Source organism: Nostoc sp. ChiVER01 (assembly GCF_034531155.1).
In the GTDB taxonomy this organism is placed as follows: domain Bacteria; phylum Cyanobacteriota; class Cyanobacteriia; order Cyanobacteriales; family Nostocaceae; genus Nostoc.
Genome location: NZ_JAVRBS010000026.1, coordinates 1 through 115343 on the forward strand (window position 1 = coordinate 1; position 115343 = coordinate 115343).

Annotated in this window: 97 protein-coding genes and 4 pseudogenes; 63 read left to right on the forward strand and 38 right to left on the reverse strand. The window is 41.1% G+C overall.

Annotated features, from left to right (window positions below; translation table 11 throughout):
• The first annotated feature begins 105 nt into the window (after positions 1-105).
• The 9 genes and pseudogenes from RMY00_RS26985 (at position 106) to RMY00_RS27030 (ending at position 7479) form a co-directional block, all read left to right on the forward strand.
• Positions 106-752: pseudogene (locus RMY00_RS26985) on the forward strand (response regulator).
• Between the two features lie 104 nt (positions 753-856).
• Positions 857-1102, forward strand: a complete 246-nt coding sequence (locus tag RMY00_RS26990; protein WP_322650484.1) for a type II toxin-antitoxin system HicB family antitoxin — start codon at positions 857-859, stop codon at positions 1100-1102.
• A 2-nt stretch (positions 1103-1104) separates the two neighbouring features.
• A complete protein-coding gene (locus tag RMY00_RS26995) occupies positions 1105-1323 on the forward strand; it encodes a type II toxin-antitoxin system HicA family toxin (protein WP_094351755.1) in 219 nt (72 codons plus the stop codon).
• Positions 1324-1417: 94 nt separating this feature from the next.
• Positions 1418-2826: pseudogene (locus RMY00_RS36255) on the forward strand (AAA family ATPase).
• A gap of 8 nt (positions 2827-2834) precedes the next feature.
• On the forward strand, positions 2835-3359 hold the full coding sequence (locus RMY00_RS27010; RefSeq protein WP_322650487.1) for a hypothetical protein: 525 nt from the start codon (positions 2835-2837) through the stop codon (positions 3357-3359).
• Between the two features lie 86 nt (positions 3360-3445).
• Entirely contained in the window at positions 3446-6058 is a 2613-nt protein-coding gene (gene mutS, locus RMY00_RS27015) for a DNA mismatch repair protein MutS (RefSeq protein WP_322650488.1), read from the forward strand.
• A gap of 128 nt (positions 6059-6186) precedes the next feature.
• Positions 6187-6519 (forward strand): hypothetical protein, encoded by a 333-nt coding sequence (locus RMY00_RS27020; RefSeq protein WP_322650489.1) that lies wholly within the window; start codon positions 6187-6189, stop codon positions 6517-6519.
• Positions 6512-6970 carry a type II toxin-antitoxin system YhaV family toxin gene (locus RMY00_RS27025; protein WP_322650490.1) on the forward strand — a complete coding sequence of 153 codons (459 nt, stop codon included), beginning with the start codon at positions 6512-6514 and terminating at the stop codon, positions 6968-6970. The genes RMY00_RS27020 and RMY00_RS27025 overlap by 8 nt, the downstream gene beginning before the upstream one ends.
• Positions 6971-7092: 122 nt before the next feature.
• Entirely contained in the window at positions 7093-7479 is a 387-nt protein-coding gene (locus tag RMY00_RS27030) for a hypothetical protein (RefSeq protein ID WP_190909429.1), read from the forward strand.
• A gap of 222 nt (positions 7480-7701) precedes the next feature.
• On the opposite strand, the gene RMY00_RS27035 is transcribed toward RMY00_RS27030, so the two are convergent.
• Complete coding sequence (locus RMY00_RS27035; RefSeq protein ID WP_322650491.1) at positions 7702-8973, reverse strand: lipid-A-disaccharide synthase; 1272 nt, start codon at positions 8971-8973, stop codon at positions 7702-7704.
• Entirely contained in the window at positions 8970-9452 is a 483-nt protein-coding gene (locus tag RMY00_RS27040; protein ID WP_322650492.1) for a helix-turn-helix domain-containing protein, read from the reverse strand. The genes RMY00_RS27035 and RMY00_RS27040 overlap by 4 nt, the downstream gene beginning before the upstream one ends.
• Positions 9453-9587: 135 nt before the next feature.
• Here RMY00_RS27040 and RMY00_RS27045 point away from each other — a divergent pair, with 135 nt between their 5' ends.
• The 5 genes from RMY00_RS27045 (at position 9588) to RMY00_RS27065 (ending at position 16865) form a co-directional block, all read left to right on the forward strand.
• Positions 9588-10400, forward strand: coding sequence for a peptidoglycan DD-metalloendopeptidase family protein (locus tag RMY00_RS27045; RefSeq protein WP_322650493.1), 813 nt, complete (start codon positions 9588-9590; stop codon positions 10398-10400).
• A gap of 455 nt (positions 10401-10855) precedes the next feature.
• Positions 10856-14839 (forward strand): magnesium chelatase subunit H, encoded by a 3984-nt coding sequence (locus RMY00_RS27050; RefSeq protein ID WP_322650494.1) that lies wholly within the window; start codon positions 10856-10858, stop codon positions 14837-14839.
• A 107-nt stretch (positions 14840-14946) separates the two neighbouring features.
• Positions 14947-15366 (forward strand): XisH family protein, encoded by a 420-nt coding sequence (locus tag RMY00_RS27055; protein WP_322650495.1) that lies wholly within the window; start codon positions 14947-14949, stop codon positions 15364-15366.
• Positions 15354-15689: a XisI protein gene (locus tag RMY00_RS27060; RefSeq protein ID WP_322650496.1), complete on the forward strand. Its 336-nt coding sequence runs from the start codon at positions 15354-15356 to the stop codon at positions 15687-15689. Before RMY00_RS27055 ends, RMY00_RS27060 begins: the two co-directional genes overlap by 13 nt.
• A 261-nt stretch (positions 15690-15950) precedes the next feature.
• Complete coding sequence (locus tag RMY00_RS27065) at positions 15951-16865, forward strand: HNH endonuclease signature motif containing protein (RefSeq protein WP_322650497.1); 915 nt, start codon at positions 15951-15953, stop codon at positions 16863-16865.
• 182 nt (positions 16866-17047) lie between these two features.
• On the opposite strand, the pseudogene RMY00_RS36260 reads toward RMY00_RS27065, so the two are convergent.
• The 3 genes and pseudogenes from RMY00_RS36260 to RMY00_RS27085 all read right to left on the reverse strand — a co-directional run bounded on the left by RMY00_RS36260 (position 17048) and on the right by RMY00_RS27085 (position 18200).
• Positions 17048-17476 (reverse strand): annotated as a pseudogene (locus RMY00_RS36260) (aspartyl protease family protein).
• The gene (locus RMY00_RS27080) at positions 17469-17684 is read right to left on the reverse strand and encodes a hypothetical protein (protein ID WP_322650500.1); all 216 of its coding nucleotides are present in this window, start codon (positions 17682-17684) and stop codon (positions 17469-17471) included. Before RMY00_RS27080 ends, RMY00_RS36260 begins: the two are co-directional and overlap by 8 nt.
• 213 nt (positions 17685-17897) lie before the next feature.
• The gene (locus RMY00_RS27085) at positions 17898-18200 is read right to left on the reverse strand and encodes a hypothetical protein (protein ID WP_322650501.1); all 303 of its coding nucleotides are present in this window, start codon (positions 18198-18200) and stop codon (positions 17898-17900) included.
• Between the two features lie 138 nt (positions 18201-18338).
• Here RMY00_RS27085 and RMY00_RS27090 point away from each other — a divergent pair, with 138 nt between their 5' ends.
• Positions 18339-18764: a hypothetical protein gene (locus RMY00_RS27090; RefSeq protein WP_322650502.1), complete on the forward strand. Its 426-nt coding sequence runs from the start codon at positions 18339-18341 to the stop codon at positions 18762-18764.
• Positions 18765-18833: 69 nt separating this feature from the next.
• On the opposite strand, the gene RMY00_RS27095 is transcribed toward RMY00_RS27090, so the two are convergent.
• Complete coding sequence (locus RMY00_RS27095) at positions 18834-19457, reverse strand: TenA family protein (protein ID WP_322650503.1); 624 nt, start codon at positions 19455-19457, stop codon at positions 18834-18836.
• Between the two features lie 60 nt (positions 19458-19517).
• Positions 19518-20288, reverse strand: coding sequence for a pentapeptide repeat-containing protein (locus tag RMY00_RS27100; protein ID WP_322650504.1), 771 nt, complete (start codon positions 20286-20288; stop codon positions 19518-19520).
• Positions 20289-20483: 195 nt separating this feature from the next.
• Between RMY00_RS27100 and RMY00_RS27105 the strand changes: the two genes are divergently transcribed.
• Together RMY00_RS27105 and RMY00_RS27110 are read left to right on the forward strand one after the other, a co-directional pair.
• Entirely contained in the window at positions 20484-20750 is a 267-nt protein-coding gene (locus tag RMY00_RS27105; RefSeq protein ID WP_322650505.1) for a type II toxin-antitoxin system HicA family toxin, read from the forward strand.
• Positions 20734-20946, forward strand: a complete 213-nt coding sequence (locus RMY00_RS27110; RefSeq protein WP_322650506.1) for a type II toxin-antitoxin system HicB family antitoxin — start codon at positions 20734-20736, stop codon at positions 20944-20946. The genes RMY00_RS27105 and RMY00_RS27110 overlap by 17 nt, the downstream gene beginning before the upstream one ends.
• 258 nt (positions 20947-21204) lie before the next feature.
• Here RMY00_RS27110 and RMY00_RS27115 read toward each other — a convergent pair whose 3' ends face one another.
• Complete coding sequence (locus RMY00_RS27115) at positions 21205-22272, reverse strand: L-histidine N(alpha)-methyltransferase (RefSeq protein ID WP_322650507.1); 1068 nt, start codon at positions 22270-22272, stop codon at positions 21205-21207.
• Positions 22273-22477: 205 nt separating this feature from the next.
• Between RMY00_RS27115 and RMY00_RS27120 the strand changes: the two genes are divergently transcribed.
• From RMY00_RS27120 to RMY00_RS27135, 4 genes are all read left to right on the forward strand, one after another.
• Positions 22478-24271 carry an ABC transporter ATP-binding protein gene (locus tag RMY00_RS27120; RefSeq protein ID WP_322650508.1) on the forward strand — a complete coding sequence of 598 codons (1794 nt, stop codon included), beginning with the start codon at positions 22478-22480 and terminating at the stop codon, positions 24269-24271.
• Positions 24272-24359: 88 nt separating this feature from the next.
• Entirely contained in the window at positions 24360-26147 is a 1788-nt protein-coding gene (locus RMY00_RS27125; protein ID WP_322650509.1) for an ABC transporter ATP-binding protein, read from the forward strand.
• 51 nt (positions 26148-26198) lie between these two features.
• Positions 26199-26453, forward strand: a complete 255-nt coding sequence (locus RMY00_RS27130) for a TIGR03643 family protein (RefSeq protein ID WP_322650510.1) — start codon at positions 26199-26201, stop codon at positions 26451-26453.
• A 35-nt stretch (positions 26454-26488) separates the two neighbouring features.
• A complete protein-coding gene (locus RMY00_RS27135) occupies positions 26489-27022 on the forward strand; it encodes a dihydrofolate reductase family protein (protein ID WP_322650511.1) in 534 nt (177 codons plus the stop codon).
• A gap of 197 nt (positions 27023-27219) precedes the next feature.
• Here RMY00_RS27135 and trxA read toward each other — a convergent pair whose 3' ends face one another.
• Both trxA and RMY00_RS27145 read right to left on the reverse strand, forming a co-directional pair.
• Positions 27220-27558 carry a thioredoxin gene (gene trxA, locus RMY00_RS27140; protein ID WP_322650512.1) on the reverse strand — a complete coding sequence of 113 codons (339 nt, stop codon included), beginning with the start codon at positions 27556-27558 and terminating at the stop codon, positions 27220-27222.
• Between the two features lie 377 nt (positions 27559-27935).
• Positions 27936-28256 (reverse strand): hypothetical protein, encoded by a 321-nt coding sequence (locus RMY00_RS27145; RefSeq protein WP_322650576.1) that lies wholly within the window; start codon positions 28254-28256, stop codon positions 27936-27938.
• Positions 28257-28916: 660 nt separating this feature from the next.
• On the opposite strand from RMY00_RS27145, the gene RMY00_RS27150 reads away from it, so the two are divergent.
• Positions 28917-29126, forward strand: coding sequence for a hypothetical protein (locus RMY00_RS27150; RefSeq protein WP_322650513.1), 210 nt, complete (start codon positions 28917-28919; stop codon positions 29124-29126).
• A gap of 117 nt (positions 29127-29243) precedes the next feature.
• Here RMY00_RS27150 and RMY00_RS27155 read toward each other — a convergent pair whose 3' ends face one another.
• Positions 29244-29567 (reverse strand): hypothetical protein, encoded by a 324-nt coding sequence (locus tag RMY00_RS27155; RefSeq protein ID WP_322650514.1) that lies wholly within the window; start codon positions 29565-29567, stop codon positions 29244-29246.
• A gap of 622 nt (positions 29568-30189) precedes the next feature.
• Here RMY00_RS27155 and RMY00_RS27160 point away from each other — a divergent pair.
• The 3 genes from RMY00_RS27160 (at position 30190) to RMY00_RS27170 (ending at position 34848) form a co-directional block, all read left to right on the forward strand.
• A complete protein-coding gene (locus RMY00_RS27160; RefSeq protein WP_322650515.1) occupies positions 30190-30483 on the forward strand; it encodes a hypothetical protein in 294 nt (97 codons plus the stop codon).
• 282 nt (positions 30484-30765) lie between these two features.
• Positions 30766-32436: an ABC transporter ATP-binding protein gene (locus RMY00_RS27165; protein ID WP_322650516.1), complete on the forward strand. Its 1671-nt coding sequence runs from the start codon at positions 30766-30768 to the stop codon at positions 32434-32436.
• A 519-nt stretch (positions 32437-32955) separates the two neighbouring features.
• Positions 32956-34848 (forward strand): tetratricopeptide repeat protein, encoded by a 1893-nt coding sequence (locus RMY00_RS27170; RefSeq protein ID WP_322650517.1) that lies wholly within the window; start codon positions 32956-32958, stop codon positions 34846-34848.
• A gap of 105 nt (positions 34849-34953) precedes the next feature.
• On the opposite strand, the gene RMY00_RS27175 is transcribed toward RMY00_RS27170, so the two are convergent.
• Entirely contained in the window at positions 34954-35451 is a 498-nt protein-coding gene (locus tag RMY00_RS27175; RefSeq protein WP_322650518.1) for a pentapeptide repeat-containing protein, read from the reverse strand.
• 283 nt (positions 35452-35734) lie between these two features.
• Between RMY00_RS27175 and gcvT the strand changes: the two genes are divergently transcribed.
• The 3 genes from gcvT to gcvP all read left to right on the forward strand — a co-directional run bounded on the left by gcvT (position 35735) and on the right by gcvP (position 40593).
• Positions 35735-36871, forward strand: a complete 1137-nt coding sequence (gene gcvT, locus RMY00_RS27180) for a glycine cleavage system aminomethyltransferase GcvT (RefSeq protein ID WP_322650577.1) — start codon at positions 35735-35737, stop codon at positions 36869-36871.
• Between the two features lie 129 nt (positions 36872-37000).
• On the forward strand, positions 37001-37390 hold the full coding sequence (gene gcvH, locus RMY00_RS27185; protein ID WP_100899443.1) for a glycine cleavage system protein GcvH: 390 nt from the start codon (positions 37001-37003) through the stop codon (positions 37388-37390).
• A 287-nt stretch (positions 37391-37677) separates the two neighbouring features.
• Positions 37678-40593, forward strand: a complete 2916-nt coding sequence (gene gcvP / locus RMY00_RS27190) for an aminomethyl-transferring glycine dehydrogenase (protein ID WP_322650519.1) — start codon at positions 37678-37680, stop codon at positions 40591-40593.
• A gap of 14 nt (positions 40594-40607) precedes the next feature.
• Here the strand turns inward: gcvP and RMY00_RS27195 are convergent, their stop codons facing one another.
• Together RMY00_RS27195 and RMY00_RS27200 are read right to left on the reverse strand one after the other, a co-directional pair.
• Positions 40608-41519, reverse strand: a complete 912-nt coding sequence (locus RMY00_RS27195) for an NAD(P)-dependent oxidoreductase (protein WP_322650520.1) — start codon at positions 41517-41519, stop codon at positions 40608-40610.
• Between the two features lie 78 nt (positions 41520-41597).
• Positions 41598-42341: a tetratricopeptide repeat protein gene (locus tag RMY00_RS27200; RefSeq protein ID WP_322650521.1), complete on the reverse strand. Its 744-nt coding sequence runs from the start codon at positions 42339-42341 to the stop codon at positions 41598-41600.
• Between the two features lie 881 nt (positions 42342-43222).
• Between RMY00_RS27200 and RMY00_RS27205 the strand changes: the two genes are divergently transcribed.
• Positions 43223-43750: an AbfB domain-containing protein gene (locus RMY00_RS27205; protein ID WP_322650522.1), complete on the forward strand. Its 528-nt coding sequence runs from the start codon at positions 43223-43225 to the stop codon at positions 43748-43750.
• Positions 43751-43891: 141 nt separating this feature from the next.
• On the opposite strand, the gene crtO is transcribed toward RMY00_RS27205, so the two are convergent.
• The 4 genes and pseudogenes from crtO to RMY00_RS27225 form a co-directional block, all read right to left on the reverse strand.
• Complete coding sequence (gene crtO, locus RMY00_RS27210; protein WP_322650523.1) at positions 43892-45586, reverse strand: beta-carotene ketolase CrtO; 1695 nt, start codon at positions 45584-45586, stop codon at positions 43892-43894.
• Between the two features lie 104 nt (positions 45587-45690).
• On the reverse strand, positions 45691-46446 hold the full coding sequence (locus tag RMY00_RS27215) for a DUF2993 domain-containing protein (RefSeq protein WP_322650524.1): 756 nt from the start codon (positions 46444-46446) through the stop codon (positions 45691-45693).
• A 101-nt stretch (positions 46447-46547) separates the two neighbouring features.
• Positions 46548-47924 carry a cytochrome P450 gene (locus RMY00_RS27220; protein WP_322650525.1) on the reverse strand — a complete coding sequence of 459 codons (1377 nt, stop codon included), beginning with the start codon at positions 47922-47924 and terminating at the stop codon, positions 46548-46550.
• A gap of 571 nt (positions 47925-48495) precedes the next feature.
• Positions 48496-49448, reverse strand: a pseudogene (locus RMY00_RS27225) (cytochrome P450).
• Between the two features lie 189 nt (positions 49449-49637).
• Between RMY00_RS27225 and RMY00_RS27230 the strand changes: the two are divergent.
• From RMY00_RS27230 to vapC, 6 genes are all read left to right on the forward strand, one after another.
• A complete protein-coding gene (locus RMY00_RS27230) occupies positions 49638-51851 on the forward strand; it encodes a phosphoketolase (protein WP_322650526.1) in 2214 nt (737 codons plus the stop codon).
• A gap of 219 nt (positions 51852-52070) precedes the next feature.
• Positions 52071-52292, forward strand: coding sequence for a hypothetical protein (locus tag RMY00_RS27235; RefSeq protein ID WP_322650527.1), 222 nt, complete (start codon positions 52071-52073; stop codon positions 52290-52292).
• Between the two features lie 192 nt (positions 52293-52484).
• The gene (locus RMY00_RS27240) at positions 52485-53207 is read left to right on the forward strand and encodes a DUF3800 domain-containing protein (protein WP_322650528.1); all 723 of its coding nucleotides are present in this window, start codon (positions 52485-52487) and stop codon (positions 53205-53207) included.
• Positions 53208-53357: 150 nt separating this feature from the next.
• Positions 53358-54362 (forward strand): reverse transcriptase family protein, encoded by a 1005-nt coding sequence (locus RMY00_RS27245; RefSeq protein ID WP_322650529.1) that lies wholly within the window; start codon positions 53358-53360, stop codon positions 54360-54362.
• A gap of 175 nt (positions 54363-54537) precedes the next feature.
• A complete protein-coding gene (locus RMY00_RS27250) occupies positions 54538-54897 on the forward strand; it encodes a hypothetical protein (RefSeq protein ID WP_322650530.1) in 360 nt (119 codons plus the stop codon).
• On the forward strand, positions 54894-55295 hold the full coding sequence (gene vapC, locus RMY00_RS27255) for a type II toxin-antitoxin system tRNA(fMet)-specific endonuclease VapC (RefSeq protein ID WP_322650531.1): 402 nt from the start codon (positions 54894-54896) through the stop codon (positions 55293-55295). The genes RMY00_RS27250 and vapC overlap by 4 nt, the downstream gene beginning before the upstream one ends.
• A gap of 48 nt (positions 55296-55343) precedes the next feature.
• Here vapC and RMY00_RS27260 read toward each other — a convergent pair whose 3' ends face one another.
• A complete protein-coding gene (locus tag RMY00_RS27260; protein ID WP_322650532.1) occupies positions 55344-55568 on the reverse strand; it encodes a DUF4926 domain-containing protein in 225 nt (74 codons plus the stop codon).
• Positions 55565-55798: a DUF6883 domain-containing protein gene (locus RMY00_RS27265; RefSeq protein ID WP_322650533.1), complete on the reverse strand. Its 234-nt coding sequence runs from the start codon at positions 55796-55798 to the stop codon at positions 55565-55567. The genes RMY00_RS27260 and RMY00_RS27265 overlap by 4 nt, the downstream gene beginning before the upstream one ends.
• Before the next feature lie 238 nt (positions 55799-56036).
• Between RMY00_RS27265 and RMY00_RS27270 the strand changes: the two genes are divergently transcribed.
• The 5 genes from RMY00_RS27270 (at position 56037) to RMY00_RS27290 (ending at position 59677) form a co-directional block, all read left to right on the forward strand.
• Positions 56037-56255 carry a hypothetical protein gene (locus tag RMY00_RS27270; protein WP_322650534.1) on the forward strand — a complete coding sequence of 73 codons (219 nt, stop codon included), beginning with the start codon at positions 56037-56039 and terminating at the stop codon, positions 56253-56255.
• Positions 56252-56512 (forward strand): type II toxin-antitoxin system RelE/ParE family toxin, encoded by a 261-nt coding sequence (locus RMY00_RS27275; RefSeq protein ID WP_322650535.1) that lies wholly within the window; start codon positions 56252-56254, stop codon positions 56510-56512. The genes RMY00_RS27270 and RMY00_RS27275 overlap by 4 nt, the downstream gene beginning before the upstream one ends.
• 167 nt (positions 56513-56679) lie before the next feature.
• Positions 56680-56931, forward strand: coding sequence for a hypothetical protein (locus RMY00_RS27280; protein WP_322650536.1), 252 nt, complete (start codon positions 56680-56682; stop codon positions 56929-56931).
• Positions 56932-57151: 220 nt separating this feature from the next.
• Positions 57152-57739, forward strand: coding sequence for a LemA family protein (locus RMY00_RS27285; protein WP_322650537.1), 588 nt, complete (start codon positions 57152-57154; stop codon positions 57737-57739).
• 6 nt (positions 57740-57745) lie between these two features.
• A complete protein-coding gene (locus tag RMY00_RS27290) occupies positions 57746-59677 on the forward strand; it encodes a M48 family metallopeptidase (RefSeq protein ID WP_322650538.1) in 1932 nt (643 codons plus the stop codon).
• Positions 59678-59834: 157 nt separating this feature from the next.
• On the opposite strand, the gene RMY00_RS27295 is transcribed toward RMY00_RS27290, so the two are convergent.
• Positions 59835-63038: a HEAT repeat domain-containing protein gene (locus RMY00_RS27295; RefSeq protein ID WP_322650539.1), complete on the reverse strand. Its 3204-nt coding sequence runs from the start codon at positions 63036-63038 to the stop codon at positions 59835-59837.
• 445 nt (positions 63039-63483) lie between these two features.
• Complete coding sequence (locus RMY00_RS27300) at positions 63484-63960, reverse strand: hypothetical protein (RefSeq protein ID WP_322650578.1); 477 nt, start codon at positions 63958-63960, stop codon at positions 63484-63486.
• A 165-nt stretch (positions 63961-64125) separates the two neighbouring features.
• On the opposite strand from RMY00_RS27300, the gene RMY00_RS27305 reads away from it, so the two are divergent.
• Complete coding sequence (locus RMY00_RS27305; RefSeq protein WP_322650540.1) at positions 64126-64521, forward strand: hypothetical protein; 396 nt, start codon at positions 64126-64128, stop codon at positions 64519-64521.
• Entirely contained in the window at positions 64511-64966 is a 456-nt protein-coding gene (locus RMY00_RS27310; RefSeq protein ID WP_322650541.1) for an HNH endonuclease signature motif containing protein, read from the forward strand. Before RMY00_RS27305 ends, RMY00_RS27310 begins: the two co-directional genes overlap by 11 nt.
• Before the next feature lie 204 nt (positions 64967-65170).
• On the opposite strand, the gene RMY00_RS27315 is transcribed toward RMY00_RS27310, so the two are convergent.
• Together RMY00_RS27315 and RMY00_RS27320 are read right to left on the reverse strand one after the other, a co-directional pair.
• Positions 65171-68335: an efflux RND transporter permease subunit gene (locus RMY00_RS27315; RefSeq protein WP_322650542.1), complete on the reverse strand. Its 3165-nt coding sequence runs from the start codon at positions 68333-68335 to the stop codon at positions 65171-65173.
• 107 nt (positions 68336-68442) lie between these two features.
• Entirely contained in the window at positions 68443-69858 is a 1416-nt protein-coding gene (locus tag RMY00_RS27320) for an efflux RND transporter periplasmic adaptor subunit (protein WP_322650543.1), read from the reverse strand.
• Between the two features lie 681 nt (positions 69859-70539).
• On the opposite strand from RMY00_RS27320, the gene RMY00_RS27325 reads away from it, so the two are divergent.
• The 3 genes from RMY00_RS27325 to RMY00_RS27335 all read left to right on the forward strand — a co-directional run bounded on the left by RMY00_RS27325 (position 70540) and on the right by RMY00_RS27335 (position 73316).
• Positions 70540-71421: an Npun_R2479 family HD domain-containing metalloprotein gene (locus RMY00_RS27325; RefSeq protein ID WP_109009623.1), complete on the forward strand. Its 882-nt coding sequence runs from the start codon at positions 70540-70542 to the stop codon at positions 71419-71421.
• A gap of 92 nt (positions 71422-71513) precedes the next feature.
• The gene (locus RMY00_RS27330) at positions 71514-72629 is read left to right on the forward strand and encodes an ABC transporter permease (RefSeq protein ID WP_322650544.1); all 1116 of its coding nucleotides are present in this window, start codon (positions 71514-71516) and stop codon (positions 72627-72629) included.
• A gap of 81 nt (positions 72630-72710) precedes the next feature.
• A complete protein-coding gene (locus RMY00_RS27335) occupies positions 72711-73316 on the forward strand; it encodes a hypothetical protein (RefSeq protein WP_322650545.1) in 606 nt (201 codons plus the stop codon).
• 15 nt (positions 73317-73331) lie between these two features.
• On the opposite strand, the gene RMY00_RS27340 is transcribed toward RMY00_RS27335, so the two are convergent.
• A complete protein-coding gene (locus tag RMY00_RS27340) occupies positions 73332-74357 on the reverse strand; it encodes an ABC transporter permease (RefSeq protein WP_322650546.1) in 1026 nt (341 codons plus the stop codon).
• Between the two features lie 137 nt (positions 74358-74494).
• Entirely contained in the window at positions 74495-76147 is a 1653-nt protein-coding gene (locus tag RMY00_RS27345; protein WP_322650547.1) for an ABC transporter substrate-binding protein, read from the reverse strand.
• Positions 76148-76714: 567 nt separating this feature from the next.
• On the opposite strand from RMY00_RS27345, the gene RMY00_RS27350 reads away from it, so the two are divergent.
• The 9 genes from RMY00_RS27350 (at position 76715) to RMY00_RS27390 (ending at position 87517) form a co-directional block, all read left to right on the forward strand.
• Positions 76715-77041: a hypothetical protein gene (locus RMY00_RS27350; protein WP_322650548.1), complete on the forward strand. Its 327-nt coding sequence runs from the start codon at positions 76715-76717 to the stop codon at positions 77039-77041.
• A gap of 591 nt (positions 77042-77632) precedes the next feature.
• Positions 77633-79162: a photosystem II chlorophyll-binding protein CP47 gene (gene psbB / locus RMY00_RS27355; RefSeq protein WP_322650549.1), complete on the forward strand. Its 1530-nt coding sequence runs from the start codon at positions 77633-77635 to the stop codon at positions 79160-79162.
• Positions 79163-79270: 108 nt separating this feature from the next.
• On the forward strand, positions 79271-79378 hold the full coding sequence (locus RMY00_RS27360) for a photosystem II reaction center protein T (RefSeq protein WP_084227385.1): 108 nt from the start codon (positions 79271-79273) through the stop codon (positions 79376-79378).
• 295 nt (positions 79379-79673) lie between these two features.
• Positions 79674-80762 carry a 30S ribosomal protein S1 gene (locus RMY00_RS27365; protein ID WP_322650550.1) on the forward strand — a complete coding sequence of 363 codons (1089 nt, stop codon included), beginning with the start codon at positions 79674-79676 and terminating at the stop codon, positions 80760-80762.
• A 159-nt stretch (positions 80763-80921) separates the two neighbouring features.
• Entirely contained in the window at positions 80922-81656 is a 735-nt protein-coding gene (locus RMY00_RS27370) for an HAD family hydrolase (protein WP_322650551.1), read from the forward strand.
• A gap of 1117 nt (positions 81657-82773) precedes the next feature.
• Positions 82774-83409 (forward strand): DUF4360 domain-containing protein, encoded by a 636-nt coding sequence (locus tag RMY00_RS27375; RefSeq protein WP_322650552.1) that lies wholly within the window; start codon positions 82774-82776, stop codon positions 83407-83409.
• Positions 83410-83953: 544 nt separating this feature from the next.
• Positions 83954-84595 carry a DUF4360 domain-containing protein gene (locus tag RMY00_RS27380; RefSeq protein WP_322650553.1) on the forward strand — a complete coding sequence of 214 codons (642 nt, stop codon included), beginning with the start codon at positions 83954-83956 and terminating at the stop codon, positions 84593-84595.
• A 733-nt stretch (positions 84596-85328) separates the two neighbouring features.
• A complete protein-coding gene (locus tag RMY00_RS27385) occupies positions 85329-85808 on the forward strand; it encodes a DUF4360 domain-containing protein (protein ID WP_322650554.1) in 480 nt (159 codons plus the stop codon).
• Between the two features lie 1100 nt (positions 85809-86908).
• Positions 86909-87517 carry a DUF4360 domain-containing protein gene (locus tag RMY00_RS27390; protein ID WP_322650555.1) on the forward strand — a complete coding sequence of 203 codons (609 nt, stop codon included), beginning with the start codon at positions 86909-86911 and terminating at the stop codon, positions 87515-87517.
• A gap of 244 nt (positions 87518-87761) precedes the next feature.
• Here the strand turns inward: RMY00_RS27390 and RMY00_RS27395 are convergent, their stop codons facing one another.
• Both RMY00_RS27395 and yidD read right to left on the reverse strand, forming a co-directional pair.
• The gene (locus RMY00_RS27395) at positions 87762-88778 is read right to left on the reverse strand and encodes a sulfate/molybdate ABC transporter ATP-binding protein (protein WP_322650556.1); all 1017 of its coding nucleotides are present in this window, start codon (positions 88776-88778) and stop codon (positions 87762-87764) included.
• A 104-nt stretch (positions 88779-88882) separates the two neighbouring features.
• A complete protein-coding gene (yidD, locus tag RMY00_RS27400) occupies positions 88883-89407 on the reverse strand; it encodes a membrane protein insertion efficiency factor YidD (RefSeq protein ID WP_416212107.1) in 525 nt (174 codons plus the stop codon).
• A 189-nt stretch (positions 89408-89596) separates the two neighbouring features.
• Here yidD and chlP point away from each other — a divergent pair, with 189 nt between their 5' ends.
• The 6 genes from chlP (at position 89597) to RMY00_RS27430 (ending at position 95256) form a co-directional block, all read left to right on the forward strand.
• Positions 89597-90817, forward strand: coding sequence for a geranylgeranyl reductase (gene chlP, locus RMY00_RS27405; RefSeq protein ID WP_322650558.1), 1221 nt, complete (start codon positions 89597-89599; stop codon positions 90815-90817).
• Between the two features lie 185 nt (positions 90818-91002).
• Entirely contained in the window at positions 91003-91194 is a 192-nt protein-coding gene (locus RMY00_RS27410; RefSeq protein WP_322650559.1) for a hypothetical protein, read from the forward strand.
• Between the two features lie 262 nt (positions 91195-91456).
• Positions 91457-91729, forward strand: coding sequence for a GlsB/YeaQ/YmgE family stress response membrane protein (locus RMY00_RS27415; RefSeq protein WP_069068080.1), 273 nt, complete (start codon positions 91457-91459; stop codon positions 91727-91729).
• Between the two features lie 333 nt (positions 91730-92062).
• On the forward strand, positions 92063-93433 hold the full coding sequence (locus RMY00_RS27420; RefSeq protein WP_322650560.1) for a DUF3370 domain-containing protein: 1371 nt from the start codon (positions 92063-92065) through the stop codon (positions 93431-93433).
• 17 nt (positions 93434-93450) lie between these two features.
• Positions 93451-93645 carry a hypothetical protein gene (locus RMY00_RS27425; protein WP_322650561.1) on the forward strand — a complete coding sequence of 65 codons (195 nt, stop codon included), beginning with the start codon at positions 93451-93453 and terminating at the stop codon, positions 93643-93645.
• Between the two features lie 258 nt (positions 93646-93903).
• A complete protein-coding gene (locus RMY00_RS27430; protein WP_322650562.1) occupies positions 93904-95256 on the forward strand; it encodes a pentapeptide repeat-containing protein in 1353 nt (450 codons plus the stop codon).
• Positions 95257-95766: 510 nt separating this feature from the next.
• On the opposite strand, the gene RMY00_RS27435 is transcribed toward RMY00_RS27430, so the two are convergent.
• The 4 genes from RMY00_RS27435 to RMY00_RS27450 form a co-directional block, all read right to left on the reverse strand.
• Positions 95767-96105, reverse strand: a complete 339-nt coding sequence (locus tag RMY00_RS27435; RefSeq protein ID WP_322650563.1) for a CpeR family transcriptional regulator — start codon at positions 96103-96105, stop codon at positions 95767-95769.
• Complete coding sequence (locus RMY00_RS27440; protein WP_322650564.1) at positions 96015-96209, reverse strand: hypothetical protein; 195 nt, start codon at positions 96207-96209, stop codon at positions 96015-96017. Before RMY00_RS27440 ends, RMY00_RS27435 begins: the two co-directional genes overlap by 91 nt.
• Before the next feature lie 4 nt (positions 96210-96213).
• Entirely contained in the window at positions 96214-96384 is a 171-nt protein-coding gene (locus tag RMY00_RS27445; RefSeq protein WP_322650565.1) for a phycobiliprotein lyase, read from the reverse strand.
• A gap of 341 nt (positions 96385-96725) precedes the next feature.
• Positions 96726-97646 (reverse strand): phosphorylase, encoded by a 921-nt coding sequence (locus RMY00_RS27450; RefSeq protein WP_322650566.1) that lies wholly within the window; start codon positions 97644-97646, stop codon positions 96726-96728.
• Positions 97647-97835: 189 nt separating this feature from the next.
• Here RMY00_RS27450 and RMY00_RS27455 point away from each other — a divergent pair, with 189 nt between their 5' ends.
• Positions 97836-99104 carry an HhoA/HhoB/HtrA family serine endopeptidase gene (locus tag RMY00_RS27455; protein ID WP_322650567.1) on the forward strand — a complete coding sequence of 423 codons (1269 nt, stop codon included), beginning with the start codon at positions 97836-97838 and terminating at the stop codon, positions 99102-99104.
• Positions 99105-99286: 182 nt separating this feature from the next.
• Here the strand turns inward: RMY00_RS27455 and RMY00_RS27460 are convergent, their stop codons facing one another.
• Positions 99287-101407 carry an EAL domain-containing protein gene (locus RMY00_RS27460; RefSeq protein ID WP_322650568.1) on the reverse strand — a complete coding sequence of 707 codons (2121 nt, stop codon included), beginning with the start codon at positions 101405-101407 and terminating at the stop codon, positions 99287-99289.
• A gap of 397 nt (positions 101408-101804) precedes the next feature.
• Here RMY00_RS27460 and RMY00_RS27465 point away from each other — a divergent pair, with 397 nt between their 5' ends.
• Complete coding sequence (locus RMY00_RS27465) at positions 101805-107498, forward strand: AAA family ATPase (protein WP_322650569.1); 5694 nt, start codon at positions 101805-101807, stop codon at positions 107496-107498.
• Between the two features lie 8 nt (positions 107499-107506).
• On the forward strand, positions 107507-107974 hold the full coding sequence (locus tag RMY00_RS27470) for a response regulator (RefSeq protein ID WP_322650570.1): 468 nt from the start codon (positions 107507-107509) through the stop codon (positions 107972-107974).
• Positions 107975-108001: 27 nt separating this feature from the next.
• Here RMY00_RS27470 and aroF read toward each other — a convergent pair whose 3' ends face one another.
• The 5 genes from aroF to RMY00_RS27495 all read right to left on the reverse strand — a co-directional run bounded on the left by aroF (position 108002) and on the right by RMY00_RS27495 (position 114872).
• Positions 108002-109060, reverse strand: coding sequence for a 3-deoxy-7-phosphoheptulonate synthase (aroF, locus tag RMY00_RS27475; protein WP_322650571.1), 1059 nt, complete (start codon positions 109058-109060; stop codon positions 108002-108004).
• Positions 109061-109430: 370 nt separating this feature from the next.
• Positions 109431-109901, reverse strand: coding sequence for a PAM68 family protein (locus RMY00_RS27480; RefSeq protein WP_322650572.1), 471 nt, complete (start codon positions 109899-109901; stop codon positions 109431-109433).
• 12 nt (positions 109902-109913) lie between these two features.
• On the reverse strand, positions 109914-110183 hold the full coding sequence (gene rpsO / locus RMY00_RS27485; RefSeq protein ID WP_041565894.1) for a 30S ribosomal protein S15: 270 nt from the start codon (positions 110181-110183) through the stop codon (positions 109914-109916).
• A gap of 336 nt (positions 110184-110519) precedes the next feature.
• A complete protein-coding gene (locus tag RMY00_RS27490; RefSeq protein WP_322650573.1) occupies positions 110520-112193 on the reverse strand; it encodes an alpha-amylase family glycosyl hydrolase in 1674 nt (557 codons plus the stop codon).
• Positions 112194-112517: 324 nt separating this feature from the next.
• Positions 112518-114872 (reverse strand): ComEC/Rec2 family competence protein, encoded by a 2355-nt coding sequence (locus RMY00_RS27495; RefSeq protein WP_322650574.1) that lies wholly within the window; start codon positions 114870-114872, stop codon positions 112518-112520.
• Between the last annotated feature and the right edge of the window lie 471 nt (positions 114873-115343).

The window sequence follows — 115343 nt, forward strand, 5'->3', positions numbered from 1 at the left end:
CTTTAGCGATGGCTACGCCCGCCGAAGGCATCGCAGAACTTTTCGGTCTACTGACTTTACGTTGGTAGATTAAATAGTTGTTACCTAAGTAAAGTTGCACTCCACATGATTCGCCTGTTACTGGTGGACGATCAAAGTTTAATCTGCCAAGGTCTGAAAGCCATGCTCACGCTGGAACCAGATTTGCAAGTGGTAGGAACTGCTGATAACGGTGAAACAGCCATTGAGCAGGTAGCTGCTTTACAGCCTGATGTGGTATTAATGGATGTACGGATGCCTGTAATGGATGGTAGAGAAGCTACACGGATTATCTGTCAGCAGTATCCAAATACCAAAGTCTTAGTTTTAGTACATTTGATGACGAGCGCTATGTCGCTCAGTCCATCCGTGCGGGAGCGAGGGGCTATTTACTCAAGGATATGCCTTCCCAAGAATTAGCGCAAGCGATTCGCTTTGTTCATTCTGGATATACTCAACTAGGGCCAGGACTAATGGAAAAGCTAATGGCTAACGTCCCAGATCCAGATGTTGTTACACCAAAGCCAGTCCAGAAAGAATTAACTGAGTTAACCCCACGGGTACAAGATGTATTGCGTTTGATTGCTCAAGGCTTGACTAATCGTGAAATCGCTGAACAACTTTACGTTGCTGAAGGAACGGTCAAAACCCATGTGACTCACCTTTTAAACCGCCTTAATTTCCGTAACCGATCGCAAATGGCAATTTATGCTAACTCTGTTTATGGTGTTTAAATTTTTTTGGATAATTTATGTACTGGAGCGTAGGCGTAGCCCGCCGTAGGCATCGTCACTGAATAAAAGCTAAATTTAAATAGGTACTGGATTTTTTAATTGCTATGCTGGCAAGCTACATTGACCAAGCGATGGAACTAGCGGTTTATGAGATCATTGAAGATGATCAAACTTTTTGGGGTGAAATTCCAAATTTACAAGGAGTCTGGGCTAATCATAAAACGCTAGAAGGATGTAGACGGGAATTAAGAGAAGCTTTAAGTGATTGGCTAGCGCTACGGTTACATTTGGGGTTAACGATTCCTGTAATTGTTGGTATCAACCTCAATGAACTGACCAAACCTGTATAAAAATGTCTAGATTAACCCCTGTTTCTTGGCGTGATTTAGTAAAACGTCTGCAAGAGTTAGGTTTTGAAGGCCCCTATGCAGGAGGAAAGCACCCACAAATGCGGCGAGGTGATGTTACTGTAATTATCACCAATCCTCATGAAGGGGATATTAGTGTGGGTCTATTATCGCGGCTATTGCGACAAGCTGGAGTTTCTCGTGAAGAATGGTTAGGTGAGTGAAAATCTAAAAGTGTATTAAACTCTGCAATTTTTACCTTAAGTTGTAATCAAGAGTATTAGTAAAAGTATAATTTTAGCATTTTTGGAGTTGATCATGCTTAAGCAACTCATTCTCGAAAATTGGAAAAGTTTCCGTTATGCGGAGCTTCCACTTGACCCGTTAACTGTCCTCATTGGGACAAATGCGAGTGGTAAGTCCAATGTGGTTGAGGCTTTGGAATTTTTACAAAGAATTGCTAGAGGTGAGAATATTGAAGCAGCTTTAGCAGGAGATAGAACACTTCCATCTCTTCGCGGTGGTATAGAGTGGGCTGCACTTAAACCTGAAACTCAGTTTACATTAAAAACCTTAATTCAGGCAGAGGATGAAAATACTGATTACCTTTATAGCATTAGAGTACAAACTAAACCTATTGCTCAGATTTTGATGGAAGATATAATAGAGCCTCAAAATGAAATTAATAAAAATAACAAGAAAGAAGATTTGGATAAAAAATATATTTCCAATAAATCTTTACTTCCAAGTATTAAAAAACAGTTAATTTCTTACTACAAAGTTAAAGATAATATTAATCAAACGAAAAATTCCCTTAATTTAGATTTTGCAAAACTTATTGACAATTCCTCATTATTAATAAATTTAAATGAGAAAGATATAGAAAAATTAAAAAAATTCCTAGTGGAGAATCATTAATTGCATCTGTCAACGAAAGCATTCAACTCCTAGAAGATGTAAAGTCAAAACTTATAGAGCATTTTGATAATAGAGATAAACAAATTGACTCATTGATTCATCCATTATTGAAAGAATATGACTTGGTTGTTGATAGCATTGAAAATATTTTTTTTATAAATCCAATTCCCTCTAAAATGCGGGATTATTCATCAATCTCTGATGTCTTGGAAAGTGACGCATCAAATATAGCTGGTGTACTTACTGGTTTACCTGATGAGCGTAAAGTAGAAGTAGAAGCAGCGCTATCTGCCTATGTAAAGAATTTACCAGAAGGCGATATTAAAAAAGTATTTGCAGAAGCAGTTGCTCCCCTTAAAACTGAGGCGATGCTTTATTGTGAAGAAGAATGGAAACCTGGAGAGACGATATTAATAAATGCTAAAACTATGTCTGATGGAACTCTCCGCTTTCTAGCAATTATTACAGCACTACTTATCAGACCAGAAGGCAGTCAACTAGTAATTGAGGAAATAGATAATGGCCTTCATCCCTCGCGTGCAGAATTACTGGTAAGAATACTGCGAGAAATAGGCAGCAAAAGAAAAATTGATATTTTACTGACCACCCATAACCCAGCTTTGCTTGATGCTTTAGGGCCAGAGATAGTTCCTTTTGTGGTTGTTGCACACCGCGATAAAGAAACTGGAGAAAGCAAACTTACACTTTTAGAAGATATTGAAAATCTTCCTCTTTTACTTGCATCAGGGACTTTGGGCAGATTAGCAACCAAAGGCGCAATTGAAAAGAGCCTTTCTGATAATAAATAAAACAAAATATGAGAAAGGTTCTGATTATTGATACATCAATACTCTGTGTTTACTTGGGTGTTCCTGGTAAAGAGACTTGTGGTTCTGATAATGATAAGTGGGATAAAAAAAGAGTTGAAGCCCGTTTTCAGGAAGAAGAAAAACAAGGTGCAAAGTTTATACTACCAATAGCAACAATTATAGAAACTGGTAATCACATTGCACAAGCTAACTCTAAGCGATATGAAATTGCTCAAGCTTTCGGTAATATTTTAGTGAAAGTAGCAGATGGAGTTATACCTTGGGGAGTTTTTGAAACTCAAGTAGGTGAACTTTGGAATTCAGAACAATTGAAACAGTTGGCTACTGAATGGCCTACTCTAGCATCTAGAAAGATTTCTATCGGAGATGCGACAATTAAGACTGTGGCTGAATATTACGCCAAAACCAGTAGCACATTTCAAGTAGAAATTTTTACCGACGATGGAGGACTCAAGGCTTATGAACCAGCTAATCCAGCACCTACGCGTCGTAGCAGCCGGACAAAAGGGTAAAATATTTTTGAGCGATCGCCCCTTACCTCTAACATCACGTTATCATCGGATATTGTGGAATTTCCGTGCGTAACTCGATAGCATCTATGACCGCCTCTCACTCTGAAACTCCATCTCCCAAGCCGGATGCAAGTACTTTTATTTCTGACCATCAACAGGTGGATCGCAGTAAGCTAAGTCAAATGTACTTGCACTATGTCGAGACGAAGGATAAATATCCTCACGCGGTATTGCTGTATCGGGTAGGAGATTTCTTTGAATGCTATTTCCAAGATGCTGTAAAACTAGCGCAAGAATTGGAATTAGTTCTCACTAGTAAACAAGCTGGAGAACAGGGACGAGTGGCGATGTCTGGTGTTCCGCATCACGCTTGGGAACGCTACGCGACGATGCTAGTAGAAAAAGGTTATGCAGTCGTAATTTGCGACCAAGTAGAAGATGCTTCTGAAGCTGCTGGTAGATTAGTGCGACGCGAAGTAACGCGCATCCTCACCCCAGGCACTTTGCTAGAAGAAGGAATGCTCAAATCAAGTCGCAATAATTACCTCGCAGCAGTAGTAATTGCGGCAAACCATTGGGGTTTAGCTTATGCAGACATCTCCACAGGGGAATTTCTTACAACTCAAGGTAGTGATTTAGAACATCTGACACAAGAGTTAATGCGCTTGCAACCTTCAGAGGTGCTGGTTCCAACAAATGCGCCCGATTTAGGTAGTTTGCTGCGTCCAGGAGAAACTTCGCCACATCTTCCCCAGTGTTTGCCACCATCATTTTGTTATAGTTTGCGATCGCAAGTACCATTTTCTCAAGGCGAAGCTAGACCTAGATTATTGCAGAAATTTAAGGTGCGATCGCTTGAAGGACTCGGTTGCGATCATCTTCCCCTCGCCGTTCGTGCGGCTGGCGGTCTTCTGGAATACTTGGAAGATACTCAAAAAGAAAACCCAGTTACCCTTCAAAGACTCCGCAGCTACACTGTCACCGATTATCTGATTGTTGATAATCAAACCCGCCGTAACCTGGAAATTACTCAAACCGTCCGGGATGGAACTTTTCACGGTTCTCTACTCTGGGCATTAGATAGAACTAATACAGCGATGGGTGGGCGTGCTCTACGGCGGTGGTTGTTGCAACCCCTAATAGATATTAAAGGCATTCGGGCACGTCTTGATACCATCCAAGAATTGATGGAAAATACACCACTGCGTCAAGATTTACGGCAGTTGTTACGCCAAATTTATGACCTAGAACGCCTGACGGGAAGGGCGGGTTCTGGTACAGCTAATGCTAGAGATTTAGTAGCTTTGGCAGATTCCCTTTCACGCTTACCAGAATTATCCAGCTTGGTAACTGAGGCGCGTTCTCCATTCCTCAAAGCTTTGCAGAAAGTCCCAACTGTGTTGGAAGAATTAGCACACAAGTTACACGCACATCTTGTGGAGTCGCCACCTATACTAATCAAAGAAGGCGGATTGATTCGCCCTAGTGTAAATCCCCTGTTGGATGAAAGAAAGGCAACTGTAGAAGCGGATCAGCAATGGATTGCCAATTTAGAAGTTGATGAGAGAGCTAAGACGGGAATTCCAACTTTGAAGGTAGGATTTAACAAAACTTTTGGTTATTATATCAGTATTTCCCGCAGCAAAGCTGACCAAGTACCCGCTAATTATATCCGCAAGCAAACCCTGACCAATGAGGAACGCTACATCACCCCAGATTTGAAGGAACGGGAAGCGCGGATTCTCACAGCGCGGGATGATTTAAATCAGTTGGAATATGAGATTTTTACAGCATTGCGGGAAGAGGTAGCACAAGAGGCGGAAGTGATTCGCAATTTATCTCGTGCAGTGGCGGCGGCAGACGTGTTGTGTGGTTTGGCTGAGTTAGCGGTGCATCAAGGGTACTGTCGTCCAGAAATGTTGTCAGGGAGGGAGATAAACATTGTTGATGGGCGTCATCCTGTGGTGGAACAGTCTTTACCTGCGGGTTTCTTTGTGCCGAATTCGACTCAATTGGGTCAAGAGTCATTAGTCATTAGTCATTTGTCATTAGCAGATGACCAAGAACAAATTGCAAATGACAATCCCGATTTGATCATCCTCACCGGGCCAAACGCAAGTGGCAAAAGTTGTTATTTGCGTCAGGTGGGATTAATTCAGTTAATGGCGCAGATTGGTAGTTTTGTACCAGCGAGGTTTGCTAGATTGGGAATATGCGATCGCATTTTCACCCGTGTAGGTGCAGTAGATGATCTTGCAACTGGTCAATCTACCTTCATGGTGGAGATGAATGAAACGGCGAATATTCTCAACCATGCCACATCTAGATCCCTAGTACTGTTAGATGAAATTGGTCGCGGAACGGCAACATTTGATGGTCTTTCTATAGCTTGGGCGGTGGCAGAATATATAGCAGTGGATATTCGGGCAAGAACTATTTTTGCTACTCATTACCATGAATTGAATGAATTGGCAAGTATTCTACCGAATGTGGCTAACTATCAGGTAACAGTGAAAGAATTACCTGACCAAATTATCTTTTTGCATCAAGTTCAACCGGGAGGCGCTGATAAGTCTTATGGAATTGAGGCGGGAAGATTGGCGGGTTTACCAGCCGTAGTTATTCAACGAGCAAAACAAGTGATGGGTCAAATTGAGAAACACAGCAAGATTGCGATGGGGCTGCAAAATCTGGATTGACATATCACCACATTTCTTTAAAATTTAGACCTATATTATTGCGTGTTTAGGCAGCCAAAATAGCACCAAAAGCGATAACAGTCCATAAATTGTTATCATGTAAGTACGTAATGTACATACCCTTGAAGATGAGTAACTCCTACAGCATTCGTAGTACTAAAATTGGTAACAGTGCAGGGTTTAGGCTACCGGCTGAGTTTTATCGGGAACATCCTCAGTTTGCCAATGCAGATGGTTGGATAGAGGTATTGTCGCCGGATACTGCAATTTTACGGATTTTAAAATCTGGTGATGATGAAGACGCCGAAGACTCAGTAATGATGCGGCTGTTTCTCGATTTTGTTATGGCAGAAGCGCTCAAAAATAACACACTGCAACCTTATACAACTGAAATGTCTGAGGCTGCCCGCGACCTAATTGTAGGTGTGGAATTAGACGATGAGTCATTAGAAGATGGCTAGTTTTGTCAGTAATGGATGGAGAGTTTATTTTCACCCACAACTATTTGCTACTCAATATCAAGAATTATTTGAGCGCGTTTCCCGTTTACGGGAGCAATTACCAGAGGCTGAATATAAAACCCATGCAACGGTAAAATTGTTTGCAGCAATTACTGTTGCAATTGAAACTAAGATTCCCTCTGATCCGTTTGCAAGTCATTTTGCCTTGACAGGGGCGTTAAAACGCTATGGACGGGTGAAAAAGATGGGTTTACCGGAACGGTATCGGCTGTTTTTTAAGGTGTTTGATACGGAACAGTTGAAAGTAATTGTAATTTTGTGGTTAGGGTTTCCACGTAAAGAGGGGGCGAAAAATGACTGCTACCAGGTGTTTACTAAGATGGTTGAACAAGGGAAATTTCCAGACACTTTAGATGAGTTGTTGAAAGATTATGAGATAACGGATGATTAAAAGAGCAAGAGAGTTATCAAGTAGTTGAAATCTTGTTAACGTTTATGCTTAAAATTGCACAAGAGGTTTATTTAGCATCTACTAAAAGCTAAAGTCAACCCTTTGCAGGACTCCTATAAGCAATGCTGACTGAAATTTTGCCTTTCCGCTTTGAGTTAGACACGATCGCAATCGCCGGAGCGAGTTTGTGGTCATTGGCGCTATATCTAGGTTTTTCCCAAGTTAATGAATGGGTAATCGAACAACTCAACCGTTGGTTTAACTTTGCCGAGCGATCGCTTTATACCAGTCAATCAGAATTTGAAAAGACTCGTAAAGCCAGAGAATCCCAAAACTCTTTCTACGCCTCATTATTTAGCATTGTGCCTTTTTTGGTAGTCGGTGCTTTATGTAACTGGATTCTAGAAATTAGTTTAGGTGAAAGTTGGGGAATTAGTACAGGAATATTAGCTTGTATGGGCGCTGGCATTTATGAACTTGGGCGCAGGGATGGCGAATCTTCGGATTAAATTAGCCCTTTCAAGGTAACTAGTCAAATCTCTTTTTTCTCTCTACGCCCTCTGCGTCTGTGCGGTTCAAAAGCATTTTATTTAACTACAGAGACACAGAGAACACAGAGTTGAGAAGTTAAAGAGAGTTTATCGAGCAAAATTTTTACCGACCTTGAAAGGGCTAGTCCTAAAATATTAGGAGAAAATCAAGGAATAATTTTGAATTGTTTCCCACTTTTTTTACTTCTTAATTTCCTCACCAACAATCTGTGCTATCTTTTGAGCTGCACCACTTTCACCACGAATATTACGGAGTTTAGCGCGAATATCGTCCAATTTTTCTGGATGGGCTAGTAAGTCTAAAACCATTTCTCCAATTTCTTGTGGTTCAAGTTTACCCATAAGTTCTGGCACTATCTCTTCCTGTGCCCAGATATTTGGCCATGCTAATAAACCTTTGCGTCTTACAAATCTTAGGAATAACCAATTAATCACCTTCGTAAAAAGCGTACCTACTCCCGGCAGATTTGCCAACAACCCAGGTAAACCGTCCCAAGCACGCATGGCATCAAGTTGCTGAGTTGGCAGCAAAACAATCATTGGCACTCCTAAAGCACCGAGTTCGGCAGTGTTTGCCCCCACTGTAGTCAAGCAGATGCAGCACTGGGATAATAAGTGATATGCAGGGTTTTCTTGCCACAGTTCTACAGTTAAGCCTGTTGTTGTTTTAAGCAATGCCTTGCTGTTAAAGTCCTCTGGGACAATTAAGGAAGCACCGCCAAAGCCAAAGATTTCAGCAATAGAGTTCCTTTGAGGATCGGCAAAACTAGCTAAAGTTTGTAAATCTAAAGTTGGGGCTACAGGAATCACAAACTTGGTTTGAGGTCTTTTTGCATGAACGTATTCGGCAATGCCTAGACTTAATGGTACTCCTTGGGCTAATTTTGCGGCTTTTGAACCAGGAAGTAGACCAATGATTGGGGCGTGGGGAGTAGGGAGTAGGGAATAGGGAGTGCTGACTTGTTCTTGTGCTTCTAGCATCAAATCACCGACAACAGTGAATTTGTGAGCATATTTCTGGGGGACACGGGCAGCAACTTCAGGTTTCATCACCCCAAACCGATCAATCCACTTATGCCAACGAGCTTCCCATTCGGCGTAAACTACTGTGCGATATCCCAGCTTTTTGCCTATGACTAAGGGGAAAATTTGATCGCCACCCAGAAAAACTACTACACCGTGACTTCTCCAGTCCCAATTCTCAAAAGTTTTACCCCAAAGCAAAAATTGCCAAAAATGCTCTGCTGACTGTACTCTATGTACTTCTGGGTAAGAAAGAGCGATCGCAGCTTCTTTTCCACTAGCATTTGAGCAAGGTGATAATACCACAGAAATCCTTACTAAAGAAGGGTCATCCCCTAATTCTTGCCGCAGCGCCTTTACCACTGGACGTACCCAGGTTGTTACTTCACCTGGGCCATTTGAAAGGATGAGAATATCTACTTGAGTCATTTATACTTATCTAAATTATGTAATTCATCTTCCAAAAAATTTAAATCTTGAGAAGTTGGAATTTTCATACTAATCAAAAATACTATTTGGTTATTTTCAATATTTATATTAATTACATTAACTACTGCTTTATCAGGCGATAAATTTAAGCCTGGAACTGTTATCGACTGATTTTTATACCCTGCATCATCAAGCCATTCAGAAATATTTCGCCAATTTTCTAACTTTTCATCAGACTTATCCAACAGACTTTTTACATACCTGTATATAGTTGCACAGAGGTCAGTTTCTACACCCTTCCCATTTTTACCGAGTTTCTCAGCTATTTCAGATGGACTACAGCCACAAAGCAAACCCCGCAAGTGTCGCTTTTCCACTGGTGTTAAACCCTTACCTTTCATTGATGACAAATCAGAGTAAAGGGTTTCCAAGTCCCAGTTATTCGCTGCTTGCATGAACGGTTCATTGCTGGATGGCATGATTATATTTACGATGGTAACAATTTTTACTGATGTAATCCTAGCATAATTCCTGACGCTTACTAGAAGTTAGTTAGCTTTTAATTAACAGATACTTAGATTATTGACATAAAAGCTACAAACTATACGGACAAGATGATGAACAAATATCAATTAAAAGTTGGAGTAAAGTTAAAATCGATCGCGTTTCCTGCTTTAATCCTGATGTGTTCTGCTGTAGCTACACCAGTTATGGCAGCAGATTGGAGCTTTCCTTGGCAAGCAGGTAAAAGCGCTACGATTAGCAGAGGAACTGGTTCTCATAATGATGGCTGGAATACACAATCGAATGCTGTTGATTTCGCTATTAGTCCGGGTACTCCAGTATTGGCACCTGTTGATTCAACAATAATCAGCGTTTGTCAAGCTAGAGGAGCAGATAATCATAATGCTATTTTCTTTAAATCTCCAGATGGTAATTACACACTAATGCACCTTAAAGCATTTGGTTTGTATCCAGGTCAATTTTTCAAAAAAGGACAACAGATAGGTGTAGTAGCTGCTGACACTCCTAATGATCCTAAGTGTGCGATATCTACAGGCCCCCATCTTCACATAAATTTCCCAAACCGCAACCTAGTTGTGGATGGTTATCAAGTTGTAACTATGACGCGTGGGACATACACTTCCAGAAATGGTATTGTTATTGACGACTTCACCCGTGTCAATTTCAGTGGAGTTACTGCTCCTGGTGGAGTTAATGTGCGCTCTGGCACTTCCACATCTGCTTCAATTGTTGGAAGATTGGGGAGTACTGTGAGAGTTAATTTTGATGGATGGAAATATGGCGATTCCGTAGCAGATACTTGGACAGGTAGGCCCGATCGCCGTTGGTATCGTATTGCTGGTACTAATAATTGGATAGCAAGTGCTGTTATTAATGGTAATGCTCCTGGTTCCCAACCTTAATTTTCTATCTAGTTTTTTAAACTTAAATTTCCCCGCTTTCTGATAGCGGGGTTTTTTATCAAAATTTTAGAAGCCGTAAGTTTTTCTAATATGAAACGCTGCATCTTAACTTTTTTATTATTGATATTTTTAACCTTAAGAAAATTTATCTAAAGCTCTCAAAATCTCTTTTCTCTAAGACTATATTTTTATAGCATTAATAACTAAATAGTTAATTATCGATGTAAATAAAAATTTACAAATTAGTGAGCAGATACTTTTAAACACAGTCAACAATTACAAAGAAATATTTCGTTTTTTATATCGATTTGTGTCAGATACACGATAAAATGCCCACTGGGCAAGCGTTTTCTGATAAAAAACACATATTGCCTAAAGATCACAAAGTTACCTGTGGCTGATGATGCCGCTAGGAACTTCCTTCAGAGAACACGCATCAAAGGAGCCGAAGAAGCATGTTCACACACGTCAAGTCCACCATTAGACACATTGCGCCAGATAACTTACGCGGACGTAATTTAATCAAGGTGGTCTATGTCGTGCTTGAGTCCCAGTACCAGAGTGCTTTGTCGCAAGCGGTTCGCACGATTAACGCGAACAATCCCAACTTGGCGATTGAAATCAGTGGGTACTTGATTGAGGAACTCCGCGACCCTGAGAACTACGAAGAGTTCAAACGAGAAATGGAGAGTGCGAATATCTTCATCGCTTCCCTCATTTTCATCGAAGACTTAGCACAGAAAGTAGTAGCAGCAGTAGAACCACACCGCGATCATCTGGACGTTTCCGTTGTCTTTCCCTCAATGCCAGAGGTAATGCGCCTGAGTAAAATGGGTAGCTTTTCCCTAGCACAGTTGGGTCAGTCAAAAAGTGCGATCGCTCAATTCATGCGGAAACGCAAAGAAAAATCCGGTGCGGGATTCCAAGATGGGATGCTGAAGCTTTTGCGAACGCTGCCGCAAGTGCTGAAGTTTCTACCGATGGACAAGGCACAGGACGCTCGAAATTTCATGCTCAGTTTTCAGTATTGGCTAGGTGGTTCTCCAGAAAATTTGGAAAACTTCTTACTGATGCTAGCTGATAAATATGTATTTAAAGGTTTAGACAAACAAATTGCACCTTCTACATATCAGCAGCCAGTTGTTTATCCCGATTTAGGGATTTGGCATCCTTTGGCTCCTAGTATGTTTGAAGATGTCAGAGAGTACCTCAATTGGTACACAGCTCGTAAGGATATTTCTAACGATCTCAAAGATCCCTTAGCTCCCTGTGTCGGATTAGTATTGCAACGCACTCACCTAGTTACAGGGGATGATGCCCATTATGTCGCAATGGTGCAGGAGCTAGAAGCACTAGGCGCACGGGTATTACCAGTTTTTGCTGGTGGTTTGGATTTCTCCAAGCCTGTAGATGCTTACTTCTATGAACCAAATAACAACACACAGTTAGTAGATGCAGTGATATCACTGACTGGTTTTGCTTTAGTGGGTGGCCCAGCTAGACAAGACCATCCCAAAGCAATTGAGTCACTCAAACGGTTAAATCGTCCTTATATGGTGGCGTTACCCTTAGTATTCCAAACCACAGAAGAGTGGATGGATAGCGATTTAGGGTTACATCCAATTCAAGTAGCTTTGCAAATTGCAATTCCTGAATTGGATGGAGCAATTGAGCCAATTATATTATCGGGTAGAGATGGGGCTACAGGGAAAGCGATCGCCCTGCGCGATCGGGTTGAAGCAGTAGCCGAACGCGCCTTAAAATGGGCAAATCTGCGCCGCAAACCGAAGCTGGAGAAGAAAGTCGCCATCACCGTTTTCAGTTTCCCACCAGATAAAGGCAACGTCGGAACCGCCGCTTACTTGGATGTATTCGGCTCAATTTATGAGGTAATGAAAGCCCTCAAAAATAACGGCTACGACTTACCAGAATTGCCAGAATCCGCCGAAGCGTTGATGCAAGAAGTCATCCATGACGCCCAAGCGCAGTACAACAGCCCAGAACTGAACGTTGCTTATAAGATGTCGGTTCCTGAGTATGAGGCGCTGACCCCATATTCTCAACGCCTAGAGGAAAACTGGGGCCCACCTCCCGGACACCTTAACAGCGACGGGCAAAATCTGCTAATTTATGGTAAGCAATTTGGTAACGTCTTCATCGGTGTCCAACCTACATTCGGTTACGAAGGCGACCCAATGCGGTTGTTATTCTCCCGTTCAGCTAGTCCTCACCACGGTTTTGCTGCTTACTACACTTACCTAGAGCAAGTTTGGAAAGCTGATGCTGTACTGCACTTTGGTACACACGGTTCCTTGGAATTCATGCCAGGTAAACAGATGGGGATGTCTGGTGATTGTTATCCAGATAACTTGATTGGCTCAATTCCCAACCTGTATTACTATGCAGCGAATAATCCAAGTGAGGCGACGATTGCCAAACGTCGGAGTTATGCCGAAACAATTTCTTACTTGACACCGCCAGCAGAAAATGCTGGTTTGTATAAAGGTTTAAAGGAACTCAGCGAATTAATTGCTTCCTACCAAACCTTAAAAGATAGTGGACGCGGTGTTTCCATTGTCAACAGCATCATGGATAAATGCCGGATCGTGAATCTGGATAAGGATATTGACCTGCCAGAAACCGATGCCAGAGACATGAGTACCGACGATCGCGATAATATTGTTGGCAACGTCTACCGCAAGTTGATGGAAATCGAGTCTCGGTTGTTGCCTTGTGGGTTACACGTTATTGGTAAACCGCCAAGTGCAGAAGAAGCGATCGCAACTCTTGTCAACATTGCTAGTCTAGATCGTCAAGAAGAAGGACTTCAAGGCTTACCGGGAATTATCGCTAACAGCATTGGGCGTAATATAGATGATATTTACCAAAATAGCGATCGGGGCATTTTACAAGATGTCCAGTTATTGCAAGATATCACCTTAGCAACCCGTGCAGCAGTTACCGCCCTTGTTCAAGAGCAAACCGACGCCGAAGGACGAGTTTCTCTAGTTTCCCGGTTGAATTTCTTCAACATGGGTAAAAAAGAACCTTGGGTAGAATCATTGCATAAAGCAGGTTATCCCAAAGTCGATACCACAGCCCTAAAACCCCTGTTTGAATATTTGGAATTCTGCCTGCAACAAGTTTGTGCCGACAACGAACTAGGAGCATTACTTAGAGGCTTAGAAGGCGAGTACATTTTACCTGGCCCTGGTGGCGATCCCATCCGCAACCCGGATGTATTGCCCACGGGTAAGAATATGCATGCTTTAGATCCGCAATCCATCCCAACAACAGCAGCAGTACAATCAGCCAAAATCGTTGTAGATAGGCTTTTGGCACGTAACAAAGCTGAAAACGATGGAAAATGGCCAGAAACCATCGCCTGCGTCCTTTGGGGAACCGATAACATCAAAACTTACGGCGAATCCCTAGCGCAAATTATGTGGATGGTAGGCGTGCGTCCAGTTCCCGATGCTTTGGGACGGGTGAACAAGTTAGAATTGATATCTCTAGAAGAGTTGGGACGCCCCAGAATTGATGTAGTAATCAATTGTTCTGGTGTATTCCGCGACTTGTTCATCAACCAAATGAACTTGCTAGACCAAGGGGTGAAGATGGCGGCTGAAGCAGATGAACCCTTAGAAATGAACTTTGTTCGCAAACATGCTTTGCAACAAGCTGAGGATATGGGGATTAATCTGCGTCAAGCAGCGACGCGCGTTTTCTCCAACGCTTCTGGTTCCTACTCGTCAAATATCAATTTGGCGGTAGAAAACAGCACTTGGGATAGCGAAGCCGAGTTACAGGAAATGTATCTCAACCGGAAATCTTTCTCCTTCAATTCCGATAACCCCGGAATCATGGATGAATCCCGGCAGATTTTTGAAAGTACATTGAAAACTGCTGATGCAACTTTCCAAAATCTGGATTCTTCTGAGATTAGCTTAACGGACGTTTCCCACTACTTCGATTCAGATCCTACTAAGCTTGTGGCAAATCTGCGGGGTGATGGTAAAAAACCAGCATCTTATATTGCAGACACAACCACAGCTAACGCCCAAGTGCGTACACTATCAGAAACCGTGCGTTTGGATGCGCGTACCAAATTATTAAATCCCAAATGGTACGAGGGGATGCTGAATCACGGTTACGAAGGTGTGCGTGAACTCTCCAAGCGATTGGTAAACACAATGGGTTGGAGTGCGACAGCCGGCGCTGTGGATAACTGGATTTATGAGGATACTAACGAAACCTTCATCAAAGATGAAGAAATGCAGAAACGATTGATGAACCTTAATCCTCATTCTTTCCGCAAGGTTGTATCAACTTTATTGGAAGTGAATGGACGCGGTTATTGGGAGACTAGCGAGGAGAATTTAGATCGTTTGCGCGAGTTGTACCAAGAAGTTGAAGACCGAATTGAAGGGATAGAATAACAACCAAAATAGAGGCGTTTTCTAGAACGTCTCTATTCTGCCAACCATTTTTACAGATTACAAAAAATGCGCCTAAATGAAAATAATAAATATAATTAGGGGTATGTATGTCTGCTAAAGATGTTTTTCATGAAGTTGTCAAAACAGCTTTACAGAAAGACGGTTGGCAAATTACTCACGATCCACTCACAATCAGCGTGGGTGGAGTTAATCTTTCTATTGATTTAGCCGCCCAAAAGCTGATTGCAGCAGAACGTGAAGGACAAAAAATTGCGGTCGAAGTCAAAAGTTTTTTAGAGAGGTCGTCTGCTATTTCAGAATTTCATACAGCATTAGGACAGTTTATTAATTATAGAGGTGCATTACGACGGCGGCAACCGGAGCGTGTTTTGTATTTAGCAGTACCTTTAACAACTTACAAAACATTTTTTCAACTTGATTTCCCTAAAGAGATGATAGCAGAAAATCAAGTAAAAATGCTTATCTATTATGTAGAGCAAGAGGTGATTTTCCAATGGATAAATTAACTCGATATCGCCAGCTTGTACAACAAATATTACAGGAATATAGTGAGCAAAAACCAGCTTACGGAAATATAGAAGTTGAAACAATTTTTGATACAGAACGTAACCATTATCAAATAGTTCATGTAGGCTGGGAAGGTCAAGAATGGGTACATAGCTGTATTATCCATATTGACATTAAAGGTGGAAAAATTTGGCTTCAGTGGAATGGTACAGAAGATGACATTGCAGGTAATTTGGTAGCTGCGGGAGTTCCCAAGGAAGACATTGTGTTAGGGTTCCAGTCTCCTTTTATGAGACAGTTTACGGAATATGCAGTGAGTTAAGAGATATTTTAAAAATCTCCAAGCACAACTTAATGAATCTTAACTCCTATTCTTTCTGCAAGAGCGTGTAAACTTTGTTGGAAATAAATGGTCATGGTTATTGGGAGACTAATATAACCAATAAGGTACAAGGTACGGGACAATACCTTGCCTTCTGCATTGATCTAACTTTTCACTGGATACACAAAAAGAAGACTAATTAGCAAATACAATAGCGGACATCTGTCAACAAATCTTTAATACTTGTTTTGGAGGTCACAGTTGCGTAAAAGAAAGTATCCTTCAAAAGAGCAAAGAGAACGTTTGCTTACGAAGAACCTATATAGGTGTTGTGTTTGTAAAAGAGAGGGTATCGGTCTTCATTTACATCATATTGATGAAGATTCATCTAACACTGTTGACGAGAATCTCGCTGTTTTGTGTGTCCAAGATCATGATCTGCATCATAGGCCTGATGCCTATAACCATGTAAGGCATATCGAACTAGGTAGTGAAAAGATCAAAAAATTTAAGACCTCGTGGGAAAGCTTTATCACAGAAGCTAGGCAAGATAAACCAAAGATTCTGGCTACTGTTAGCGTATATGGAAATTATGAACATATCCATGCAGCACAATTAGTTATGCAGTGGTTTGACGAGAACATTGAGTATGAGAGAGTATTTCATTTACTTGAGGGTGACTATGAGTATTGGGTAGAAGAAATTATGCGTGAAGTTGATAATTTTGGAAAAAATATTAAAATAGCTATTATTAATGAGCCGCTTCCAGTTGAACATTGTCCATGTTGTGGTAAGGGATTTAGTAGAACAGTTAAAGAAGGGATTGCTATACAAATGACAGATCCAAACTGGTCTACTGACTCAAATTGTTCGATCTACATCAATCCGAACCAACCATCATTGGCACTCCTCATTTCTTTTAGAGATAAAGTAATATACCAAAGCAATCTTCATCTATGTCAAGGCAAATATCTTCACTATTCAGGCGATTTTTATGACGAGCGTATTGAGCTCAAAAAACGTTCAAGTGTTAGAACACAAGCTACAAAGATTATGCAAAAAGTAGTAGATAATTGGCAACCAAGTAAAATATTTATTGGAACTGGAGATCACGATGAACCATTGTTGATAAATGGTTTCGAGTTACCTCTTTGTTGGGAAAAGCGCACAACTTGACCCTGCTTTGTGTCTACATAGTAGTGATCGCTCACTCTTTCACAACAGTCCATCACCGTGTTTTTGAGGTTTTCTGTAAGGCGATCGCTTTTGAGAATGTAACAAGTGTGATCGCTTTATTTTTGAGGTTTTCTGTAAGGCGATCGCTCTTTACAATTACCCCCACCAAAGGTTTCCGCCCACTACTCTAACGCTAACGATTTAGGGCTGATCTCAAACTGTAAATGGGAACGGTAGAAACAAACATCAAACTCCATAAAGAAGTTAACTTGCCCCAAAATCAGAGGTACGTTTGTAGCGTGTGTCCATGCAAATACAAGTTGTACAGGTTCAAATTGCCCAACTACTGCTTGAAGAAGCACGACACGCGCCTCATATTGAGCTAAATTACCTGTCAAACTCAATGCAGTTGTCTGCTGCTCTCATACATAACCAAGCTCAACTCCTACTGAATAAGGAAGCACATTCACGCTTGCTCCAGTATCCAACAGACCGGATATGATCACAGAATTTTGCTGGTAAATCAAAGTAAGAGGTAGATAGGGGCGGAAACTGGCTTCGCCCAATGCAACATCAATCGGGATAAAGGAATACCGTTGTGCATTACGCATGGTCTTGAGTTTTAGCAGCTTCTAGCACTTTTAACATAGTATCTGCTGCTTCAACTGCATCATAAGGCGACCACACAGGATAAGATTGATCGGGCTTAATCAGATCGGTTTCCTGTTGGGCTAACTCTGAGATCAAAACCTGCATAATATAAAACTTATCTGCTCGACTAAGTTCTCGCAAAGCGGAAATTAATTCTGCTGAAACCATGCAAAGCACTCTAGTAAATCAAGTCTGCTTCTCGATCATAGTTTAATTTGTTGGGTTTCACTGCGTTTACCCTAAGCTACAACTAGAGTAATCACGTCTGCGACTTACAGGTGAGACAATTTAAGCAGCTAATAATGCGTAGGCGTAGCCCGTCGTAGACATCGCACTCACTCTTCCACAATAGGCGATGTCTAACGACAAGCCGCTACGCATCTACGCTTTGTCTTTGAGGTTTTCTGAAAGGCGATACCTACGGTAAAGTACGCTAACGCACTCGCTTTTCCAAAACAGCGATCGCATTTGCTTGTTGGGCGACAGTATTTGCTTGTTGAGCGATCGCATTTGCTTGTTGAGCGACAGTATTTGCTTGTTGGGCGACAGTATTTGCTTGTTGAGCGACAGTATTTGCTTGTTGAGCGACAGTATTTGCTTGTTGAGCGACAGTATTTGCTTGTTGGGCGATCGCATTTGCTTGTTGAGCGATCGCATTTGCTTGTTGCGTTTATCTCGAAACAAGAGACAGATATAATTTGATAAGTATAAACACAGAGTAAGTCTCGACTATTTTGTTTTAATTAAATCCCCGAAACTACTCTTATCACGTAGAAGCAAATGCCAGTATGTTGAAATAGAAGTATTCCAGGAATATCTCCCATGTCTTTAAAAACTCGCGGTTCTGCTGCTGTAGACAAAGCTCAACGCCGTCTCGCCTTGCTTAAATCAATCAATGAGAATCTGGATTTAGGGCATGGATTAAGCATTGAAGCTTATACCCGCCTTATCCATAACACCCGTGCCACACTAGAAGCTCATAATACACTTTTGTCTAATCTTGAGGAATCTCGTAAGACGATAACTCAGATGGAGCAAACACTCTCAGAACTGTCTGAAAGGATGCTTACTGGAGTTGCGACTGTTTACGGCAGAAACAGCATGGAGTATTCAAAGGCAGGCGGCTCTCGCCGAAAGGGGAGTACTAGTCAAAAATCTATTTCACAAGTTCCTTCAGTTGTTGCGGTTCCCACTACTCAACCCACCCAAACTGCAACTAACGGCAAAGGCAGCTTGAGCAATGTTTAAATTTATTTTACTTAATGAAAGAGCTATTATTTGTTAAGTTAGTAAGGTAGCACAGCTAGCTGTGCTACCTTACTCCAAGATCCACGCAGCCTGAAAAAAGTCGCGTTCGCAAAACATCGCATAACGATAGGTTGAATCAACAACGGAATTAGTAACGGCATAATTGTCAACCAAATTTTCTAATTGTTGTGTTAGTGGTTGAAAATCTACACTGCTGTAAGTACGAATCCAGTCTGCATATTGATGATTAGGAATGCCGTTAGCAGCTAACTTTTCTCCCAAAAAGGCATACAAACGCATACAGGGAGACATCGCCGCAGCAGTTAAGCCTACATCTCCACCCCATGCAGTTGCTAACAAAAAGTCAGTATAGTGGCGGGTAGCGGCTCCTGGTTCTACAGAATGCAAATTGACTCCCCACGCAGAAGCATAGCCACTATGCAGCCGCAGTTCTTCTAAAACTCCACTAGCTAAGTTATGAAATGTAGTGAAACCTAACCAGTCTGGTGCTTTAGCTGCGGCAATACTGTACGCACGGGCAAAAGCTTCTAAAAAAAAAGCATCTTGCCCTACGTAGTAAGCAAATTTAGCTTGCTCAAGAGTACCATCGCCAATGCCTTGAACGAAAGGATGCTCTAGGCAAGCTTGGGCTAAGTCTTGATTTGCTGCCCATAATTCCTGAGATAAAGTCATTTGTTATTTATCACTTGTACTGAGCGTAGTCGAAGTATTTGTCATTTGTTATTATCCCCTTTAAAAAGGGAAGAACTGAAGCAAGACTGAGCCTAGACTTCCTAAAAAGTCTACAAAACTGGGTTTACCAGCACTTACCTTCTCATTTACAGGTGTTTGCAGTTCTAGAATAAAAGCTTGAGCTGTTTGGGTTCCAGGGGTATTGCTTTGGGATGTAAACAATTTTTCAGCAATTTGAGCATCTTGGAATGCACCTTGTCTATCTAGTATTTGGTAACGAGCGATACCACGAGCTAAATAAGCACCTGCAAATTCTGGTTTAATAGCGATCGCTTGATTAAAATAACTGATTGCTTGCTGTTGGTTGCCTTTTTGCCCTTCTGCTACACCCCAAGCATAAAATTCTTCTGGTGAAGCAATTTGTAATGGTATCCCAACGGCACCTTGAAAGTTAGCACCATTCAAGTTTGCACCAGTCAATTCTGCATTTGCTAAATAAGCATTTCTTAAATCAGCACCCCCTAAATTTGCCCCACGGAATTTAGTCTCGCTCAGATTAACACCAAACAAACTTGCACCGCTCAAGTTAGCACCCCGTAAATCTGCACCGCTCAAGTTTGCCCGACTAAGGTTAGCACCTGTAAGATTAGCACCGCTCAAATTGGCTCCAGATAAGTCAGCCATCACTAAACCTGCATTAGTCAAATCACAGTTTTGACATTGCTTAGTTGCCAATAACTGTTTAACGTGTTCAGAATTTGCTGCTTGTACGGTTGTTGCCAAACTAATTGTGGTTAAAAAGGCAGCTATGGCTAAAATTTGCTTCTTCATATTTATGTAATATTTATTACTCAATATCTTACGCTAACTGAGATGGATTTATACCTCAGCATTATGATATGAGCAATCTCAACAGTTTGCCCTCTGTAGTTGCCTAGATCACTTATAAATTTGAGTAAACATTTACATATACCCTGATTTTAAATAAATATGAGACTATAGAAGCATTAAGACAGCCATAAAAACGTGAGTCAGCAAGACAAACTCTTAGAAAAGATCCTCTCTGGGACTTCTGATACAGACATCCCTTTCGCCCAACTGTGGCAACTTTTATATCGACTAGGCTTTGAGGAGCGGATTCGTGGCGATCATCGTATTTTTAGCAAAGCCGATATTGAGGAAATATTGAACCTGCAACATAAAAGAGGAAAAGCCAAAAGTTATCAAATTAAACAAGTTCGTGCAGTAATTCTTAAGTATAAGTTAGGAACCCAAAATGATGTTTCGCTATGAAGTTATTCTCTATTGGAGTGAATTAGATCAAGCCTTTATTGCGGAAGTACCAGAATTACCAGGCTGTGCTGCTGACGGTGATAGTTATCAAGAAGCTCTGCATAATGTAGAATTAGTGATGCAGGAATGGATAGAAACAGCTAAAGATTTAGGGCGGACAGTTCCTCAGCCTAGACCGCGTTTGATGTACATTTAATTGATACACAAGCTAAGTCACGTCGCTTCTCTACGAGACGCTAAGGGCGATCGCTCAAAATTCAAAACTCAATAATTTTTGATACCCATAAATTTTGTAGGTTGGGTTGAGGCTTTGCGAAACCCAACAAACACCCGCAAAATGTTAGATTACCCTGCGAAATTTTGCTAAGTTCCTCAACCCAACCCACTAGCGTGACATGCTTAAAATGTTGGGTTTCAAAAAATTACAAAAACCAAAATTCAATCATTAATAGAATTACTCAACCTTACTGGCAATCTTACAAATCACCATGATATGTGATTTATATTTGTCAATAGTATAGTGAACAAGTTGCAATCCAGAACGTTCTAGTTCTTGCAAAAGTTTAGGGATTTCATACTTATGATGTCGCCAAATAGTAATTTCTTCACCTTTAGATATTTCAATCTTTTTATCTATACCCATTTGACTGAAATTTAGAGTGTAATTATGGTGGAGTTTCATCTTAGCAACTATACTATCTGTCTTTAAATCATACTTTCTCACCAATTCACAATCTTCAGATTTAATCCCAATCTTGCTTTTAACCCATCCATATATTTCTTCTACATGATACTTGCAGCCACCTCTGACGTTTCCATCCCATTTAGAGTTAGAACCAATTTCATTGGTAAACACCAGAAAATCATTTTTTCCCATACTATCTCTAAAGTTTTTTAGTACCTCATCTCTATTTTGATGATTACCGATAGTAACACCTAAGTGGAAAAATATTTTGGCTGTGTCGTCAATTTCAAGGCTAACTTTATTTTGGAATAAACTTTTGGGCACACAACTATTCTCTATATCAATTGTGGAACTGATGAATTCAACTAGAGGAAACCATTTGCTAAAATTGTTTTTGGATACATGAAGCAATTCCTCGCTGATATCTAAAGCAATATATTTATTAACTTTTCCTAGTTTATTAAGTCTTTTAATAAACTTTTTAACTGGAAATGAATTTCCTGCGCCAACATCTATAATATTTATTTTTTTACCAATTTGAATATTGTCATTCAAGTATTTAAAATTTTCCTTTAAAAGCTCAATTTCTACATTCGATCTTCGATACCATGTTGGAATCACATATTTTCGATAAAAATCGTCCCAGATTTTTGCGCCTCTACCTTTATAAGAATACTTTAGAGGTATTTCTCGCCTGACTTCTAATGCATGAATTATGCCTAAAACTTCTTCCTCAGAAAAAATAGAGAAGAACTCAGAACTTGGCTTTGCTGTGCGATTGATAGCAGTTGACATGTCCGAGGGAAGTTGGAAATTGCTATGAAAATTTTGAGCCATTATTCTTGTTCTTGGGTTTTCTGAAATTATTGAAATGGATTAGCTGCAATGCTTGCCAAAGAGGTATTTTCTCACGCCACTGTCCCAAAATTTGAACTAAAATTTGGACTTACAAGCAGAAATAGATCCTATATTACGTACTGGGCAATTGGTTTTTTACATCAAAATACGAGATAATTTTTCAAAGATACAGGGGTAAATTCCAGTGGTTCAGCAACCAGAACTCCAGGAAACTTCGTCGATACACTCAATCCAGCGCGTGCTTAAGAGTTTAAGCACTTACCGATGGACTTCGCTAGGAGCATTGGTGAGTCTGTTGTTGTTGACGATCGCAAACGCAGTTACCCCACAATTATTTCGGTGGGGAATTGATCAGGGCATCACGAAAAACAACCTCCAAATTGTGCTGTATAGCGCCGCCTGGATGGTACTCGCCGCGATCGCTCGTGGTTTATTTAACTTCGGACAAAGCTATCTAGCAGAAGCAGCGTCTCAAGGTGTAGCTTATGACCTGCGAAACAGAATTTTCAGCAAAATTCAAAATCTCAGTTTCAGTTATCACGATCAAGCGCAGACTTCCCAACTGTTAACCCGTGTCACTAGCGATATTGAGCAGATCCGTACCTTTGTTGGCACTAGCTTAATTCAGGTCGTCGGTTCACTTGTGACATTGGTGAGTATATCAGTGGTTTTGCTGGTGATGAACTGGCAACTAGCACTGATTACACTAACGGTAGTGCCCCTAAATGCATGGTTGATGGCACAATTTGTGAGTCGGAATAACAAACTTTTTCGGCAAGTACAAGAGCAACTAAGCGACCTCAATGCTGTATTGCAAGAGAACTTGTTAGGAATCCGGGTAGTAAAAGCCTTTGTGCGGGAATCAACCGAAAGGTCGCGTTACACGACCATGAATGATTCCCTAGTCAGAGCAAATATGAAGACCATTAGCGCCATCCACAATACCTTCCCGTTTATCTTTTTGCTGAGTAATTTAGTAACATTGGCAGTTTTTGCCTACGGGGGAGAGCAGGTGATTGGGGGTAGGTTTTCCATTGGTGAACTAGTGGCGTTTAACTCCTACCTAGCGTTGATTCTCCAACCAATTTTGTTGATTGGATTTGCTGCACCTGCGATCGCTCAATCAGCTGCTTCCGCCGAACGTGTGTACGAAGTTGTAGATGCGGAGGTAGAAATTCGCGATCGCCCCGGTGCTGTCCCATTTGAAACCTGTGGCGGTAGAATCACATTTGAAAATGTATCCTTTCGCTATCCGGGAGCGACAACTGAAACTCTCAAAGAAGTTTCCTTTGAAACCAAACCCAACGAACTAATTGCAGTTTTAGGGATGACTGGTTCCGGGAAAAGCACAATTATGAACTTAATTCCCCGCTTTTACGATGTCACAGGGGGAGCAGTTCGCATTGACGGACGAGATGTAAAAAGTTTCACCCTCAAAAGCCTCAGATCGCGCATTGGTATTGTATTTCAGGAAACCACCCTCTTCTCTGGTACAATCCGCGAAAATATTGCCTACGCAAAACCCGATGCAACTCTAGATGAGGTGATAGAGGTTGCCAAAACTGCCCAAATGCACGATTTTATCAGTAGTTTACCCGATGGCTACGAGACAATTGTGGGTGAACGGGGCGTGGGTTTATCTGGTGGGCAAAAACAACGAATTGCGATCGCTCGTACCTTACTAACCGATTACAGCATTCTAATTTTGGACGATAGCACCTCAGCTATAGATGCTAAAACGGCTGCCCAGATTCAAGCCGAACTAGATAACTTAATGCGCCAAAAAGCTTGTACAACTTTTGTAGTAGCTCAACGCATCAGCACCGTCAAGAATGCCGATCGCATTTTTCTCATGGATAAAGGACGATTGGTAGCACAAGGCACACACGAGGAATTAATGCAAACCAGCCCCCTCTACGGTGTGATTTTGGAATCTCAAGTAAAGGCGAAAGAGAAAAGTGATACCAAACTAAAATAAATAGTCTTGCATCAAATTTTTATCACAGCCTTGTAATCAAGACAAAGACTTTTAATCAAAAATCCAAAATCTAAAATCCAAAATTGCTATGAGAGGCACAGTTCCCGTTGTTGCATCTGAGGATCAAGCGAGTAAACAACTTTCTACCCTGCGGCGCTTTTTGCAATACTTGCTACTTTATCGCAAAGAAATTCCCATCGCCCTGACATTAGTATTTATTGGCGCTGTAACCCAGGCAATTGGCCCGTTTTTCCTCGGCTGGTCGATTGATCACCTAATTGCACAAGGTAATTTGCAAGGACTACTACTCTTATTAGGACTACTAGCCCTAAACTACGGACTTGGTGTATTAGCAATCCGGGGTCAAATTATTCGAGTCGGCTGGATTATGCAGCGATTGCTGGCTCAACTGAGGCAAGATATTTTCACTAAAATCCAAAGTCTGCCACTTAGCTTTTTTGATCGCAGCGAAGCAGGTGATTTAATGAGCCGCCTGTTAAATGATGTCAATACTGTAAATCAGGCATTTGGACTAACGATCGCCCAAATGCTGGGCAACACTTTCAGTTTGGTAGGCATCATCATTGCAATGCTCTCAATCAACTTACAACTCGGTTTGTTGAGCAATCTGGTTGTGCCACTGATGATTTTTACCACCAGCTTATTTGCACGTTGGGCAAGAGCTAGGTTTCGCGTTACCCGACAAACTATTGGGGAGCTTTCCGCTAAGTTAGAAGAGGATATTAGCAGCGTCAGAGAAGCACAAGCATTTAATCGTGTCCAGATGAATATTCAAGAGTTCGACGTTCTTAACGCTGCCAATAGAGATGCTAACGTCGAGGCTGTAGCAATTACTTCGGCCTTTTTGCCCTCCATTGATTTTCTCAACACCCTAGCAACCGCAGGTGTGCTGGCCTATGGCGGCTATCTCGCAGTCACCGGAGCTGCAACAGTGGGTGTGGTAACATCCTTTTTACTTTACGTCCAGCAGTTCTTCCGCCCGATCCAAATTCTCAGCCAGTTTTACACCCAAGCTCAATCTGCCTTCGCCGGGTTAGAGCGAATCTTTCTATTGTTAGATGAACCGTCACAACTCAAAGACGCACCCAATGCGACAGAAATGCCGCCTATTCAGGGTGAAGTGACATTTGAGAATGTCAAGTTTGGCTATAACCCGGATCAACTGGTTCTCAAAGGGGTAAATTTGCACGCCTATCCAGGACAGATGATTGCGTTAGTAGGGCCGACCGGTTCGGGAAAAACTACGATCATTAACTTGATTTTGCGCTTCTATGATGTATCTGGCGGTGCAGTGAAAATTGATGATATTGATGTGCGTAGCGTTACTCAAGCAAGTCTACGGCGACAAATTGGCATCGTTCTGCAAGACAATATTCTATTCAGTGGCACTGTAGCCGAAAACATTGCCTTTGGCTCTGCCCATGCCACTCAAGCTGATATCGAATCGGCTGCACAGTTGGCAAATGTGCATGAGTTCATTACCTCACTACCACAAGGCTATACAACTCAATTGGGTGAACGGGGTGCACCCTTGAGCCAAGGACAACGACAGCTGATCAGTATTGCCCGTGCCGTGTTGATTAATCCCCGAATACTGATTCTTGATGAAGCAACCAGCAGCATTGACACGCGTACAGAAGCGTTAGTACAAATTGCGATCGCTCGTTTGTTGCAAGGTCGAACCAGCTTCGTAATTGCCCATCGCCTCAGTACAGTTACCCAGGCAGATCAGGTATTAGTAATTCAGCAGGGAGAAATTGTAGAGCAGGGTACTCACGCCGAACTTATCAATCAGCAAGGCGTTTATGCCAACCTTTATGCTCTGCAACTGGGTGCAGCAGACACAACGGTTTAAAACAAAAAGTAAAATATATATAGCTCTAATTTATCAATCGCCAGCAAAGAAATGAAGCTACCTGACCTCGATTCACAAACCATTGATCGCATTATTGAAATGGCATGGGAAGATAGAACCTCTTTCGATGCTATTGAGGCTCAGTTTGGGCTGCTAGAGAAAGAGGTAATCGCCCTAATGAGGCGCGAAATGAAAGAATCTAGTTTCAAGATGTGGCGAGAGCGAGTTACCAAACGCGGTACAAAACATTTATCTAAGCGAGAATTTATTGCAGGTCGGTTTAAATCGCATAATCAAAAAACGTAAGTAATTGGGTGAAAACTACCACATTCAGAAGTACAATGACGAAAGTTACACTCTACATTGCAGCGAGCTTGGATGGCTATATTGCTCGCAGCGATGGCAGAATTGATTGGCTATCAATCCTTGATACAGAAGGTGAAGACTACGGTTACACTGATTTCTACGAATCGATTGATGCGATCGTGTTAGGTAGCAAAACGTATGAAGTAGGGCTTGGTTTTGATAAATGGCCTTATCCAGACAAAAAATCCTTCGTTTTTACCCAGCGCCCTCTCCAATCTGACCGTGAAGACGTTACATTTATTTCTGCTCCAGTGGAGCCAGCCTTAGCAAATATAGAAGCTCAAGGTTATGAAAACATCTGGCTAGTTGGTGGCGGAGCATTAATCAATTCGTTTCTTCAGCACAGCTTGATTGACGAATATATTATTTCAACTATTCCAATTATCTTAGGTGGCGGCATACGCCTTTTCCCACCGCCTAGCCCTGAAGAAGAATTGGAACTGATTAGCTCAAAACAATATTCTACTGGTTTACTTCAAGCACATTATAGGCGAAAACAGAAGGTTTAAAAAATTCATAATTCATAATTACGTGACTGCCATCATTAGGCAGTGGAATCATATCATGTTCCGTTTAACACTTATCATTATGATTGACGCAAGGGAACTTTAATGATCCATGATTATCTGGACTTAATATAAAACCCTTTTTAATTACGAATTACGAATTACGTTAGCGTAGCGGGGCGTAGCCCATTACAAATTACCTAAAGAAGCTTCTGAACAGCTTTGCTAAACTCCTCGTAAGCTGAAACTCCTACGATAGTTTGTGCTAACTCACCATCTTTAAATATTAAAACTGCTGGAATACTGCGAAGACCGAATCTCTTGAAAATTGGCTTGTTGCTATCAACGTCTACCTTAACAACTTTGGCGCGACCTTTATATTCCTCAGCAAGTTGATCCATTAACGGACTGACCAAGCGACAGGGGCCACACCAAGTAGCAGTAAAATCAACAACAACAACTTTCTCTTCACTTCCATTTAAAACAGCATCAAATTCGCTTTCTTGAACGTAAATAACTATGTCAGTATCTGTAGACATTTTCTAATCCTTTAGTGTCAAACTCAAATTTCAGCAAAAAGCTAACTATACAAACTATACTCCCTTCTGCCTGTCAGATTCATTAATCACCTAGATTCTTGAAAACCCACACCTGGCTTTTGCTTAAGTAAGGCAATGCAAATAAATCGAACTATGTCAGGACTTACGCAAAATTATGAAAAAACGAACCGCAAAGAACGCAAAGAACGCGAAGGAAGAGGGTTTCAGAGAGTTCTTGCATGAGTCCTATATGTTAGTGAATGTAAAATTATTGTAATCATTTCGTAGTAAAGACTTTAGTCCTTACTACAAACCTTTAATTATTTACGCCGTTTTACATACGCCCTACCAACTGATCTAATCTAAAAACCTATACCTTAAGGCGTAGAGGAATCATTCTCTCGATCAAACAGTTCTAACAAGCCAATTGTGCCTACAAAAAAAGTATAAGTAGCATATTTTATTGGCATCTTTTTTCTTGAAGGTGCATAGAAAGCTGCTATAATACTTTCGATAAAATGGCTAGTGACGGCAAAACGCTCAATCCAAAAAATTGGATTAAGGCTGCTTGGTAGATTAGTATTAGTTATTACTGCATAAATATTCCAGGATTCCAATCCAATTGCGCTTGTTATAAGGATTGTAGATATAATTTTTACAAAGGTAAAAATGTATCTTTTTATAAGCTTTAAGTTCATATCATTCACAAAAAATTGTTTAAATTATGTGGCAATACTCAGTGAAGTAATAGACAATTTCATCTATGAAGACTTATGCAAAAAATTTCTAGTACAGCACGGCATAAATAAACCACCCATTCCAAATCAACGAAACTATTACCCTGTATTCATTTTGACTTTTGACTTTTGACTTTTGACTTCCGCCCTGCGGTACTAGCCCGGTTATTTCGCGGTGTCTCCTGTGGTAGTTTGCGGTCAGCTTATTCTCTACGAACGCGCAGCGTGTCGCAGACAGACGTTTTGCATAGCTTGCTTCTCTGTAAAAGTATACGTCTAGGTTTTTCCAGTACTCATGCGTAAGTTTTATGTATTATCTAAAATTCCCCTTAAGTCAACCAATCTTATATCATGATTTCCATTTTTGTAAAAGCCTCTAAAAATACGGACATGATGTATTAAGCTTGCTATACCCGTAAATACTACTAATATAAGGCGGAAGTCAGAAATATTGTATCCCAAGCTTTTGCGCCATTTAAAATGGTATGTTTCTTTACGCTGTAGTGTACTATGAGTAATGAAAATTAAATTACTAGATATTTAAAAAACGGTGAAACTGTGGAATAATACATAGGTGGTAAATTTAATTGCATTCAGTAGATAGATAAAAAATATAAAGCTATGATTACTCAAGATTACAATTCAATTAATTTTGAACCTACCTTGCTTAAGCAAATCAAGATTAAAGAAAATCAGCTAAAAATTGCACAAGAATCTAATATGCTCTATGTAGCTGAAGCATTAGAAGAAGAATTATTAAAGTTACAAGATCAATTATCAGAGTCGCAAGACGTTGAAGTTCTAGCGTTGATGAGTTTACTAGACGATTAAGATTATAAATTTGTGTTGCAAAGTTTATTGAAACACAATAACTCTCTCAGAGAGACGCAGAGCATAATAAATTGTGATAACTGAGTCTGCTAAAGTTTTGTAAACACATGATAATTCTTACCTAGTTAAGATATTAGGGTTTTGCTGAGTACGGGGTACTTTTATCTGCGGTACTGAATTAATCTTAAGAACAGGTTTAATTGGGCGCAGTTGCCTTAGCCTAAGAATTTGAATTTCTCTCTCCATCGAATTTTTTCCTTGTCTAAAAAATTCTTGAGAGTTATATGGAACTAAGTCGCGGGATAAATGTTGAGCTTGTGCTGGAGTCAAACTAGGAAAGGCTTGTTCAGCATTGGCAGAAATTTGTATAGCCAGTAAAAAAGCTGTTGAAAGCACCAAGGGTTTTATTTTTATACATCCGGTAAATATCAGGTTTAACATGATTGATACATCTATTGCGTGAATGCTATTTCAAACCATCTTATGTTGGTCTGAATTATAAGCAAATTTTACTTATTGGCTTACTAATTACTTCCTACAAATGGGTGAATTAATAAGCTAAAAATTTATCGAATAGAATAAAGGCGTCAGTTGTCAGAATTCAATTGGGTAAACTGAGCAGAAATGGCGGATAGCGTAGACTGTAGACTATATCTTTGCTCAGTCGCAGACTCAGAATTCGTTCTGAGACAGGGTAGACGAGAATGAAATAGCCTTGTTAGGTTGGATAAATAGGCGATCGCACCTTTGGCAATACATCAGCTAAATTACTAGTTTAGGAATGGTGTCGAGCCGCTTCAGTGATAATGCTGTAGTAGATATTCCAGTCTGTAACAGTCAATACTAAATTATAAAATTGTATTTTATACAGACAGTCTTTCCTAAAATAATAAAATTACTAACTTAGCTATTGGCAAAACCCCAGTTTGCATACAGTCTATTTACTAATTTTTAAAATAGGTAAATATAATTTACACTAAAGTATATCAGTATTTTAACTGTTGCTTTACTCATTAATACTTACTTAATATGTAGCACAATCTTTTCCATTATCTTACTCATCGTGAAACCTCTTCTACAGACTTACTTAGAACAAGAAATCTGGATACTAGTACGGGACAAATGGTATTTCGCCACAATTATCGGAGTTTGGGATGATTTGTTGTGTTTTAAACATAGAACTTACAACAAAGATACAGAGGAGGATACTCTTTGGGAAATGGTTGTTAAAATCAGTGAAGTAGTTGCTATCGATAAAGTTAGCTCTGTTATTAGTAGAAAAGCAGATGTGCTTATTTCACGGCTACTAGAAACTGAGCAAGGACTAAACGATTATTATCAAGATCATGAACATTAATTAGCTCAATAGTAAAATACTAGCTTGTCTCTCAGATAAACAGATAAAAGTTGAGACAAGCAGTATAAATCGGTATGATAGAAGATTAGCGGATATTGTTGCTCCCTTTGGGTTGGTTGCCGATAGATACAAATTAATCCAGCTTCAAGGTTTCTCTTGGAGAGCCTATGCCTACGCTAAGACAATAAATATATTTGCATAACAGAGGTTTAATACTAATCTGATAGACTATCTTAAATTTAAAATTATAAAAACTGGTAGCTCAGGGCTGATAACTAAACTATGAGTGAAGCCTTATTCTGTATCGAAAATCTGCGAGTTGCCTATCCTGCACGGAGTGGAGAAGAAGCAAGCTGGGCGGTTGATGATGTATCTTTCACCTTGCAACCAGGTGAAAGAATGGGATTGGTGGGAGAGTCGGGTTGTGGTAAGTCAACTATAGGACGGGCAGTAATGCGTTTACTACCAGCCTCTAGTCGGATTGAGGGACAGGTGACATTTCAAGGACAGTCGGTGTTTGACTTGATGCCTAACCAGTTGCGGAAATTTCGGGGAGAAACGATCGCCTTAATTTTTCAAGATCCCATGACACGCCTCGATCCGTTAATGACGATTGGTAAGCATTGTATCGAAACCCTTCAGGCACACTCACCAGAATTATCAACCCGCGAAGCCAAAGAAAAAGCACTTGCTACCTTAGCAAAGGTGAATATTCCAGCTAGTCGCTGGAATCAGTATCCCCACGAGTTTAGCGGTGGAATGCGCCAACGGGTAGCGATCGCTTTAGCTTTACTCCTCAACCCCAAGTTAATTGTTGCCGATGAACCTACTACCAGTTTAGATGTCACCGTTTCCGCACAGATATTAAAAGAATTAACTCGTCTGTGCGGTGAAGAAAACATGGGATTATTGCTGATTTCTCACGATTTAGCAATGGTGGCTGAGTATTGCGATCGCATTGGCGTGATGTATGACGGCAAAATGGTGGAAATGGGTTCTACAGAAACCGTATTTAGACACCCTCAACATGAATATACGCGATCGCTCTTAAAAGCAGCTTTACATATTCAAGCAGTAAATGACGACGGAGAATTGATAATTGCCAATGACTCAGAAAAGCAATTACCCATTGTTAATAAACAATCCCCAATTTTGAGCGTCAGTGAACTCAAGCAACACTACACCATAGAACCTAACTTTATTGAACGACTGTTTAAGACACAAACCCAGACGATTAAAGCAGTAGATGGTATCAACCTAGATATTTATCCCGGAGAAATTCTTGGCTTAGTTGGGGAATCAGGTTGTGGTAAAAGTACGCTATCACGAACAATCTTGCAACTAATTCGTCCTACTAGTGGCAAAGTTGAGTTTTTAGGACAAGATTTAACTAAACTGTCGCGTCAAGAAATTCGCTCCTCACGGCGACAAATCCAAATGGTTTTTCAAGATCCTCATGCTTGTCTTAATCCAGCGATGACAGTGGGACAAAGTATTGCCGATCCTTTATTTATCCACAATTTAGCCGATCCCGTTAAGGCAAAAGAACAGGTTTTGTGGATGCTAGAGAAAGTTGGGTTAACGCCCCCAGAAGTATATTATGAGCGTTATCCATCAGATTTATCTGGGGGACAACAGCAAAGAGTTGCGATCGCTCGTGCTTTGATTACTCACCCTAAACTTTTGATCTGCGATGAACCAGTAAGTATGCTAGACGCTAGCGTGCAATCGCAAGTGCTGGATTTGATGTTGCAATTAAAAGAAGAATTTGAGTTAACTTATCTGTTTATTACTCACGATCTTTGGTTAGCTCGATTTTTGTGCGATCGTATTGCCGTGATGAATGGCGGTAAAATTGTCGAACTTGGTCTGACAAAAACCATTTTTGCTAATCCTCAGCACCCTTATACCAAAACCTTACTAGCTGCTGCCCCCTTACTAGCACGCGCTTAATCAAACAAACTCCTAACTCTTATAAAGATGCGATTTATCGCGTCTCTGTAGGTTCAGAGGCTCAAGTGGCGATGTCTAACCGCAAGCACTGCCTTTGAATGTTTCTAAGTAGGTCGGTATAAAAATTTGTCCTTGGGATAAGGCAGTTCTTGCTGGAGGGAAGAGAGTTTTAATCCAATAAGCTTGGGTTAGGCATTTTTTTCTTCTCTCTGTTCCGCGCCAGTTGCTTTAAGTCGGGGAACCCGCAAGGGCGCACTGGCTTCTCTGTGCCTCTGCGGTAGCCTGCGGCCCCAACTCTTGGAAAGACTACGCTAATGCGTCTACGTAAAAAAATTTGACTTTGATAAAGAGTCTTAGCCTTAACCCAAGCGTATCGGGTTTTAATCTAGTTTATCTTTCTTCACATAGTTTAGTCTTATTGCACCAACTTAACTTATACAAATGGTATTTTTAACCTAAAGAGAGGAGATTTCCAAATAGAGACAAAGTAGAATTAAAAATAAACTTCATAAACTGTTTATGCAATGGGCTAATTTTCTAGCCAAAGAAGCTGCTACCCATAGCTTATCTCTAGAGCAAACAGCAGCTTTTCTAAAGTATTATAATAATGAGAATTTAGGTAAAAGTGAAGCTAAACTTATCAGCGAATTAAACGTTGATATTGCTGCTTTCAGAAAATTGATGGGTGAGATATATGAAAAGTTCGCTCAGAGTTATCCTGAGTTAGCTATTTCTAACAATGAAAACAAACTAGAAACCTTAGAAACCTACCTGAGAGCAAAATATAATAACGAATTGGATGTCCTCAAACCATCGGCGGCGATGAAATTATTAAAAACGCTGGTGATTCAAGAAAGACTGCAACAAGAACCTTGGGTTGCGAGAAGAATTTGTAAATTTTTAGGATATTTGCCTTTAGCGCTAGAGTTAGTAGGGCGATATCTGGATAAAATGCCAGATTTATCTTTGGAAACACTGCTGAAGCGGCTAGAGAAAAAACGAGTGGAACATGAATCAGTAGTCAATGCTAACTCATTGATGGCTTATGAATACGGTGTAGCTGAAGCTTTTGAATTAAGTTGGGAAGAGTTGGATGAAAATGCACAAAGTTTTGGCTGTTTGCTAAGTTTGTGTGCTTTAGCTGACATTCCCTTATCTCTTGAGACGGTAGAAGATAACAAAAAACAAGAACTTTGGCGCAAAGCCATAGCTGATTTGCTAGAATTGCATTTGTTACAACAGAAAACTAAAGGAATTTATCATCTCAATCCCCTGATTCGGCAACTTTTTCAAATGAAGTTGGATAAGTCAAATAAGGCGGATGAAGCAAAAACTAATTTTGCAGGGATGATGTTAGAAGTAGCAAAGCTAATTCCGCAACAGCCTAACCATGAAGATATTCTCAACCTCACTCCACATATCCCGCACATTATAAAAGTTGCAACCCACCTATCCCAGTATGTAGGGGATGAAAATCTAATCACTCTTTTTACTAAATTGTCTTGGTTTTATCAAGGTCAAGGACTTTATCAGCAAGCAGAATCTTGGTTGCAAAAGTGTGTAGAGTTGACTCAAAATCGTCTTGGTTTAGAACATACCGATGTTGCTGCTAGTTTGAACAATTTAGCCGGATTTTACAAATCTACAGGACGTTACAGCGAAGCTGAACCTTTGTATCAGCAAGCTTTAAAACTTAGAAAACGTCTGCTAGGAGAGAACCATCTTGATGTTGCCACTAGCCTGAATAATTTAGCACAACTGTACGATTCTATAGGACGTTATAGCGAAGCCGAACCTCTGTATCACCAAGCTTTAAAACTGAGGAAACGCCTGCTAGGAGAAGAACATACCGATGTCGCCACTATCCTAAGCTATTTAGCATTACTCTATGAATCTATAGGACGCTATAACCAAGCCGAACCTTTGTATCAGCAAGCTTTGAAACTGTGGAAACGCCTAGTGGGAGAAGAACATCCCCATGTGGCTACAACCTTGAACAATTTAGCGGCATTGTACTGTTATACAGGACGCTACAGCAAAGCTGAACCCTTGCTTAAAAAAGCTTTAGAACTGAGAAAACGCTTGCTGGGAGAGAACCATCTTGATGTCGCTACTAGTCTGAATAATTTAGCACAACTCTACGAATCTACAGAACGCCACACCAAAGCCGAACCCTTATATCAAGAAGCTTTAGAAATGAGCAGACGCCTGCTGGGAGACAATCATCCTGATGTCGCCATTAGTCTGAACAATCTCGCAGCACTCTACCGTAATACAAGACGGTACAGGAAAGCCAAACCTTTATTTGAGCAAGCTTTGAAAATTTGTGAACAAACTTTAGGTGTAAGTCATCCTACTACTATGACGATTCGGGCAAATTATGCCAGCTTTTTAAGAGAAGCATATCACTAGCGTAGACGCAAAGCGGCTTGTCGTTAGACATCGCTGCGCCTAATTCGTAATTAGTAATTCGTAAAAAAAATATCCCCCTCCCCCCAGCGAAGAAGGGGATAAATTCTACTTACACCCTAAAGACTGGCGAGTATCTACACCAGTTTTAGAATTAACACCACTTGCCTTAACACAAAGTTTCTTCACTTGCGTCCCATCTAAAATTGCATTTGTAAAATCAGCACCTGTGACATTTACATCATCAAAAATAGAACGCAGCATCATTGCATCAGTCAATACAGCATTACTTAAATCAGCATCCTTAAACTGTGTTAAATAGGCTATACCTTCACTAAAATCAGCACCATGCAGATTTACTCCCTCCAGCACAGTACCGTTAAACACGACACCACGTAAGTCAGCACTGCTAAAATTAGCATTCTCTAATTTGAGATTGGTAAACTCAGTACCAACTAAACTTTGACCAGAGTAATCCTTGCCCTTGAGTTCATCATTACCTACAGAACGGGTAATACTGGAGGAACTTGCAGCTTGCGCCGATAGGGGAAAGCAAAAAAGAACCATCGCTAAGACAAAGTTAGCTAACAGTCGCCAATATTTCATAATGTCTTCTTAATAAATCTCAACACTTGCACCATTAACTATTAAAGCTTATGGAAGGGGACAAGGGAGTGGGGAGCAGAGGGGACAAGGTGACAAAAGTTTAGAACTTCCAACAAGTCTTTCCCCTTGTTTCCAATTCTCCTTGTCCCTAAATCCTCTTTCCCATGCCCAATGCCCAAATTCAATACATAAGACTGTCAAACCAGAAAGCATCTCGTAGGATTATAAATGTTGAGGTGCGATGCCTAATGGCAAGTTGCTCCGCATCTACGCAAAATTACCTGTGGCTAATCAAGAAGACAACGCCCAATCTCTGGCGCGAACCCCTTTATATCAACTGGGTTTAGAACTTAAAGCACGCTTTACCAGCTTTGGCGGTTGGGAAATGCCTGTGCAATTTAGTGGCATTAGCCGCGAGCACGAGGCTGTAAGAAATACAGCCGGAATGTTTGATATTTCTCACATGGGCAAATTTACCCTCCAAGGTAAAAACCTCATTTCCCAACTCCAGCCTCTAGTGCCTTCAGACTTGAGTCGATTGCAACCTGGTCAAGCACAATACACCGTATTGTTAAATCCCCAAGCTGGAATTATTGACGATATCATTGTTTATTACCAAGGTGAAGACACTATTGGTATACAGAAGGCATTCATCATCGTCAATGCAGCAACCTCTGCTAAAGATAAAGCATGGCTATTGCAACACCTTGACCTGGATAAAGTGCAATTCCAAGACCTTTCACCAGATAAAGCCTTAATTGCCGTGCAAGGGCCAAAAGCGATTAAATACCTCCAACCCTTAGTGCAAGAAGACTTACAACCAATTAAAGCCTTCGGACATTTAGAAGCAACCCTACTAGGGAAACCTGCCTTCCTGGCCCGCACAGGTTACACCGGAGAAGATGGCTTTGAGGTGATGGTAGACCCGGATGTAGGGGTAGAATTGTGGTTAAGTCTCCATAATGCTGGTGTTATCCCATGTGGACTCGGTGCGAGAGACACTCTGCGGCTAGAAGCGGCGATGGCACTTTACGGACAAGATATCGATGACACCACCACACCTTTAGAAGCAGGTTTGGGGTGGCTAGTTCACCTAGATACCAAAGGCGAATTTATTGGTCGGGAAATTTTAGCACAGCAAAAAGCCATTGGAGTGCAGCGCCGATTAGTGGGTTTGCAAACCCAAGGACGCAACATTGCCCGTCACGGCTATCAAGTGTTATCAGTAGGTAAAGTTGTGGGAGAAGTTACCAGTGGTACTCTATCGCCTACACTTGGTTATCCTATTGCCTTAGCTTATGTTCCTACTCAATTAGCAACCATCGGTCAACAGCTAGAAGTCGAAATTCGCGGCAAAGCTTACCCAGGAGTTGTAGTTAAACGTCCCTTTTTTCGGTCAAAAAATCGTGTCGCCAACTGATAAGCGTCGAGGTTTTTGAGGAATAATGTGTTGTGAGTTAGTCAATGTACATACAGTAAGGTTCATTACTAAATATGGCTTGGATGACTGTTGGGGCAATAATTTTTTTGATAAGGGAGAGGAAGTGATATGTCTTTTGAATATCCTCAAGATTTCAGATACCTGGATTCTCATGAATACGTGCGAATAGATGGTGAAATTGCCACCATTGGTATTACTGAATTTGCTGTACATGAATTGGGCGATATCGTCTTTTTAGAACTGCCAGAAATTGGTGACGCTCTTACTAGGGGAGAAAACTTTGGCACAATTGAATCAGTAAAAGCCGTTGAAGAATTGAATTCACCAGTGACAGGCACAGTTATAGAACGCAATGAAGCTTTAATTAATTCTCCTGAAGACGTGTCAGAAGACCCTTACGGAGAAGGGTGGTTTTTGAAAGTGCGCGTCAATGACCCTGATGAAGTTGAGGATGCTTTGACCGCCGATGAGTATCGCGCACAAGTAGAAGGGGAGTAGGGAGTCAAGGGGCAGGGGGCAGGGGGAAAAACTGCAAATATCTTTTCTCCCCAATTCTTCCCGCTCTCTGCTCCCTTGCCTCTTTTATCTGCCGTGGAATGAAGGGGGGAACATGGGTTGAATCCTCATTCTTTTCTATCCCCCTTGCTCCCTGCTCCCTGCCCCCTCCCTCTTTCCACTGCCCACCCAAAGATAAGTCATGAAATTTAGATGAATTGAAAAGTTACACCTACTTCTCATGAGTATTTATTGCAAAATATGAAATAGTACCATCTGGAGAGTAATTTGTGGTATTGAACGCCCCTATTCTCAAGTCTAATGAGCAGCAAGTGCTGGACGAAAAAAGTCAAAAGTTAAGTAGTTTTGTGCCAAGACACATTGGCCCTAACTCCGATGATATCCAGCTTATGCTTAAGGTTTTGGGGTTTCCTAGCCTGGATGCTCTAATCAACCAAACAGTCCCGCAGGCAATTCGGCTGAAGCAACCGTTAAAGTTACCAGAAGCTGAAAGTGAGTATGCAGCACAGACATCATTAAAAGAAGTTGCTGCCAAAAATCAGGTTTTCCGTTCATACATCGGTATGGGATATTACGACACTATTACCCCACCTGTGATTGGGCGTAATATCCTAGAAAACCCCGGTTGGTATACTGCCTACACTCCTTATCAGCCAGAAATTGCCCAAGGGCGACTAGAAGCATTGCTAAATTTCCAAACCCTAATTATCGACTTAACAGGTTTGGAAATCGCTAATGCTTCCTTACTTGATGAAGCCACAGCAGCAGCTGAAGCGATGAGCCTAAGCTATGGTGTTTGTAAAAATCAGGCAAATGCCTATTTCGTCTCTGGTGACTGTCATCCCCAAACTATCGACGTGTTGCAAACACGCGCTAAACCATTAGGGATTAAGATTGTTGTTGGCGATCATCAAACATTTGATTTTGATCAACCAATTTTTGGGGCTGTTCTGCAATACCCCGCTAGTGATGGGACTATTTACGACTACCGCGCTTTTATAGAAAAAGCCCATGCTAAGGGTGCATTGGTGACGGTAGCAGCAGATCCTTTAAGTTTAACTTTGCTGACCCCTCCTGGGGAATTTGGCGCTGATATTGCTGTGGGTAGCACTCAGAGGTTCGGTATTCCATTGGGGTTTGGGGGGCCTCACGCGGCATACTTTGCTACGAAGGAAGAGTATAAGCGGCTGGTTCCAGGGCGAATTGTGGGAGTCTCAAAAGATGCTCAAGGTAAGCCTGCATTGCGTCTTGCCTTGCAAACTCGCGAACAGCACATCCGCCGTGAAAAAGCTACTAGTAATATTTGTACAGCACAGGTGCTACTGGCGGTAATGGCGAGTATGTACGCCGTCTATCATGGCCCAGATGGACTGAAACAAATTGCTGAAACCATCCACTCATTAACGGTGTTGTTGGCACAAGGACTGAAGCGTTTGGGTTACAAGGTTGTTTCCGAATCTTTCTTTGATACGCTGCGAGTAGAATTGGGAACACACAATTTAAAAAATATTCTGACAACTGCTGAACAACTTCAAATTAACCTGCGGGTTTTTGATACAACTGCTGTTGGTATCTCACTGGATGAAACCACTACACCAGAAGACTTAATTGACCTCTGGCATATTTTCGCTGGTACAGATGATTTACCTTTTACCCTAGAAGAATTAACTTCTCCCTCTGTTCCCCATCTCTCCCTGTGCCGCACAAGTAGATATCTCACCCACCCAGTTTTTAACCGCTATCACTCAGAAACTGAGTTGTTGCGCTATTTGCACAAGCTAGAAAGCAAGGATTTGTCGCTAACAACATCAATGATTCCTTTGGGGTCATGCACAATGAAGTTGAATGCGACAGCTGAGATGATTCCGGTAAGTTGGGAAGAATTTGGCAAGATTCACCCGTTTGCACCTGTGTCGCAAACACAGGGTTATCAAATGTTGTTTGAGCAACTTGAGGCATGGTTAGCTGAAATTACCGGGTTTGCTGGTATTTCTCTACAACCAAATGCTGGTTCTCAGGGTGAATACACGGGACTTTTAGTAATTCGCCAGTATCACGAAAGCCGGGGTGAAGCACACCGTAATGTTTGTTTGATTCCCACTTCGGCACATGGGACAAATCCAGCCAGTGCGGTGATGTGCGGGATGAAGGTGGTGGCAGTTGCCTGTGACTCACAAGGTAATATTGACGTTGATGACCTGAAGAGTAAGGCAGAAAAACACAGTAATGAACTAGCCGCCTTAATGGTGACATATCCCTCAACTCATGGTGTTTTTGAGGAGCCAATTCAGGAAATCTGCGCTGTTGTCCATAGTCACGGTGGGCAAGTTTACATGGATGGGGCAAATATGAACGCTCAAGTAGGGATTTGCCGTCCTGGAGATATTGGCGCGGATGTCTGCCATTTAAACTTGCATAAAACCTTCTGTATTCCTCATGGTGGCGGTGGCCCTGGTATGGGGCCCATTGGGATAGCCTCTCATCTTGTGCCTTTTCTCCCTGGACATCCTGTGGTAGGGACTGGGGAAGAAATTTCTAATTCCCAACGTATTGGTGCTGTGGCGGCTGCACCTTGGGGTAGTGCTAGTATCTTGGTGATTTCTTGGATGTACATTGCCATGATGGGCGCAGATGGTTTAACCGAAGCAACTAAGGTGGCGATTCTCAATGCTAACTACATCGCTAAGAGACTGGAATCGTACTATCCGGTTTTGTATCAGGGGAAAAATGGTCTAGTTGCCCATGAATGTATTTTAGATTTACGATCGCTCAAAAAATCAGCTGCGATCGAAATTGATGATGTTGCCAAGCGTCTTATAGACTACGGTTTCCATGCGCCGACTGTCTCCTGGCCTGTAGGGGGTACAATCATGGTGGAACCTACAGAAAGTGAATCTAAACAAGAGTTAGATCGTTTTTGTGATGCGTTGATTTCTATTCGCCAAGAAATCGCCGAAATAGAATCAGGTAAGGTGGATGCTCAAGATAATGTTTTGAAGAACGCACCCCATACTGCTGAAAGTCTCATCACCAGCGAATGGCATCATCCCTATTCTCGTGAACAAGCTGCTTATCCTGCGCCTTGGACTCGTGAGTATAAATTCTGGCCGGCTGTTGGTCGCATTGATGCAGCCTTTGGTGATAGGAATTTTGTTTGTTCTTGTTTGCCAATGGATGCTTATTAAAATTAAGTGAGGAGTTAGGAGACGCGATTAATTGCGTCTGTACAAGAGTTAGGAGTTTTAATTCCTAACTCTTCTAATTCTTCTCGTAAAGATAAAGGCTGATACCCCAATGCGAATGCTTTGGAACTATCCAAAGAAACATCTGCTGGTCTAGGCGCTGCCATTTTCACATCTTGTTGACGGCAGGATTTAAGACCGATGGCGGGAAGTTGAAATACCTCAACTAATATTTTTCCAAAATCATAACGTGAAATTCGCTCTTTTCCACCTAAATGAATGATGCCGTTAACTTTTTCCAATGCTAATAAAAGTCCTTTGGCGGCAGTTGTTCCACTCACTGGAGTGCGAAATTCATCAATAAATAAATTTAGTTCTTTTTCTGCTTGTAAAGTCTCAATAAATGGCTGAATAAAGCTGTTTGCTGTGGGTGTTTCTGCACCAAACATTAACGGCATCCGACACACTGCTGTCATGGGATATCTTTCTAGCATACCTACTTCTGCCATGACTTTTTGCTCACCGTAAAGATTCACAGGGCACACGGCATCTGTTTCTCTATATGGAGCATTTAAACCATCAAAAACCAAATCGGTTGAGGTAAAAGCACAAGGAATAGAATCATCCGCGCAAAGTCCGGCAATATTGCAGGATGCTATAACGTTAATTGCGTGCGATTCTTCAGGGTGGGTTTGACAAAAATTTGGTTTTGATTGTGCGGCAGTATGAACCACTGCTGTTGGTTTTATATGACTAAAGATGCGCTGCAATTCCTGAAAATTTGTTAAGTTTGCTTTTAACATTTTTATGCCAGGAATCTCTAAAGGATGGGATAAATAAGTACCATAAATCTCCCATTCTTGTTTTGCAAGCTTGCAAATATGCCATCCTAAAAAACCACTTGCTCCGGTGATTAACAATTTTTTCATGTCTAATCGTAAACCGCTCAAGAAAAAATCTTTGTTATAGCAAGCTTCTATTTTACACTGAATGGTGGTTATAAAATCCTATTGCACTAATTCCTGAAACTGCTTTTCACTACGCACTTTTCTAAAGTCTGGGTCAGTTTTTGCTAACTTCTTGTATTTATCAGGAACAAACTGGATTGCTTTATCTAGGTTCTCAATTGCTAATTCGAGATTGTTTTGTAAAGCATAAGAGCAAGCTTTATTGTAATATGCTTGGTGCAAATCCGGCTTTATGGCGATCGCTTTATTATAAGACGCGATCGCATCTTGGTAGCGATGGAGTTTTGTTAGAGCAATGCCTCGGTTAATTAAGGCTTCATATTTGCCGGGTTGAATGGCGATCGCTTTGTCGTAAGATGCTATCGCGTCTTGGTAGCGTTGCAACGATGTTAAGGCTATGCCACGATTATACCAGGCTTCATCTTTGTTGGGTTGGATAGCGATCGCTTGGTCGTAAGATGCGATCGCGTCTTGGTAACGTTGCAACGATGTTAAAGCTATGCCACGGTTAATCCAAGCTTCAGGACTTTCAACTTTGATGGCGATCGCTTTGTCATAAGCTTTTATTGCATCTTCGTAACGGTGTCCATCTAATAAATTATTCCCTTGATGAAAGAAATCTTCTACTTTTTGAGTAGCCTTCGCTTCTATAAAAAGCTGGGTTACATTACTTTCTTGCACAACTTTTGTAGTATTTTCTGTTGATGAGTTTGCCCCACCACTACAACCAAATGCGAAGAAACCTATCAAGCTAGATGCAACCAAGCAGTGCCGAAAAACCATGCTGTACCTACAAAACTTATAAGATAATGTTAAAGACTGTTTGTTTTCTGAGTATTATCAAAATACACTACTTTTTACCCATTAATTTCCTTATATTCTAAGAAATAGCTTTGTTGATAATGCATATAAGCTAGTTAAGCTCAAGTGTATGTTACATTATCATATTAAATACACATAAAGCAATTATTTAGGGTCTGTTTCACTCAAAAAACAATCATTTGTGTTGCTATCGCAATCTGTGTAGGAGTTACGAACAAAAAGATCCCCGACTTGTTGAATTAAGTCGGGGATCTAAGCCTTTCGGTGTAAAGCGAATCAAATAGGATTACTATATTTACGTTGCGTAGGCGTAGCCCGTTGTAGACATCGCATTTTTGTGGTATTATTAATAACAGTGTGATCTTATTAGTACAGCACAGTGTAAATCAAGCTACCATCTCAATTAACAAGACTTAAGGCTTAAGCTCAAATTGCTACTAATATAAGCGTTTCAAATTATCTTAGTCCCATTCAATTCTGAAACTTTATTAAGACTCTAACTTTAATATAAACAGATTTTTACATAACATTTACTTTCTTAAAGTTTAATTTAAATCAGTTTTGATGCAGCGACTAATAAGAGTAGTTTCATTCTACAAAGCCTTAATATTAAGATAGGTTATATAAAGATTTATAACTAATTTCCAAAATCTTGGAACTAAGTATAATAATTTAATTAATTATTCCTAATAAATGAAATTAGTTAAAACTCTGCGTTGCTTTGCGTTTACATTGCGCTCGTCTGCATTGAAAAACGTGACAATTTTACGCACACAAAGCTGTAGTAAGACTAAATTTCAAATAAGAGCATTGTTGCAAATGGCATTTAAAGGATCGTAACTATGAAAACCTTTTTTGCATTAGCACTAACCCTATCAGCGCTTCCTATATCTATTTCTGCATCAATTAATCCTGCGATCGCACAATCAACTCCTGTTGAACCTACTGTTTCAATACGAGCATTTAATTTTCCTACCTTCTATGTTCGTCATCGCAATTTCCTTGGCGAAATTAGCCCCATTTCAAGTTCTTTAGACAGAGCAGACGCAAGATTTACAGTTAGATCGGGGTTAGCGTCTTCTAACTGTGTTTCATTTGAATCCTCAAATTTTCCAGGATACTACTTAAGACATCAGAATTTTACAATTGTATTAGCTCTTAATGACAATACTACGCTGTTCAAAAATGATGCAACGTTTTGTATAAAACCAGGTTTAGCAAGTTTAACAAACGTTTCTTTTCAGTCATATAATTTCCCTACTTACTATATACGCCACAAAAACTTTAAGCTATATATTGACCCGTATAGCACTGATAGTGTGTTTTTCAACGATGCCACTTTTACACTAGTAGCACCGTTCATTCCCTAGCCAGGGTAGCTATAGACGTAGAAAATAGCAGCATCCTCAGCCAGTAATTGTGGTAAATATCGTCTCAAAGCATACGTCTGTTTTTAACTTTTGCAAAAACAGATGTATGCTTTGGTGATAATATACTCTGGCTGTGCAAGCTTAACTAATTCCAAACACCGACTCGACAGTTGACTTAATCGAATCTCTTGCATCCTTCAAAGTTTGGCTAATGGGATGTTTTGCCTGCAAAAATGCGCGGGCACAATTGCGTCCTGGCATTCCCGAAATGGAACCACCTGGATGAGTCCCTGCACCAGTCAAAAATAGATTATCAATTGGCGTTTTGTAGTTGGCTATTTCTGGTAAGGGACGGAAAAATATCATCTGATCCAGGGTCATGTCAACATGGTAATAATTCCCTTTGTACGCACCTAATCTTTCTCCTAGTTCTGCTGGACTTTCTACACGACGAGCGATAGTTGCATCTTTGACATTTGGTGCATAGTCTGCCAACTTATCAACCACTTTATCTGCAACTTTGTTTTTCAATTCATCTGTCCAACCAGTCCCTTTTAAACCAGTACCTTCTGCACCGGCAATTTGATAAGGAGCAAAAAACTCAATCCATACGGTGTGCTTACCTGGTGGTGCTAATGTGGGATCTAAGTAGCTAGGCATCACCACATACATTGATGGGTCAGCATCAGGAATTTCTCCCAAGGTACATTTACTATGAGCCTGTTCGACATGAGCCACGGAATCGGCAATCAAGATAGAACCAACGAGATATTCGTCTTTATGAGCGTGGTATGGAAAGCGCAGTGGTTCGTCCAAAGCTAAGTCTATCTTGAGGATAGTTTCGTTGTTGTTAACGATGCGGCGTTCTAATCTTTCCCATAAATCTGGGTCGGCTCCATCGATATCACTTTTATCAGTCATTTGTAAAAATAACCGCTTGGCATCGATATTAGAAATAACCCCGTATTTAGCGCGATATTCTTTACCGCCAGCCACTCGGACACCAACGGCTTTTCCATCATCAATTAAAACTTTTTCAACATGCTGGTCTGTGAGAATAACGCCACCTTTGCTTGTGACTAAATTCACCAAAGCTTGCACAAGTGCGCCAGTTCCGCCGCGTGGTCTGGCCATTCCTGGGTTGTGACGCATCGCCATCATAATTGCACCAATGGCAAGAGTTTTTTGCGATGGCGGCGCACCAAGTTCTGCTGCAAGTCTGGCTAATGGCGCTTTTAAAAATTCCTCATCAAACCACTCGTTAAGTAAATCCTCGGCACTGGTTAGCATGGTGCGAATAAAGTCCAGCGTTTTGTTTGGCGAACCAATAACCGAAAATAAATCTTTGAATTTTTTGATATCGTAGTTGCCAACAATATCTATAATTGACTTTGGCGGTGCATTAAACATCGGAATCATTGCACCGATCGCTCGTTGCCAATAATCTACAAATTCTGCGTATTTTTTAGCATCACGTTCATTATAACGAGCGATTTCTGCACAAGTTTTTTCTAGCGATTTATGTGCTAAGAAATACTTACCATCAGGATGAGGACAGAAAACAACTGGATCGCACTCCAAATAATGCAAGCCGTATTTTTCTAGTTCTAATTCTTCAACTACTGGCCCTAAGTGAATAAATTCATGGTCAATAGCACACAAGTTAAATTTAAATCCAGGAGCCTCTTGTGGTAAACATTCTTCAGTTGTTGCTGCACCACCTGGAACAGAACGCTTTTCTAGTAACAGGACGCTATAACCAGCTTTCAGCAAATAAGCTGCACAAACTAACCCATTGTGTCCAGCACCAATTAGCACAACATCATACTCTTGCATAGTTTAAATTTAGAAATAAGTAGCTTTCTAAATAGTAGAAACATTTTACTACTTTTACATCATCCTTCAGTAGCAAAAATTATTTTTAACTACTGCCTATATTACTAAGGAGATAATATTTCTGATGATGGTATTTGCCTCATTTGAGTTTCTACGAGAAGCACTAAACTACCAGTTTCTACTTTTATATCTTTAATATGAAACACCATATCTTCCCATTTAAAATATGGTATATTCATCCATTCTTTGGCTTTTTGCATTAAAGCTGTAACTACTTCGATGGAAATTCCCCCTCCCTCAGTACAGTTAAAACTCTCTAGCATCGCAGGTTGTGAACTAGTGCGTGGGCGGGCGATCGCAGTGTAAGCCAAAGGGCGAGTATTTCCCTTTTCCTTTAACAGCACTCTTCCTCTACATTCTATTTTGCCATCACCAGGTAAAAATATTTCAATTTTTTGCGCCTCAAAACTCACAATTCTACCATCTACATCCAAATCAAAATCTTGCATCTTGCTGCGAACAAAGTCTGATGCCAAGGTGCGGTTCATATCTACTTCTGCGAGTATAATCCGAGCAATGGCATTTACTGGCTTATTGAGTTCTATTTGACCAAAAATAGCACTTAAAGGATTGATATTAATACTTTCTGTTTGCAGTTTTATTTCTTGTACGCGAATATCTTCTTGGATTACTAATCCTTTTCCTGCAACCGTAACTCCATCCGCCTCACCCTGAACTATTTTCAACAGATCGGTTTGTACATCTATTTCAATTTTTTCTACGTCATCTAGCTTTTCAGATATTCTTCTTTCAGCTTCTTGCGATAGAAATTGTTCTTCCAACCGATGCTCATCAGGCATAAATTAATGATCTCCTAAATATCCTCTACTATTTACTGTAAAGGCTAGATCCTAATGAGCGGATCTATATTGTGGTATATGCAAATTGGCTGATTGAGTAATCAAGTAGAAAGTATTGTTTGTCTTTTAAGTTTTGCTTTTTTGGTAACAACCATTTTTACACCACCGCTAGGGACAATTGTAATACCACGACGGACTGGATGTACTGGACGTTTATCAGTAAGGCTTAGTTCAAAATGAGATAATATTATGGCTGTTACTAATTTTAGTTCATACATAGAAAATGCCGCACCAATGCAACCACGATAACCCCCACCAAAGGGTAAATATTCATAAGGCGAAAACTTTTGGTTGAGGAATCTTTCTGGACGAAACTGTTCTGGTTCTGTGTAAGTCTCACTTCGGCGATGTGCTAAATAAATACAAGGAACTAAAATTGTTTCTGAGGTAAATTTATGCTCCATAATTTCTACTTTATCTTTTACCATTCGCGGTGTGCAAATTAAAGCAATAGGATGAATTCGCAGTGTTTCTTGACAGACGGCGGTAAGATAAGGTAATTGTGTGATTGCTTCAGGATTTGTGAGATCGTCCAAGGTATTTAGTTCTTGGATGAGCCGATGTTTCACATTTAAATGAGAGTGAATTAAATAAAATACCCAGGCTAATACGCCAGATGTAGTTTCGTAACCCAACAGCAATAATGAGACTAGTTGATCGCGTAATTCTTCATCTGTCATTTGTTGTCCATTTACGTCACGCGCTGACATTAGCATACTGAGAATATCTGTACGCATAGCAGTATTTTGCAAACGTCTTTCAGAAATTTCTGCATAGATGAGTTTATCAATTTGCTCTCGTCTTTTTAAGAAAGCTCCCCAAGGACTCCATGCACCTAAATCTTGTTGCAGCAAAGGAAAGAAAAACAAGCTAGAATACCAAGGCTTAGTTACATCTTCTAATAAAGAACTTAATTTCTCTTTTAATTCTTGGTAACGCACACCATGAGTAATTCCAAATACCACTTGCAAGATAATTTCTAAAGTTATATTTGACATTAAGTTGTGTATACAAATATTTGTACATAATGTCCAATTTTGTGTAGCTTCTTCAGTTATTTGACAAATTGCTTGTCCATAAGATTTTAAATTATCGCCATGAAATGCTGGTAATAATAACTGCCTTTGTTGTTGGTGCGATCGCGCTTCTTGAAATACAATGGATTTTTCTCCAAACAAGGGTTTAAACACATGGGTTGCTTTCTTAAAATCTAACTTTTGTGCAGGGATGGCAAAACAATCACTAATTGCTTGGGGATGGCTAAAAAATACTATCGGTGGCGACTTTAAACCCATTACCTGTACTGTGAAAATATCACCATACTTAGCAGCATTATTTTCTAAAAACTTTGTTGGTTCCGCAATTAATTGCAGAGTTTGTAGCAACGCTGGTGTGCGTAAGTTATCAAATAGTTTCATCGTTTCTTCGATAGTTTTAGGATTTAAAAAAATGCAAATAATTCAATCCGCTTGGGTTAAGGCTTAATTCTCTCTAACACTCCTTAAAAAAGATGCAATTAGAGCAAGATTTTTTAATATTTTGAGAGGATCGCCGAGAATTAATCACTATTAATTTTTACAAAGTTAATCATAATATTTTTTCCGAATTTTTAAAGCCATTTATAAAAAAAATTACTCAAATATTTTAAAATAACCCATTAGAATTACATCCTTTGGTGATGTTAAAATGTCTTCTATTAGTGTATAGTAACAGCCTTAAAAATAATTCTTTTTACAGTTGTAATATATCAAAATCCATCATGACCCTCCTTAAAAAAGGGCTATGAGGGATTGTTTAAAAGCACTGAAAATCTATCTAAATGTAGAGATGATTGAAGGTTTGCTGAATGCACCCATTAGACCTCTTGCAAAAGTACTTTTTGCAAGAGGGGAAAAAGGGGTTCATGTTAAAGGGGAAGGGGATAATACAGAACCTTTTCCCCTTACCCTTTTCCCGACTTATGCAAGAAGTCTATTAAGCCTCACAGCATCAAACAGTGGTTGTCTGTAAAACGGGAGATTTGACCTGACGTTGACTGGTGACAATCATCTGGATGGGACGATTTGGGCCTGTGACTAAACCACGGCGCTTAGGTCGCACTTCACCATTGTCAACTAGTTCTAATTCTCGACTGGAAAGGATTTTAGCAAGTGCTAGCTTCATTTCCAACTGGGCAAATGCTAAACCAATACACCGCCTTGCACCACCTCCAAAAGGCAAGTATTCATAAAGAGAAAATTGCCGTTCTAAAAAGCGTTCTGGTTTAAACTGCTTAGGTTCCGGGTATAAATCTTCTCGTTGGTGGGTCAAGTAAATTGAACCAATAACACCTGTACCTGGTTTAAGTTCGTAGCCACCCAAAGATATAGGTGTTCTAACTACTCTGGCAAAGGTTAGCATTGCGACTGGGTAAATTCGCAAGGTTTCGGAACAAACAGCATTGAGGTAGGGTAATTTAAAAATGGCGCTAGGGTCAGGGCTATAACCCAGGCTATCTAGTTCTTGGAGTAACTTTTGGCGTACTGATGGGATTTTGTGAATCCAGTAAAATGCCCATGCGATCGCTGTTGCTGTAGTTTCGTGTCCTGCTATCAACAGAGTCATTAATTCATCGCGTAACTCTTCATCAGTCATTGGTTGACCTGCTTCATCCTTAGCTGCCATGAGTAAGCTATGGTAATCACAGAACGCTTACCAAGTAAAGATTCAAAGACTAGATTTGTATCACCAGATGCTTCTAACGCTTTGGTATCGTTGGTTAAAATCTGCTGTAGCACTTCAGGGTTACTGACAAATATCAATGGCGGAGATTTACTTTCTAACCTGATGGTGAACATGTCCCCATATCTTTCGGCACAAGTTTCCATAAATGACATGGGGCTGGTAATCCAGCGTAGCATCTGTAAAACTGCTGGGCTTTGCGGGCCATTTGGTAATTTCATAAAATTCTTTTGTTAATTTATATCTTGTTCTTACTTTAACTAACTGAAACTCATGAATTTTTGTTGATTCAAGTTACTTATACTGTGATTGCGAAAAAGCAATAAACTGTTACAACCTCAAAGATGTAAAATTTTTGTTAAATTCAACGAGCATCTACAGTTTTATCTAATCGTCACAAGGTACTCAGCATGACTGCAATTTCCCCAAAGGCATCTTCAGCGCTTCCCGATTTTTCTGAAGGAATTCAATATTTTGGTGAAGCTTTACCAGATTTTGAAACTTATGGTGCAACACCTGCTATAGAATCGGGCAAAGTAGCGATCGCATCTCCCACAGAACCGAATGCTGTATATCAAACTTTACTTGCTGCTGATGCCTTACGCTACCTAACTTTGCAAGTTACTGCTAGTAAAGCTTCTGGGCATCCCGGCGGATTCGCCAGCCAAGCGGAAGCTTACGCATCTCTTGTCATGCTGGGATACAAAAACATTATTACCGAAGTCGGACACCACGCCCCCGGATTTTATAGTGCCATGTTCTTGGATCGATCGCTAGAGGATATGGAAATTTTTACAGTTCAAGAATTGCGCGATCGCTTCCGAGAAAAGCACGGATTATTAGGACACCTTTCTGGTTACATTCCTGGTATTCTTGCACCGGCTGGCCCTTTGGGACAAGGACAACACTTTGCAATGGCGGCTGCACTGTTGCACAAAGATAAATTATTCCCCTTTACAGTGGGTGATGGTGGATTGGGTGAGCCTTATATTGTAAGTGCGATCGCGCATTTCCATACAGCTTATCCTGCTGTCACCAACTTCTTACCGGTGTTGGTGTGGAACGGTTACAGCCAAGAACATCACAGCATGGTTTCCCTGAAAACCAACCCAGAGATGCAAGCATATTGGCAAGGTAACGGTTTTGATGAAGTGGTGTTAGTGGATGCCAAAGATTTCGACGATCAAAATCAACCAGGGGATTACGTTGATAGTACCGCCTTTTCCTTTGAGAAACGCCTAGAATTTACTCAAGCAGTACTTTCGGGTGTAGATAAAGCAGCGCGATCGGCATTGGGTGGTAAACTTACCGTCTTCATTATTAAACAACTCAAAGGTGCAGGAGTCCACGCGCGGGGTTCAAAGTCTCACAACCTGTATCCTAAAGATACGCTGGATGCGCCTCATATTGTTAGTGCATTGCAAACCCGTGCTTTATCTGCGGAAGCTTGGCAATTAGTCAGAACAAATGCCGAACGCGCAGGCGGTGGCCCAGCAGCGAAAACTGTAGTAACAGAATTTGAATTTCCATTACCAGATTTAGGCGAATTACCTTTAGAAGAATATGCCGTTGGTGGTGAAGCAAAAGTTTCCACAACCGCAATGGGACGATTGGTAGGAATAGTAGGAAATAAAGATCAGAATTTCCTCGTCACCAATGCTGATGGTAATGAAGCATCTGGAATTGCCAACATCAACCAAGAATTAAAGATTATTCACCCCACAACCGACGATTTATATAATCAAGCACCAAACGGACAAGTTTATGAACCATTGAGTGAAGATGCTTGTGCTGGTTTAGCTGCGGGTTTAGCGTTAATGGGTGCGAGAACTTTGTGGTGTTCTTATGAATCTTTTGCCATCAACGGATTACCAATTTGGCAAACTGTAACCCAATCAATGGCAGAATTGCGCCGTCAAACTCCCTCGACTATTACTTTATTCACAGCAGGCGCATTAGAACAAGGACGCAACGGTTGGACTCACCAACGTCCCGAAATTGAAGCTTACTTTGCTTCGTTGATGCGAAATGGAAATGTTTTCCCATTATTTCCGCCTGATGCTAATAGTATTCAAGCTTGTTATGATTGGGCATTGAAAACTAAGAATAAGGGAATTGTAATTACTGCAAGTAAATCGCCGTTACCAATTCGTACAACTTTAGAACAAACTCGTCAAGGGTTGCGTGATGGTGCAGTGTTATTACATGAAATCGCTGGTGATAAACAAGTTGTATTTGCTGTAATTGGTGATATGACATTAATGCCAGTATTTGAAGCTGCGGCTTTCTTAGAAACTGAAGGTATTGGTGTGAAGATAGTTTCTGTTATTAATCCTCGGCAATTGTACCGTAGTCATGATACTGCATGGGATACTTGTTCTGAACCCGAAGGCGGTTTCTTGGATGATGCGAAATTTGCCAAATTATTTGATGGCGATGCGCTAATTGCTGTTACTGGTGGTGCTGCGGCGATGCTAGAACCAATTCTGTTACGGAGTACAGCGAAGCGCGACACCTTTGCTTGGAAACGTGGCGAAACTACAGCCAGTGCAGGCGAGTTGATGGCATTTAATGGATTGACTGCTGAAGCATTGACGAAACGTGCGATCGCATTAGTGCATTAAATAATGTTACATAAATGCGGGATGATTTTATTGAATTTTCCTTTGCGTTTCATCCCTAGATTCAGCAACTCCCATTAAATAAAGCTGAAATTGTTTCTACTTTTATCGCATTTATACGTATAGAAACGCTGAAATTGCGTCGGAATGCGTATATTTGCGTTTTTTTATTGAAAAGAACTTAGCAAGCATAAAAAATGGGAGTAGATTTGCTGAAATTCTTTGACAAAAGCTGGTTTTGATGTCGCAAAAGCTGGTTTTGATGTCGCAAAAGCTAGTTTTGATGTCGCAAAAGCTAGTTTTGATGTCACAAAAGCTAGTTTTGATGTCGCAAAAGCTAGTTTTGATGTCAGAAACTTAGTTTACAAGTCGCAAAACTTGATTTTCGTAGCTAGGACGAAGGGTGATATTTTATCTACAAGCGTGGGGAATGTGGAGATTTGAGAAAAAGTGCGATCGGGTTAGTGTATTAAGATTTAGGTTATTATTGCCGGAAATACACCCATATATACGCAGATAAAGAGGCATTTTAATGGGTGTATTTGCGGTTTTCTTATTCGATATATTTTATTAAGCTACAAAACTAAAGGTTTTTTTTTAGTCGAGTTATCAACTACAAAAATTCTATATCTAAGTATGGTATCAAAAGACATTTTTATGTTCGTAGATGAAACTGGTACTGACAAAGAATCAAATCTTCTAGCAATAGCCTGCGTTACAACACATGATCCTGATTATCTAAGATCCCAATTGGAGAATCTAAAAAAGAATATTCTAAGCGATCCAATCCGCAGTAGAGTACCAAGTGTACAAAATTCTCTATTAAAAAAAGGGTTTCATTATTGTGAAGATGATACTGTTGAAGTAAAAGTTGATGTTATTAATCTAATTAGTCAATTACCATTCCAAGCTTATATTTGTTATCAAGAAAAGGAGAGTGATTTTAATCCCAGTCAGGGATATGGCTGGTACGATAAGCTTTTCGGTCGTGTTATGTTTGAGCGCCTGCGAGCAAATCGGAATGTACCTATCCATATCTGTTTTGAACAGCATGATAATCGGATTAAAAATCGTCGCGATCAATTAGAAGTAATTGTTAATCAGCAAGTTGAAGAAATTCAATTACGGGATAAAGTTAAGTTTGGGGACTATCCCAAGGTAATTAGCGCTGGTAAGGATGAACCTTGCTTAGTATTAGCAGATTATGTGGCAGCTATATTTAGAGATTACGTGGCAAGTGGAGTAAATAAATCTACTTCTTGGCAAGCACGTAACTTTGAAAGAATTCGCCCAAAAATTCGATGTATTCACAGATACGGGACAAATGAATTCTTTACACGTAAACATCCATTTCCTTAAAGGGATAAATTCATTTTTATAAATCCGCTATAGGATACCATGCTATGATGTGAATGGTTCTGGAAGCGTAACATTATGTGGGCACGAGTCGTGTCCGCTTCTGAATACCTCACAGTGTAATCATTCCTTACTCCTCCAGAACCACCCACTATGATTGAATTAGACTTCAAATCCCTAGAAAATATTGATCATATTGCAAGAGCAGTGAATTGTTTTCCATCGTTCATTAACATAGTACTTGAGCGACCTTCACTGTTTTATACCCTAAAGAAAATTCCTAAAAGGGGAAAACGTCAAAAGGGACAATACCGGATTATTTACGAAGTGGAGTCAGAACTTAATATTATTCAGAAGAATATATCTACAGCGGTTACTTCAAAACAGCAATTTCCTGAATATGTTCAAGGTTTTGTAAGCAAACGCTCGATTGCAACAAATGCCTCACTTCACTTATCTCAAAAATATGTCTTAAATCTGGATGTAAAGAACTTCTTCGATAGTATCACTCAAAAACAGGTTTCTGATGTTTTTAAAGAGCTTGGCTGTACAGAAAAAAGTGCAGAAATATTCACTAAATTATGTACTTTTAACGGACATCTAGTGCAGGGTGCTAGTACAAGTCCCGTATTAGCTAACCTGGTATGCAAGGAGCTAGATCAAGATTTTGCCGGACTAGCAAAACAATATAATTGCTCATACTCTAGATATGCTGATGATATTACCTTCTCTGGCGATCTAACACCTCGTAAAAAAGATATAGAGAAATGTTTAAACAAGTATGGATTTGAGTTAAATTCAGCAAAATGGAAACATCAACGCAGAGGTCGGTCACAATACGTAACTGGGTTAACAGTTTTTGATAATACAAAACCTCGTATACCAAAGTTCATAAAAAAACAGTTGCGGCAGATTTTGTATTATGCATCTAAGTACGGTTGGGATAACCATCAATATAAAGTTAGCAGCCATAACCATAAAAATATGTATTATGACATAAAAAGAATAGATGGACTGATTGCTTTTATGTATTCAGTAGAGCCAGATAGAGCTTTAGAATTTGACCTGCAATGGCAAAAAATTATCAAAGAAGAAGGTATAGTTGATGAAGATCAACGTGACCCTTATGCTATTTTTGCACGTCATTCTCCTGTGTAAAAAACAAGTTCAATAAAGGTTATATTGCCAAGGTTCCTGAACTTCCTGCCTGTTTCAGTCAAGTTAAAGATTAGATTAAGCAATCTTTGATGAAGACAAATGCACAGATTTCGACTTAACCAATCACCTCACAGCCAATTATAATGTACTTAAGGTTTTACATAAGGATGGAACCATGACTGACGCTCAAAATATGGTTCGCTTAAATTTAGATTTGTCACCTGAACTAAATCAAATATTAGACGAACTAGCAAATAAAATAGGCACAAGTAAAGATGATGTTCTGCGTCAGGCTATAACGTTAATGCAAATGATGGTTATAGCTAAAGAGGAAACCAAAAAATTAGGAATTCCAGAAGCTAATCAATTGATAGTCAATGAAATCATTCTCTCATCTGAACAGCAGCCAAAACCGCATCCACTAGATACATTTATGGAAAGGCTTGGCCCTTGGGAAGATGAACGTACTGCTGAGGAAATAGTCAAAGACATTTATGATAGCCGTACTATTTCTAACAATGACATTAGTCTATGACTTATTTACTTGATACCGATATTTGCATTTATTGGATTAAAGATATTAATTCAGTCAGAAATAAAGTTAGAGAAATAGGATGGAAGCAAATTTATATTTGTAGCATCACAGTTGCTGAGTTATATTTTGGTGCTTATAATTCTCAACGAGTAGTGGAAAATTTGACTCGTGCAGAAGACTTTATTCAAAACTTACCCATCATACCTTTAACTGATCCTGCTCTGAGAAAGTATGGTGAATTAAAAGCAGAACTCCGTAGAATAGGGCAAACAATTGCTGAATTTGATTTACTAATTGCTAGTGTTGCACTTGCAGAAAACTACACTTTAGTAACAAACAATACTCGCCACTACGAACGCATCAACGGATTAAAACTGGAAAACTGGACTCTGCTTTAAAACTCAACATTAGTTAGTCTCGATTATTTGGCTGTATGCCATTATAAATTAGATTATCAGCAGCGATCGCGCAATTTCTCTTCTACCGATTGGACGTACTTGTATGCTGTGGAGTGAAACAATTGCCACAGTTTCCCCATCCAATGTGACAAATTCAACTTCATATCCTTTGCCACCCTGATGTACTAAAACAACTGTACCTGTATCACCCTCTTCTAAACTATATTCTGGTACATCACTAGTCAGAATAACTCTATCAAGTTCTTGAATCATTCTTCTCTCCGTTTCAGTGGGTATGAAGTAACAAATTTAGGAATAGTTTCCCCTGTTTCAATAAACCAAGCCGAACTAATCACGGCGTTTCTGCCATCTGGTGAAAGCAGTGTACCTTCTATAGCATATCGAGTTCCAAATGGTGAATCTTCAATCTTTGTAACATCGTTAGATACTTTGGTGTGAATCAAAAGCAACCTTATCAATTCCCAATCATCGGGAATTAGCACCTGGGTTACTTAGAAGTTTGATTCGACAGGTAGGAATTACAGTTGATGAATTCCTCGAAAACAAATGAACTCAGATATAAGCATCATTATATTAGTCAGCATAACCCTATCAAGTTATTGAATCATCGCTGTTAATTTTACAGCCTTAGCTAACTATAATTTACTTAACATTTTACGTCTCAGCAATGATTACCGATAGACTAAAATTGGTAAATAAGCCTTTTATGAAATCACCACTATGCAAGTTAATAATCTTACCATTGACGAACTTAAAGCCCTGATTCGAGAAACTGTTAGAGAGACAATAGAAGAATTTCTAGCAGATCCAGATGCGAATCAAACAATCAAGGAGAATTTTAAACAAGAACTATTAGCAATTCAGAAGCGTAGAGAGGCAGGTTTTAAAGGTATTCCCGCAGCAGAAGTTATGCAAAGACTCGATTTAGGGAACGGATGAATTACTTAGTTGAGTATGAACCAGAAGCCCTAGCTGACCTAGAAAAGTTGACAAAAGCAGTCTCTGGAAGAATTGTTAACAAAATTAACTGGTTGGCTGATAATTTTGACCAAATTACACCGCAACCTCTGACGGCTGACTTATCAGGTTTTTTTAAACTGAGAGTTGGAGATTATCGAGTTATTTATGAGTTTGACCTTGATAAAAAAACTATTTTTATTGATCGAGTTGGACATAGGAGAGAAATTTACAACTGAATTCTGTACTTTATTTTTGGTCAAATATTAAAATATTGAGTTCAATCTCTAAGGATTTTCTATGGAAAAGTCACAATCTACTTCTGAGCAACATTTAAATCTTCTCACAGTAACAGACTTTGAAGATTTAATCGTCAAAATTGTTTATAAAGTGGCATCTAAATAGCATGATAGATAGAACAGATTTATCAAAAATAATTGCCAGCAAAGGCGACAACCCACTAATGCTGCTACCTGAAAATTTACAGTCGCAAGAAGATGTAGAACTTGAGCGAAAACTGCGGGAACTCAAGTTTAAACAAGAATTAAGAAAAGATTGGATTTTATTTATTGTCAGGGATGTAATAATTTTTCCTACCGCTATCCTTTTTATTTTTGCTGTCAGTGGTTATTCCCTATTTCTTCATATTCATGGGTAACTTATCTGATGACATATAGCAATTTTATCTGATTGGTGAAAATCGTAAGGCTTAGATCCCCGACTTCTTCAAAAAGTCGGGGATTTCGTGCATTATAAGTAAATATGCGTAACTAATTTTACAGAAGACGAAGCCAACTTGCTACAAGTAGACTCATCTTTATATCCACACAAATTTTGCTGGATATAAAGTAAGTATCTGATGGAAATCATCTAAAAATATGGGGCTTTTAATATTTTCTGTCGCTTTATTTGCCATTGTTGCTGTAATTATCATTAATGCTTACAACGATTTAGTTAAGTATCGCAATCGTTACAAAAATGCTTACTCTCAAATTGATGTTCAATTACAGCGCCGCTATGACTTAATTCCCAATTTGGTGGAAACTGCCAAAGGGTACATGAAACATGAACGGGAAACTCTAGAAGCAGTTATTGCGGCTCGGAATTCTGCAATTAATGCTAGCAGTCGTGCGGCACAAAATCCCGGCGATCCACAAGCGATGCAACAGTTAGGTAATGCTGAAGGGGCGCTGACGGGTGCTTTAAGTCGGTTGATGGTACTTTCAGAATCTTATCCAGAATTGAAAGCCGATCGCGCCATGACTCAGGTTATGGAAGAATTATCTTCCACTGAAAACCGGATTGCTTTTGCCCGTCAGGCTTTTAATGACGCCGTGACACTTTATAACACCAAGAGCGAATCTTTCCCCAGCAACCTTGTAGCCAATACTTTTAACTTTACTGTTGCAGAATTGCTCCCCGAAGCTACTCCAGAAATTAGAAATGCTCCACGCGTGTCTTTTTAGGTGTCTATGAATTTCTTTGAACATCAGGATCGGGCACGCCAAAATACGCAACAATTAATCGGGTTATTTTCCCTGTCGATCGCAGTCATGATTATGGCGATTTATATTGCCACTTTATTTCTGTTTCGCATGGCTCCCCGTGTTTGGTGGCATCCAGGGATATTTCTTTACGTGGCTGGGATTACAATAATTGCGATCGCAATCGGAAGCTTATATAAAATTGCCTATCTCCGTGAGGGCGGAAGCGTAATTGCCCAAGAGTTGGGGGGAAGACTCCTGCTACCAGATACAGCCGATGAACAAGGGCGACAACTATTAAATATTGTCGAGGAAATGGCGATCGCTTCTGGTATTTCCGTCCCAGAAGTTTATCTGCTTGAGAGAGAAACCGGGATTAATGCCTTCGCTGCCGGATTTACGCCCAATGATGCTGTAATTGGAGTTACCCGTGGAACTTTGCAACACCTGAACCGGGATGAACTACAAGGAGTCATCGGCCACGAATTCAGCCATATTCTCAATGGAGATATGCGGCTAAATTTGCGTTTGGTGGGATTATTGCACGGGATTTTGTTCATTTATTTAACTGGGGAATTGCTGTGGCGGATTCGTGATAGCTTCCGTTTAGGAAAGGAAGACAAAGGTTTACCTATCTGGGCTTTTGGTTTGGCATTGATGGCAATTGGCGGTATCGGATTATTCTGTGGACGCTTAATTAAAGCCGCCATCTCTCGCCAACGCGAATTTCTCGCCGATGCTTCGGCTGTACAGTTCACTCGCAACCCCAATGGACTTACCGGAGTCTTCCAAAAACTCCAAAAGATGGATTCACGCTTGATTGCGCCCGGAGCAGAAGCCGCTAGCCACATGTTTTTTGGCAACGCCCTCAACCCCTCTTTCTGGGAAAATATGTTTTCTACCCACCCACCCTTAGCAGAACGTATCCGCCGCGTTGGGGGTTTGAATGTCAGCAATTTACCAGCAGTGCCATCTCGTAATCAAGGGCGTTCCCCCTCCCAGGAATCTCTAACAATGGGCTTTGCTGGTGGTTCTGGCCCCACACCAGAACAGGTTGTAAACCAGGTAGGAAGCGTTACACCAGAGCATTTTGCCCATGCTCAAGCGTTGTTATCGCAGTTACCAGAATGTCTGCGTTTGGGTGCGCGGGAACAAGAAAGTGCAATGGCGATCGCTTTTGCGCTAGCGTTAGATACTGAAAACATCGAGATCCAACAACGTCAAATTGCTTGGTTACGTGAGGTGCAGCCTGCTGAGTTAGTAGATAAAACCCTGGAATTGACTAGCGAAATTAGCCAGTTAGATCCCAGAATTCGCTTGCCACTTGTAGATTTAGCAGTACCCGTATTGCGTCAAAATTCTGCCAAAGAATGTCAAAGGTTGTGCAAATGCCTTCACGGTTTAGTTGTAGCTACCGGAAGTTTATCACTGTGGCATTTTGTGTTGCAGTTAATTTTGTGGCATCGCCTCCAACCTAGTATAAATCCCACATCTGCGACAACTGTTGAATTTACCTCTATAGAAGAGATTTGGCCAGATAGTTTATTAGTATTGTCTGTAATTGCCCGCATTGGATACTCCCAACCCGATGCCTCCACCGAAGACATCGCCTATGCTTTTCGTTCTGGAGTTTTTCGACTTCCCAAAGCTGGAGAACAACAAAAACCAGACATGCCACTAAATTGTAATTTCACTGAGCTTAAGAAGAGTATTGATCGCCTCCGTCTTGCCAGTCCTAAACTGAAGCAGGCTATTGTTGATGCCTGCGCCCACACAGTACTTTTGGATAATAAAGTAACACAGTCAGAAGCAGATTTGCTAAGAGCGATCGCAATGACGCTAGATTGTCCCATTCCCCCATTTTTAAACCCTCAGCGTGGTGTTTCCAAACAGAAACAATCTTCTCCACAGCGAAGTTAATATAACCTTACCCCACCCTAACCCTCCCCTTATAAAGGGAAGGGAACTAGATTCGTGTTTCCCCCCTTTATAAGGGGGGATTAAGGGGGGTAATTCGATTTGTGTGTACACGGTAGTCGCCTGCGGGGAGGGGTTCTTTTATTGTCTAATGCCCCACTTATCTAGTTCGCAACAACTGCACAAAAGTATTACTCACCGTATTGTCTTTAGTATCCGCCGCGTATTGAATCAATTTTTCTCGCAGTTCTTTGGCTGCATCTAAAGGCAGCAACGTTGCTAGCAAGAAATAAACACCACGAAAACGCGGATCGCCCATTCTATCAACTAATAGTCCTTCGGCGGCATCAGTTTCGCCGAGAAAGTTTTGCACCAAGAAGAAATCCATGATTTTATCGTGGCGGAAATACCATTCTTTCTTGGCTTCGCCTTTTTCATCTTGCCACTGACGGCTGACTACCATCTTGTATTTCTCGTCTGACAAAGACATGGCTACTTGGTAAAATTCATCTGCGGGTATAGCTTGTTTGTCTTCGAGTCGCATTTCGTAGACGGCGGCTGAGAATTTTTTTAACGGAAATTCTTGATTCCATTCTTTCAGGTATTCTGCCGCCATCAGGTTGTATTGCTGTTCTTGCAGGCGAAATAAGTTTGGCTGTTTACCTTGTGATAACATCAGCGCTACTACTGTTAGATCCATTGGGTTGGAAAGAATTCGGCGGACAGCATCTAACTCTTCTTGGGCTTGTTGCTGTTTGAGGACTTCTGTTAAACAAATGGTGCAGGCTTTTTCGTAATCAGCACCTTGAATTTTGGCATCTTTGGGGAGTCGTGGCTGACGGGAGATCAAAAACTCTTGAATTTGTTGTTGTTCAAGGGGCTGCAAGTAGTATATTTTTGCTGTAGAGGGCGGTGTCCACTCTAGGGGCTGGGTAGTCATTATAATATTGCCCCGGAAATAGCTTTCGACAAACTGGCAGATTTTGGCCCGGGTTTCGGCGGTGACTTCGTTGAGTCCGTCGATGCAGATATCTATCGCGCCACTGTAAATCAGGTTTTTCAGGAAGCTGGCATCTTGGGCTTGGCCGTGTAGCTTGTCTTGGATGGCTTCAATTACGCCTTTATGACACTTTTGGGCGGGGAGATAAACGACTATGCGCTCTTGATTTTTCAACAGATGACGGAGAAACATCGACTTGCCTAAGCCGGAATCTCCTTGTAAGATAATTTGTCCTTGAATACTAGGTAAGGCTGCGGTAATTGGCTGGATGTCTCCTGATGTGGGAACTTTGACTTGAGATTCTGGGAAGTATGATTGGTCATGAAAATTATCTAACCCGGCATCGGCTAATAGGGAAGGTTTGAATGGTTCAAATAATTTGCGGCGGAAAAAGGGAACCCAGGTGAGGAAAAAGCCGACATAGCCCACGCCGAGAATCCGGCGTACCCAAGGGTTCCAGAAGAAGATGGCTTGGACTTGGGGAAATTTGGGGTAGGCAAAGATGAGGGCTAGCCAAAAGGCAATGTGAATGATGATAATGTTTCTGGCTCTGAAAAACCACTGCCAACCTTTGAGGTTAACTATGACTGATTGCAGTGAATCAGCTTCGTTGTATCCGGCTGTTTTTAGGTTGTTGTAGTGAATTTCTAAAATAACAATATCTTGTGGTTGCCAAGAGACTTTTCTCGCAACCTCGGCGATTTGCCTTGCTAAGTCTTTTCGTAATTCTGGCAGTTCTTGACTGGGTTCCCAGACTTTGCGAAAAACCTCCAGTGTCTTCTTCCCGTCTTCGTATTTTATTTCACGAGGAATTGCTTTAGGCTTACCGAGCCATGTAAGTAGCGTTTTCACATCGTCAGTGCCAGTGCCGAGGAAATAGGTTAGAAAACGCCAATTTAAGTATTCTGAATTACCAGGCTCATAAATATTATTCAGAATTACAACAACCTCCTTTAAATCCAGTTTTCTGATATTCGTTAATGCCTCTGCCGCACTGCCACGAGCATCTGAGTCAACCTTTTCATCCTTGAGGAAGTTGAGGATGTCAGGGATGTATTGAGCCGCCGCCTGCCCAAACTTGCTCAATGCCACTGCCGCCCTGCCACGAGCATTTGAGTCAACCTTTTCATCCTTGAGGATGTTGGCGATGTCAGGGATGTATTGAGCCGCCGCCTGCCCGAAGTTGCTCAATGCCTCTGCCGCCACGCGACGAACATCTGAGTCAACCTTTTCATCCTTGAGGAAGTTGAGGATGTCAGGGATGTATCGAGCCGCCGCCTGCCCGAAGTTGCCCAATGCCTCTGCCGCCACGCGACGAACATATGAGTCAACCTTTTCATCCTTGAGGAAGTTGAGGATGTCAGGGATGTATCGAGCCGCCGCCTGTCCGAAGTTGCTCAATGCCACTGCCGTACCGCCACGAACATATGAGTCAACCTTTTTATCCTTGAGGATGTTGAGGATATCAGGGATGTATTGAGTCGCCGCCTGCCCGAAGTTGCCCAATGCCTCTGTTGCCCCGCCATCAATAAATAAGTCAATCTTTTCATCCTTGAGGAAGTTGAGGATGTCAGGGATGTATCGAGCCGCCGCCTGTCCGAAGTTGCTCAATGCCACTGCCGTACCGCCACGAACATATAAGTCAACCTTTTCATCCTTGAGGATGTTGAGGATATCAGGGATGTATTGAGTTGCCGCCTGCTTGAAGTTGCCCAATGCCTCTGCCGCCCCGCGACGAAAATTTACGTTAACCTTTTCATCCTTGAGGATGTTGAGGATTTCAGGGATGTATTGAGTTGCCGCCTGTCCGAAGTTGCCCAATGCCTCTGCCGCCCCGCGACGAACATCTGAGTCAACCTTTTCATCCTTGAGGATTTTGAGGATGTCAGGGATGTATTGAGTCGCCGCCTGCCCGAAGTTGCCCAATGCCCCTGCCGCCCCACGACGAACACTTGAGTCAACCTTTTCATCCTTGAGGATGTTGGCGATGTCAGGGATGTATTGAGTTGCCGCCTGCCCGAAGTTGCCTAATACCCCTGCCGCCCCGCGACGAACACTTGAGTCAACCTTTTCATCCTTGAGGATGTTGGCGGCTTTCTGTGCTATGTCCTTCGGTTTCTTAACCACGGTTTTCAAGTCTTTTAGTTCATATGCAGCTAATTTGTCAAAAGCATATCCCTTCACTTTGTCGTAGCTGTCGTCAAGGGCTGCTACTATACCGTTAATCTGCCAATCTTGGGGCTTGGGTTTGGGGGTTTCTTTGGCGCTAACCCAAGGTAGACAAAAAAGGAAAGAAAGGATGAAAGCTAAAGCATAAAGGATAAGGGGGGAAGGCTTGCTGCGGTGGCGGGGAGTTGTTACCATGTTTGGAGCAAGGTGGGAGAATACACGAGATTATGAGTATAATAACAACCTTGCAATTCCTAATTCCTAATTGAAAATGCAACTTGGTATCAACAAGTGGTAAGCGATCTGCATTTACGAGTATCAAACACTCGTCCACGAGTATTAAAGACTCTCGCGCCAGTATTAAAGACTCATCCACGAGTATCAAACACTCGTCTACGAGTATCAAACACTCGTCTACGAGTATCAAACACTCGTCCACGAGTATCAAAGACTCTCGCGCCAGTATTAAAGACTCTCGCGCCAGTATTAAAGACTCGTCCATGAGTATCAAAGACTCGCTCACGAGTATCAAAGACTCATTCACCAGTTGACAAAATAAAAAGGAAAAAAGAAAAGGAATTAAATTTCCCTTTAACTTTTCCCCTTTGACTCTTGCAGTATCTTTAGCAAGATTTTCAGCCTATGAACCAGAGTTAGTTTTAACAGGTTTATTTTTAATAGCCTTAAAACGATCGCCTAACTGTTCAGCAAGAGTTTTTAACCCTGGAGTCTTCTTAGCAGCAGTCTTGACGTAATCATAAACAGTCAAACTGCTACCCATTGCTTCGCTACCGACTGCCATTAGGGTATCATCTACCTGTTCTGTCAGTTGTTGCAGTTTGATCAACAGTTCGGTAAGCGTTGCGGCTAATTGATAATCGCGCACAAACTCATCTACATCAAAGCTAGCTGGTAAAATGTCTCGGTTAGACTGGGCAGCAGTTAGGCTAGTGTTGACAAAAGCTAGGCTTTTATCGCCCATCTTAAATAACTTGCGTCGTTCTTCCACACTCAGAGTTACCAGAAAAGGCATCTTTGCTTGGATAGTCGCAAAGGCTGCTTTAATTTCTTGGATATCTGCTGGGGAAAGGGAGGCGGTAATGTTTTGGTAAGCCATTAAATATTTACTCAGGTGAATCTGTTTGTTATGATTCCCATTGGTAAATGCGATCGCACATCCCACATCCCATAGCATAAAGTGCGATCGCCGCATTTGGGAGCAATCGAAAAATCAGCCCAATCTGAGTACAATTTGATTAGATACAGGTAAGTCTGACTTTCTATGACTCCAGTAACCGATATTCGTAGAAGAGCGATCGAACTGATTGAGCAGTTGTCTCCAGAAAAGTTATCTGCCGTAGTACAGTTATTAGAGTTTCTGTCTGAACCCTCCCAGCCAGGTACATCCAACGATCAAGAAGTAGTCCTGCTGGAAGTAATCCAACGTCACCTTGCGTCTGACGATCAGAAAAGATTACAGGATTTACGCGATCGCTGTGAATGGGGCGAACTCACAGCGATCGAACACGAAGAATTGATCCAGTATGAAGATCAGCTAGAACAGTGGAAAGTCGAACGTCTGCAAGCTCTCATTGAGTTAGCAAAGCTCAAGAAGATCGACTTGCTTACCTTGAATCGCCAATTTTTATCAGACTCTCAGTTATTCCATGCCGTCTGAGTTTGTTCGCAAAGCGTCGCCAGAAGAGAAACGAGTACCTGCTGCACTGAGACGAACGATAGCTAGCAGAGCTAAAAGTCTTTGTGAATATTGCCGATGCCCAGAAGAATTTTCTCCTGACAGCTTCACTGTAGAACACATCAAACCTCGTCAGGCAGGTGGAGAAACGATCTCAGAAAATTTAGCTTGGTCGTGTTTTGGCTGCAATGCTCGAAAGCATACCAAAATCAGCCATCCCGATCCAGAAACCAAACAAGAGATTGCGCTGTTTCATCCTCGTCAGCAGCTTTGGTCAGAGCATTTTACCTGGAACGATGATTTTACCAGGATTATCGGCAAAAATCCCTGTGGTCGAGCCACGGTGGAAGCTCTGCAATTAAATCGGGTTGGAGTTGTTAACTTGCGTCGTCTTCTGACTTCAGCCGGACTGCATCCACCGCAGTAAAAATGGTAAAAGTTCGTAGTTATCAAACAGAATTCAGAAGTCAGGAGCCAGAATTCAGTATGAATTCTGAATCGATTTAGCGGATGAATAAACGGGTCTAAAACCCCCTCCAAATCTCCGATTTGGAGGTCTTCAATTCCTGCGCCGGTCTGAATCCCCGACTGATTAATTCTGACTGCTGAATTCTGACTTCTGAATTCTTCTTCAAGAACGCGATGGTTTTTTACCAAAGCCATAGCGTAATCTATCCATAATCCAAGTTTGGAAATTATCAATGTAGCTAAATATCACTGGCACTACTACCAATGTCAGCAAGGTAGAAGTTGTAAAACCGCCCATAATGGCAATTCCCATTGGTTGGCGAACTTCAGAACCCGCGCCAATTCCTAATGCTAAAGGCAGAGTCCCGGCGATCGTTGCCAAAGAAGTCATTAAAATCGGACGCAGACGTGACACACCCGATTCAACAAGCGCCTGACGTTGGGTTTTCCCTTCCTGCATGTTGATGATTGTATAGTCAACTAACAGAATCGAGTTTTTGGTGACAATTCCTAACAGCAGGATGATCCCAATCAAAGCATATATTCCCAAAGGTTTCTGAGCAACCATTAACGCTACCAATGCGCCGCCTAAACAAAAGGGCAAAGCCGCCATAATCGATAATGGATGCAGAAAGTTGTTATACAACAGCACCAGAATTGCATAGATACACATTAATGCCAATCCTAATGCACCGCCAAAACGGCCGAAAATGTCTCGCATAATTTTGGCGCTACCGGATGGTTGCTGTACTACCCCTGACGGTAAGTTTTGCATCACAGGTAGTTTGTTGATTGTTTCTACTGCCTCTCCCAAAGAAATCCCTTGTAGATTGGCTTCTACGGCAACTTGACGGGCGCGATCATAGCGGTTGATGGTTGCAGGTCCACTGCCAAAGCGGATGTCTGCAACTGCGACAAGGGGAATTAATCTCCCATTTTGACTAGGGACTTGTAGATTTGTGATTGTGTTGATGTCAGCCCGCGCTGTCGGATCGATTTGCACCCGAATGGGGATTTGCCGATCGCTTAAATTAAATTTCGCCAAGTTGGCCTCATTATCGCCGATGGTAGCAAGAGAAGCAGTCCGAGCGATCGCTTGCACTGTCACCCCTAAATCTGCTGCCCGTTGTGGGTTGGGAATTACCAAAATCTCTGGTTTAACCAAACTCGCAGTAGAAGACACTTCCACCAATCCGGCTAGCGATCGCATCTGCTTTTCTAGGGCATCAGCAGCTTGATTCAACGCTTCAGGATTTTCACTTCTGAGGACAATTGATAAACCTTTCCGACTGTCGCCTGGTGACTGACTTTGGAAACTAATTCTAGCTCCTGGTATTTGTTCAAAGTCAGGACGTACTTGTTCTTCAAACTGTTTTTGGGAAATATTTCGTTCTTCTCTAGGTTTGAGATTAATGGCAAGGGTTGCAGAATTAATCTCTTCTGTCGCTAATACACGTTCAACTACTGGGTTTTGCCGAATGATGTTAGTAGCTTGTGTGACTACCTTATTAACGTCTTCTAATGTCGAACCAGGAGGTAATTCTATAGATACGTTGGAAATTCCAAAATCGCCATCATCCACAAAACCCTTGGGAATCAACGGAACCAGCGTTAGACTCGCAATAAAGAAAGCTAAAGCGATCGCCATTGTTGTCAATCTATGGCGTAACGCCCACTCAAGGAGCGATCTATAAGGTTGAAACCCCCGACGCTTTTTAGTTCTATGTTTTTTGCTGCCATACCCGCTACCTGGAAGTGCAAATTTAAAATTCAAAAATTTTATTACTCTCCCTGTCCCCTCTCGCCCAATCCCCACTCCGTGGGGGCCCCGAGTCCCCCTGCTCTCCTCTTCCTTCAAAAGATACGCCCCCATCATCGGTGTAACCATCCGCGCTACCAGAGTTGAGAAAATTGTGGAAACGGCAACGGTAACACCAAATGGTTGGAAAAACTGCCCTGGAATCCCACCCATAAAGGCAACGGGCATAAACACCGCAACAATCGTCGCTGAACTTGCTATTACTGCTAACCCTACTTCATCAGAAGAGTCAAAAGCGGCTTCCCAAGCTGACTTACCCATAGCCATGTGCCGTTCCATGTTTTCAATTTCCACAACGGCATCATCTACTAAGTTGCCTACCGCTAGCGCTAATGCCAACAAAGTCATGTTGTTGAGGGTGTAACCAAGGGCTTGCTGCACCGCGAAGGTAGGAATTATTGACAAGGGTAAGGCAACAGCCGTAATTAATGTTGCTCGCCAGTCCCGCAAAAATACTAAAATAACGATGACTGCCAGCACCGAAGCTTGAATCAATTCATCAATGGTGCTTTGGTAGGATTGGCGAACAACATCGGCTCTAGTAAAAATTAAATCCAGCTTCACATCTGCGGGAAGGGTTTTTTCCAGTTCTTTAACTGCTGCTTTCACTCCTTGTTCCACAGTCACCAGAACGCTGCCGGTACTACGTAACACTTGGAAAGCTACCACAGGTTGATTATTCAAACGGGCAGCTTGACGCACATCACCAAATTTATCTTCTACGGTTCCCAAGGTGGATAAGGGTACGGAACCACCTTGTGGTAAGAGGATTTCGTAGGTTTTCAACATATCCACACTGGCTGCACTTCCTAAAGTGCGGATACTTTGTTCGCTACCACCGACTTCGGCACGTCCTCCAGGTAAGTTAATGTTCAAAGCGCGGATTTGGTCGTTTACCTGGGTGGCGGTGATACCTAAAGATTGTAAGCGGTTTGGATTCAGATTAATCCGAATTTCTCGGTCAACTCCACCGACGCGCTGAATTTGGGCGACACCACGGACTCCCAATAAGGCGCGGCTAATGGTTTGATCGACAAGGTTGCTTAATTCTTCTACAGAACGCCGATCTGATTTAACCGCGTAAGTAATCACCGGGCCCCCGGAAAAGTCCAGACGTTCCACAATTGGCTCGTTGATATCTTGGGGTAAATCTTGACGAATTTGAGCGATCGCATTGCGAACATCATTGGTAGCGCGATCGCTATCTGTACCCAAAACAAAATTGATTGTCGTCTTAGAATTCCCATCGCTGACAGTGGAAATCATATAATCGATATTGCCCAACCCTGCAACGGCATCTTCAATTTTCTTCGTCACTTGGGATTCTAGTTCGGCCGGGCCTGCACCCGGTTGCGTAACTTTTATCGAAACTGTTGGCACATCAATATTTGGGTTAATATCAATCCCCAAGGATATGAAGGAGAACCAACCCACAACTGTCAAAATTAAAAATAATACTATTGTGGGAACGGGTTTTTTAATCGACCAAGCTGAGAGATTAAAAGACATTGGAAAATTTTAGATTTTGGATTTTAGATTTGTCATTTATCATTTGTCATTTGTCATTGGTCATTTCTCCCCATTCCTTATTCCCCATTCCCTATTTCCTATTTACTTCAAATTGCCACTCGAACCTTATCACCATCTTTGAGATATCCTGCACCATCAACTACGACGCGATCGCCTAATTGCAATCCACTTTTGATTTCCACTTTATCGTCATTGGCAGGATCTCCTAACTCTACTTTTTGGCTGCGGACTATATCTTCACTCGATAAGGTGAATACAATTACACTTGAGTCTGCTTGAGATTGCACTGCTTTTTGCGGCACTACTATTTTTATCCCTGAGTTAGTAGTAATTGCAGCATTAGCAAACATCCCTGGTTTAAGTAAAGTTGTTGGCGGTAAGTCAATTTTGACTGTAGCCTCCCGCCTTTGATCGTTTACCTGTGGCTGTATCTCCCTGACTCGTCCTTGCGATCGCACGCGCTGATCCACATCAGAAGTAATCTGCACAGATGCGCCAATTTTCACCTGATTTAATTGAATTTCTGGTACTTTCGCCTGAAGTTCTAACTTTTCATCTCGGATAATCGAAAATAGCTTTTGTGTGCCACCAATCACAGTTCCCACCTGGGTTTGCGGTGGTACACCAGTCACATCACCAACTCTGGCCAATTTCTCGGCGATTATTCCAGCAACAGGCGATCGCACCACAGTTTGTCCCAACTGAGTTTGTAGTTGTTGCACCTTAGCAGCACTGCTCTTGACATCGGCTTTGGCTTTGTTGATGATAGCTTGGGCGCTACCGATATTGGCCTGGGCACTACGCACATTTTCTTGGGAAAGATTCACAACTTCTACGGCAGTTTTCACAGCGTAGGAACGAGTATCGAGTTCTTGCTTACTAATCGTCCCAGAATCAGCGAGTTTTTGATAGCGCTGATAATTCTTGGCTGCTTCTTCTAACCTCGCCTTAGCTTGAGCTAAATCTGCTTGTTTTTGCTGGACTATGGCTTTATTTGATGCCAAATCTGCCTGTTTGGCTGCTAAATCTGCTTGTTTTGATTCTACGTCTGCTTTTGCTTGGTTAATTTGGCTTTGCAATATTGAACCATCCAACACTGCCAACACTTGACCTTTTTTGACAAAAGTCCCTTCTTTTACATCTTCGGGGATGCTTTTGATTTGTAAGCCGTTCGTCTGCGGTAAAACTGGAATTAAATCGTGTGCTGCTACAGTTCCAGTAGTTTTGAGGGTACGGAAAACACGGGCGGTTTCTACTGTGGCGATGGTAACTGTCATTGCTGGGTTAACTTTTTTATCAGCTACTACGCTTGGTTGACGAGGTGAAAGACGACTTAATACACCCATCCCACCAAAGGCGATCGCAATTCCTAAACCAGCACCTAAAAATAATGGTTTCAACCATGCCCTAGTTGATTTTTGATCCGATTTGCTCAAAAAGCTCCTATCTTTATAGGTTATAGCTTCTTCCACCTCGATTTCTGAAACACTGTCATCGCTCACAGTCCTACCTCCACTTTCTGTCTACGTATACCAATCTTGGTATTTTCTTAAGAAAACTTGAAGTTTATTTACTTCATATCAACTATGACGCATTTCATAGTAAATGTCTTTTATATACCGACGTATATAATTAAACAAGTTAATTAAGAGTAATTACTAGCAAAAAAATCTTAAAAAAACTTATGTAGATTATGATACAAAAATTATTTCATATCATCTAGTTACTCAAGGTCACACAATATATGTATTTAGATCACCGTCAACCAATGGTTAGATATGAAAAACTAGTGAGGCGAATCTAGATTTATCTAATTTAAAATCTGCCTTTTATGTATAAAGTTATATCAAGTAAATATTTTTGTCCGGCATCGATAATCCCTCTGAAGCCTTTGTGTCGCCAGGAAACCATTCCATACCATGCAATTTAAGCATAGGACAAGCTAGCGTCCACAGCTACACATGAGTTACAAATGAGCAAAATATATTGTCCTAAATTCATGTGAGTTCCACGAACCTCTCCAACCCAGCCTCTCTCTCAACGGGGGAGCAATGAAATAATCAGGTTTTTAACCCTCTGGCCTAGAAGGAAAAACGAATAAAAGTGAGGTTAAATTCCAAGCCTGATTATGGAATTTTGAAATCAAATCAATAAATAATTGGTATTTACCAGAGTAATCAGATATGTTCAATGCCACTGAAATTTTAATTGATGCCTTTGTAAATGAAATTCGAGAAGGTTACCGTCGCACCTACGGCTGCTTCAAAAATGATTATCAGGATATCATCGCCTGGGCTGGTAACATGGCTTTAGAAAATATTGCCAATAGCGATGCTCTTTATCATAATGTTGAACACACAGTACTTGTAACCCTTGTGGGGCAAGAAATCTTACGTGGCAAACACATTAGAGAAGGTGGTGTTTCCAGTGAAGATTGGCTGCATTGTATCATTTCTTTGGTGTCTCATGATATTGGCTACGTTAAGGGAGTTTGCCGACAAGACCGAGAGACAGCAAATTTATATTCCACAGGTAAAAATGGCAAAATGATTTCTGTAGCTCCTGGCGCTTCTGATGCCAGTCTAACGCCGTATCATGTTGATAGAGCCAAGCTTTTTATTGATGAGCGTTTTGGAGGTCACAAGTTAATCGATGCTGAAGCAATTAAGAGCAATATTGAATTGACTCGATTTCCGGTGCCTGCGGCAGAAGATCATCAAGATACAAGGTGTTTTGCCGGATTAGTCCGTGCTGCTGATTTGATTGGTCAACTAAGCGACCCGCGTTATCTGAAGAAAATTACTTCTTTATTTTACGAGTTTGAAGAAACTGGAGTAAATAAAGTTTTAGGTTATAAAACCCCTGCTGATTTACGTAATAACTACGCTAAGTTTTACTGGAATGGCGTCTATCCCTATATCCAAGAGGGGCTGCATTATCTATCACTGACACAACAGGGAAAACAAATTTTGGCTAATCTCTACTCAAACGTGTTTGTTGTAGAACATGAAAAACAACAGGAAGAACAGCAGCGCTATTTAGAGAAATTAGGAGTTGGGAATTAGTAGAGACGCGATTAATCGCCTCTGTACAGGAGTTATGAATTAAGATAAAAGTTTAATAACTCATAACTCCTAATTACTAACTCCTAACTATTATGGATTGGTGGCGACGACTGAAGAAAAATCCTTTGGCACGATTTGGGGCAATTTTGCTGTTAATTTTCTACATCGCAGTAATTGCAGCAGATTTCGTGGCTCCTTATGACCCTTATGCTTCACAGCCCAATGGTTCACTGCTGCCACCAACTAAGATACATTGGGTTTCTAAGTCAGGGCAGTTTGTTGGGCCTTATATTTACCCGACAACTCAGGGAGACACGAATTTAGAAACAGGCGATCGCGAACTCATTGTAGACTTGACGAAACCCTCACCCCTACGTCTATTTGTCTCTGGGCCAGAATACCGATTGTTGCAGATGAGTTTGCCATTACCCCCAAAGTGGGATGAGGTTACAATCTTTCCTGGTATTCCCTTAAATTGGCATTTATTTGGCACAACAACTGGGGCAAAATTCAACATCTTGGGCACTGATGACCAAAGCCGCGACCAATTCAGTCGCTTGCTGCATGGTGGTCGCATCAGTATGTTTATCGGGATTTTTGGCATTATTATTACTTACCCCCTCGGTTTAATCATCGGCGGAATTTCTGGCTATTTCGGCGGTGTGACTGATAGCGTCATTATGCGTTTGGCAGAAGTGCTAATGACTTTCCCTAGTATTTATCTTTTGGTGACTTTAGGAGCAGTCTTACCACCTGGTTTAAGCAGTACCCAGCGCTTTTTGCTGATTGTAGTAATTACTTCGGTTATTAGCTGGGCTGGTTTAGCACGGGTCATTCGAGGACAGGTACTATCAATTAAAGAGCGAGAATTTGTCCAAGCGTCGCGCGCAATGGGCGCGAACCCAATTTATATCATCCTCCGCCACGTTTTGCCGCAAACGGCTAGTTATGTAGTTATCTCTGCTACTCTCGCAATTCCTAGCTTTATTGGTGCAGAAGCAATACTGAGTCTCATCGGTTTGGGAATACAACAACCAGATCCTTCTTGGGGAAATATGCTTTCTCTGGCTAGCAATGCTTCAATTTTGGTGTTGCAACCTTGGTTAATTTGGCCACCAGCTGTGCTGATTATCCTTACAGTGTTAGCATTCAACTTACTCGGGGATGGCTTAAGAGATGCACTTGATCCTCGTAGTTTGAGAAGATAAGCGTTTAGAAGCTGAAATTGATATTTGTGCAAAAATTGGGTGTGTATTCTCCAATTAGAAACTAAACGGAGTAGTAGTTCTATGGCCTACAGCGAGTTTAGTTTAGCTAAAGCAAAACAAGACTTTAGTTTAATTACATTAGAAAAACGTGATATTTTCGCCGAAGCTCCTGAATTAGCTGCAAGTAATTTACTTGTAGAAACACTCAATTATAACCTGGCGATCGCTTTAGGTAGTAATAGTGAAAAAGCTCGTTCTGAGTTAATTATTGCTCCAATTTTAGTTGATTTACGTCGACAATTACGAGAACAAATTGGTTTATTTTCTGGGGTAGATTTTACTGTCGATAATAGTAAAGGACTAAACGGCACTTGCGATTTTATTATTACTAAATCTCCAGAAATTCTAATTTTAACAGCACCAGTAATTACAGTTGTAGAAGCTAAAAAAGAAAATATTAATGCAGGTTTAGGTCAGTGTGCAGCAGAAATGGTAGCAGCCCAAATTTTTAATCAGCAAGCTGCAACTGAGATTAAAACAGTTTATGGAGCAGTCACAACGGGCAGTATTTGGCAATTCCTCAAACTAGAAGAACAAACATTGACAATTGATTTAAGCGAATATTATCTCAAAGATGTGAATAAAATTCTTGGTATTCTAGCCAGTGGTATTTATCAAGAAGGTTAACAAATATCAAACAGCTTAATATCGAATTCTGGGATCTACATAAGCATTTAAAATATCAATCAAAATACTTGCACTTACAACGATCGCACCAAAAAATACTAGCACTCCCTGGACTGTGGGATAATCGCGATCGGCGATCGCTTGATACAGTCGATTAGCTAACCCAGGCCAAGAAAATGTTACCTCTGTCAAAATTGCCCCACCTAACAGAGAAGCAAAGGTTAATCCCAAGACTGTAATTACTGGAATTAGCGCATTTTTTAAGGCATGAGAGGCTAAAATCTTGTTTTCACCAATACCTCTGGCTCTAGCGGCTTCTACATAATCTGCTTGCAAGGTTTGCTTTAAATTCACTCTTACAATTCGCTCAAAAATCCCACTGAGTAAAATTCCTAATGTGAGACTCGGTAGGGCAAGATGGTGCAAAGATGTGAAAAACTGAGTAAAATTTCCACCGAGTAAGCTATCAATTGTATACAGTCCAGTGACAGTAGTGGGAGCCGGAAGATTAGGCGGAAAGCGGTTGGAATTGGGAAACCAACCTAGTTGGACTGAGAAAATCAACTGCAAAAGCATTCCCGCCCAAAACATGGGGAGTGCGTAAGTAATGATACCAAATAAGCGCCCACCAACATCAAAATATGTCCCTGGACGAGAAGCTGAAAGAGTCCCAACCGCAATTCCAATAATGAGTGCAACCGCCATACTACATATTGCTAACTCCACCGTTGCTGGGAAATATTGTCCAATTATGTCCCAAACATTCTCTCCCCGACTCAACAAAGAACTTCCCAAATCAAAACGCAACAAATTTCCTAAATAATTGAGATATTGTAGCCACAGAGGAAGGTTTAAACCTAGTTGTTTTCGCAATTCTTCTTTAGCAGCTTCTGGCGCACGTCCACCGAGAATTGCATCTGCTGGATCTCCTGGTGTTGCTCTTAGTAAGAGAAATACAATGGTGATAATTGTTAATAGCTGAAGTGGCGCGAGAAGCAATCGAGAAACAATGTAATATTGTAAAGCTTTAGAACGAGACATAAGCAATTCAAAATTATATAAATGCAGTTTTTGGAACTATTCAGCTATTAACTAGATATATATTGAACATAAAACATTTTACTTAAGAATCAAAAGTCAATGGTCAATAGTTATTACTAATGACTAATGACTAATGACTACTTTTTAATTGTCTGATAAACCAGAATTTGGGTAGGGTTAAGTTGTACGCTGTTCACACCATTTCGGGCAAATACGTAGTCTTTGCTTTGCCATAAAGGAACATAAGGTACATCAGTAGCTACTTGCGTTTGAATTTCTGCAAAAATTTTCTGACGCGCTTCGGGATTTAGTTCTTTGCGTTGCTGATCAATCAGTTTATTCATGGCTTCGCTATAGTAAAACGAACCCTGAGTTTGACTGGCTCCATCTTCGCATCCTTTAGCAACTGAACCTTTATCACAAGTCAAAAATGGCTGGACGTAATTATCTGGATCTAAAAAGTCTGGATACCAATCAAGTAAAGCTCCTGGATATAAACCTTTGGAAATATCTTTAAAGAAGGCTGGCCCTTCCGCTTGGGTGACTTCAAATTGAAGTATTCCATCCATTTTGGCATCAACAAGAGATTTGAGCGTCTGTGCTGCCAAACTACGAGTAGGTGAACTAGAAGGATACCAAATTTGTATTTTTGCCGGATTCTCTTTAGAAAAACCAGCAGTAGCTAACAATTTTTTAGCTTGATCAAAGTTAGCATCACCGTATTTTTCTTTAAATAATGGCACAGAAACTTTCAATGTTGTCGGAATCATGCTATAAAGCGGATCTGCTTGACCAAGTAACGCCCGTTCATTTAACAGGGGACGGTCAATTATTGACGCGATCGCTTGTCTTACCTCTAATTTATCTAAAGGCTGCTGATTCCGGTTTAATACCAGATAACTTACTACACTACCCTCAGCTGCGATCGCTTGCCAATCACCTTTTTTACCACCTTCTGACAAACTACGATTTTGATCTGGCTGTAGTGACAGATAAGCTACATCGATTGCGCCTGTACGGAAAGCATTAAATAAATTAACCGGACTAGTTTGAATTTGCAGGTTAACACCCTTGTTAACTGGTTTTTCTCCCCAATACTTATCAAACACATCAAATCGAATTGAATCAGTACCATACTGTCCTAATTTGTAAGGCCCAGTTCCCACAAAAATATTCGGCTTAAATTTACCAGCACCAAGTTCGTAAGCTTTTGGCGAAACAGCACACACGCCAGGAAACGCCAGCAATGAAGGAAACGCTGCAAAGGGCTTTTTCAGCTTGATGGTTAACTCATACTCGCCTGTAGTTTTTACCGAATCTACTACATCACCTAGTAAGAATGAAGGTTTCCCTTTATTTTGAATAAAGCGGTTGATGGTAAACGCCATTGCTTGGGCATTAAAGGGAGTCCCATCGTGAAAAACTACTCCTTTACGTAAGGGAATAGTATAAGTTAAGGCATCTTGGCTAACTTTCGGTAATGCTGTAGCTAGCTGGGGTTTAATTTCCGTGCTTCCTGGTTCGTAGGTGTAGAGGCGATCGCTCATATTAAACACCAAACCTAAGGATGCTAACTCATAAGCATCAGCCGGATCAAGGGTTCTCGGCTTTGCTGTTGTACCTATAGTAATACGACCATCACCTGTAGGGCTATTTACAGAACCCGATGGGGGTGTAGTAGTCTGTGGACGAGGAGCGCAGCTAACAACTAAAAATAAACATAGACAGAACAAAGATACGAATTGTGTAATCCGACCCCACCGTTTCACGGACAAAGAAAACCAGGTCATAGCGATAAAATACTTGATATCAGAGGTCAGCAATATTACTACATTTGTGACTATTGTGGTTGATTTTTACAATTAGTTACGTTAATGCGTGTGGCTAAATATATGCATATAGATAACTTACAGCCAGATATGAAAAAACTTACTCGATATTATGACTGAATTGGCAACTACCTCAAAAATTTGTGTAGACTACTCAACTTATAGTTAAATTTATTGCTCGTGTACGATTGCACTATTTATTACAAAAAACTATTAACCAAAAGATAAACTTGGCATTCGTTAAATAATGAAAGGTTTTTATTTAATTAAGATTTTAAACATTTACTAAATTTGTCGTAAATTCATAATTACTAGTGAATAGATTTGTTAAGCTTTGACGGTAGGTCAAGTAGTGTACATTAAAACTTTGCCTGTTGCTACTTGGGTACAGACAATCGTGGCGTTGTTTTTCGTAGAGAACAGCTACATGGTTTTACTTAACAAATAAGAGTGTTTATACATCAGCGAATAAAGCGATCGCGATATTGTAAACAACAGATTGAAAGTTTAAACAGTGAGACTAAGAGCGTGAAATATTTCTTTCTATCTGAAGGATGGGCAGTTGCGAGAGTCTGGGCATCTGATGGACTCTGGCAAATAACTGCATGGCGCCGCCAACCAGATATTCAACGAATGAACATTTGTTTAGTAGAACAAAACGAATTGCTATGGCTTTATCGAGTTGAAGAAGCCGTTTTAACCGTCGAAGTGAAGCCAACAACACCAGAAATTGCCAGTCAGACCATAGGCCAAGTAGTACTCAAGCGATTAATGAGCGCTGAACAGGTAATTGAACGCCTGGGTACGGCTGAGGCGAAATGTCAACTACAAAACATCCACTTGGTGGTTCAGTAAATAGTAGGGCATGGGGCATTGGGAATTGGGCATTGGGTATGGGAAAGAGGACTTAAGGACAAGGAGAATTGGGGACAAGGGGAAAGACTTGTTGGAAGCTCTAAACTTTTGTCACCTTGTCACCTTGTCCCCTTGTCCCTTTGTCCCCTCTGCTCACCTGCTCCCTCTGCTTCCTCATCCCCCTCGTCCCCCCACTCCCTCTACTCCTTATCCAGCTCTGCCCCGTCCTCCCCTCGTAAAGAAAAGATAAGAAAATTTAATCTCCGATAGCGATTGGTAGCGAAAAAACTTGGACATGCTACGCGATCGCATCAATTTACACGCTTGCAAACAATTCCATCAATAGTTACACTTTTTAAAACATTCTCATTTTTGCTTGCGGTGGCTACCCTACAAGGTAAACCTCCCGAAGCGAGTAAGCATTGCCAAAGCAACCGCACTGTCTAACTTATAAGACTAAGCTGTGGTAAGGTTTTGGCTGTGGCAATAACAAAAAACAAGAGAGAGTTTTCTGAGTGGCGAGTTTCGTTCCTTAGAATCTCAGTAAGAAAATTGCTTTGTAAACTAACTCATCGAGGAGGAGCGTAGTCGATGGGACTACCCTGGTACCGAGTACATACAGTCGTTCTGAATGATCCAGGGCGGCTGATTTCTGTACACTTAATGCACACAGCCTTAGTAGCAGGCTGGGCTGGTTCGATGGCACTCTACGAACTGGCTATTTTTGACCCTAGCGATCCGGTTCTCAATCCCATGTGGCGTCAAGGGATGTTCGTTCTACCCTTCATGTCACGTTTGGGCGTTACCCAATCTTGGGGTGGTTGGAACGTTACTGGTGGCCCAGCAACCGATCCTGGCTTTTGGTCATTTGAAGGTGTTGCTGCGGCTCACATCGTTCTTTCCGGTCTTTTGTTCCTAGCTGCCGTTTGGCACTGGGTTTACTGGGATTTGGAACTCTTTAGAGATCCCCGCACTGGTGAACCTGCCTTAGACTTGCCAAAAATGTTTGGCATTCACCTGTTCTTATCTGGTCTGCTTTGTTTTGGATTTGGTGCTTTTCACCTCACCGGACTATTTGGCCCAGGCATGTGGGTTTCTGACCCCTACGGTATAACTGGAGCCGCGCAAGCAGTAGCACCAGAATGGGGCCCTGATGGTTTTAACCCATACAACCCTGGTGGGATTGTGGCTCACCACATTGCTGCTGGAGTTGTTGGTATTATTGCAGGCTTATTCCACCTCACAGTAAGACCCCCCGAACGGCTCTACAAAGCCCTACGGATGGGGAACATTGAAACAGTACTTTCTAGCAGTATTGCAGCAGTTTTCTTTGCTGCTTTCGTTGTTGCTGGTACTATGTGGTACGGCAACGCCGCTACTCCCATCGAATTGTTTGGCCCAACCCGCTATCAATGGGATCAAAGCTACTTCCGTCAAGAAATTCAGCAACGCGTCCAAACAAGTGTTGCCCAAGGTGCAACCCTTGAGCAAGCTTGGTCGCAGATTCCCGAAAAGCTGGCTTTCTATGATTACGTCGGTAATAGCCCCGCTAAAGGTGGTCTATTCCGTACAGGGCCGATGGTTAAGGGTGATGGCATTGCTCAGTCTTGGCAAGGTCACGCCGTATTCAAAGATTCTGAGGGACGGGAATTGACCGTGCGTCGTCTCCCCAACTTCTTTGAAACCTTCCCTGTTATTTTGACCGATGCAGATGGAATTGTCCGCGCTGATATTCCCTTCCGTCGGGCAGAATCTAAGTATAGCTTTGAGCAATCTGGCGTCACCGTCAGCTTCTATGGTGGCAATCTGAATGGTCAAACCTTTACAGAACCAGCTGATGTGAAGAAGTATGCCCGGAAAGCTCAAGGTGGTGAAATCTTTGAATTTGACCGAGAAACCTTGAACTCTGATGGTGTATTCCGCACCAGTCCTAGAGGTTGGTTTACCTTTGGACATGCAGTATTTGCTCTCTTGTTCTTCTTTGGTCACCTCTGGCATGGCGCTCGGACAATCTACCGAGACGTATTTGCTGGTGTTGATGCCGATCTAGAAGAGCAAGTTGAGTGGGGTCTATTCCAGAAAGTGGGTGACAAGTCAACCCGCCGGAAGGAAGCCCTTTAAAGGACAGGAAACTGGGGAATGGAGACTGGGAAAAGTTTTTCCAGTCCCTAATACCCAGCACCCAATCCTAATCCCTCATTACTAGCTGGATAGGCAGGAAATCGTAATATGGAAAGCGTTGCGTACATCTTGATTTTTACTCTGTGTATAGGTACTCTCTTTTTTGCGATCGCATTTCGCGAACCCCCTCGTTTTGAGAAACCAAAAGATAAGTAAATCCTATATACCAGACCTTTAAGCGGATTTAATCTTAGTATCCGTTGCTACGATCCTTAGTAGCAACGGATATTATTGTATCTGTCCTTTTTTAGTTCTAACTACTAAGTGAATTAACCAATCATTTTTAGATTGTGATATAATTTCCAATCTTGGGAGTAGATATGTGTTAATACTAGCTTTTCTGCGCTAGGATGAAAATGGATGTCAATGTAAGCTGCCATAAAACTGTTTGCATAGCACATCGCGCTTGTCGCACAACCTTTACGGAGACTAGAACCAGGAACAAATCAGCATGGTCAATCAGAATTTAACCGCTACAGAAATTGGATTCACTCACGAAGATTTCGCTGCTCTACTTGACAAATACGATTATCATTTTAGCCCTGGTGATGTTGTCCCAGGAACAGTTTTCAGTATAGAGCCGCGCGGCGCTCTGATTGACATTGGTGCTAAAACCGCAGCATATATTCCTATACAAGAAATGTCTATTAACCGGGTAGATAGCCCGGAAGAAGTCTTACAGTCAAACGAAACGCGGGAATTTTTCATCCTTACCGATGAAAACGAAGATGGTCAATTAACCCTTTCCATTCGCCGTATTGAGTATATGCGGGCTTGGGAGCGCGTGCGACAGCTGCAAGCAGAAGATGCTACTGTCCGTTCTGGCGTATTTGCAACCAATCGCGGTGGAGCATTAGTACGGATTGAGGGATTACGTGGCTTTATCCCCGGCTCTCATATCAGTACCCGTAAACCTAAAGAAGAATTGGTTGGCGAAGATTTGCCATTGAAATTCCTAGAGGTGGACGAAGAACGCAACCGCTTAGTTCTATCTCATCGTCGGGCGCTGGTTGAACGTAAGATGAACCGCCTAGAAGTCGGCGAAGTAGTAATTGGTACAGTTCGTGGCATCAAGCCTTACGGTGCTTTCATCGACATTGGCGGCGTCAGTGGTCTACTGCACATTTCTGAGATTTCCCACGAACACATTGATACACCTCATAGCGTGTTCAATGTCAATGATGAAGTAAAAGTTATGATCATTGATTTGGATGCAGAAAGGGGTCGGATTTCCCTATCTACCAAGCAGCTAGAACCAGAACCAGGCGACATGATTAAAAACCGGGATTTGGTCTACGATAAAGCAGAAGAAATGGCTGCTAAATATCGTGAACAGTTGCTAGCCAAGCAACAAGGTGCTACTGCTGCTTCTACTGAAGTTGTAGCAGAAGAAGATATTCCACCAGCAACGGAACTTGATGAAGATATTCCACCAGCAGCTGAACTTGACGAAGATATTCCACCAGCAACGGAAACTGAAGAAGATATTCCCGCAGCAACGGAAACTGAAGAAGGAATTCCAGCAGCTATTGAAGAATAATACATTTATAGTTTTACTTATTTGTAAGTAAGAGTATTAAATAATTCTATAAAGAGGGAAAAACCCTCTTTTTTTATGTGAAGAATTGGGAGCAATTAAGAGTTAAACATAAACACTAATAACTCTTCACTTTTAACTAAATAAATGGAATGAAATATTATGGCAACTATTAAATGTAGAAACATCACTTTTTATAATATCCAGGCAATTTTGTTTGACAAAAACGGTACTCTAGAAGATTCAGAAACGTATTTGCGATCGCTTGCACAAAGAGCAGCAAGGTTGATAGACGCACAATTTCCCGGTATTGGGGAACCGCTATTAATGGCATTTGGCGTTAATAGTAACACCCTCGACCCGGCAGGTATAGTATCCGTAGCAAGTCGCCGCGAAACTGAAATCGCCGCCGCAGCGTATATTGCTGAAACTGGAAAAGGTTGGTTTGAGTGTTTAAAAATTGCCCGTCAAGCTTTGGATGAAGCTGAAAAATATATCGATCAAACTCCTTCACCGCTTTTTGTGGGTAGTTTAGAGGTGTTGAAATACCTTCAAGAAGGGGGGCTGAAACTCGGCATCCTCTCTGCTGCGACAACTGATGAAGTACATAATTTTGTAGCTAATCATCAGTTAGGTGATTATATTCAGCTGGAAATGGGAGTAGATGACGGGCCGAGTAAACCAGATCCAGTGCTATTTTTGCAAGCTTGCCAAGCTTTGGGAGTCGAACCAGGCACTACATTGATGGTAGGTGATTCCGTTGGTGATATGCAAATGGCGTGTGATGCTAAAGCCGCAGGTTGTATTGGTATCACTTGGGTGGGTAAGTCGGATAATGTCCGAGGTGCAGATGTAGTGATTAATCAACTTGATGAAATCCAGATTTTAAAAGATTAGTTTATCTTTAACGACGCCAAATAGCTGTTGAAAGGATCTATAGGTAATAGCGATGTCTGACGACAAGCACTGATGCTCGTAAGGCTTGCGTTAGTTACGTAAGGGCGTCTCTACCTACCGAGTTCGCAATCGTCTGACGTCATTTGAGAGCAGTTGTTACAACGGGAGCAACCCCTAGAACCAACTACCTCTTCTACTTGGGGCCTCCCTAAGTAGAGCAAATAGCTACTGAGAGAAATACCAAGAGTGCTGTCTCACCGCTACATAACCCATCGGTGAGAGGTTAAGATAATCTTATTTTTGTCAATTAAAAATTATGCTGGAAATTTGGAACAAGCAGAGATATGAAATTAACTCTTGTACTAAAGCAATGGATCAAGAATAAAAGATGCGTATCGAAATTACACGTAGGCGTAGCCCGCCATAGGCATCGCCTGCTCAAAATTGTGTTTTTAACCCCAATTTTAGCCCGATTCTAGCAAGATTTTAAGTACTATTGCTGATTGACAAATAGTAGCTACCTTAACCTCTCACGAATGCTACATGCCTAAGTGCTTTCCCGTAATAGTTTGTTAAAATTTACTTTATCTATTCCTTTAGATAGATATAAAATATTTCTCAGATAACTTACTATTTTTTTGAGGCTTGTTAGAAGAACAATTCTCAATGGAAAAATTCAGAAATCAGAATTCAGGAGTCAAAATAAATTAGTGGGAAATTAAGATCCGCCTATTTGTCGTTGACCACTAAATCTTCTCCTTTGGAGACGCTACGCGAGCAATTTAGTCGCCGCCTTAAACCATTTATTCATCTGCTCGTAGGGTAGCTACCCCAGTTGTACAGAATTAAATTCTAGATTGCCAATTTTAACTCCTGGATTCTTGTCTGATAAGTGAAATACGCTGATAAATAATTAATTTCTGAGCTAGAAATTGATTGTTTTATCATGTTTCTGTTTGCCTTAACAGAGCGTATTGCACATACATATTTAATAACTGCTAAAAGCCCCAAACCTCAAACAGGATGCTGGGTAGAATTCCTTTGCGTAGAAGTATCTTAGGAATTTTAAGTTGCAGCTCATGTCCAGAAATTACACGTCTTTGCGGAGTCGAAAAATATGAAAATTCTAACTGGTCTGATTTCCAGCTTGACACTATTGAGTTTAAATGTTGTTGGTTTATCTCAGGTGCAGGCTCAAACACCACAGGGATTTACTTTTCAAAAAGTTCCAGTAACTCTTTTCGGAAATGGTTGCCCAAAGGGAACAGCAGAGGGAATTTTGAATGGAGATACTCTTTCAGTAACATTTTCTGAGTTTGAAGCTTTAGCTGCACCTCCTAAAGTTGTATCAGTATCCTGCAATTTACGGATCGGTCTTAATGTACCTTCTGGATTGAACGTCCAGCCGATTAACATTTTATATAATGGCTTTGCAGATGTGCCTAAAGGGGGTAATGCTAACCTGAACGTTAGAGTGCTATTTCAAGGTCAAATGGTTCCAACTAACAATAATCCAAACGCAACGTTTAACTCTGGCTTCTCAGATGTTTGGAACAAAAATGTAGGTATTACATTAGGTACAATAAATGCATGTAAGAAGCCAGTGAGTTCGATTTTTGGTATCAATACAAATCTGACAGCAAGAGCTACAAATATACCTGTAAACCAAGAAACCCAAATCCGAATTGATACAATAGACACAACCATCGGCCCTGTATTGTTCCAAATCAAGTTTGCTTTTACGCCTTGTTAATTTTTTTAAATGCATAGTTAATTTTGCATTTAATTGTTTACTAAAGCTGATACATATAAGAGGATGTTTTAAAAGTTCCGGAATGTATAGTTTTACTATTCTGGCTCAGTTCAACTGCGACGAACAAATAAGATTTCAGCTATGTACTGAGACACTTGGGCGTGCTTTATCATGAGAGCAAAATACCCTTTTAAAACATTCTCTATAATTGCTTACCAAACTTATCCAAAGATTTCTTCAGAGCGATTGGAAGAAATCTCTGGCTCTTTGTTTGGAAAAACTGTATTGGCTACAAAATGGCAATTCTTAAATAAATGAAATACGCTGATCTTAAATAATTTCAAAATCAGAAATTAATTATTTTATGCGATTTCTGTCTGCTTTAACCAAAACGTATTGTAGACAATTAAGAACTGCTATAACTCCCCAAATACCAAAGAGATCGGTGGTTAAAATTATTTTGTGTAAAAGGAAGAGTCTTAGGGAATTTAAAGTTGCAGCTAATTTGTACAGAAAATTAAACGTTTTCGCGGAGTCTAACAACATGAAAATTTTAACTGGCATTATTTCCAGCTTGACCTTACTGAGTTTAAATCTAGTGGGTTTATCTCAGGTACAGGCTCAAACAGAAGGATTTCAGCTTCAAAATGTTCCAGTAAGTTTTTCGGGAAGTGGTTGCCCACCGGGAAAAATACAGGGAGTTTTGAATGGAGATACCCTTTCAATAACATTTTCTGCATTTGAAGCTAAAGCTCAACGTCCTCAAACTGTATCAGCATCCTGCAATCTGCGGATCGGTCTGAGTGTACCTTCTGGATTTAACGTTCAGCCGATTAACGTCCTATATAATGGCTTTGCAGATGTGCCTAAAGGAGGCAGTGCTGACCTAAATGTAAAAATACTCTTTCAAGGTCAAGAAGTTCCAACTAACGATAATCCAAACCAAAAGTTTAATGCTGGCTTCTCAGATAATTGGAGCAAAGATGTAGGTATTGTATTAAATACAATAAATGCATGTAAGAATCCAGCGAGTTCGGTTTTTGGTATCAATTCAACTGTGATAGCAAGAGCTACAAATGTACCAAGTAAACCTAAAGGTTTAGAAACCCAAGTCCGAATTGATACAATCGACACAACAATCGGCCCTGTATTGTTCCAAGTCAAGTTTGAGTTTAATCCTTGTTAGGTTTTTTAAATGCATAGTTAGTTATTGTATTTAATTTTTACCAAAAGCTTAAATCTCAAAAGCTGCTTTACCAACTTATCGAAAGATTTCTTCTAATCGCTTTGAAGAAATCTTGGACTCTATCTCTTGATAAATAACTAGGTCAAGTCAAATTAGCTGAGAAATATATCAAAATCACAATTTACCAAACATACATTGTTGGATAGGTAAAATATATTTATCTGTGATTTTGAATTTTTTCAAGGATTATTATGACTGCAATTCTGAATTGGATAAAAACTCAGAAGTAAGAATTCAGGAGTCAGAATCAATTTAGTGGGGGGTCAGACCTACCATTTCATTATTGAACAGTAAATCGAACGCGAGTGCGTCTACAAAAGAGAAAATTTCCTGAGGGTATTAAACCCATTTATTAATTTTGCTGGGAGACTACCTATTGCTTCGCTATCTGCTATTTATACAGAATTAAATTCTGAATTCTAAGTCATGACTCCTGAATTATTTTCTGAAAAATGAAATACGCTAATAAATAATTTACGAGCTAGAAAGTAATTATTTTATTCTATTTCTGTCTCTTTGAAGGCGAGCATATTGTAGACAATTAAGAACTGCTGAGAATCTTCCAACTTGGAAAATGCTATTAGGTAAAATTTGTATTTGTAAAAGTATATTAGGGGTTTGACATCGCAGCTAATACGTACAGGAGATTATATAATTTTCGTGGAGTTATTATATGAAAGTTTTAACTGGTCTGATTTCCAGTTTGACGCTACTGAGTTTAAATGTTGTGAGTTTATTTCAGGTACAGGCTCAAACACCCACAGGATTTAAGTTTCAACAAGTTGGTGGAACTTTTTTCGGAAATGGTTGCCCAAGCGGAACAGTACAGCTAGTTTTGAATGGAGATACTGCTTCAGTAACATTTTCTCGGTTTGAAGCTAAAGCTTCACCTCCTAAAGTTGTATCAGCATCCTGCAATCTGCGGTTCGGTCTTGATATACCTTCTGGATTTAACGTTCAGCCGATTAGCATCAGGTATCTTGGCTTTGCAGATGTGCCTACAGGAGGCAGTGCTGATTTGAGGGTTGAAATATCATTTCAAGGTGCAAGTGTTGCAACTATCAATAATCCAAATCAAACGTTTCCGGCTGGCTTTTCAGATACTTGGAACAAAAATATAGATATTATAAGCAAACACAATAAATGCATGTAGTAGACCAGTCAGTTCGATTTTTGGTATTAATTCAACTCTGACTGCAAGAGCTAGAGATATACCTGCAAATCAAGAAACCCAAATCCGAATTAATACAATTGACACAACAATTAAGGATGTATTGTTCCAAATAAAATTTGCTTTTAAGCGTTGTTAGGTTTTTTAAATGCATAGTCAGTTTTGCATTTAATATTTTACAGAAACTGCTGTTTGTAAAACTTTACCAACTTATGGAAAGACTTCTTCAATTACTCTGAATAAATCTTTGCCTCTCTGTCTTGACAAATAGTTAGGTCACGCCAAAGTAGTTGACAAATCTAAATAAATCATAATTGGTAAAAAATATGTCTTTGGATATTAAAATAATATATTTTTGTTTGATAAGTTAATGGTATAATGTTTATAAAACTTCTTGTGAGGGCAATTCTTAATTAAAAAAGAATTCAGAAGTAAGAATTCAGGAGTCAGAATCAATTAGTGGGGGTTCAATACCGCCATTTTATTCTTGAAGGCTAAATCGAACGCGAGTGCGTCTCCAAAGGAGAAGATTTAGTTAGGGTCTTAAACTCAATTATTCATTTGCTGGTAGACTCGCTACCTCTACATGATTTTCTTTTTCGTGCAGAATTCAATTCTGAATTCTAAGCCCTGACTCCTGAATTATTTTCTGATAAGTGAAATACGCTGGTAAACAATTTTTAAGTCAGAAATTGATTGTTTTATTATATTTCTGTCTTTCTTAATCAGAGCGTACTCCATACATTTAATGAGCCTTATAAATCCCCAAATCCAAAAAGTCTGCCAGGTAAAGTTTTTTTGTTTAGAAGTCTATTAGGAGATTGACATTCCATGTAATATCCACACGAGATTACAGATTTTCGCGGAGTTACTAGATGACAGTTTTAACTTTAATCTTTGTTAGGTTTTTTAATGCATAGTTAGTTTTGCATTTAATTTTTCCAAAACTTGATCTTTGTAAAGCTGTACCAACTCATCGAAAGATTTCTTCCAATAGCTCTGAAGAAATTTTTGACTCTGTGTCTTGAGACATAGTTATTGACAACAAACCTGAGAAGCTCTCCTTATTTGAGATGAAAGATATGAAAGTTTTAACTGCTCTTATTTCTAGCTTGACGCTACTGAGTTTAAATGTTGTGGGTTTATCTGAGGCGCAGGCTCAAACACCAGCATTTCAGTTTGAAAGTGTTCCAGTAACTGTTTTCGGAAATGGCTGCTCGTCTGGAAGTTTCCAGGGAACTTTGGTAGGAAACACTCTGTCTGTAACTTTACCTCGATTTCAGGCTATAGCTGTATCTCCTAGAGTTGTATCACAATCTTGCAATCTCAGAATTGGACTTAATATCCCTAAGGGCTACAAAGTTCAGCCCATTAACTTGAGATATTCTGGTTTTGCAAATGTACCTCAGGGGGGTACTGCTGCTCTAAGGGTTACACCAGTGTTTCAAGGGAAAGTAATTCCATCTAGGAATGATCTAAACGCAAACTTCGCTTCTGGCTCTTCAGTTGGATGGCTGAAAGATGTAGCTATTACAGGAGATACAGTAGACGCGTGTGCTAACCGAGTGAGTTCGGTTTTCGGCATCAACACAAATTTGATAGCGCGTGCTACAAATGTAGCTGCGGGGCAGCAAACTCAAATTGGATTCAATGGAATTTATAGAATTAGGTTTAATTTGACTCCTTGCTAGTAGGAGCAGATATAGCGATGCCATGTAGAGAGTCGAATCTTAGAGGATTAAATTAGTCCTCACAAAAAATCGATAAAAAGCCAGAGCACCAGGCTTAGTATGATACTAGGCTGGTGCTTTTGTATATTTTTGTGCAGTCTATCTCTGATTACACTGCTCTGGTGGATTTGGCAAATATTCTGGCAACGTTTTTCTACTGTGGCATAAAGCAGCAAGCATAAATAAAATATTTCTACACTGCTAACTAAATTGAATAAGACAGAGGGAAGGACTTGGCATCCTTTGGCTTCACATACACCCGTTGTTTCGGTTCTAATTCTAATTGGTTAAAGCGATCGCGTGTTAAATGCGCCATCAACACTTGCCCATCATCGAAAGTTAATTCTACCTGAATTTCCCAACCCAAATGTATCAAACGGCTGACTGTAGCAGCTGTAGTAGAACCGTTAGCAACCTTTTCTAATATCACATCTTGCGGACGCAAAAATACTTGTGGGTGTGGTGCATCAAATCCGCTACTTTCAAAAATCTTAGAGTTGCTGGGTAACACATTCACCGGGCCTATGAAGCTCATCACAAATGCGGTGGCAGGATTATCATAAATTTCTGCTGGTGTCCCCACCTGCTCGACACGCCCTTTATTCATCACCACAACTTCATCGGAGACTTCCATTGCTTCTTCTTGATCATGGGTGACAAAAACCGTGGTAACATGAACCTCATCATGGAGGCGGCGTAACCATGCCCGTAAGTCTTTGCGGACTTTTGCATCAAGTGCGCCAAAAGGCTCATCTAGCAGTAAGACTTCTGGTTCTACTGCCAGTGCCCTTGCCAATGCTACCCGTTGTCTTTGACCACCAGAAAGTTGTGATGGATAGCGATCGCCTAATCCACTCAATTGCACCAATTCGAGTAACTGTTCTACTCGCCCCTTAATTTTTTTTGGCTGTGCCTTACGAATTTCTAAACCAAAGGCAATATTTTGCTTGACAGTCAGATGCTTAAATAAAGCATAATGCTGAAACACAAAGCCAATATTGCGCTGTTGTACGCTTTGGTATGTAGCGTCCTTACCGGTAAGCAGAATTTTGCCACTATCTGGCATTTCTAAACCTGAAATTAACCGTAGTAGCGTAGATTTACCTGATCCTGATGGGCCGAGCAACGCAACTAGCGAACCACTCTTAATTTCCAGGCTAACCTGATCAACTGCCTTGAAACTCCCGAATTGTTTAGAGACATTCTCAACTACTATACCCACTGCGGCTGTACCTCTGCAAATAATCTACAGTTTCCTGCTAGGATTACTGTGTCTTACATATACCATATATCGTTAGTTAGAGATAAACAATATTTAGCCAAGATTTAGCTACTACAACTGCCGCAATCGAGGAAGCTACAGTCAGCACCACTGCAATCTAGGGAACCACAATCCGGGGAACTACAATGCGGAATTATGCTAACCATCTCGACACAATTGCAGCCCAAATCGGCACAATCAAAACAGTCAGTATTATTGGTGCTAATAAATGAGGATTTTTGAGTAACTTTACCAGATGCTTTTTGTCGTTGCTGCGTATCTGCTTCCTCTTCCGTCGAGTCTTTTGAGCTCTCGGTTTGCGTAGACGCGTAGCGACAAGCCGCTACGCGTCTACGCAAAATTTGGTTAGCTTGCTTGCAAGCTTGAAATCTTTCACGGGAATTAACAAAAGCTACTTTTAACCCTTCTTTAGCAACTACCTGCTTGAAGTAGCTAGAGCAAGATTCACCGCCATATAATAAGCGGTGAGCGCAAGCAAAGCCTTTGTATGGGGAAATATGCTTTTGATAACTATTAATTGCGGCAACGCTGATTTGTCTGCTAAGAGAATCAAATAAAGAATGCTGCATATTGGGGACTGGGGAGTAGGCAATATTCTTCATTTTTCCCAATCTCAATATCCAATCCACAATCCCTAATTCGTATCGAAACATTAAGGAATATTGCATTTGTGCAGGAACCTGGGGGAAAAGCGCCAAATCACTAGAAAGACCGTGGTAGTATGCTCTCGGTAAATGTGAAGATTGGGAGAAAGACCTTTGACACTACGGGTTGCTGTTATTGGGTCAGGCCCTGCTGGTTCATCTGCCGCAGAAACACTGGCAGCCTCTGGGATTGAAACCTACCTGTTTGAGCGGAAGCTAGACAATGCAAAGCCTTGTGGGGGTGCAATTCCTCTATGTATGGTGAGTGAATTTGACTTACCACCAGAGATTATCGATCGCCGGGTACGGAAGATGAAAATGATTTCGCCTTCTAATCGTGAGGTTGATATCAATCTGGTAAATGAAGAAGAATATATAGGAATGTGCCGTCGGGAAGTACTTGATGGCTTTTTGCGCGATCGCGCCGTAAAACTAGGCGCAAATTTAATTAATGCCACTGTTCATAAAATTGATATACCAGGAAACAATACCGATCCCTATACCATCCATTACGTTGACCATACAGAAGGAATATCACAGGGTATTGCCAAAACTCTGAAAGTGGATCTAATTATTGGGGCGGATGGGGCCAATTCTCGCGTTGCTAAAGAAATGGACGCTGGGGATTACAATTATGCGATCGCTTTCCAAGAGCGAATTCGCTTACCCGAAGACAAAATGGCCTACTATAACGACCTCGCCGAAATGTATGTCGGTGATGACGTTTCTACCGATTTCTACGCTTGGGTTTTCCCCAAATATGACCACGTAGCGGTTGGTACTGGTACAATGCACATTAATAAAGCCAGCATCAAACAGTTACAAGCTGGTATCCGCGCCCGTGCTTCCGAGAAGCTAGCAGGCGGTAAAATCATCAAAGTTGAAGCGCACCCCATTCCTGAACATCCCCGTCCCCGTCGTGTTGTTGGTCGCATCGCTTTAGTGGGAGATGCTGCTGGTTACGTTACCAAGTCCTCTGGTGAAGGTATTTATTTTGCTGCTAAATCTGGGCGGATGTGTGCCGAAACCATTGTAGAAGCATCTAACAGTGGTAGCCGGATTCCTACAGAAGGCGACCTGAAGGTTTACCTAAAGCGTTGGGATAAAAGATACGGACTTACTTACAAGGTGCTGGACATTCTGCAAACCGTATTCTATCGTTCCGACGCCACCCGCGAAGCCTTTGTGGAAATGTGTGATGACCTCGATGTACAACGGCTAACATTTGATAGCTATCTGTATAAGACCGTTGTCCCAGCTAATCCCATCACCCAACTAAAAATTACTGCCAAAACTATTGGTAGTCTAATTCGGGGTAATGCCCTTGCACCTTAATTGCGTGCAAAGGACCAGAACAAATAAATTACCCAATTTTGTGGGGTGGACATCCTGTACGCTTATTAATTAAGGCGGACGAGATGCCCACCCCACAACATATATCTGACTTTTCCCGTTAAGTCATGAAACAACGAAGCAGCAAGAGTTTCAGACTATAATTTATTCTCAATAACTTAATATTAGTGACAATAAATTACGAGAAAATAAGGCTTTGGGCTAGAGGTATAGTAGGCGATCGCTCAATCAAGGAGATAACGGCTTTAAAGCTCGCAGGAGATAGCAATGAAAATATTCCTTTCTCGATTTCCTCTATTGGCGGCGCTGGTACTTTACCTCTTCACCTTATCAAATTAATATTCGACTTTCAAACTTAGCTTAATTCTTAAAGTAGATGAGAAAAAGAATCATAAATGCATATACTGCAATTATCAAGCAATGAATAAACGAAGCTCCCAGTTTTAGACCAACTAGGAGCTTTTTTATTTATTATCCATTGGATTTAGTGGGTATATCACCAGAAGTAACAGCATTCATCCTCAAGGCTATTAATAATTGGTTCTGTTGGTAGATTGAATATCAATGTTTAGATTGCTATTGTGTATTTGTCAGTTAAAAAACGTTTATCAAATTAAAACAATGAATATTCTTGCTTGGATTGTTTTAGGTCTAATTGCTGGTGCTATTGCAAAGGCTATCTACCCTGGTCATCAAGGTGGCGGAATTCTCGGAACAATCTTATTAGGAATTATTGGTGCTTTTGTTGGTGGTAGTTTGGGTGTATTCTTCAGTACAGGAACCTTGACATTAGCCGCCCCGACACTGAGCATTCCCGGTATTGCAGTAGCGGTTCTTGGCGCAATTGTCGCTGTTTTCTTGTGGAACTTGCTAAATCGTCGCAGTGCTGTGTAATCAATTAAATTGGAATTAATTAATAGTAAAAATCAGGGAATTAAATTCACTATATTTTCTCCCTGAATTGAAATAAAACAATAGCGCTTACCTATATTTAGGTAGGCGCTATTATAATTTGCGGCAACGTTTACAAGTTGTCTTTGCTGCGTAGTTTACCGCATTTCGACCTGACTTTTCCCATTAAGTCATGAAACAACGAAGCAGCAAGAGTTTCAGACTATACTTTATTCTCAATAATTTTTGAAATCTTTTGGCAAGAATCTGTGCATCTTTATCTGGGTGTTCTTTTAATATTATTCTTAACTTAACGATAAATTGCTTTTTGAATAAATGCTCAATTTTATTTCCTATTTGTTTTTGGCTCAAGCATCGCCTTCTTTTGCACCTACACCACAAGAAATCTTCGTTCCCCAACAAACAAGACCTTTAACAGGACATCTTGACGAAGTACCAGTATTTAACAGTAATAACCCAGAAGTAGTTAAGAGTGAAGGAATTCTGCTGTCCACATTTCCTCCTCAAGGCAAAAAAGTGCCTAGCGCCCACCTGAACTTTCCATTTCAGGGACGGTTTGATTTATTTTCTCACCATATTGCTAGAGCAATTGAAACTCCAAATGATTTGCGGACTCTTTATTTGGGGGTGATTGTTTACAATCCCAGCGATCGCCCTGTAACTGTCAATATATTGCAAGCAGCTAGTTATCTTAGTCAACCTGATGCACCTTTTATCAAACTTCCCGCCATGCAATCAAATAATTCGGGAAATATTTTTGCAGGGCCAGGCGATCGCGTGATGAATGATATGCTGCGAGTCAGACGGCAGTCAGGATGGCCAGCCCAGTTGCTAATTCCACCAAAACAAAGCCGGATGTTAATGAATCATCCCATTCCAGTGCGTTCTTTGACCCCGCCATTGAATGGACGTTCTACTTTGTTACGTTTGTATAGCGATAGTCCGGTTTATCTGGCGAACCTAGCGATGTTTGCCAAACCCAATACCGATGGTAGTGAACGAGCGCCTACTTTAGAAGAATGGGAGAATTTGTTAGAAAATGGTGATTTTGCAGGGCCCCGTGAATCTGCTCCCAGTCCTCCCAATCACCTTGAAGGGGCAAAAGAAATTTACGGACGGGTAGCGGGGGTAGCTGTTGGCTCTCGTTGGCAAGTACAAGTTACCAACTCCAATAGTTCGTACCTGACAATTCCTGAATCAGGACAAGCTTTTTCTTACGGTTTAAGTACCCTTCTGGCAGGCAAAATGGGTACTGGACAAAACCAAACTGCTAAACTAGTGGCGCGTTATCCTGGTACAGCTTACGAAGCTCACGGCAACTACGGCATTGAATACAATATCTCTCTACCATTAATCAACAATACGGATAAGCCGCAAACTATAAAGGTGCTTTTCCAAACGCCTATCAAAGAAGATGAGTTAAGTAAACCAGGGCTTCGCTTTTTTTCACCACCTCAACCATCAGTATTTTTCCGAGGCACAGTTCGTATTCGCTACAATGACGATAATGGCTTACCCAGAACCCAATACTGGCATTTAGTTCAACAACGGGGACAGATGGGAGAACCGCTTGCTCAATTAAAAATATCCCCTGGCCAGCAGCGACTTGTACAAGTGGATTTTCTCTACCCACCTGATGCTACGCCCCCTCAAATGCTGACAATTCAAACTGTAGACCAAACTTAACCAAACAACCTGCGTCTTTGTTGCATCGCTCTGCATCTTTGTTGCATCGCTCTGCGTCTTTGTTGTATCGACCTGCGTCTTTGTTGCATCGACCTGCATCTTTGTTGCATCGACCTGCGTCTTTGTTGTATCGACCTGCGTCTTTGTTGCATCGACCTGCGTCTTTGTTGTATCGACTTGCAAAAATTAAGCTATCCTACATTACGCAGTAACTCTAAAAGACTTGTGTCTACGCCGTAGCCAATCGTGTTGACCAGAAATAAAAAGGCGTTACTGAATTGAATTATGAATCCTTGTAGAGACGTAGTATTGCTACCTCTCTACAAGGATTCTGGGATTATGCAAAATCATTTTCATACATGGAATCAGCAACGCCCGTTTCTAAGTTGCCTAAAATACAGGTTTTTGGTTTAGTGCAATTTCTGATAAAACAGATGTTGAACTGAATCTGCTGGGGCAAAATAGAAAACATGACGATTGAATCCAATTCCTCTAATCTACCAACCCCAGAACCAATCCCAGAAAACGACTCGCAACCGGATGACTTTGATGGGGGTGCAATTGAGAAGAACCTCAGTTCAGAAGTACTAGCTACACAACAAGCCCTAGCAGCGATCGCATCTTTGAAATCTCCACAATATACAACTGCTCTCCAACAAGCCCGTTCTGATTCTCAACAACCTACTACCAAGCAATTCGTAGTTAGGCCGAGGGCATTGTTAATTACTTTAATAGCGATTGCCATCACCTTCATTGGAGTTATCCTAAATAACTGGATCGTCGGCATTATCGGAACGCTGATAACTTTGCTGTTATCCCTAGCGATATTATTGCCTTGGTTGCAAAAAGCATTATACGAGTGGTTTTCAGCCCAAGAACGTACCTTGTTTGTTGCCATTTTGGGACTAATAGTAGCGATCATCGGCTTGATCAAGTTTACAGGTGTGGGCGATCGCTTGCTTGTTTGGGGACGGCAGATTAACTGGGACATTGCTGGAACCCTAGCAGATTGGTTTGGTGCTTTGGGGCAAATTCTGATCGCTGTCATCGCCGTTTACGTGGCGTGGCGACAATATGTTATTTCCAAAGACTTGACAATTCAGCAAAACCTGCTGACAGTTCAGCAAAACATCATCACCCAGCAACAGACAATTGATTCTTATTTCCAAGGCGTTTCAGACTTAGTATTAGATCAAGAAGGATTATTAGAAGATTGGCCTCAAGAAAGAGCGATCGCCGAAGGACGCACTGCGGCAATTTTAAGTAGTGTAGATGGTAGTGGTAAAGCGAAAATTCTCCGCTTTCTCTCACGTTCCAAGTTGCTCTCACCCTTACAACGCGATCGGCTATTAGGTCGAGCCATTCTCGACGGCAGTGGCGGATATGCAGAAGACCGCCTGGAAGGTGTGCGTGTCATCGATTTAGGCGTAACACTAGCCGCAGCAGACCTTTCTGGTACTGATTTGCGTTGGACTGACCTGAGCGAAGCTAATCTTGTCCGCGCCAACCTGAGCGGTTGTGATTTAGTAAAAGCCAACCTCTCCCGCACAATTTTATATAGTGCTAATCTCAGTGGTGCTGACATCAACGGGATTCGCCTATTCTACGGTGTAATAGATAAAGCATCACCCCGCAGTCGCACTGAACGACCAAATTATCAAACTGGCGAACACACTGGCGCTGTGGTGGAAAATGCTGATTTCACCAATGTGCAGCGCATGTCTGAGTCTACACGTAACTACTGTTGTGCTTGGGGTGGTGAAAAAACTAGAGGTACTATTCCTGGTGGTTGTGAAGGTATTCCCAATAAGTTGGGAAGATAGTTATTATGATGTACTTTTAATTTGCATAACCAAACCCGGCAAAGTTCCTACCTCCCGATAGTTTTACTTTGAGGTAATATGCAAGTGAAATTTCCAACAGCTTACAAATTTTGGATTATCTTAAACCGATTCACCGAGATTAAATATCAATACAGTTCAGTTAAGCATTTCTTTCTTCTCTCTGCGTCCTTGGCGTCCTTGGCGGTTCGTTAAAAAAATTGAGTTTGACAAAGAGTTTTTGACAAAGAGTTTTAGCCTTAACTGAACCCTATTAGGTTAAATATCAGTACGCTTGGGTTAAAGCTAAAAGTTTTAGAAAATTTAGTTACATTCTCTAACAAACTTAGACGGCTAACTATTAATAACCAACAGCTAATCATTATAAAAAAATTAGCAATTAGACATTAACAGTTAGCCGTCAACTCCCTTAAGGAGTATTTAAAATTCAAAACTTAATTTTGAATTGTAGTATGGATGCCTGTCAGAAATATTTCCGCAGGATAGTAACTCTCAAGCACGCTCATCAAATTTAGTGTATGCACTACCAGATTTTATCCAGTATTGTTTCAAAGTATGATGAGGCGTATGTAAACTAGCTTTTGCCTGATATAAAATGACTTGGCGATGATCCCCCATCCATATTTTATTAATGGGTTCAACGGATATTACTGTTCCTCCTAAAGAAGCGACACATTGAGAAAATCTTTCGATGGTGGTATATTCTAATGTCTCGAAGATAAAAAAGTTGCCCGAACAAATCAAGTGGCGACTGCGAATCCAGCAGCGCATTTTTTTTTCAGCTTGTGGAGGTAACATTTTAGATTTAATAGATTCAAGCTGAATCGACATAAAGCGCTCACCGCACATAAATCATCAGCAAAACTTTCCCGTTTTTCAAACCGCAAAGAGCCAGAGGTTGGCCCCCATATTTGCTTGTAGGTTTCAATATCCATACCTTTATCTAGATTTATCCAAACAGATTTTTACCACTGCCGACTTATCGACGGATAGAGCCTCAATGTCAGTGTTAGAAAGCACTTGCTCAAAGTGAGTGAATGCTAAATAATGATCGCTATGGTGCGATCGCCATCGTCCAATCGAAAGTTCAAAGAATTCAGTAATTTCCATGAGAAAAGTGGTTTGAAAAAGTAGCGTACAATCCAAAAGGTATCTTGGCTAAAAAATTATTCTCCCAGCCGAGATGTTACCCTTCTTGATCATAACTGTATTCAGATGTGCTAAGTACTGTTAGCGATCGCGGGGCTTTGAGCCAATGCTAAGTTAGGAGTACTGAGTTATTATTCTCATCGTTGTTTCCAGTCCCTTTCTCATCTATGCTTAGGCAAATCTAAGCAACAGCGATCCTGATGATTTTGCTGCCCGTCCTAATAGGGAGGTTTTCTAGATACTGTGAAAATTCAGGTATATAATTTGATGCAAAGTCCTTTGGAGACATCGCACCAAGTTTACTAGCATACAGCGACATTCTTAAGGATGGTCATCGGCCCTTGGGCTTTGAGAATTTCCATTTCTGCTGCATTTTTTACTAGTAAAGCTCCAGCAAATCCTAATGAATTCACAGAGATAGACTGAAAATGTTCCTGCGATCGCGGTACGATCAACATCCATTCTCGTGTTGCTAGAAGATTGTAAGCACCAGTTCCCACAGAATTTAGCAAAGTACGATAAAGTTCCAAAGTTGCTTGTCCCCCTGCAAATGGCGATTGTACCCAATGGGGATTTAATGGCGCGAAAGCGTGTACAAAAGGAAGTTTTGGTATTGCGTTGGTAAAGTCTAGGGTTGGCGTAACGGATGCACCAGAAGGTATCGATTCCTGAAATGGTGCTGCTGTTAGCAGAGGTTCAATAGGTATCTGCGGCCCCGAAGGTGCAAGTGGTAGTGGCACTAATTGCAAGTGCTTGTGTCGCTGACTAGCACCTGCGGTTTTGCCACTGTTGTAAAATGCTAAACCATCGAAATCAGCTAAACATGACCACATAGCCGTAAAATCTTCCAGAGTAAGTAAGCTTTCCTGTTCCTCGAAAGCACGGGTGATAATTAACAAGTGATAATCAACAACATTGAATTTATTTAAGATACATACATGAGTCTCGGAAATATCCGCCACAAATAAATCCTCTTCGTAGGGCAAAAAAGGATTAAACTCTTCACCAGAAGTAGCAGATTGTTTTTCCTGTTTCTCCTTAGCTGCTTTTTTGCGATTCAGGTTAGACAAAATTCGCACCAAAAAGCGCACTCCATCCTGTTCAACAAATTCAAATTCTGTCGGGATCGATAGTAGCGCCCCGCATTGCAAAGCATGTTCAGTCCGTTCTTTAACACTTGTCCATAAAGTGCCAGGTTTAAGTAAAATTTTTCCCTGTGCCATTTTTATCCCTTCAGGCATGGTACGGAACACGCAGCACAAAGCTGTGCCCCTTTAACAATGACTATATTCCAATACGGTTCAGTAAAATACCAAAGCTTTCATAACAACGCAATACCTCCGCAACAAAACTGTCACAAATCATATCTACATTAGTGATACATCTAAATATAAATATCTTTCCAGACAGCAATGCAAAACGAATCTCGCGACAGAGAACACCCATCAAATAGCATTTCACATAACACTGCTGATGCCAAATACCATAATCAAGCGCCCTGGAAAAAGGCTGCCGCCTCTCTATCGCTGGTGCTGCTGGGATCAGGTATGACATTAGCAGGCGGCTATATGGCTGGACATCCTCGGCAGGTGTCTGAAAGTGCATCTAATTTGGCAGTGAGTCGAGTAAATGCTGCTCCGCCATTACCAGCTACCACAGATCCTAACTTTGTTACCCAAGTGGTGCAAAAGGTCGGCCCGGCTGTAGTGCGGATTGATTCTTCACGAACCGTAAAAACCCAGATACCAGATGAATTTAGCAACGATCCATTCTTTCAACGCTTTTTTGGTTCTCAAATACCAGAACAACAGCAAAATCGGGTAGAACGGGGTACTGGTTCAGGTTTTATTATTAGTGCTGATGGTCGTATTCTCACTAACGCTCACGTAGTCGATGGTGCTGATACAGTAACAGTAACCGTTAAGGATGGGCGTACCTTTACAGGTAAAGTCTTAGGAAAAGATGAGTTGACCGATGTTGCTGTTGTCAAGATTCAGGCGGACAATCTACCGATAGTAGCTTTGGGTAACTCAGATCAACTGCAACCGGGAGAATGGGCGATCGCGATTGGGAACCCTCTTGGATTAGATAATACAGTAACTACCGGAATCATCAGTGCTACCGGACGCAATAGCAATCTAATCGGCGCTCCCGATAAGCGAGTAGAGTATATTCAAACTGACGCAGCAATTAATCCCGGTAACTCCGGCGGCCCTTTGTTAAATTCTCGTGGCGAGGTGATTGCCATGAATACAGCCATTATTCAAGGGGCACAAGGATTAGGCTTTGCTATTCCTATCAACACAGCTCAACGCATTTCCAGTCAACTAATAGCTACAGGCAAAGTAGAACATCCTTATCTGGGAATTCAGATGGTGGGATTAACGCCTCAGCTAAAACAAAATATCAACTCAGATCCCAATAGCGGTTTGAGTGTGAATGAAGATAAAGGTGTATTAGTTGTGAAAGTTGTCCCAAATTCACCAGCTGCTAAAGCAGGCATACGTGCTGGGGATGTGATCCAAAAGCTTGGTGGGCAAGCAGTCACAGATGCCAGCAGTGTTCAAAGAGCAGTAGAAAATAGCCAAGTTGGAGGCGATTTACGCATGGAACTACGTCGCAATGGGCAAAGTCTTAACATAGCTGTGCAACCTGGTGCTTTCCCCGCCCAAGTACAATAAAAAAAATTTTTCTTATCAATTGAATAAAAGTGAATTTTCTAGGATGGGTATTTTGCCCGTCCTTTTTTTTATAAGATATTTGACAAGCTTGGTGGTTACAAGTAGTAGCTAGACTGAGAAAACCTGTAAAAGCAACTAGGGATTAGGGATTAGGAACTGGGGATTAAGTCAGAAGCTGATAATTACAAACTTTTACTTGCCAGGAGTGCTTCTGCTGTCTCGTAGCTTAGGGGCTTAGAGAACAGATAACCTTGACCAAATTCGCATTCAAGTTGCTGTAACCATTGAAGTTGCTGTGGTGTTTCAATACCTTCTGCAACAACGGCTAGTTCAAGTTGATTGCTTAAGGCAATAATGGTACTAACGACCTGATAATTACGATTCCCTTCCTGCATCTGACTCACAAAGGAGCGATCAATTTTCAAATTATCAGCAGGTAAACGATGGAGATAATTGAGCGATGAATAACCACTACCAAAGTCATCAATGCTGATTTGAATATTTCTGGCCTTTAATTGGGTTAATAAATCAATTGTTTTATTGATATTCTGAATTAACATACTCTCGGTAATTTCTAGAGTGATGAAATCGCCTTTTAAACCTGTTTGGGCTAATATTTTATCTATGTCTTCAATTAAGCTGGATTGGCGAATATCTTTAGCAGACAGGTTAATACTAATCTTGAGCGGAAAGTTACTAGGAAACTTAGTTTTCCAGTCTGCCATTTGATGACAAGCACTGGAGAACATCCAGCGATCAATTTGCATAATTAGCCCCGTTTCTTCGGCGATAGGAATAAATTTATCCGGCAAAATAAAGCCGTGAGTTGGGTGTTGCCAGCGTACCAATGCCTCAAATCCAATCAGCCGATATTCTTGCAGCTGGTTTTGGCCACTGTAGGCATGGCTAAGTATGTCAACAATAGGCTGATAGTATATAACGAACTCTCCTCGTTCTAGAGCTTTACGAATATCGGTTTCTAAAGTTAGTCGCTTTACGGCTTGAGTGTGCATTTCTACATCAAAAATTTTGTATGAACTTCTTTCTTCAGCTTTAGCTCTATACATGGCAATATCAGCATCTCGAAGTAAATCGGAGGCTTGAGAATAGTCTTTTGTTCCTAAGACAATACCGATGCTCGTACTGATAACCACTTCGGAATCATTAAGTATTAATGGTGTTTGAAAATCTGTTAGGATACGTTCAGTAATTTGAATAGCCTTTTCAATACCAGAAATATCTTCCAGCAAAATTACGAATTCGTCACCACCGATTCGAGCGACTAAATCAACCCCCCGCAGATGAGTTTTTAGCTTCTGAGCAATGGTCTTTAATAGTTGATCTCCAGCTAAGTGTCCTAAGCTGTCATTGATCACTTTGAACCGATCTAGGTCGAGAAATAAGACGGCGTAACGATAGGTTTCTGCTCGTTTAGCTCGGTTAATGGCTAGTTCCAGCCGCTCTATTAAAAGTGTCCGATTCGGTAAATCCGTTAATGGATCGTGCAAAGCATTGTGAGTAATCAGTTCTTGTGCATGCTTGCGATCGCTCACATCTAATAAAATACCATGCCAGACAATATCTCCGTTTTCTTGAGACTCTGAACGCGCACTTGCCTGTACCCACTTAAGTTTACCAGAGGGTGTAATTAATCGCCATTCATAAAAAAATGGTTTTAAAGTTTGAGCGCTTTCTTTGGCAGCTACATAACATCCAGCCCGGTCATCAACATGAATTTGTTCAAAGCAAAGAGAGGCATTTTCTAAAATTTGCTCTGGTGTTAACTCTAGAAGGTCTAGACAGCCTAAACTGATGTACTCAAAGCCAACAGAACCATCAAAATGATGCACAAAGCTGTAAATTATTCCCGGAATATTGGACGCTAATGTTTGTAGCAAATTTTGGGCTTGTTTACGCTCTACCCGCACCTGAGCATCCCGAAGTTCTCGACGCACCGCCACTGGCAATCGATTTAAGTTGTCTTTCATTACATAATCGTGAGCACCTGCTTTCATCATTTCCACAGCAGATACTTCGCCGATTGTGCCAGAAACCAGAATGAAAGGAATATCTTTTTGACTCTGCTGGGCTATTTCCAGAGCCATAGAAGCATTGAAGTCAGGCAATCGGTAATCTGAAATGATTATATCCCATGTACTGCTATTGAGGGCTGTGTGTAGCTCTCCGACTGTTTGGATACGTTGCCAGATTGGATTGAAACCACCGCAACGCAGTTCACGGATGATTAACATGGCATCGGTTTCTGAGTCTTCAACCATCAGGACATTCAAGGGTTCACTCATATCTCATACTCATACCTCATACCTCATACCTCATACCTCAAGAGAGAAATGAGAAATAGTTTCTTTTTTTACAATACTCGCTTAATTAACTCGATACTTCCCTGAATACAGGTCAGCAGTAGTTTGCCTACCTTTAACCAGTTGCTCTGAGCAAGTTGTCTGGTTAATTGAGATGGTAACTGGATTTACGTCCTACTGTACTAATCTAAATAAATCAATTCATCAGGGGTTTGACTATTAGACATCTCAATAAAAGACGTAGAGACGTAGCATTGCTACCTCTCTACAAGGTTTTCGGGTGACGCATATTTAATTTCTGGAGATGTCTATTGTATAATCGGGTTTATGAGTCAACCCTGCTTTGCTCCTCAGTGTAACAATTGAAGGCGGTTGAACTATGCTAGAAATTCCGGAATATCAAATTTGGACAAAAATCCATGAAAGTGGTAATTCACGGGTTTATCGGGGAATTCGGGAACGGGATAATTTGCCTGTAATCTTCAAGATTTTGAAGAAAGACTACCCTACTCCAGAGGAAATCACACGCTATAAGCTTGAATACGAAATTACGCGCTGCTTATCATTAGAAGGTGTTATCCAGGCTTACGGCTTGCAGCAATATCAAAGTACTTTTGTGATTATTCTGGAGGATTTCGGGGGGGAATCTTTAACAAAAATTATAGCTACAAGAGGGTTTTCCTTAATAGAATTTCTGAAGTTAGCCGTGCAGATCACTACAAGTTTAAGTGAAATTCATACTGCAAACATAATTCATAAAGACATAAATCCATCCAATATTGTTTTCAATCCAAAAACACAACAGCTTAAAATTATTGACTTTGGAATTTCAACTGCCCGATCGCGGGAGACATTAACTCTCAAAAATCCAACAGTATTAGAGGGAACATTAGCTTACATCTCTCCAGAGCAAACAGGTAGGATGAACCGTTCTCTGGACTACCGAACTGATTTTTACTCTCTAGGTGCTACCTTTTATCAATTGTTGACCCATCGACTGCCCTTTGAATCTAGTGATGTCCTAGAGTTGATTCACTGCCATCTGGCTCTGAAACCCGTTCCACCCCATGTTATCGATCCAGAAATTCCTATGATAGTTTCAGAAATTGTCCTGAAACTATTAGCTAAAACAGCAGAAGAACGCTATCAAGGTGCGTGGGGAATTAAAACTGATTTAGAACAGTGTCTAATTCAGTTACAACATACGGGCAGAATTGAGCCTTTTTTGTTAGCACAACAGGATATTTCTGATAAGTTTCATATCCCGGAAAAACTCTATGGTAGAGAAAAGGAGATTGAGACATTATTAGGTGCGATCGCTAGAGTAGCAGCTAAGAAAGTTAATCGGGAAAACTCAATTTTCCTACATCCCCGTGGTGACTTGTTTTCTTCTCAAGTTGAAATGATGCTGATAGCAGGATACTCCGGGATTGGCAAGTCAGTATTGGTGCAGGAAATTTATAAACCCATTACCCAACAACGGGGGTACTTTATTGCGGGCAAATTTGACCAATATCAGCGCAATATCCCTTACTTTGCGATCGCTCAAGCCTTTGAGTCACTCATCAAACAATTACTGACTGAAGAAGATGTAAAACTGTGTCAGTGGCGAGACAACCTCTTAGCTGCCCTTGGCTCAAATAGTCGCGTTATTATCCAGGTAATTCCAACATTGGAATTAATTATCGGTAAGCAACTAGACGTACCAGTTTTACCGCCAACAGAATCCCAAAATCGCTTTAACCAAGTCTTCCAAAATTTCATTCGCGTTTTTACCGAGTCAGAACATTCACTCGTCATCTTTTTAGACGATCTCCAGTGGGCAGATAATGCATCGCTGAAGCTGATTCAACTGCTAGCTACCTCTACCGAGAAACAATCGTTGTTATTGATGGGGGCATACCGGGATAACGAGGTGAATACAGCTCATCCCCTGATCCAGATGGTGGAGGAAATTCGCCAAGCTGGAGGAGTAGTGAACCAACTTTCTCTCGCAGCATTAAGCCTACCTAATATCAATCAACTAATTGCCGATACATTGCACTGTCAACCAGAGAATTCCCTGCCCTTAGCGGAACTCGTGCAACAAAAAACTGGTGGGAATCCCTTTTTCATCAATGAATTTTTGAAATCTCTATACACTGAAGGGCTAGTAGAATTCGATCGCCAAACCAAGAAATGGCAATGGTCGATAGAACTAATTCGTAATCGGGGAATTACCGATAACATTGTGGAATTGATGGCAGGCAAGATTCAGAAGCTCAACGAAAAAACACAGCAAGTGTTGCAGCTATCTGCCTGCATTGGTAACTCTTTTGATCTGGAAACCCTGGCATTTGCGGCTGAACTATCTCAACGGGAAACCGCGCAAATTTTAGGAGTGGCGATCGCTCAAGGGTTGATTTTGCCCATGAGCAATGCTCACAAATCCGTTGTATTGGATGTGCCACTCCCTAGCAACCCTGCCATTGAATATAAATTTGCTCACGATCGCATTCAGCAAGCAGCTTATTCTCTGATCCCCGAATCAGAACGGCGAAATGTTCATCTGCAAATCGGCAAACGACTGCTCCAGAAAGCTTCTGCTCAACAGCGAGAGCAAAATATCTTTGACATCACCAATCAACTCAATTTAGGTAAAGAGTTAATTAAAATCCAGCCAGAGCGCGATGAACTGGCTCAACTAAATTTGATCGCAGGGGAAAAAGCGAAAGCTTCTACAGCATACAATTCTGCTTTAAAATACTTCCAAATTGGTTTAGATTTGTTGGCAGATAATTGCTGGCAAACTCAGTATGAATTGGCTCTAGCTCTGTATAGTTTGGCAGCAGAAACAGCTTACCTAAATGGCGAACTGGAGCTAATGGAGCAATTAGTAAGCTGCGTGCTAGAAAATACCAAATCGCTGGCAGCCAAAATTAAAGTTTATGAGGTAAAAATTCAAGCCTATGCCGGACAGATGCAATTTCTAGAAGCTCTGGCGATCGGTCTTCAGGCTCTAGAGGAATTAGGCCTACATCTGCCAGCTGCACCAACTCCAGAGGAAATTCAGCAAGCATTCTCCAATACTGCCCGCACCTTGCAGGGTAGGCGGGTGGAAGATTTGTTTGATCTACCAACCATGACGGATGCAGTTGCTCCCCTCAGCATCCGGTTATTAGCAAATTTGATGGCCCCAGCCTACCAAGCAGCCCCGGCGCTATTTCCGCTAATCATTCTGGAGATGGTGAATTTATCAATTAAGTATGGCAATCATGACCTTTCAGCCTTCGCCTACGCAGCTTACAGTAACATTCTGGGTAGCGTGCTTCTAGAAATTGAAACGGCCTATCAGTTTGTGCAGTTGGCACTGAAGTTACTAGAACAATCCAGCAACTTACCGATCCGTTGTAAAACCCTATTCATGGCCAACACCTCTGTGCGGTTTCGGAATGTTCACCTCAAAGAAACAATTAAACCATTACAGGAGGCTTACCAAATCGGCATTGAGACGGGAGATTTGGAATTTGCCGCATACAGTATTTTGCACCACTGCGACCACTGTTTTTTTACAGATATGCCCCTGTCAGAACTAGAACAGAAACTAGAAAGCTACATCCAAGTACTCACCCAACTGAAAGAATCTACTAATGCCAATGCACTCAAAGTTTATCAACAGACAGTCTTGAACTTGATAACAACATCTGCAACTCCCGAAGTTTTGATCGGTGAAGCTTATGATGAGTCGCAAGAATTACCTTTGCTACAACAAGCTAATCATCATAAAGGGTTGTTTTATCTTTACTTCAATAAACTGTTTCTTTGCTATTACTTCGAGAATTTTCTCCAAGCCGTTGACAACGCCAATCAAGCAGAAAATTATCCGGATGGGGGCAGATCAAATGCTGTTTTCCCCATCTTCTATTTTTATGATTCCCTAGCGCGACTGATGCTTTATTCGCAGGTGAATCAGAAAGAGCAGGCAATGATTCTTCAACGGGTAGCCGACAGTCAACAGAAGATGCAACTTTGGGCACATCATGCCCCGATGAATTATTTACACAAGTGGTATTTGGTAGAAGCAGAAAAACATCGAGTATTGGGTGAGGTAGTAGCAGCAATGGATGGCTACGATCGCGCCATTACCCTGGCTAGAGAAAACGAATACCTCCAAGAAGAGGCTCTGGCAAACGAACTAGCAGCCAAGTTTCATCTGGCAAATCATCGGCTAACCATCGCCAAAGCTTATTTGCAAGAGGCAAGGTACGGTTATTTAAGGTGGAGGGCAACTACTAAAGTCCAAGATTTGGAAAGACGCTATCCCCAACTACTAGAACTGAGAACAGAAAGAACCGGAACACGTCAACTTGACACTACACAATCAACTTCCAGTAAGTTAGAAGCACTTGACCTAGAAACGGTGTTGAAAGCTTCCCAAGCGATCGCCAGTGAAATTCTCTTAGATAAACTCCTGGCAAAACTGATGACCATATTGATTGAGAATGCTGGGGCGCAGACGGGTTATCTAATTTTGCCAACACAGGACGAATGGCGGGTTGAGGCAATGGGGTCGATTGGCAATAAGACAGTAGCCGTTTTGCAATCAATTCCCCTGGAATCGATCTCAGCAGACAGCATTCCTTATTTGCCAACTGCCCTGATTAATTACGTGGTTCGCACCCAAGAAAGTATCGTCCTGGACAATGCTGCTCAATTCGGCAACTTTCAATCTGAACCCTGGATTGTGCAGCACCAATCGAAATCAATTCTTTGTGCCCCTCTTTTGAACCAGGGAAAACTGACTGGAATTGTCCTTTTAGAAAATAATCTCACCACCAGCGCCTTTACCCCAGATCGAATTGAAATCTTCCGTTTACTTTCCACTCAGGCAGCTATTTCCATTGACAATGCCCGTCTGTTGAAGCAGCAGGAAGAACTGAATCAATCTTTACGGGCCGAAATTGACGAACGCCGAAGAGCAGAGAAAGACCGCGATCGCCTGATCGCCATCCTAGAAGCATCCACCGATCATATTGGCATGTTTACTCCCCAAGGTAATGTTTTTTGGAATAATATTCAAGCCAGAAAATTGGCAGGCATACCACTGGATGCAGACATTACCACCATTACCATCCCCAACTATTATCCCCAGTGGGCATTAGAGATTATTCAGAATCAAGGCATTCCGGCAGCTATTCAAAATGGTAGCTGGGTTGGTGAAACCGCGTTGTTGGACGGTGATGGCAGAGAAATTCCGGTTTCTCAAATGATTATTGCTCACAAAGCCACAGATGGCAGTTTGGAATATTTTTCTACGATCATGCGCGATATCAGCGCCCTGAAAGCGGTAGAGGCAGAAGTTCGTCAACTGAATACTGAGTTGGAAGAACGGGTAATACAGCGAACTGCCCAATTGCAATCTGCCAACAAAGCGTTAGAGGCTTTTTCCTACTCTGTTTCTCATGATTTACGGGCCCCATTGCGGGCGATCGTTGGTTTTTCTAGAATGATGCAAGAAGATTACGGTGAGCAACTCGATGCGGAAGGCAATCGTTATCTGAAAATTGTGCGAGAGAATGCCAAACGCATGGGTGAGTTGATCGATGATCTGTTGAACCTATCCCGCCTAGATCGTAAGGAAATGTCTCGGCAGCCCGTCTTGCCAAATGAGATAATTCAACAGGTGCTGAGTGATTTAGCCTCAGATTTGGAGGGTCGTCAGATTGAGTTTGCGATCGCTGATTTACCTATATGTCAGGCTGACCCTTCACTGCTTAAACAAGTTTGGATAAATCTGTTATCGAATGCGATTAAGTACACTCGTTACAAATCCCCTGCATATATTCAAGTAGGTTATGAGGTTATGGATGGGGAAGAAGTGTATTTCATTAAAGATAATGGAGCAGGATTTAATATGCAATATGCCGATAATCTGTTTGGGGTATTCCAACGCCTGCACCGCGAACAAGATTTTGCAGGTACAGGGATCGGACTTGCGATCGTGCAACGCATTATTCAACGCCACGGCGGGCGCATTTGGGCCGAAGCAGTGGTCAATCAAGGTGCGACTTTTTATTTCACCCTTCAAGGGTAAACTAACCCATGACTGATCAACCCACTGACCCATCTTTGGAACAACCAATTTCCATTGTGTTAGTTGAAGATAATCCTACTGATGCAGAACTAACTATCCGAGCATTACGTCGCGCTAGAATTAGCAATCACATTCAACTACTCGAGGATGGAGCCGAAGCCCTCGATTTTTTCTTTTGTCAGGGGGACTATGCCCACCGTAGCATGACGAATCAACCCAAAGTCATTTTGCTGGATTTGAAGCTGCCAAGAGTCAGTGGATTAGAAGTTTTACGGCAACTCAAGTCTGACCCACGCACACAAATGATTCCGATTGTGGTACTTACCTCTTCTGCTGAAGACCAGGATATGATTGAGAGTTACCAGCTTGGGGTGAATAGCTACATCGTCAAACCTGTTGATTTTGAACAATTTAACCAAGCAGTCCAACAGCTTGGTTTTTATTGGGTTTTATTTAACCGATCGCCAGTTTCTTAAATCAATAAATGCAGTTGCAACTTAATTCTAAGTCAGAGCTACTGCTGGTTGCTGCCAGCGTCCCACCGCTTTACCAATCACTGCTAATTCTTGCATCAAGCTATCGAAACGATCTGGTGTGAGAGATTGGGGCCCGTCCGATAAAGCTTTGGCAGGGTTGGGGTGAACCTCTATCATCAGGGAATCTGTACCAGCTGCGATCGCAGCCATCGCCATTGAAGGCACAAACTCAGACCAACCTACGCCGTGGCTGGGGTCAATCATAATTGGCAGGTGAGTCAGCTTTCGCAACACTGGCACTACTGATAAATCCAGCGTATTTCGCGTATACTGACGGTCAAAGGTGCGTATTCCCCTTTCACACAAAATCACATTGGCATTGCCAGATGCCAGAATATACTCGGCTGCCATCAACCAATCTTCAATAGTAGCCGCCATTCCCCGCTTCAACAGAACTGGTTTCGGCTGCGCGCCCACTTTTTTAAGCAAGGAGAAATTCTGCATATTCCTGGCCCCCACCTGAATTACATCAGCAATTTCGGCAATTTTATCTAGATCAGCAGCATCCATCACTTCTGTAATAATACCTAGTCCGCTTACTTCCCGCGCCCTTGCTAACAAATCCAAAGCACTCTCGCCGTGTCCTTGGAAGGCGTAAGGTGAAGTCCGGGGTTTGTATGCGCCGCCGCGCAAAAATGTTGCTCCAGCTGCCTTGACGCGCCGTGCTGTCTCCACAATCATTTCTTCATTTTCTACGGAGCAAGGCCCGGCAACGACTACTAAAGGCTGATGTTCACCAAATACTACCGCTCCATTGGGAGTATTAACCACTACTTCCGAAGCTTCGCCGTGACGATACTGACGGCTGGCTCGTTTGTAAGGCTGCTCTACCCGCAACACCTGCTCAATCCAAGGGCTAAGTTCCTGAATTTGTAGTGGATCTAAGCTAGCAGTTTCACCTACTAGACCAATAACTACTTTGTGTTGACCAACAATTTTTTCTGGAGTTAGCCCCCAGCTAGTTAATTCCTCATCAATGCGGTTTATTTCCGCCTCTGGGGAACCACTTTTCATTACTATAATCATGTGAAAGTTCCTGGTTATTAATTGAGTAAAATTTTCTTAGGACTTACGCACACTCTACGAATTCTTGGCGTTCTTGGCGTCTTGGCGGTTCGATAAATTAAGCTTTTCGGCAATTTTTGCGTAAGTCCTGTTTCTGTAAACGGATTAGCTTGATTGTTGCTTATTAACCTAATTACGAATAGTTAAAAATAAAATTTATTTACAAGATATAGCGCTCAGTCAGCATATTTACTGCTCAATAACTAGATATGGAGTATAAAAAAGACTACACAATTTTGATTAGCAATGTTGAAGTTAAAATTTTATAACTTCAACATTCACTTCTTTATTTACCCAATACCTGAGTTATCTAATATCTGAGCGCCGTTAATTATGAGTCTTTCTGCCGAGTTTCGCGCCAAACTGCCACCATTCGTCCCCAATTGGTGTTGAACTCACCCAAACCCAGCAAACTTCCAACTCTTTCTTCATCCCAAGAGGCAGAAAGAACGCCATAAGTTATCCCTAATACCCCTAAACCAAATAATGCCATGTTCACCAATAACACAGCAATAGGAGGTAGTTGGATCTTGGAATAGATAGCAAGCAGATAGCTGACAACCAGGACGCTAATGCCCAAAGCTGTTGGTACACCACAGAATCCAGCTACCCGGCGGATCATGCGCTGGCTGACTACTTGGGGAATAGCCATCTCTTGTTTGGTGTAAGTCCGTTTTCTATCAGCCTGTTTGCCAGATTCTTGTGGCTGTGCTGCTGGTTTACTTTGAGTTTTTGCGGGCTTTTGGCGCTTTTTGTTTGGTTCAAAGGGCAAGCGACTGCGTTCAGATTCTTCAGCAGACATAAGCGATAATCCCTATCCACGAATACCGAGACGAGCAATCAAAGCTTGATACTTTTCCCGGCTTTCCTGCGATATATAGGCTAAAAGACGCTTGCGCTGACCAATTAGCTTCAACAGTCCCCGCCGGGATGAATGGTCTTTTTTATTTGCCTGGAGATGTTCGCTGAGGCGGTTAATGCGCTCAGTTAGCATGGCAACTTGGACATCGGCCGACCCAGTGTCGGTTTCGTGAACTTGGTAGTTGGAAATTATTTCTTGTTTCCGCAGTTGCGTCAGAGCCATGATCGATTCAATTTCTAGTTTTTCTAAATGTATGTAGCAGTCTCCCATAATATCACAGCCATCAAGGTGGATGTAGAATCATCTTTGCTACTGCACCTTACACTATAGGAGACTAAGTAGATCAAAAGCTATCCAGTATCCTCTGGTAGTAGATGCGCTACTAAATCGGATTAGACTTCAAAAGAGCGATGGCTTTGCCAACGCCAAGGGCGATCGCATTATTTGCAATTAACCTGTCTTCTGTTATTTTGAGAAAATAAAAATAATCATAGGTTTGTAGTTTGGGTTAAAGCGCAAACTATAACAGTCTCTAAATATCAATCATTTCTTCACAGACTACAACTGCTCAACAAATATCTTGGTTGTATAGCTTGGCAAGTTAGTGACTAAACCATCTTCTCCAACTTTCACCTCCGAATTCGCGATCCAATCTCGCCAGTATTGAGCGGATGGGAAGCCTAAAATTTTATATTCATTTAGATTCTGGTCAGAAAAATTTGCCACGACAACTACACGAGAATTCTGCTCATCCCAGCGAGTGTAAGCTAACACTTTATCATCGGTATTTTCGTAGAAAAACTCGATATTATCACTTTGCAAAGCTAGATTCTGCTTGCGTAGAGCAATGATTTTTTGATAATACTTAAATAAATTACGATTCTGGTCGCCTGATAACAAAGACCAATTAATCTTCTGTGGCTTAGTTACATCTTCGCTTTTTTGCTGATATTCGCCAAACTCTTCTCCCATCCACAGCATTGGTATACCCAACGCTGTCATTAAGAGAACGGCTGCTAACTTCGCTCGCTTAAATGCCTCTGCGTCAAAGATACCGCGATCGCCTAATTCTCGCAATAGACGTTCGCGATCGTGGGTTGCCAAATAATTTATCACATTGGTAGCAGTTGCATAACCCTGCTGTTTAGGATCTAAAATTTGCTTTAGTTGTTTTAACTCAAATGCTTCTCCACAAATATATGGAACTATAAAGTACCGAAAACTCTCATGCCAACAAGCATCTAATGGTCCATCTGGCTGGACTACAGCTTTTGTATCAGGAATATGTTCAGCAATATTGTAAAACTGCTTGGGTGCAGCATGGTTTTTTCCTTGCTTCGCCAGCCAGTCTAAAAATTCAAAGTTAGCCAATTGGCGCACCGCATCAAAGCGGATTCCATCAATGTGATACTCCTGAATCCAAAATTGCACTACATCCCCGACGTATTTCCATGCAGGTTTAACATCTAATTTTTCATCATAATTATCATAGTTAAACTCTGGCCCCCAGTAATTATCTGGATCTTCAGGATAATGCATGTGTTCGTAATACCAGTAATTCCGGTCAATCAGTATTAACGGGCATTCTTCATCTGTGTGGTTATAAATTCCATCCATAAAAACGCGAATGCCTCTAGCATGACACTCATCTATTAATCGCTTTAAATCTTCTGTTGAACCATAACTAGATTCTGTAGCAAAGAAGTGGCGCACTTTATAGCCCCAATTATAGTTACCAGGGTACTCATTAACTGGCATTAATTCAATTGCATTAACTCCCAATTCGACTAGATAATCTAACTTGGCAATTATTCCTAAATATTTGCCTCGTTTATCAAACCCAACTTCATCTCCAGAAAAATCTGCAACGTGCATTTCATATATGACTAATTCACGATTTTCAGGCAATGGTTTTTCGTCGTGTCGCCAAACATAAGTGTCAATAATGCGTTGCCCATTTTTAATCCGCACTATGCTGTACTTTTCTGTTTCATTAACATCTGTTGCTTGAGGATCAATAACGTCTACCCACTCATCAAGTGTAAAATTTGGGCTTTTACTTTGAATGCGAAACTTATATTGATAAATTCCATCTTCAAGTTTTACTTGAGCGCGAAAATAACCATCTTCACTTTTTACCATTGGGATTTCTTTCCAATCAGAAAAAGACCCAATTAAAGCTGTTTCTTTATTACGAGGAGCAAACAACGTAAATTCAATTAAACTTCTCATTTATTATATCTTCCTGTAGTAATATGTATCAATAAGTATAAAAATACAAAAACTAATTAAGTAGACAAGAACAAATCAAACTATATTACGTAACGTAAAAGTAACTAGATTTTTTCCTAGTAAGAGTTTCATTCATTACTACAAACCTTAAATTTTTCATAACCACTTACTTACCCCAAAGATAGGGTTAGCACCTGCTCAGTAAATAGACCTTTTTCAGACCTTTTGAGAGGTTACTTGCTTGCAAATGGCTATACATCTATCTTTAGTTAGTTTTGATTAAAATAAATATCATTTTTTTAACTTTGCTTAATTTTGAGTTTTTTATAAGACAGAAGACTTATTCTCTGTTACTTCAGTAAACGCCTCAAACCGACCATTAGGTGTCCATTGAATAGCCCCATCTCGCCCTGTAAAAAACAATTTCGTTTGACTTTGGTTCAATTCCGATAAGAATTTTGTATCAAAGTTAGCAGAAGAAGCGATCGCTACTTGTGGTTGCAGAGCAATAACTAAATCTTTTAATGACTGAGGGGCACACCATAACACTTGTGTACGAGGTAAACTGCCACTTTTAACTAGTTGCTGTACCTCTTTAGATTTGATATTACCTACTAATAACCAATTCTGATCTAGAATTTGCAATTGTAAAATAGGTAATTGTTCGTTGATTAATTGTACCACTATAGAACCCGTTTTCACAGCTTGACCAACTGTTAACGGCTGGTAATATCCCTGATATTTTTGTAACTCTTGTTGAATTGCCTGAGTTGTAATAGAATTTTCTGGTTTGGGTGAATATTCATAAAAATTCTTGATAGGTAAACGTTGCAGTAATTCCAACCAAGCATTACTTTCATTTCCTTGGAAGTCAGTTGCGATCGCCCAATTAATTTGATTTACACCTTGTTGTTGCAAAAACGGTAAAATTGTAAAACGTCCTGTCCCTTCATCACCACTATTAATTACAGTTACTGTCCCTCTATCTTGAATAACTATAATTGGTTCAGTACCAGATTCTAATACCGTTATCCTAAACAATGTATTTGTGGAATGCCAAAGAGGGATTAATACTAAACCAATGGCAATCACATTAGCAAACCACCACCGCTTCTGCCACCAAGGTACTAGCCAAACTAATAGAATCAGTGTATAAATCGCCAGAAGTTGCCAAATAGATATGCTGCCTATAGCAACAGAATTTCCCGGCAGCTTGCTAAAAAACTCTACTAATTTAATTAGCCAATCAGTAGGGTAATGTAATACCGCAGCTAAAAAACTTCCAGCCTGAGTCCAAATTAAACCCACTAACGCACTAATAATTCCACCTATACTAATTATCGAAATTAAGGGAGTACTAACCACATTCAGCAACAAACTATAAGATGGTATAACCCCAAAGACAAAAAGTTGCACAGGTAAAGTCCAAATAGTAGCAGCTAGGGGAACAGCAATCAAAGCAGCGATCGCAGGTGGTAGCCATGCTAGACGATTGACTAATGCGGGTACTGTTACGATTAATCCCAGTGTTGCTAAAAAACTCAATTGAAAGCCTAAATCCCAAATCCATAAAGGATTAAATACTAATAATAAAGTCGCTGCTAATAATAATGAGCCGAACTGTTTTACTTTTCTTTTTAATAGCAAACCAACTAATGCCGCAAAACCCATAATTACGGCTCTAAGAACCGCAGGTTGAAAACCTGTTAAACTCAGAAAAATGATTAAAGCTAAAAAACCAAGGGTAAATTGCGTTCCTTTACTTGCCCGCCTCGTTAGCTGTAAAATCACACTTAAAATCAAAGAAGTTTGGAACCCAGAAGCTGCTAAAGCGTGAGCTAATCCTGCTTGTACAAATAAGTCGCGGATATCATAGGGTAAATCAACTGCTTTGCTTCCCAACACCATAGCACTGACAAGAGGCCCTTCAGGGATACCCAACCAACGAACTTGCGATCGCACAATTCGTTCCTGAATTTGCCACCATCCCCATTTTCGTTCCTGTTCTAAAACATTTATTTGTCGCCCAATCAAACCAGCAAAGGTTCCTTCCTGCTTGAGAAACTTCTGAAAATCGAAACCACCAGGATTTGAAGCCGCCTTTGGTTTGTACAAAATCCCAGTCACAGCAATTTGTTGACTAGGGTATAACCCAGTAGCCTGAAGTATAGGCACTGTCACATACAATTTACCTGTAACCCCTTTTGGCACACCTGCTGAACCTTTGTCATTTTTGACTTCATCTAGCTGAGTCGTTTCCAGCCAAAATTGTCCACGTTGACTACGAGTCAAACGGGGATTACTCACCACTTCGCCACGAACAATTACAAGTTGTTCTTGATTATTGCTATTTCCAGGTGGAACGAACTGACTAATATCTTTTGCACCTGGTTGCGGCACTCGCCATTGAAAATATAGAGTTGCCAATAATCCTACCAAGCCAGCAGCTATCCATATTCGAGGATGGGGATTAGTTTGCCAAGTATTAGGCACTGCCTTATTTTTGCTTCCAGTATTTTCTGGTTTCTGAGCAAGTTGCCGTGAACTGGTGCGTCTTCTAAAAAGGATTGCTCCCACTATCCCCAGAACCAAAATCCATATACCACCCCAAGGAACTGCTGTAAACAGCAACCCAAAAATGTAGCCAAGACAAATAATGACACCACTGGTTTGAATCATAAAATTTTTTGTAAAAGCACCTAACAACCCAAATTTGCGGCTGACTTAAAAATAGCTAGGGCAACAATATAGAAAATCGGCATTGCTGAATTTGGCTATGAAATTCAAAAATAAAATATTCCAAATACTTATTATCTGCGCTTGAAGCGCCTATGCGTGAGTTTTTCATCTCTTTAATCAGCAACAGCGAACAAATCTTATCGTTGTAGTGAAATATAGTCCATCAAGTTTACACAAAAAAACCCGCACAGGCGGGCCTTATCTTGTAGCTTTAGTGTTCTAGATTCAACATTTAACAGTATTTTTGTCCTTTAGCAAAAGCCGCATCATAAAGATATACCTAGCTTAAACCTCAGCAGAGCATGGATAATTGGCAAAACTATACGTACTTACCATACGGAAAAGCAAAGCGCCTATGCGTTCATTTTGCGTTCTTCTGATTTTAAAACCTTACGTTTTTACGCAAAGCTG

What these genes read in the sequence shown, in the direction of transcription:
- RMY00_RS27300 (WP_322650578.1), bottom strand. Translation starts at nt 63,960, where the DNA reads ATGGCTTACCAAAACATTACCGCCTCCCTTTCCCCAGCAGATATCCAA.
- trxA (WP_322650512.1), bottom strand. Translation starts at nt 27,558, where the DNA reads ATGTCTACAGATACTGACATAGTTATTTACGTTCAAGAAAGCGAATTT.
- RMY00_RS27445 (WP_322650565.1), bottom strand. Translation starts at nt 96,384, where the DNA reads ATGGAAATTACTGAATTCTTTGAACTTTCGATTGGACGATGGCGATCG.
- mutS (WP_322650488.1), top strand. Translation starts at nt 3,446, where the DNA reads ATGACCGCCTCTCACTCTGAAACTCCATCTCCCAAGCCGGATGCAAGT.
- RMY00_RS27270 (WP_322650534.1), top strand. Translation starts at nt 56,037, where the DNA reads ATGCAAGTTAATAATCTTACCATTGACGAACTTAAAGCCCTGATTCGA.
- RMY00_RS27455 (WP_322650567.1), top strand. Translation starts at nt 97,836, where the DNA reads ATGCAAAACGAATCTCGCGACAGAGAACACCCATCAAATAGCATTTCA.
- RMY00_RS27205 (WP_322650522.1), top strand. Translation starts at nt 43,223, where the DNA reads ATGAAAACCTTTTTTGCATTAGCACTAACCCTATCAGCGCTTCCTATA.
- RMY00_RS27215 (WP_322650524.1), bottom strand. Translation starts at nt 46,446, where the DNA reads ATGCCTGATGAGCATCGGTTGGAAGAACAATTTCTATCGCAAGAAGCT.
- RMY00_RS27035 (WP_322650491.1), bottom strand. Translation starts at nt 8,973, where the DNA reads ATGACTCAAGTAGATATTCTCATCCTTTCAAATGGCCCAGGTGAAGTA.
- RMY00_RS27490 (WP_322650573.1), bottom strand. Translation starts at nt 112,193, where the DNA reads ATGAGAAGTTTAATTGAATTTACGTTGTTTGCTCCTCGTAATAAAGAA.
- RMY00_RS27330 (WP_322650544.1), top strand. Translation starts at nt 71,514, where the DNA reads ATGGATTGGTGGCGACGACTGAAGAAAAATCCTTTGGCACGATTTGGG.
- RMY00_RS27245 (WP_322650529.1), top strand. Translation starts at nt 53,358, where the DNA reads ATGATTGAATTAGACTTCAAATCCCTAGAAAATATTGATCATATTGCA.
- RMY00_RS27440 (WP_322650564.1), bottom strand. Translation starts at nt 96,209, where the DNA reads ATGGATATTGAAACCTACAAGCAAATATGGGGGCCAACCTCTGGCTCT.
- RMY00_RS27450 (WP_322650566.1), bottom strand. Translation starts at nt 97,646, where the DNA reads ATGGCACAGGGAAAAATTTTACTTAAACCTGGCACTTTATGGACAAGT.
- RMY00_RS27380 (WP_322650553.1), top strand. Translation starts at nt 83,954, where the DNA reads ATGAAAATTTTAACTGGCATTATTTCCAGCTTGACCTTACTGAGTTTA.
- RMY00_RS26995 (WP_094351755.1), top strand. Translation starts at nt 1,105, where the DNA reads ATGTCTAGATTAACCCCTGTTTCTTGGCGTGATTTAGTAAAACGTCTG.
- psbB (WP_322650549.1), top strand. Translation starts at nt 77,633, where the DNA reads ATGGGACTACCCTGGTACCGAGTACATACAGTCGTTCTGAATGATCCA.
- RMY00_RS27080 (WP_322650500.1), bottom strand. Translation starts at nt 17,684, where the DNA reads ATGGTTTCAGCAGAATTAATTTCCGCTTTGCGAGAACTTAGTCGAGCA.
- RMY00_RS27025 (WP_322650490.1), top strand. Translation starts at nt 6,512, where the DNA reads ATGGCTAGTTTTGTCAGTAATGGATGGAGAGTTTATTTTCACCCACAA.
- RMY00_RS27045 (WP_322650493.1), top strand. Translation starts at nt 9,588, where the DNA reads ATGATGAACAAATATCAATTAAAAGTTGGAGTAAAGTTAAAATCGATC.
- RMY00_RS27305 (WP_322650540.1), top strand. Translation starts at nt 64,126, where the DNA reads ATGACTCCAGTAACCGATATTCGTAGAAGAGCGATCGAACTGATTGAG.
- RMY00_RS27055 (WP_322650495.1), top strand. Translation starts at nt 14,947, where the DNA reads ATGTCTGCTAAAGATGTTTTTCATGAAGTTGTCAAAACAGCTTTACAG.
- RMY00_RS27175 (WP_322650518.1), bottom strand. Translation starts at nt 35,451, where the DNA reads ATGAAATATTGGCGACTGTTAGCTAACTTTGTCTTAGCGATGGTTCTT.
- RMY00_RS27200 (WP_322650521.1), bottom strand. Translation starts at nt 42,341, where the DNA reads ATGGTTTTTCGGCACTGCTTGGTTGCATCTAGCTTGATAGGTTTCTTC.
- RMY00_RS27135 (WP_322650511.1), top strand. Translation starts at nt 26,489, where the DNA reads ATGACGAAAGTTACACTCTACATTGCAGCGAGCTTGGATGGCTATATT.
- RMY00_RS27275 (WP_322650535.1), top strand. Translation starts at nt 56,252, where the DNA reads ATGAATTACTTAGTTGAGTATGAACCAGAAGCCCTAGCTGACCTAGAA.
- RMY00_RS27340 (WP_322650546.1), bottom strand. Translation starts at nt 74,357, where the DNA reads ATGTCTCGTTCTAAAGCTTTACAATATTACATTGTTTCTCGATTGCTT.
- RMY00_RS27465 (WP_322650569.1), top strand. Translation starts at nt 101,805, where the DNA reads ATGCTAGAAATTCCGGAATATCAAATTTGGACAAAAATCCATGAAAGT.
- RMY00_RS27155 (WP_322650514.1), bottom strand. Translation starts at nt 29,567, where the DNA reads ATGTTAAACCTGATATTTACCGGATGTATAAAAATAAAACCCTTGGTG.
- RMY00_RS27100 (WP_322650504.1), bottom strand. Translation starts at nt 20,288, where the DNA reads ATGAAGAAGCAAATTTTAGCCATAGCTGCCTTTTTAACCACAATTAGT.
- RMY00_RS27480 (WP_322650572.1), bottom strand. Translation starts at nt 109,901, where the DNA reads ATGTCTGCTGAAGAATCTGAACGCAGTCGCTTGCCCTTTGAACCAAAC.
- RMY00_RS27430 (WP_322650562.1), top strand. Translation starts at nt 93,904, where the DNA reads ATGACGATTGAATCCAATTCCTCTAATCTACCAACCCCAGAACCAATC.
- RMY00_RS27420 (WP_322650560.1), top strand. Translation starts at nt 92,063, where the DNA reads ATGCTCAATTTTATTTCCTATTTGTTTTTGGCTCAAGCATCGCCTTCT.
- RMY00_RS26990 (WP_322650484.1), top strand. Translation starts at nt 857, where the DNA reads ATGCTGGCAAGCTACATTGACCAAGCGATGGAACTAGCGGTTTATGAG.
- RMY00_RS27030 (WP_190909429.1), top strand. Translation starts at nt 7,093, where the DNA reads ATGCTGACTGAAATTTTGCCTTTCCGCTTTGAGTTAGACACGATCGCA.
- RMY00_RS27230 (WP_322650526.1), top strand. Translation starts at nt 49,638, where the DNA reads ATGACTGCAATTTCCCCAAAGGCATCTTCAGCGCTTCCCGATTTTTCT.
- RMY00_RS27470 (WP_322650570.1), top strand. Translation starts at nt 107,507, where the DNA reads ATGACTGATCAACCCACTGACCCATCTTTGGAACAACCAATTTCCATT.
- RMY00_RS27050 (WP_322650494.1), top strand. Translation starts at nt 10,856, where the DNA reads ATGTTCACACACGTCAAGTCCACCATTAGACACATTGCGCCAGATAAC.
- RMY00_RS27060 (WP_322650496.1), top strand. Translation starts at nt 15,354, where the DNA reads ATGGATAAATTAACTCGATATCGCCAGCTTGTACAACAAATATTACAG.
- RMY00_RS27495 (WP_322650574.1), bottom strand. Translation starts at nt 114,872, where the DNA reads ATGATTCAAACCAGTGGTGTCATTATTTGTCTTGGCTACATTTTTGGG.
- RMY00_RS27115 (WP_322650507.1), bottom strand. Translation starts at nt 22,272, where the DNA reads ATGGCTCAAAATTTTCATAGCAATTTCCAACTTCCCTCGGACATGTCA.
- RMY00_RS27310 (WP_322650541.1), top strand. Translation starts at nt 64,511, where the DNA reads ATGCCGTCTGAGTTTGTTCGCAAAGCGTCGCCAGAAGAGAAACGAGTA.
- yidD (WP_416212107.1), bottom strand. Translation starts at nt 89,407, where the DNA reads ATGCAGCATTCTTTATTTGATTCTCTTAGCAGACAAATCAGCGTTGCC.
- RMY00_RS27460 (WP_322650568.1), bottom strand. Translation starts at nt 101,407, where the DNA reads ATGAGTGAACCCTTGAATGTCCTGATGGTTGAAGACTCAGAAACCGAT.
- RMY00_RS27195 (WP_322650520.1), bottom strand. Translation starts at nt 41,519, where the DNA reads ATGAAAAAATTGTTAATCACCGGAGCAAGTGGTTTTTTAGGATGGCAT.
- RMY00_RS27335 (WP_322650545.1), top strand. Translation starts at nt 72,711, where the DNA reads ATGGCCTACAGCGAGTTTAGTTTAGCTAAAGCAAAACAAGACTTTAGT.
- gcvH (WP_100899443.1), top strand. Translation starts at nt 37,001, where the DNA reads ATGTCTTTTGAATATCCTCAAGATTTCAGATACCTGGATTCTCATGAA.
- RMY00_RS27145 (WP_322650576.1), bottom strand. Translation starts at nt 28,256, where the DNA reads ATGAACTTAAAGCTTATAAAAAGATACATTTTTACCTTTGTAAAAATT.
- RMY00_RS27165 (WP_322650516.1), top strand. Translation starts at nt 30,766, where the DNA reads ATGAGTGAAGCCTTATTCTGTATCGAAAATCTGCGAGTTGCCTATCCT.
- RMY00_RS27260 (WP_322650532.1), bottom strand. Translation starts at nt 55,568, where the DNA reads ATGATTCAAGAACTTGATAGAGTTATTCTGACTAGTGATGTACCAGAA.
- crtO (WP_322650523.1), bottom strand. Translation starts at nt 45,586, where the DNA reads ATGCAAGAGTATGATGTTGTGCTAATTGGTGCTGGACACAATGGGTTA.
- RMY00_RS27345 (WP_322650547.1), bottom strand. Translation starts at nt 76,147, where the DNA reads ATGACCTGGTTTTCTTTGTCCGTGAAACGGTGGGGTCGGATTACACAA.
- RMY00_RS27415 (WP_069068080.1), top strand. Translation starts at nt 91,457, where the DNA reads ATGAATATTCTTGCTTGGATTGTTTTAGGTCTAATTGCTGGTGCTATT.
- RMY00_RS27325 (WP_109009623.1), top strand. Translation starts at nt 70,540, where the DNA reads ATGTTCAATGCCACTGAAATTTTAATTGATGCCTTTGTAAATGAAATT.
- RMY00_RS27220 (WP_322650525.1), bottom strand. Translation starts at nt 47,924, where the DNA reads ATGAAACTATTTGATAACTTACGCACACCAGCGTTGCTACAAACTCTG.
- RMY00_RS27285 (WP_322650537.1), top strand. Translation starts at nt 57,152, where the DNA reads ATGGGGCTTTTAATATTTTCTGTCGCTTTATTTGCCATTGTTGCTGTA.
- rpsO (WP_041565894.1), bottom strand. Translation starts at nt 110,183, where the DNA reads ATGGCTCTGACGCAACTGCGGAAACAAGAAATAATTTCCAACTACCAA.
- RMY00_RS27290 (WP_322650538.1), top strand. Translation starts at nt 57,746, where the DNA reads ATGAATTTCTTTGAACATCAGGATCGGGCACGCCAAAATACGCAACAA.
- RMY00_RS27280 (WP_322650536.1), top strand. Translation starts at nt 56,680, where the DNA reads ATGATAGATAGAACAGATTTATCAAAAATAATTGCCAGCAAAGGCGAC.
- aroF (WP_322650571.1), bottom strand. Translation starts at nt 109,060, where the DNA reads ATGATTATAGTAATGAAAAGTGGTTCCCCAGAGGCGGAAATAAACCGC.
- RMY00_RS27020 (WP_322650489.1), top strand. Translation starts at nt 6,187, where the DNA reads ATGAGTAACTCCTACAGCATTCGTAGTACTAAAATTGGTAACAGTGCA.
- vapC (WP_322650531.1), top strand. Translation starts at nt 54,894, where the DNA reads ATGACTTATTTACTTGATACCGATATTTGCATTTATTGGATTAAAGAT.
- RMY00_RS27390 (WP_322650555.1), top strand. Translation starts at nt 86,909, where the DNA reads ATGAAAGTTTTAACTGCTCTTATTTCTAGCTTGACGCTACTGAGTTTA.
- RMY00_RS27095 (WP_322650503.1), bottom strand. Translation starts at nt 19,457, where the DNA reads ATGACTTTATCTCAGGAATTATGGGCAGCAAATCAAGACTTAGCCCAA.
- RMY00_RS27385 (WP_322650554.1), top strand. Translation starts at nt 85,329, where the DNA reads ATGAAAGTTTTAACTGGTCTGATTTCCAGTTTGACGCTACTGAGTTTA.
- RMY00_RS27240 (WP_322650528.1), top strand. Translation starts at nt 52,485, where the DNA reads ATGGTATCAAAAGACATTTTTATGTTCGTAGATGAAACTGGTACTGAC.
- RMY00_RS27435 (WP_322650563.1), bottom strand. Translation starts at nt 96,105, where the DNA reads ATGTCGATTCAGCTTGAATCTATTAAATCTAAAATGTTACCTCCACAA.
- RMY00_RS27365 (WP_322650550.1), top strand. Translation starts at nt 79,674, where the DNA reads ATGGTCAATCAGAATTTAACCGCTACAGAAATTGGATTCACTCACGAA.
- RMY00_RS27010 (WP_322650487.1), top strand. Translation starts at nt 2,835, where the DNA reads ATGAGAAAGGTTCTGATTATTGATACATCAATACTCTGTGTTTACTTG.
- RMY00_RS27360 (WP_084227385.1), top strand. Translation starts at nt 79,271, where the DNA reads ATGGAAAGCGTTGCGTACATCTTGATTTTTACTCTGTGTATAGGTACT.
- RMY00_RS27150 (WP_322650513.1), top strand. Translation starts at nt 28,917, where the DNA reads ATGATTACTCAAGATTACAATTCAATTAATTTTGAACCTACCTTGCTT.
- RMY00_RS27375 (WP_322650552.1), top strand. Translation starts at nt 82,774, where the DNA reads ATGAAAATTCTAACTGGTCTGATTTCCAGCTTGACACTATTGAGTTTA.
- RMY00_RS27250 (WP_322650530.1), top strand. Translation starts at nt 54,538, where the DNA reads ATGACTGACGCTCAAAATATGGTTCGCTTAAATTTAGATTTGTCACCT.
- RMY00_RS27110 (WP_322650506.1), top strand. Translation starts at nt 20,734, where the DNA reads ATGATGTTTCGCTATGAAGTTATTCTCTATTGGAGTGAATTAGATCAA.
- RMY00_RS27295 (WP_322650539.1), bottom strand. Translation starts at nt 63,038, where the DNA reads ATGGTAACAACTCCCCGCCACCGCAGCAAGCCTTCCCCCCTTATCCTT.
- RMY00_RS27090 (WP_322650502.1), top strand. Translation starts at nt 18,339, where the DNA reads ATGTCTTTAAAAACTCGCGGTTCTGCTGCTGTAGACAAAGCTCAACGC.
- RMY00_RS27370 (WP_322650551.1), top strand. Translation starts at nt 80,922, where the DNA reads ATGGCAACTATTAAATGTAGAAACATCACTTTTTATAATATCCAGGCA.
- RMY00_RS27170 (WP_322650517.1), top strand. Translation starts at nt 32,956, where the DNA reads ATGCAATGGGCTAATTTTCTAGCCAAAGAAGCTGCTACCCATAGCTTA.
- RMY00_RS27125 (WP_322650509.1), top strand. Translation starts at nt 24,360, where the DNA reads ATGAGAGGCACAGTTCCCGTTGTTGCATCTGAGGATCAAGCGAGTAAA.
- RMY00_RS27040 (WP_322650492.1), bottom strand. Translation starts at nt 9,452, where the DNA reads ATGCCATCCAGCAATGAACCGTTCATGCAAGCAGCGAATAACTGGGAC.
- RMY00_RS27130 (WP_322650510.1), top strand. Translation starts at nt 26,199, where the DNA reads ATGAAGCTACCTGACCTCGATTCACAAACCATTGATCGCATTATTGAA.
- RMY00_RS27315 (WP_322650542.1), bottom strand. Translation starts at nt 68,335, where the DNA reads ATGTCTTTTAATCTCTCAGCTTGGTCGATTAAAAAACCCGTTCCCACA.